The following is an 86142-nucleotide window of genomic DNA, read 5'->3' as shown; positions in this document are numbered from 1 at the left end:
TGTTCACCGCGCCGCGCGAACGCCGCACGCAGGATTACATCACCGGCCGCTTCGGCTGAAACAGGGAGTGGAAACCGTGCCACGCGAACACGCACACACCGTCAGCAGCTACGAGCAGGAGCTGGACCAGATCCGGGCGATGATGGCGCGGATGGGTGGCATCGTGGAAAGCCAGATGACGCTGGCCATGGCGGCGATCGTCGATCGTGACGAGGATGCGGCGACCGGGGCCTCGGAATGCGATCCGCAGGTGGACGCGCTGGAGCGCGATGTCGAGGCGCTGGCGATCCGCCTGCTGGCGCTGCGCGCCCCCCTGGCGGGCGACCTGCGCGAGGTCGTGTCGGCGCTGAAGATCACCGGCGACCTGGAACGGATCGGCGATTGCGCGGCCAGCATCGCGCGGCGGTCGCTGCGGCTGGACCCGGCGGACGGCCGGATCTCGCTGGGCGGCCTGCGCAACATGGGTCGCCTGGTGCAGGAAAACCTGCGCCGCGCCATCGATGCGATGGGTCAGCATGACAGCGAGCGCGCGGTGGAGGTCTGGCAGTCCGATACCGTGGTGGACGAGCTGTATACCGCGATGTTCCGCGAGCTGGTGACCTACATGATGGAGGATCCCCGCACGATCCGCTCCTGCACGCATCTGCTGTTCATCGCCAAGAACCTGGAGCGGATCGGCGACCACGCGACCAATATCGCCGAACGGGTCTATTACGCCGCCACCGGCGACCTGCTGCCCGTCGTGCGGCCGCGCGGCGGCGCGGTGGTGTGACGGCGCGGGGCACGGACCGGGGAATGTCAGGCACGATGACGGATGCGGACGGTACGGCGCGCAAGCCCTACATCCTGGTGGTCGAGGATGACGAGGCGCTGCTGATGATGCTGCGCTACAATCTGGAAAAACTGGGATATGAGGTCGGCGTGGCCGAGGACGGGCCCTCGGCGCTGGCGCAGGTCGCCCTCCGCCGCCCGGACCTGGTGTTGCTGGACTGGATGCTGCCCAGCCTGTCGGGGCTGGATGTCTGCCGCCGCCTGCGCGAGCAGGAGGCGATGCGAACGCTGCCGATCATCATGCTGACCGCCCGCGCGGGAGAGGCCGACAATATCCGCGGCCTGGATATCGGCGCCGACGATTACGTCGTCAAGCCGTGCAGTATCGAGGCGCTCCAGGCGCGAATCCGCGCCCTGCTGCGGCGGGTGCCGCCGGCGGACCATACGCTGCGTTTCGCCGACGTGACGCTGGATACCGTGGCCCACCGGGCGGAACGCAACGGACGTACGCTGACGCTGGGACCGACGGAATACCGGATCCTGGAGTTCTTCCTGCGCCATCCCCGGCAGGTCTTCTCGCGCGAGGATCTGTTGCAGCGGGTATGGGAACGCGGCGTGCATGTCGAACTGCGGACCGTGGACGTGCATATCCGCCGCCTGCGGCTGACCCTGAACGGGCCGGGCGAAGCCGACATCGTGCGTACCGTCCGGGCGGCGGGCTACGCCCTCGACGACCCCCGCCCCTGAGAGGCTGGCCAGGGGCAAGGTCCCTCATGTCCGGGACCAGGTAAGGATCGGGCGACAGGCAAGGTATGAGCATGGCCGGATTCGGGTCCGAGAATATCCTGGCGGGGGCGGCGCTGGTGGCGGCGGTGGCGATGGCCTGGCGGGTCACGGCGTCCCGCGTCGGCCGGCGCGCCGATTTCGTGCCGAAGGCCGATATCGACCCCGTTCGCGCCGCCCCGCCGTCGGCGGATGCGCTGGCGCGGCTGATCGAGACGCTGGACCTGGTGCCGGCCGCGATCCTGGTCCTGGATGCCGGCGGGCGCATCCTGCATGCGGGGCCCGGGGCATGGGAACTGTTCGGCGACAGCCTGGGCGCGATCATCCGTCATCCGGCAGCGCAATCGGTCCTGCTGCGCCTGCGCGACGGCGACAGCGGCGAGGTCGACATGCTGCTGGACGTGCCGGTGCGCCGCGCGGTGCGCGGGCAATTCCGGCGCGTGCGCCTGTCGCACGGTGAATCCGTGGTGCTGGCGACCCTGCTGGACTGGAGCGAACAGGACGCGGTGGAACGCATGCGTACTGATTTCGTCGCCTATGCCAGCCATGAATTGCGCACCCCGCTGGCGGCGCTGATGGGGTTTATCGAGACGCTGCGCGGCCCCGCCGCCGATGATCCGCAGGCCCAGCAACGCTTCCTGGGCGTCATGGCGGCGCAGGCGGCACGGATGCAGCGCCTGCTGGACCGCCTGCTGATGCTGTCGCGCGTGCAGATGAGCGAGCATCGCAAGCCGCGCGGGCAGGTGGATCCCGCGGAGACGATCGCGCGCGTCCGCGACGAGACCGCGCCCCTGCTGGCGGGCGGTCCGGCCACGCTGCATGTCGAGGCGCCGGGCGGTCTGCCGGCTTTTCCGGGCGACGCGGACCAGGTCGTGCAGGTACTGCTGAACCTGATCGAGAACGCGATCAAGTACGGGTCGGGCGCGGGGGACCGCGCGGTGCGGATCGCGCTGCGCGTGCGCCTGACCGCCCCGGGCGAAGGCGGATCCGCCCGGCCGGGAATCGCCTTCACCGTTACCGATAACGGACCGGGGATCGAGGCCCGGCACCTGCCGCGCCTGACCGAACGGTTCTATCGGGTCGAGGGCACCGCCGCGCGCCGGACCGGTACCGGGCTGGGGCTGGCGATCGTCAAGCACATCATCGACCGCCATCTGGGGCGGCTGGCGATCGACAGCGTCGTCGGGTGGGGAACGTCCTTCACCGTCTGGTTTCCGCTGGGCGATGGCCTGTCATCGAACCGTCACGAAACTGTCACAGACACATCACGCCCTCAATTGGCCGATCCGGGCTAGGACGAAACCGGGTCCGGGGGATGCCGCGCGTGTTCGCCTGGGCCGGAATTTCATATTCGTCCAGGGGATCGGAAACCCGATGCGTCATCCTGTTACAGTGTTTGCCGTCGTCCTGCTCGCGGCCAGCCCCGCCGCCCTCTCCGCCGCACATGCGGCCGACATCACGGGCGCTGGTTCCAGCTTCGCCGCCCCGATCTATGAGGCATGGGGCGCCGCCGGCCGCAGCGCCAGCGGCATTGCCGTGAATTACCAGAGCGTCGGTTCCAGCGCGGGCCAGAACCAGATCCTGGCCGGCACGGTCGATTTCGGCGCGTCCGACGCCCCGATGGATCCCGCCAAGCTGGAAAAGGGCGCGCTGTTCCAGTTCCCGACGGTCATGGGCGGCATCGTCCCGGTCGTGAACATCCCCGGCGTCGCCGCCGGCAAGCTGCGCCTGACGGGCGAGGTCCTGGCCGGGATCTATGCCGGTGACATCGCGTCGTGGAACGATCCGAAGATCACGGCCCTGAACCCGGGCGTCACCCTGCCGGACCTGCCGATCGCCACCGTGCATCGCGCCGACGGATCGGGCACGACGTTCGTGTTCACCTCCTACCTCGCCGGGGCCTCGCAGGCGTGGCATGACGGCGCGGGCGCCGGCAGCTCGATCTCCTGGCCCGGCGGCGTGGGCGCGCGTGGCAATGACGGCGTTGCCGCGTCGGTGCGCAACACCGAGGGCGGGATCGGCTATGTCGAATACGCCTATGCCAGCCGCAACCACATGACGACGGTGCAGCTGAAGGACAAGGCCGGCGACTTCGTGACCGCCAACCTCGACAGCTTCTCGCGCGCCGCCGCCGCCGCCGACTGGAAGGGGGCTTCCAATTTCGCGGTCAACCTGCTGGACACGGCGGGCAAGGGCGCGTGGCCGATCGTCTCGGCCACTTATGTGCTGGTACCCAAGCAGCCGAAGGACGCCGCCCAGGGCGCGGCCGTTCGCAAATTCTTCGGCTGGGCCTTCGATCATGGCGATGGCATCGCCCGTGGCCTGGACTATGTCGTCCTGCCGGCCTCGGTGAAGACGTCGATCCGCGCGGCCTGGTAAATCGGCGCGGATCGCCGGCATCGGCGGATCGTGTGGTCGTCCCGGACGTTGTCGTCCGGGACGAACGCGCGTCCTACTGCCCCGACTGGGGCTGGGTATAGGCCATGGTGTCGGCCAAATGGCGGCGGACGGCACGCACCTCGCCCTCGGACACCGCCGGTGCGTTATTGCCCCAGCCCGTGCGGATGAAAGTGACAAGTTTGGCGATGTCGGCATCGCCGTAGCGCCAGCCGAAAGGCGGCATCGCCAGCCCGGTCGGCGCGCCCGCCGTGGACGGCATGCGCGCGCCGCCCAGAACGACGGTAATCAGGGAATCCGGATTGCGTTCGAGGACCAGCGGATTGCCGGCAAGGCGGGGAAACGTATTTTCCTCGCCCAGCCCCGACAGGCGATGGCAGGCGGCGCAACTGTCCATGTAAAGTCGCGCGCCGCGCCCGGCCGGGCGGGCGGCCATGAAGGCCGCCATCGTTTCGCCGGAGGGCGCGAAGCGGAGCGGGCGGCCGGCGGATGCCGGGGACAGGCTCTTGAGGTAGACGGCCACGGCGTCCAGATCCGCCATGGACATGTACCGGGTGCTATGCTCCACGACCTCGCCCATCGGGCCGCTGACGGCGGAGGCGCGATTCCTCCCGGTCTTCAGTTCCGTCGCAATGTCGGCCGCCGGCCAGCCGGCCACCGCGCCATCGCCCCGCAGGTCGACCGGCGAGGCACCGGCGAAGGCGCTGCCCGACAGGAAACGCTGCGCATGTTCGTCCAGGCCGGCCTCCTGGAAGGCGAGCCCGCGCGGGGTATGGCAGGTTCCGCAATGGGCCGGCCCCGTGACAAGATAGGCCCCGCGATTCCACTGCGCATCACGCGTCGGATCCGGCCGGAAAGGGGCCGGGTGGTGGAAGGCCAGGTTCCACAGCGCCAGCGGCCAGCGCATGTCGAATGGCCAGCGCATGGTCGACGGCCGGGTAGCCTGTTCGACGGGGACGACGTCCTGGCGGAGATAGGCGTACAGGTCGCGCAGGTCCCCATCCGACATGCGGGCATAGGCCGTGTAGGGCATTGCCGGATAGAGCCGCGTACCGTCGGGGCGTACGCCGTACCGCATGACCCGGACGAAGTCGACGAACGTATAGCGACCGATTCCCGTCCGCGACGCCGGCGTGATGTTGGAGGAATAGAGCACGCCCATCGGGGTTTCCAATGGCACCCCGCCGGTCAGGGGTGTGCCCCCCGGGGCCGTATGGCATGCGGCGCAGTCGCCGAGGACGGCGACATAGGCGCCATGCCGGGCGTCGCCGGTCCCGGTCATCGCCATCGCGAGGCGTGGCTCCGGCCGGTGGAGCACGATTGCCGCGACGGCGGCGATCCCCAGGGCGGAGAGAAGGGCCCCTGCCGCCGCCAGTCGCCCTTTTGTCCGCGCGGGGTCCGTCATGTCGACACCATCGGCCCGGGGTTCTTCAGGTAGATCGAACGAATGCCGGCCGCCGCCCAATAGGTCAGGGCGCCGACAAGGCCGGTCGGGTTGTATCCCACCCCATGGGGAAAGACATTGGCGCCCAGGACGAACAGGTTCGGTACGTCCCAGCTTTGCAGGTAGCGGTTGACCACGCTGGTGCGCGGATCGGCGCCCATGGCGGTGCCGCCGTTGATGTGGGTACTTTGGTACGGGCGGGTATCCCAGTTGTCGCCCCGCTTCAGGATGCGTCCGGACATCGCCTGCGCGCCCATGGCCCGGCCGATCTGCGACAGTTTCTGCCCGAAGAATTCGGACATGCGCAGTTCATTGTCCTGCCAGTTCAGCGTCATCCGCAGCAGGGGGGTGCCGTAGGCATCGCGGTAGACCGGGTCGAGGTCGAGATAGCAGCCGCGATAGGCCATGTTGCTCATTTGCGCCTCGATCCGGCCGCTATGCAGGTAATGGTCCCGCACGCCCTGCTTCCAGCCGCTGCCCCAGTGTGGCGTGCCGGGCGGAAGCGGGATGCCTCGGACCGGGCCGTTGCCCGTCTGGCGCCCCCACATCACGCCGCCGCCGATGAAGCCGGCCTGGGCGTGATCGAAATTGTCGCCATAGAAATCGTCGATGGCGCGCCCGACGCCGCCGGCCCCCATGAACTGGTTGATATAGATCGACTTGTCGAAGAACAGATTCACGCTGTTGATCAACTGGTAGCAGAAATTCCGTCCGACCGTGCCTTGGCCGGTCACAGGGTCGTAGGGCGTGCCGATGGCGGAGGACAGCATCAGGCGTACATTATGCAGATGGAAAGCGGCCAGCACGACCAGGGCGGCCGGCTGTTCCACCTCGCGCCCCTGGGCATCGACATAGACGACGCCGGTGGCGCGCCGGCCCGTATCGTCGACATTCACCTTCAGGACATGGGCATCCGTGCGCAGGGTGAAGTTTGGCATGCGGAACAGGGCGGGCAGGATGGTCGTCTGGGGCGAGGCCTTCGAATAGTTGATGCATCCGTAATCGCTGCAGAACCCGCAGAAATTGCATGGACCGAGCTGGCAGCCATAGGGATTGGTGTAAGCGCGCGAGGCATTGGCGGCAGGTAGCGCATAAGGATGATAGCCCAGTTCCCGCGTCGCCTTGGCGAACAGCGAGGCCGTGGGGGGATCGGCCAGCGGGGGCAGGGGAAAGCCCCGCGCACGGGGGGCCTCGAACGGATTGCCGCCGCCGGTGCGTACGCCACCGATATTGCCGGCCTCGCCGGCCGTACCGCAGACATATTCGAAACGGTCGAAATGCGGTTCGAGATCGTCGTACGAGACCGGCCAGTCCTGAAGCTGCATGTCCGCGGGGATGAAGGACGCGCCGTACCGTTCGGTAATGTGGCTGCGGAAGCGCAGTTCCTCCGGCATGACGCGGGAATGTACGCCCGACCAGTGAATTCCCGCGCCGCCCACCCCGGTTCCGGGCTTGAACGATCCGATCTGCCGGTAGGGCGCGGCCCTTTCGTCACGCGAATGCCGGATGGTGACGGTCGAAACGGACAGGTCCTGCAGCAGCCCGTGGCGCACGGACTGGGCGATTTCGTCGACAACCTTGGGATACGCCCAGTTCGGAACCGTGTTGGCAGGGCCGCCGCGCTCCAGCGCCACGACGTTGAGCCCCGCCTGTGCCAATTCCATGGCCATGATGGCCCCCGTCCAGCCGAACCCCACGATCACGGCGTCGACCGGCTTCATCGTGGTCGGCATCAGGCGTCATCCCCATGAATGTCGACCGGGCCGTAGGGGTAGGGGCCGTCACGCCCGACCCAATCCAGATAATCGGCGCGCGCACCGGGGTGGCCGATCATCGCCCAGGCCTCCATGCCGCGATTGCCACCGTACATCGGGTCGCAGAAATACCCTTCGCGCGTATTCGCCAGCAGGAACGAGGTAAAGAACAGGCGCAGCGAAAGGTCGGGCGACGTGATCGCACCGCTTTCGATCCGCCTGAGGATATCGACCTGGTGCTCGGCCGGCATGTCGGCAAAGGGGGAGCCGGCCTCCTGCCGGCAGGCCTGATCGATCGCCCGGATACCCAGGCGATATTGTTGCCGGGGCGTAAGCCGCGACTGGTAGCCGAATTCGGGTTTGGCGTCGAAGAACGGCGCCTGCATGTACCATTCGGCGCCCGCGGCCCACGGCGTGGCCATCTGCCGATCGATATATTGGGGAACGCCGGCCTGGACCGCACCCGGGCCAATATGGTCGGGCGGGATCAGGCAGTCGCAGGCGGCATTGAGGAAATGCCATTCGGCCTGGGTAAAGAAGGCGGGATGGTAGTCGTCACGCGCCGGCTGACTGGCGGCCGGGACACTGCGGCCGCCCAGATTATCGCGATTGACGGGCTGTTCGGACGGATGAGTCGTCTGCCCGTCGGCGTGGCGCGCCAGCGCCGCCGCCGGAAGCGCCGCCAGGACGCCCTGCAATATGTTGCGGCGGCGAGGGTGCGGGGGAGCGGGGATACGGTCTGCTGCTGGATGGGGCGACGGATCCGGTCCGGTCAGGCGGGATGGGGCAGGAAGGGGGGGCTCCGGATCAGTCACTGCAGGCGTCTTTCCGTGGTTGCGCCCCCTTCAACGCACGACACGGAAAATGGATGATTAATATTCATTTTAATAATAAGTCACTTTTTTTTGCATCTGCATGTGGATACGGCAGGATTTTCCTGAAATCCGCGACGATATGCCACGATTTCGGGCGACCGTTCCCCCGTCGGTCGCCCGGCCTGGAAGAGATAGGTGGCATGTTCCGCGTAACGATCGGCCGTCGCACGACTGTCATCAAAGCGTCATGAAATCATGATGAAACCATCACACGCAAAATAATGGGGTCAGGTTACGAAGCCGCCATCTTCCAGCTCCGGAATGGATGAGATGCAGCTTCGATCCACATTGTCCGCCCTGTTTTGCACGACCGCGCTTCTGGGTTCCACGTTTGCCGCTCACTCTGCCTCGGCAGCTGGTGCACGGGACCCGCAGCTTGAAGAGCTGCGCCGTGAAATGCAGGAAATGCGGGGCCAGATCAAAGTCCTGAAGGCCCGTCTGGGCGAGACCGAAACCAATGTCAGCGATGTCCGCCGCGCGCGTGTGGCCGAGGCCGCCCGCCGGGCCCAGATTTCCCCCGGCATGGCGCATGACATCCGCATCGGCGATGCGGTGACCCCCGGCAGCGGCCTGGGCAAGAGCCTGTCCGGTGTCGGCACCCCGCCGCCGGACCGGGGTATCGTATCGTCCTGGCTGGAATTCCAGGCGGCGAACGCCAAGGAAGAAAGCGTGCATGTCGGTGGCGTGCGCATCGGCTTCCCGGGCGGCCGACCGACCTTCTCGACCGACGACGGCGCCTATGCATTCTCGGTCGGCCTGGCCTTCCACGAGGATTTCGGCGGCTTCTTCGGCCAGGGTGCGCCGCGCGGCAACGAGACGGGCAGGGCGCCCGGCTTTACCGAGAACACGCGCCGCATGCGTCTCTTCTTCTCGTGGCGCTACAAGGACTGGGTGGCCAACGTGACGCCGGATTTCGGCGGTTCCAACGAAATGGCCGCCGGCGGCAGCGCCACGGCCCAGTACCTGTATGAAGCCAACCTGAACTATGCCGGCTTCAAGAACACGGTGCTGACGGTCGGTTACTTCCAGCCGCGCGTCACGGAAGAAGATTCCGAAAGCTCGAACGACTTCATGATGATGGAACGTCCGGGCATCACCGACGTGGTCCGCAAGATCGCGGCGGGCGACGCCCGCTTCAGCGTCGGCGGCATGCATTACGACAAGCGTTGGTGGATCGGGGCCTATTTCACCGGCCAGTCCTACGGTGCGCGTGCGGCGAACAGCGCGACCATCGACAGCCAGACCGGCGGCACGTTCCGCTTTGCCGGGCGCCCGATCGTGACGAAGGACGTCGACGTCCATATGGGCGTGTCGGCCATCAGCGCCTTCCACCCCACCCTGGTCGGCACCAGCGGCACCAACAGCGGCGCCTATAATTACGGGACGCTGAGCGAGACGCCGGAACTGAACTTCGGTGCCAACGGCGTCGCCGCCGCGCTGAACAACGTCTCCGACATCTGGGCCGCCGGTCCGGAACTGGGCATCCGCTACAAGGATTTCCTGATCAAGTCGGAATACTACCATATCGGCGTCGACCGTTCGCACACCACTGCCAATGCGTATCTGCCCAGCTATAATTTCCAGGGTTATTATGTGGCCGGCAACTACACCCTGTTCGGGACCGGCCGCCGCTACAATATCAAGGAAGGCGCGTTCAGCGCGCCGGGCGTGGTCAGTGAGTTCAATCCGGCAGCCGGCCAGTGGGGCGCGCTGGAACTCTCCGGCCGCTGGAGCGTGACCGACCTGAACGACAAGGGCGCCGGCACGACCGGTATGGGCGGTCGGGAAACGATCTGGTCGGGTGGCCTGAACTGGTATCCGAACCGCCATTTCCGCGTGATGGTGGATTACAACCGTATCCTCCTCAGCCACAGCCCGACCTCGTGGGCCACGAACGGCCGCGACCTCAACTCGTTCGCCGCACGTATCCAGGCGGCGTTCTGACAGGACGGCACCGGCCCTTCCGTATGGAAGGGCCGGCGCGGAAGGGGCCTCGCCACGTGTGGCGGGGCCTTTTTTCGTTTGACGGGGCCTGCGGCGCGCGGTTTTCCCGCGATCGGTCAGTAGCGGATCATCTGGCTGAGGAAATCGCGCGCGCGTTCGGTCCGGGGCTGGGTAAAAAACACCTCTGGCGGCGCGGATTCCAGGATGCGGCCCTGGTCCATGAAGATGATCCGGTCGGCGATGCGCCGGGCAAAGCCCATTTCGTGAGTTACGCACAGCGTCGTCATGCCGTCGGCGGACAGGCTGGCCATGATGTCGGCGACCCCCGATACGGCCTCGGGATCCAGGGCGGCGGTGGGTTCGTCGAACAGCATCACCGACGGCTGCATGCACAGCGCGCGCGCGATGGCCACGCGCTGCTGCTGGCCGCCGGAAAGCTGGATCGGATATTTGCGGGCCTGGTCGGCGATGTTGACGCGGTGCAGGAAATTCATCGCCAGTTCCTCGGCGTCCTCGCGGCCGGCCCCCTTCACCACCCGTGGCGGCAGCGCGCAGTTCTCCAGCACCGTCAGGTGCGGGAACAGGTTGTAGTTCTGGAACACCATGCCCACCATGCAGCGCAGGCGCGTCAGTTCGGTCTTCTGGTCGATCCGTTCGCCGTCGATCGTGATCTCGCCGGCGTCATGGGGTTCGATCCGGTTGAAGCAGCGGATCAATGTCGATTTGCCTGATCCCGACGGGCCCAGGATCACGATCTTCTCGCCGCGCGCGACGGTAAAGGACACGTTCCGCAGGACCGCGAAATCGCCGTAGGATTTCTGCAGGTTGCGGACTTCGATCATGGGGGATGCCTCCGGGGACGACCCTGGAGACGGCATCGGGGCGGCGTCAGGCTGCGGCATGGCTGGTGGCCTTCAGGCGGTCGGCCCAGGCGAAGCGCCGCTCGATGCGCTTCTGGACCCAGAGGAAGAAGAACACGATCAGCAGGTAGTAGATCAGCGCCGCCGCGTAATATTCGGTGAATTCAAAGGTGCGCGCGACGTTGATCTGCGTCACCGCCAGCAATTCCTGCAACGAGATGACCGAGGCCAGCGACGTCGTCTTGATCAGGCTGATGAATTCGTTGATCGTCGGCGGCAGGGCGATGCGCAGCGCCTGCGGGAAGATGATATGGCGATAGACCTGCATCCGCGTCATGCCCAGCGCATCGCCGGCCAGCGCCTGTCCCGGGTCGATCGCCTGCAGGGCCGCGCGGTTGATCTCCACCTGGTACGCCGCCTCGTTGATCGACAGCGAAATCCAGGCCGCCAGGAACGGCGTGAACCAGGATTCGCGGAAGACCGGCAGAAACTGCGGCAGGGCGTTCCACACGAACAGAAGCTGCAACAGGGTCGGCGCGGCGCGGAACAGCGCGACATAGGCCCGGATCGCGGATTTCAGCATCCCGTCGCGCCCGTTCATCACCATCGCCATCGGAACGGCCAGCCCGATGGCGGTCATGTGCGACAGCACCGCCATCGCCAGGGTGATCGCCGCCCCCCGCGCGAAGGCCGGTGATACCAGCGCCGCGGCGAAGGTGCGCCAGTTGAATCCCGATACCGCCTTCTGGTCTCCCGCCTGCATGTCGCCGCCGCCGGGCATGATCCGCCAGCGTTGCAGGATCGGCGTCATCTGGCCGCCATCGCGCAGGGCCGCGATCGCGCCCTCCAGCGCCGCGCGGTCGCGGGCGTCCTTGCGGATATAGATCGCGAAATTCCGGTATTCCGGGTAGTCGGGCTGGAAGATCACCGACACCTTGCCGTTCAGCTGGGTCTGGCGGAAGGCCAGTTCGACATCCTGGCTGACGAAGGCGAAGGCCCGGCCGATCAGGACCTGCTGCACCACCTGGTCCTCGGTCGGATATTGCTGGATTTCGATCGCCGGCCGGCCGGCGGCGGCCAGGGCCACGTTTTCCTGTGCGATGCGCGCGGCATAGCTGGTGCCGGATTCCACCGCCAGCACCTTGCCCGACAGGTCGGCCATCGACGTCACATGCGCGGTGCCGGCCCGCGCCACCACGACCAGCGATGTCGGCTGGTACGGCACGGCGTCGAATTTCACCTCGCGCGCCGCCTGGCGGACGACGCCGCTGATGACCATGCCGCAGCGCCCGGCCTCCAGGCTGGGGAACAGGCCGACGAAATCCATGGAGACGAAGGTCACCGGAACATGCCAGTACGCGCCCAGCCGGCGGCTGACATCGATATCCACGCCCGCCAGGTCGCTGCCGTCCGTGCCGTTGACGAACGTCATGGGCGGCAGGGTCGGGTTGGTGCAGACCGTCAGGCCGCCGGCGGCGAAGGACGGGGCCTGCTGCGCGCGTGCGACGGGTGCCGCCGCCAGGCCCAGTACCATGCAGGTCCACAGCAGGGCGACCCACGGCAGCCTGCGGGCGCGCAACCGTTTCAGCGACGGATCGGCCGGGCGGGAGCGCCGCGTAGCGGGATGCGCGGCATGTGGGGGCAGGGGGGTGCCGTGCATGGGCATTCCTAGCATGTGGAATCCAGGATCGTGCGGAACGTGTCCGTCATCAGGCCGGTATCGGCGTCCTTCTTCACGACGAAATGCAGCTGGGTGACCAGCGGCGGCAGGTCGTCGCAGGCCAGCCGGCGCAGCTGCCCGCCGTGGACCAGCGGAGTGGCGAAGGCGTCGGGCAGGAAGCCGAGATAGATCCCGGTCATGATCAGCATCGCGCGGGAATCGATGGTCTCGGCGGCGGCCGAGAAGGTCAGTCGCCGACGGATGGCGGGCCAGCCCGGGGCCGTCGCGGCGTCGGACACGTCGATCAGGCGCTGGTCTTCCAGCATGGCCAGCGTCAGCGGCGCCTCCGCGCGATCGAAGAACGGATGGCGCCGCCCGCAATAGAGATGCAGCGTTTCCGAGACCAGGCCCGTCGAGGACAGGGCTGGCTGCGCGCGCGGCATCAGGGTCACCGCGGCGGTGGCCCGGCCGTCCAGCAGCGCATGTTCGATCTCGGTGACCGGGGCGGAGGTCATGTCGATGAAGATCCCCGAGTGGCGCCGCGCGAACAGTTCCAGCGCGCGGACGATGGCGGTGTCCCCATAGGCCAGGAGATTGTCGATGACATACAGCGTGAAGCGCCCGGACAGGATGCCGCTGGCGACGTTCACCCGGTCGCGGAAGCGGTCGATGTCGCGCAGCAGGTCTTCGGTCGCGTCCAGCACCTGCTGCCCCTCGGGCGTCAGGGCGAAGCCGCCGCGGCCCCGGCGGCACAGCCGGATCTTCAGGCGGCTTTCCAGGGACGAGATGTCGATGCTGATGGACGATTTGCTCTTGCCCAGCGCCATTTCGGCCGCCGTGAAGCCGCCGCGCGTCGCCACCGTGCGAAAGACGCGCAGCAATCGCAGATCGACTTCGGCCAGCTGGCCGTGGAATCCGGGTGCGGCGCGTGTCGGATGGGTGCCGTGCCGGGTGGCGGGCAAACGGGTGTCCTTGCATCTGGGGTGACCCCGGCCGGGGCGGCATGGACCTGCTTACCACGACCCCGCGCCGGTGATCCATGGCGGACGCAGGCAGCATCCGGCGGGTGGAAATGGCGGAACAGTGCGGATTTTCCGGTCGTTTCTCCGATATGTAAACTTCACTTTGCGTGATTCATATTTGATCCGCAACGATGGAGTGGTCGAAGGTATGACCTTGTCAGGTCGTATCGCTTTCGGTTTGATGCCGGAGGACTGCGCCATGTCAGGAGGGGGCCGGCACAGGTGCGTTCGCGGTTTCGATTCAGCCTTGCGCCGACCGGGCCGGACGCGGAATGATGCGGCTGGACCTGTTCCGCACGCTGTGGGGATATGACCGCCCGTGGGCCGAGGCGATCGTCGAACTGCGCGCCGCCGGTTTCGACGGGATCGAGGCCCGGGTGCCCGCGACGGCCGCCGATGCCCGTGCGCGGGGGCGCCTGCTGCGGGACGAGGGCGTACCCTATATCGCCACGATCCTGACCGGTCCCGGCATTCTGCCCGACCAGGGGGCCGGGATCGACGCGCATCTGGACGATCTGCGGCGCAAGCTGGACCTGGCCGCGCCTCTGGCGCCGCGCTTCGTCAACATCCTGGGCGGCAACGACCGCTGGGGCGTGGCGCAGCAGGTCGATTTCATCGGCCGGGCACAGGACCTGTGCCGCGCGGCCGGGCTGGCCGGCTGTTTCGAAACCCATCGCGCCCGCATCCTGGCCGGACCCTGGCTGACGCTGGAGGTCATCCGCCAGCATCCGGACATGCTGCTGACCACCGATATCAGCCATTGGGTCGTCGTCAGCGAACGCCTGCTGGACGACCCGATGGACGATCTGTCGGATTTCGTGGCCCGTGTGCATCACGTGCAGGCCCGCGTCGGCTACGACCAGGGGCCGCAGGTGCCTCATCCCGCCGATCCGGCCCATGCGCGCGACCTGGCGTTCCACCAGGCACACTGGCGGGATGTGTGGCGCAGCCAGGCGGCGCGCGGCTATGGCGTGACCACCATGACGCCGGAATTCGGCCCCGACGGCTATCTGCACCGCCAGCCCTTTACCGGCACGCCCGTCGCCGACCTGTGGGGGCTGAATGTCTGGATGGGCCGGGCGCAGCGCGCGCAGTTCGCGCGCTTCCTGGCCGGCGACCGTTGATGATCCGGGAACGACAAGGACTCTCCAATGGCTGATCCTGATGCCTTGCCCGACCGCGCGGATACCTTTACGTCCCTCCCGGTCATTGATGTGGCGGGCCTGTTCAGCCCTGACCTGGCGGACCGTCAGGCGGTCGCCGACGCCCTGGGCGCCGCAGCGCGCGAGGTAGGGTTTTTCTATATCGCGGGGCACGGGATCGACCCGGCGCTGATCGCCGGTCTGGCCCGGGCGGCGCGCGATTTCTTCGCCCAGCCGTTGGAAAAGAAGATGGAGTACTACATCGGCGATTCGGCCACGCACAAGGGCTTCGTCCCGGAAGGCGAGGAGGTCTACGGAACGGGTCGCCCGGATCACAAGGAAGCCTTCGATATCGGCTTCGAGGTCCCGGCCGACCATCCGCTGGTACTGGCCGGCACGCCGCTGCTGGGGCCGAACGACTGGCCCGACCTGCCGGGCTTCCGTGCGGCCGCGCAGGCCTACTACCAGGCCGTGTTCGCTTTGGGCCGCACCCTGTTCCGCGGCTTCGCCCTGGCGCTGGGCCTGGACGAGCCGTATTTCGACGGCCACGCGCAGTATCCGCCGTCCAAGCTGCGGATGATCCATTACCCGTTCGACGACGACGCGCGGGACGCACCGGGCATCGGCGCGCATACCGATTACGAATGCTTCACCATCCTGCTGGCCGACCGGCCTGGGCTGGAGGTCCTGAACGGGCATGGCGACTGGATCGACGCGCCCCCCGTTCCCGGCACCTTCGTCGTCAATATCGGCGACATGCTGGAGGTCATGACCGCCGGTGCCTTCGTCGCGACCGCGCACCGCGTCCGTGCGGTGCGCGAGGAGCGCTATTCCTTTCCCCTGTTCTATGCCTGCGACTATCACACGCGCATCCGGCCGCTGCCGCAATTCGCCGACGCGGGGCAGGGGCAGTACGACACCATCGGCATCGGCGAGCATATGTGGGCGCAGGCCCTGCAGACCTATCGCTATCTCGGCCGGCGGGTGGCCGAGGGGACGCTGGCCCTGCCGGAGGGCGCGCGCCGCCCCTCCAGCTTCGGCCATCTGAAGGCCCCGGAGTGAAAGCCCCGGCGTACAACGCCCGTCCCGCAGGCGTGGAATTCGGCCCGCCGATGCTGTAGCCTTTCCCGATCCCCCATCCTTCCCGACACCGCCCTTCGGAGTTCCGCCATGGACATCACCCCCACCGGCCTGTCGGCCGGCATCGCCGCCGACGAGCAGGCCCTGCGCGAGGATCTGGCCGCCGCCTACCGCCTGCTGGCCGTCTTCGGCATGACCGACCTGATCTATACACACCTGTCCGTGCGCCTGCCGGGCGACGGACATACTTTCCTGGTCAATCCCTACGGGCTGCTGTTCGAGGAAATCACCGCCAGTTCACTGGTCGTCGTCGATGCCGAGGGCCTGCCGACGCAGCCGATGTCCCATCCGGTCAACCCGGCGGGCTTCGTCATCCATTCGGCCGTCCACCGCAGCCGCGCCGATGCGGCGTGCGTCATGCACACCCATACGCTGGCCGGCATGGCCGTGGCGGCGCAGGAATGCGGCATCCTGCCGCTGAACCAGATCAGTCTGGAATTTCACGAGGACGTGGCCTTCCACCCCTATGAAGGCATCGCCGCCGACGACAACCTGAGCGAGCGCGAGCGCCTGGTCCGTGACCTGGGCACGTGCAATGCGCTGATCCTGCAGAATCACGGCCTGCTGACGGTCGGCCGCACGGTGGCCGAGACGTTCTATCGCACCTATTACCTGGAACAGGCCTGCCGCATCCAGATCGCCGCCCAGTCCACCGGGGCGAAGCTGAATGTCCCGTCGCTGGAGCGTATCCAGCGGACCCGCAAGCAGTTCGACGAGGAAGAGGACAAGGGCGAACTGGTCTGGAAGGCGCTGCGCCGCAAGCTGGACCGCGAGCAGCCCGATTACGTAAGCTGATCACAGGCGGCGACGATACTGACGAACTGCGCGGCGGATTCCATGCCCGGCCCAGACGGGCGGGAAGGCGTCGGACGATGCATCGCGGTGGATGGCGAGGGGGCCGCCAGGGCCGCCATGGTCCCGGCGGGAGCCGCGTCGGCACCGAACAGTGTCAGCGCCGCGCGCACCCGCAGCGCGGCATCGGCGTCCGCGATCCGGTAGAGCACCTGCCGCGCCGCCCGGCGCGTCGCGACCAGGCCGCCACGGCGCAGTTCGGCCAGTTGCTGGCTCAGCGCCGGCTGGCCGATGCCGGTCAGGGCGTCGATCTCGCCCACCGCATGTTCGCCCGCCAGCAGCAGGGCCAGGATCATCAGGCGTTGCGGCTGCGCCAGCGCGCGCAGGCGCTCGGCCGTATCCTCGGCGGCGGCGCGGTCCAGGGGGGGGACGGCCGGGGGCGTAAGGGCGGGGGGTGCGGACGTCATGCGGCCGGATCGGGAGTGATGCGGCAGAACCAGGCCGGACCGGCGGCCGCGACCTCGTCCTCGGTCCGGGCGGCGGGCAGGACGATGTCCGCGCCGGGGGTCCAGCCCTCCGGCGTCAGCGCGTCGCCGCGCGCCGCGCGCTGCAGCGCGGCGACCAGGCGCAGCATCTCGGCCACCGACCGGCCCACCGACATCGGGTAGCAGGTGATGGCGCGGACGATGCCCGCCGGATCGATGAAATAGGTCGCCCGCACCGTGGCGCTGTCGCGCGCGGTCGCGTCCAGCATGCCGTAGGCGCGGCCGACGGCCATCGTCGGATCCTCGATCACCGGAAAAGGGACGGCGGCGCCGAAGCGGGCGTGGATCGCCTCCATCCACGCCAGATGCGCATGCAGGCTGTCGACCGACAGGCCCAGCAGCGCGCAGTCCAGTGCCGCGAACCGGTCCGCGGCACGGGCCAGGGCGACGAATTCGCTGGTGCAGACGGGCGTGAAATCCGCCGGATGGGAAAAGAAGACCAGCCATGTCCCGCGATAATCGCGCAGCCTCACCTCGCCGCGCGTCGTGCGGGCGCAGAAATCGGGGGCGAGGTCGCCGATCCGCAGCGGTCGGCAGGCGTCGGCGGGCGGGGTGTCCGTGGTCGTCATCTCGGTCATCGCGGGCCTTTTGCATCCCATGCGGCTTGACGCAACATGAAGCATGAAATACAGATTTTATGAAAGTGCGAAAGTGATATCGTTTTCGCAGTCCGGGAGAGCGCCCGATGCCGACCGATCCTGCCTGCGACGCCGCCACGTCCCAGATCCGCGCCATCCTGACCGGCGCATCGGCCGGCGCGCCGGTGCCGGTGGTCCGCACCTTCTTTGATCAGGCCACCTTCACCGCGACCCATGTCGTCCACGATCCGGCGACGCGCCAGGCGGCGATCATCGACAGCGTGCTGGACTACGACCCCGCGTCGGGCCGCACGCGCAACGATTCCGCCTCCGCCGTCCTGGCTTATGTTCGCGCCGAAGGGCTGGAGGTCGCCTGGCAGCTGGAAACCCATGCCCACGCCGACCATCTGTCGGCGGCGCCGTGGCTGCAGGGGCAGGTGGGCGGCAGGCTGGCCATCGGGGCGGATATCGTCCAGGTGCAGGACGTGTTCGGCAAGATCTTCAACGCCGGCACGGCCTTCGCCCGCGACGGGTCGCAGTTCGACCGGCTGTTCCATGACGGCGAACGCTTCCGCCTCGGGTCGATCGACGCCATCGCCCTGCATGTGCCGGGGCATACGCCCGCCGACATGGCCTTCGTCATCGGGGATGCGGCCTTCATCGGCGATACGCTGTTCATGCCCGATTACGGCACCGCGCGCGCCGATTTCCCCGGCGGGGATGCGCGCATGCTCTATCGCTCGATCCGTCGCCTGCTGTCGCTGCCGGATGAAACGCGGCTGTTCCTCTGCCATGATTACGGCGCGCCGGGGCGTGACCATTTCGTGTGGGAAACCACGATCTCGGCCGAACGCCAGGGGAATATCCACGTCCATGACGGCGTGACGGAGGATGATTTCGTCGCCATGCGCACGGCGCGCGACGCGACGCTGGATTTGCCCCGGCTGATCATGCCGTCGGTGCAGGTGAACATGCGCGGCGGCCACCTGCCGGAACCGGAAGCCAACGGCACCCGCTATATCAAGATCCCGCTGGACACGTTGTAGGCGCGTGGACGAAGAACCCGAATCGCATGACCGCACGCCTTTCTCGCCTTCCCGACGCGGCTGACATCGCCGTCGCCCGCGGGGTGTCCGGCCGGGGCTGACGGGCGCGATGGATCCCGTTCAGGCCCTTCTCGGCATCCTGTCCGGCGTGCTGGTCGGTTTCACCCTGGGACTGGTCGGCGGGGGCGGATCCATTCTGGCGGTGCCGCTGATGGTCTATCTGGTGGGGGTGCGCAGCCCGCATGTCGCCATCGGCACCAGCGCCGCCGCCGTCGCGGCCAATGCGCTGGCGGGGCTGGCCAGCCACGCGCGGGCGCGCACCGTCAAATGGCGCTGTGCCGGGGTGTTCGCGGCGGCGGGCGTCCTGGGGGCGCTGGCCGGCGCGCATGCGGGCAAGGCGATAGGCGGGCAGAGGCTGTTGCTGTGCTTCGCGGTGCTGATGGTCGTCGTCGGGCTGCTGATGCTGCGCGGTCGGGGCGGGACGGGGGATCCGGGCGCCACCTGTACGCGCGGCAATATCGGGCGCATCGCAGGGGCGGGGCTGACGACCGGCCTGCTGTCCGGATTCTTCGGCATCGGCGGCGGGTTCCTGATCGTTCCCGGCCTGATGGCGTCGACCGGCATGCCGATCCTGAACGCGGTCGGCACGTCACTGGTCGCCGTGGCGGTCTTCGGCCTCAGCACCGCCGTCAGCTATGCCGCATCGGGCCTGGTGGACTGGCCGCTGGCGGGCCTGTTGGTCGCGGGCGGTATCGTCGGCAGCCTGGGCGGCACGCGCGCGGCCCGAGTGCTGGCAGGGTCGCGCGGACTGCTGACACGGGTGTTCGCCGGGATCATCTTCGTCGTCGCGCTCTACATGATCTGGCGCGGGCTGGCGCTCCTGCTGCCGGAGGGGCAGGCGTGACGCAAGTGGCGGAAGAGGTCGGATTCTGCCCGAACCCGGCAAGGGCCTCGGCCCTTGCATCCGATTGATAAAATCCGGAGTTCCAAAGGACTACGTCCTTGCGGAACAACGTCCTGGCCCATGAGCGTCCATTTGTTCGAGTCTTCGCCGGTCCGGCGATCCGGTCTATGCTGGGGACTCCTCTGGCCAGAATGGTGACCCGCCCATGACCACTGCCCCCCTTCGCACATCCGCGCATCCGGTCGACCGCCTCTTTCTCGACCGCTGGTCGCCGCGCGCCTATGACGGCGCGCCGATCGCCGAGGACCTGCTGCTCTCGTTCCTCGAAGCCGGACGCTGGGCGGCATCGGCCTATAATTCGCAGCCCTGGCGTTTTGTCTACGCGCGGCGTGACACGGCGGACTGGGACCGCTTCGTCAGCTACCTGATCCCGTTCAACCAGTCCTGGGCCGGGTCCGCGTCGGCGCTGGTGTTCGTCCTGTCCGGCACGACGATGCTGCCCCCCGGCAAGACGGAACCGGTGCCGGCCCTGACGCACGCCTTCGACGCCGGTGCCGCGGCGGCATATATCATGCTGCAGGCGACGTCCGCCGGATGGGCCGCCCATGCCATGAGCGGCATCGATCACGACGCCATCCGCACGGGTCTGGGCGTGCCGGACGACCATGCGATCCACGCCGCGATCGCCATAGGCCGCCAGGCCCCGCCCGATATCCTGCCCGAAGGCCTGCGCACCCGCGAAACCCCGTCCGGCCGGCTGCCGCTGTCGGACATCGCCTTTCCCGGCCATTTCACCGGGGGGTGAGCCCGGCGGGCGCCGTCAGGATGCGAACGGGTGGGGCGCGACCGAGGCGTGGCTGTCCTGCATGATGTAGGACTGCATTTCCCGCGCCAGAAGCTCGGCTTCCTCCAGCCGCAGCTTCACGATATCGCCGATGCTGACCAGCCCGACCAGCTGGCCGGCGCCGTCCTGGATCGGAACGTGGCGGCTGTGGCGGCGGGTCATCTTGCGCGCGACCGACAGGATGTCTTCGGACCGGGTCGCGGTCGGCACGTCGCGGGTCATGATATCGGCCGCGCGCAATCGGCCGATATCGGCGCCGCGCGTCGCCAGGGCCTCGACGATCGATCGTTCGGAGACCAGCCCCGCGACATGCCCGCCATCGACGATGACCGGCACCGCGCCGATTCCGTTCCTGAACATCAGGTGCGCGATCGCCGTCACCGGTTCGTCCGGCCGGACGGTGACGACGGCCGAGCCTTTGCTGTTCAGGATATGCAGGACGGGAATGGCCATGGGATTCACTCCTCCGTTCGGTCCGCGCTTCGCCGGCGCGGTTCATGTATGCGTATCGGTGGTAACGGAAGAAATGGCTGTACGGCGCGCGCGGGGAACGGCCGCCGCTCTTCATAATCGTGTGACCATCCTGCCCGGCGGGCGGCCGCCGGTCAGTCCACGGTCAGGCGCAGTCCCTGCTCCGCGATGAGGAAGCGCACGCCCCCCAGGCCGCTGCGTGCCGCGTCGCGGACCAGGTCCCGCCGTATGGCCTCCTGCGGTGCAGGCCCGGCGGCCAGGCTGTATTTGACGTGGCCGATCAGCACCGTCAGACCGCGCAGCGATTCCAGTCCGCCCGCCTGGCGCGCCAGGTCCCGCAGCGTGGCCGCCACCCAGGTCGGGGTCATATGGCCGAACAGCATCCGGTCCGGCCGGGTGTCGTCGTACGAGGCCTCTATGACGATGGCCTTCAGCCGGTGTGCCGCAACCTCCGGTGCGATCGCCCGCCAGAGATCGTCCAGGCGGTGCCCGCCCTCGACGGCGTCGGGTCCGGTATCGCCCATGTACAGGACGGATATCCCGTTCGCGGCGATCAGGAAGGCGGTCGATTCGACGCCGCCATGGTCCAGCGGCCAGGCGGTGACGGTCATCGCGGTGTCCGGCACCGGCTCTGCCCGGCCCGGTGTCAGTGCGCGATAATGGTACTTGCCCAGCGCGGGCGGCGGACCGCGATCGCCGAAATTCGGCCAGATGCGCCAGTTGAACAGATGGGCCGACAAATCGTCCAGGGTCGCGGGCAGGGCATAAATGGGCTTGGCGCTGTCGTCGGGCGACGCGACGACCAGGCCCGCGACATGATCCAGATGCGCGTGGCTGATCAGATAGGCGCGAATCGTATGCGTCAGCACATAGCCCGGGCGTGTCAGGCCGCTGCCACGTGGCACGGCAATGTCATCCAGCGCGCCGGTCCGGCCGGCCGCCACCAGGCCGCCCATCGCCGTTCCGGCATCGCACAGGACCGCCCGGTCGTCACCGGCCGGCCGAATCATGTAGGCGCTGAGGTTCCCGTCCAGCATCCCGCCCCGCGCGCCCAGTACCGTAACCACGAATCCCGGCCGCGCCGCGGCTTCCGGTGTTGGGGGAAGGGAAAAGATGGATATGAAAAAACAAAGAAATAAACATGTTTTTTTTAATGTCATCGCCTCACTCTTTCGGCCGCCCGGCGCGGTTCTGTTGCATATATGTCATAGGTACGAAGTCGATTTGTCTAAATGGTCAAGTTTGCATTGAGGAAAATTCACGTTCTGGAATAGTTGGACAAGTTCATACATCCTTGAGGGGGCCCTCCGGCCAATGTTGTCTCGCACCTGTCTGACCATCCTGCTGGCCAGCACTGCCATAAGCGGATTTGCCGCCACGACCGCCGTGGCGCAGGAGGTGGCGCCCGCGTCGTCCTCCACTTCCGCGACGACCTCGCCGGCCTCCACCCGTGCCCCGACCGCGAAAGGCGGATATTCCGACGCGGCGCCCGAGCAGGTCGCCGTGACCGGCCGCAGCGCGCGCACCCGCGCCCCCGGCGGCGGCCTGCTGCGCGTCGAGACCGAGCCGAAGGCGGTTCAGACCATCACCCGCGACTTCATCGCCAAGCAGTCGCCGACGACCAACATCCAGCAGCTTCTGCGCATGCTGCCCAGCGCCAACGTGTCCGACCAGGACCCGTTCGGCCTGACCTCCGGCCAGACCGAGGTCCGCGGCATGGACCAGACGCAGATCGGCTGGCTGCTGGACGGCATGCCGCTGAACGATATCGGCGGCGGCCAGTTCTATTCCAACGAAGTGCTGGAAGCCGAGGATCTGGAATCGGTCTCGTTGCAGCCAGGATCGGTCAATATCGATTCGCCCGTGGTGAACGCGTCGGCCGGCCTGGTGACCGCGACCATGAGCAACCCGACCCACGAGCGCGGCGGCCTGATCGATATCTCGTTCGGGTCGTTCGACACCCACCGGCAGTTCCTGCGCCTGAATTCGGGTGACATCGGCACCACCGGCCTGCGCGCCATGTTCGCCTTCAGCCACACCGACGGCAACAACTGGCGCGGCCCCGGCCAGATCGAGAAGTTCCACTATGACTTCAAGGCCATCAAGGATTTCCAGAACGGCAGCTCCACCGGCATGACCGTGTCGTACAACGACCAGGTCGCGGATTTCATGCTGAATCCCAGCCTGGCGCAGTACCGCGCGACGGGGTACAGCACGAATTACGACGCCAATTACAGCGGCATCAAGGACACCGCCTACTACAAGCTGCACGTCAATCCGTTCCGTAACGTCATCGTCTCGGCGCCGACGCATATCGTCGTCACGCCCAACCTGTCGATCGATGACACGATTTATTTCTGGCACGGCATCGGCAACGGCACCGGCGGGTCCACCCTGACCGAGGGATCGACCTACATGGGCAACCAGCCCGTGGCTGTCGACCTGAACGGGAATGGCCAGGTCACGCCGGGCACGCAGGCCATCGTCTTCGCGCCGTCGAACCAGGAACAGTTCCGCACCGGCAACACGCTGAAGTTCAACTACCGGATCGGCAGCCATCACACGCTGACGGCGGGCTGGTGGTATGAATATTCCAACCTCGACCAGTATTCGCCGATCGGCATGGTGAACCAGACGACCGGCCAGCCGTTGAATATCTGGGGGACCAAGGATGTCTACACAGTGCCGGGTGGCGACCAGTACCGGGCGCGCGACTTCCTGACGCTGACGCAGATCAACATGCTGTTCGTCGGCGACACGATGAAATATTTCAACGATCGCCTGCGCATCGACCTTGGCTTCAAGGAGGCGATGGTCACCCGCCGCACCTACGATTACTCGCCGGGCGCCCTCTACAACCGCAACCTGCACAATGCCGAGCCGCTGCCGCAGGTCGGCCTGAGCTGGAATTTCAACTCGCATCACCAGATCTATGTCGCCGGGTCCACCAATTTCCGCGTGCCCAGCAACACGTCTCTGGTCGATTATTTCAGCACGGCGGGCAAGCAGACCCAGATTGGTGGTTCGTCGGCGCCGGAATATTCGATCTCGGAAGAAATCGGCTATCGCTATAACGGCGATCTACTGGTCGGCAGTGTCTCGTTCTTCAATTACAACTTCACTAACAAGCAGCTCAGCCTCAGCTACTATGACGGTGCGAGCGGCGCGAATTACAGTCGGACCGTGAATGCCGGCGGTCAGACCACCCGTGGGGTGGACGTTCAGCTGGCGACGCGGCCGCTGTGGTTCCATCTGCGCCCCTATGCGACGTTCGAATATCTGGACGCGCGCATCGACAACAATTTGGCGACGACCGGCGTGCTGAACGGGGCGACGGTCAACGACCTGCTGCCGACGCGCGGCAAGACGCAGATCCGCAGCCCGAAGGTGCAGGCCGCTCTGGGCCTGGATTACGATGACGGCCGCCTGTTCATCTCGGGCAACGTGAAATACGTCGCCAAGCAGTACGCCACCCTGATGGATGACTCGTACATCCCGCAGTTCATCACCGACAGCGTGAATATCGGCTATCGCTTCCGGTCGATGGGCTTCCTCAAGGGGCCGCAGATCCAGCTGAACATGCAGAACCTGACGAACGCCAAGTTCCGCAGCGGCATCGCCGGTTTCGCGAACAATCTGAACGCGACCAAGGGCGTCTACGGCAGCACGATTTCCGGCTCCAACGGCGTCGGCTCGCCCTACTACTACCTGCAGGCTCCGTTCACCGCGATCGTGACGGCCTCCACCGCCTTCTGATCACGGCCTCGCCCCTGTCATACCGGGGGCGGGACCGGACCATGCGATCGGGAAAGCCGGGTGGCCCTGCCACCCGGCTTTTTTTGGACTCGGCCTATCGTTCGGGGGAAGCGGGCAGGCTGTAGGCGAATGCGTAGCTGTGGCCGGCGGCCGCGTCGATCGTCATGTCGCCGGCGATCCCGATCAGCCCGCCGGTGCCCGAATCCGGGACGACGGTGACCGTCATCTCGGACCGGCCCCTGTCCATCAGGCCATGATGCTGGAGCACGAAGCTGCCTGACCGCCCCTGCAACGTGCCGGTCACCCGCTCGATCAGAACATATCCGGCGGATCCCGGGGTGCCGGTGCGTATTGCCAGCATCTCGCCGGTGCCGGCTCCTTCAAGATCGCCATGGAATTGTTTTGTGACGACAAACCGGCCGATGCCGTCCCCGAAGGACGCTTCGGGCTTTATCTCGACATCAAATCTGCCGATCGCTTTCCTGGACATGGCATGGTCTCCGACAAGAGTGGCAGGTGCGGGGGACCGTGGATGAACATGCACCCCCGGGGCGGCCAGCAGGGTTGAAACCAGAAATGTGATGCGTCGCATGCGGCGCCCCTAATCTTTTTGCGCGGCGAATAATATCACATGGCCGGCAGGGCAGGTCGGGCGCTGCCCAAACCTGGCAAGGGCCTTGGCCCTTCCATCCCACTCGTCTTATAAAATTATGTGTTTACAATGGGATATGCGATTTGATTGGGCCGGGGCGATATCCTGCCGTCGCGTCAATCGGGGTGGCGTCCGGCAAAATGGCTTGAATGCGTGATTGCGGGCAGCATCCCGTGGCTTCACGTTGGGGGCAACCCTCCCATATAAGGGACGACATAAGAAGAGGCAGCGTGCGGCGGGGCTGGATTTGCGGCCCTTGCTGCTGTATCCGCCCCGCACTGGACTCTGCCGCATGCACGGAAAGGCATTCTGATGGCCGGCTATCGTTCCCGCACCACGACCCATGGTCGCAACATGGCCGGCGCCCGCAGCCTGTGGCGCGCCACAGGCATGCAGGATTCCGATTTCGGCAAGCCGATCATCGCCGTCGCCAATTCCTTCACCCAGTTCGTGCCGGGCCATGTCCATCTGAAGGATTTGGGCCAGCTGGTTGCCGGTGCGGTGGCCGAGGCCGGGGGCGTCGCGCGCGAATTCAACACCATCGCGGTCGATGACGGCATCGCCATGGGCCATGGCGGCATGCTCTACAGCCTGCCGTCGCGCGAACTGATCGCCGACGCGGTGGAATACATGGTCAACGCGCATTGCGCCGATGCCCTGGTGTGCATCAGCAATTGCGACAAGATCACGCCGGGCATGCTGATGGCGGCGATGCGGCTGAACATCCCCGCCATCTTCGTCTCCGGCGGGCCGATGGAGGCCGGGCGCATCACCCAGGACGGGGTGGAACGCCATGTCGACCTGATCACCTCGATGGTCTCGGCCGCCGATCCGCGCGTCAGCGACGCGGAGTCGCAGAGCATCGAGCGGTCGGCCTGCCCGACCTGCGGATCGTGCTCGGGCATGTTCACCGCCAATTCGATGAACTGCCTGACCGAGGCCCTGGGCCTGGCCCTGCCGGGCAACGGCAGCCTGGTTGCCACCCATGCCGACCGGCGCGACCTGTTCCTGGAGGCCGGGCGGCGGATCGTCGACCTGGCCCGTCGCTGGTACGAGCAGGAGGACGCGACCGCCCTGCCGCGCGGCATCGCGACGATGCAGGCGTTCGAGAACGCGATGTCCGTCGACATCGCCATGGGCGGGTCGACCAACACCGTGCTGCACCTGCTGGCCGCGGCGCATGAGGGCGAAGTCCCCTTCACCATGGCCGACATCGACCGCCTGTCGCGCAAGGTGCCGCATCTGTGCAAGGTCGCGCCATCCAAGGCCGACGTGCATATGGAAGACATCCATCGCGCCGGCGGCATCCCCGCCATCATGGGCGAACTGGACCGGCTGGGTCTGCTGCACCGCGAGGTGCCGATGGTCCACGCGCCTTCTCTGGCGCAGGCGCTGGAATGCTGGGACGTGGCCGCGCCGGACGCGCCGTCGGACGCGCTTACCCTGTTCCGCGCCGCCCCGGGCGGGGTGCGCACGACCCAGGCGTTCTCGCAGGCCAGCCGCTACGTGGAACTGGACCTGGACCGCGCGACGGGTGCGATCCATGACGGGGCGCATGCCTTCAGCCAGGATGGCGGTCTGGCGGTCCTGTACGGCAACATCGCCGAGGACGGGGCGATCGTGAAGACGGCGGGGGTGGCGGCCGGCCTGCTGACCTTCTCCGGCCCAGCGCGAATCTTCGAAAGCCAGGACGCGGCGGTGTCGGCGATCCTGGCCGGCCGGATCGTGGCGGGCGACGTGGTCGTCATTCGCTACGAGGGACCGAAGGGCGGCCCGGGGATGCAGGAAATGCTGTATCCGACCAGCTACCTGAAATCGAAGGGTCTGGCGGAGAAATGCGCCCTGATCACCGACGGCCGCTTCTCGGGCGGCAGCGCCGGCCTGTCGATCGGCCATATCTCGCCCGAGGCAGCCGAGGGCGGGGCCATCGGCCTGCTGGAGGATGGCGACATCATCGAGATCGACATCCCCAACCGCATCCTGCGCACCGCGCTGCCCGACGCCGAATTGTCCGCCCGCCGCACGCGGATGGAGGACAAGGGCGACGCGGCCTGGCTGCCCGAACGCGACCGCGTTGTCTCCGTCGCCCTGCAGGCCTATGCCGCCCTGACCACCAGCGCCGCGCGGGGCGCCGTGCGCGACGTCGCGCAGCTGAAACGTCGCGGACGCTGATCCCTCCGCGATCAGGCCGCGTCGCCTGATCGCGGCACTCTCGCGCGACAGGGCGAATTTCAAGGGCGAATTTCAGACCCGCCTCTCCGGGCGCAGCCCTGCACCCCGCCAAAGGCCATCGGCCCTTGGAAACCAATCCGTTGATCCATGATCGGGGTCCAGGGCCCCAGGCCCTGGCGAGTTCGGGCAACGCCCGACCTGCCTGTCCGCGCGACCATGTAACAATTCGTTTCGATTTCGAACATGGCAGGCATGGCGCCCGGCACTGAGGCCGGTGCGTCCGTAAAGTCCTGTAACAGATCGGATGATGAACCGGCCTTCATGAAAGATGTTTTTCCTACATGAACATCTTTTCATACATATTATGAAACACTCCTATGTATAGCCTGTGAGTTGAGACAGCGTGTCCCGGCAGGGGCGCGTCCACCGACACGGGAGGCCAATTATGACAGATCCAGATTCCAGCGACTGACATCGCGACGTCCGTCCGGTCGTCACCTGTCCGCCATCCCGTCATTCCGGGATCGGCGTGCGACGGCGTGTGCCTGGACCGGTGCGGGTGCGGCCCCTGTGGGGCATCACCGTGCCGCCGTCATTTCATGACAGGACCGCAGGTCCGGCCCATCCCCGTCCCCCGGGGGTGAATGCTGGCGCGCGCCCACGGTCCACGCCCCCGCTGAGAAAGTCCTGAACAGGGGAAAAGGTCGCATATGAATGCAATAGTCGTGACGGCCCTGCGACGGCCGTACACATTTGTCGTCTTGTCCATTCTGATCCTCTTGTTCGGCGTCATGTCCGCCTTCAAGACACCGACGGACGTGTTTCCCAACATCAAGATCCCGGCGATCGCCGTGGTGTGGACCTATGCCGGCCTGCTGCCCGACGAAGTCGCCGGCCGCGTCATGTACAATTACGAACAGGGCGTGACCTCGACGGTCGAGGGCATCGAGCACATGGAGTCCGATTCGTATTACGGACGCGGCATCGTGAAGATCTTCTTCCAGCCGGGAACGGATATCGGATCGGCCGAGGCGGACGTTACCGCGATTTCGCAGACGGTTCTGATGCAGCTGCCGGAAAAGATCCCGGCGCCGATGATCATGAAGCTGGAAGCATCGTCGGTTCCCGTCATCACGCTGGAACTGACGTCGCCCACCATGACGCCGTCGGACCTGTTCAAGCTGGCGCAGATCCGCGTCCGCACGCTGCTGGTGACGGTGCCGGGCGCCATCGTGCCCCATCCGTATGGCGGCATGGACGCGTTCGTGATGTTCGCGCTGAACCAGAAGCAGCTTCAGGCCCACCATCTGTCGGCGATGGACGTGCAGAACGTCCTGGACAAGCAGAACATCGTCCGCCCGGCCGGCGACCAGAAAATCGGCGCCACGGACTGGATGGTTGCGACCAACGCCCAGCCGCGCACGATGGATGAACTGGCCAACATCCCGATCAAGCGGGTGGGCAACTCGGTCATCTACATGCATGACCTGGGCGAGGTGTATCGCGGCGGCCATCCGCAGACCAACCTGGTGCTGGTCAAGGGCCGGCAGGCCGTCGTCATGGTGGTGATGAAGAGCGGCGAGGCCTCGACGCTGGACGTCGTCAACGGCGTCAAGGCGCTGATGCCGCGGCTGGAGCAGGTCATCCCGGCATCGGCCCATATCTCGATCCTCAACGATGCCTCGGGCTTCGTGAAGGATTCGATCAAGGACGTGCTGCGTGAAATGGTCACGGCGGCGTTCCTGACCGGCCTGGTGGTGCTGCTGTTCCTGGGCTCGTGGCGTTCGACGATCATCATCGCGACCTCGATCCCGCTGGCGATCCTGTGCGCGGTGATCGGGCTGGGCTGGGCGGGGCAGACGATCAACGTCATGACCCTGGGCGGCCTGGCGCTGGCGGTCGGCATCCTGGTGGACGACGCCACCGTCATGATCGAGAATATCGACACCCATCTGGAAATGGGCAAGGAGCTGGAGGTCGCGATCATCGACGCGGCCAACCAGATCGTGACCGCGACCTTCGTCTCCACCACCTGCATCTGCATCGTCTGGCTGCCGCTGTTCGAGCTGGGCGGTGTCGCGGGCTGGCTGTTCATGCCGATGGCCGAGGCGATCATCTTCGCCATGATCGCGTCCTTCATCCTGTCGCGCACCCTGGTGCCGACCATGGCGAAGTTCCTGCTGGCGGGGCAGACCCATGGCGCCCACGGCCATGATACGCATGGGGATGAACTGAAGGGCGGCAACGTCTTCTCGCGTTTCCAGCGCGGGTTCGAACGCCGCTTCACCAGCTTCCGCGAATCCTATGGGGCGTTCCTGCAGCGCTCCATCGAGAACCGTGTCCGGTTCGTGTCGGTCTTCCTGGGGCTGTCGGTGCTGTCGATGGGCCTGTACATGGTGGCGGGCCGCGACTTCTTCCCCGAAATCAAGTCCGACCAGCTGCAGATGCACATGCGCGCGCCGCTGGGCACCCGTATCGAGGTCGCGGGCCGCATCGCGACGCTGGTCAGCGACCGCATCCACGAACTGCTGCCCGGCAAGGTCGATGACGTGGTCAGCAATTGCGGCCTGGCCGAGGCGCCGCACAACCAGGCCTTCATTCCCACGCCCACCATCGGCACGCAGGATTGCGACCTGACGATCACGCTGACCGAGGCCGAAGCGCCGGTGTGGGATTACCGCGCGGTGCTGCGGAAGGGCCTGTCCGCCAGCTTTCCCGGCACGGCCTTCACCTTCCAGCCGGCCGACCTGACGGCGAAGATCCTCAATTTCGGATCGCCCTCACCGATCGACATCAAGGTGACGGGTCCGGAATTGTCCAAGCTCTATAGCTACGCCATCGAACTGACGAACAAGCTGCGCGTGGTGCCCGGGGCCACCGACGTGTCGCTGCAGCAGACGATGAAGACGCCGACCCTGTTCGTGAAGGGCGACCGCACGTTCAGCCAGGCGACCGGCATCAGCGCCGCCGACCTGGCCGACAACGAACTGATGACCCTGTCGGGCAGTTCGACCGTCGATCCGGTCTATTGGTACGATCCCGCCTGGGGGGTGACCTTCCTGCTGAACACCTATGTCACGCAGAACCAGCTGACGCATTTCAACGACCTGCTGTCGATCCCGGTCGACAAGGGTGACGGCGATCCCTCCGGCCACGACATGCAGCTGCTGGGCGCGGTCAGCACCATCAGCGCCGTCGGCACGCCGGGCCAGGTCTCGCACTACAACTCGATGCCCGCGTTCGACATCTATGTGTCGGCCGAAGGCACCGATCTGGGGACCGTGCTGTCGGGGGTGAACAAGGTGATCGCGCAGACGAACGCCGACGTGCCGCGCGGCGCGGCGGTGGATGTCGAAGGCCAGGCGACCACGATGCGCAGCGCCTATTACCAGCTGATCGGCGGCCTGATGGTGTCGATCGCGCTGATCTACCTGCTGATCGTCGTGAACTTCCAGTCCTGGCTGGACCCGTTCATCATCATCTCGGCCCTGCCGGGGGCGCTGGCCGGCATCGCGTGGAGCCTGTTCCTGACGCACACCCATCTGTCGGTCCCGGCGCTGACCGGCGCCATCATGTGCATGGGCACGGCGACCGCGAACTCGATCCTGGTCGTCTCCTATGCCCGTGAACGGCTGGAGATCCACGGCGACGCGCTGAAGGCGGCGCTGGAGGCCGGGTACGGTCGTATCCGGCCGGTGCTGATGACCGCCGCGGCGATGATCGTGGGCATGGTCCCGATGTCGATCAGCAATTCGCAGAACGCACCGCTGGGCAAGGCGGTGATCGGCGGGCTGATCGTGGCCACGATTTCCACCCTTCTCTTCGTCCCTTGTGTTTACGCAATCATCTACAACCGCCCGTCCCGCCGGAAGGAGACCGTCTGATGGCTTCCCTGTCTCGTACTACCGTTCTGGCGACGGGGGCCTGTGTCCTGGCCCTGCTGGTCGGCTATCAGGTCTTTGACCGGGTGCATGCGGCAAGCGCCCTGCGCGCCGAGACCATCCGCAACGCGCTGCCCGACGTTGCCGTCATTACGGCCAAGCCCGCGCCCAAGAACGTGACGCTGACGCTGCCGGGCAATATCGACGCCTGGTACCAGGCGCCGCTGTTTCCGCAGGCCTCGGGCTATGTGAAGATGTGGTACAAGGATTACGGCGCCGAGGTGAAGACCGGCGACGTACTGGCCGAAATCAACGCCCCCAGCCTGGACGCCCAATATGCCCAGGCCAAGGCCGATCTGGCGGAGGCGCAGGCCAAGTACAACCTGACCGTGGTCAGCGCCAACCGCTGGCGCGCCATGGCGAAGTCGCAGGCAGTGTCGGGCCAGTCGGTCTCGGTCGCCGATGCGAACGAGAAGGCGGGCCTGGCGAGCATGCAGGCGGCCGAGCACAAGGTCGACCAGTTCGAGGCGCTGGAGCGCTTCAAGACCGTCGTCGCGCCATTCGACGGCGTGGTGACGTCGCGCGACATCAATGTCGGCGACTATGTCAGCGGTGGCGCCGGCGAGCATGGTTCGAACGGCGAAGCCAGCCAGCTCTTCACCGTATCGGACATGCACAAGATGCGCCTGTTCGTATCGGTGCCCGAAGTGTTCTCGTACATCCTCAAGCCCGGCATGACGGCCGAGGTCAGCGTGCCGCAGTTCCCCGACCGCACGTTCAAGGCGGACTTCCTGACCATCGCGCGGGGCTATGACCCGAACACCCGCACGGCGGTGACGGAATTCACCATCGATAACGACAAGCATGAGCTGTGGCCGGGCACGTTCGCCTCGGTCAAGCTGACCGCAGCCTCGACGCCCGGCGTGTTCGAGATCCCGACCGCCGCCCTGGTGTTCGAGGAAAAGGGCATGCAGGTCGCGGTGCTGGATGCCAACGATGTCGTGCATTACCACAATATCGAGGTCGGGCGCATGGCCGATGGCGAGACCGATGTGACGGGCGGGGTGTCGCCCACCGACCGGATCATCAACAACCCGCCGGCCGACCTGCTGGAAGGACAGAAGGTGCACGTCGTGCAGCCGGCCAAGGGTTATGACGAATCCAGCGAGGAAATCGAGGGATGATCGTGCGGTCACTGCGCCGGACCATGGTGTCCGGCGGGGCGATGCTGTCGCTGACGGCGTTGTCCGCCTGCGACCTGGCGCCCACCTACCATCCCCCGACCTATGTCGTGCCGGCCACCTGGCATGGGCAGGCGCCGTTCGCCACCGCCACGCCGGCGGATACCCAGCTGCCGTCGAACTGGTGGACGGTGCTGCATGATCCGCAGCTGGATGCGCTGGAAGACAAGGCCATGGCCGCCAACGCGGACCTGCAGGCTGCGGCCGAACGGTTCGTCCAGGCGCGCGCCATGGTCATGCAGGCCCGTGCCGACCTGCTGCCGCATTTCGGCCTGGCTTTCGGCGCGTCGGACAACAAGCAGTCGGCGGACCGGCTGTTTCGCTACAAGGGCGCGCTGACCCAGACCGACGAATTCTATGGCGGCCTGGCGTCGTGGGAGCCGGATTTCTGGTCGGAAATCCGCAACCAGGTGCGCATGGCGAAATATTCCGCCCAGCAGAAGGCGGCGGATTTCGCGGCGGCGCGGCTGAGCCTGCAGGCGGAACTGGCGGACGATTACGTGGCCCTGCGCGGCTATGACGCGCAGGACGCGATCTATCGCAAATCCATCGCCTATTACCAGCAGGCGGTGTCGGTCACCCAGTCGCAGCTGGCCAACCAGGCGGCACCCCGTCTGGACCTGGCCCGTGCGCAGAACCGGCTGTACGTCACCCAGGCGGCGGAACTGGATATCCTGGCCGAGCGCGAGGTGACGGAACATGCGATCGCCATCCTGACCAACAGCGCGCCGTCCGGTTTCCATATCGCGCCGGTCGAAACGCTGCATTTCACGCGGGCGACCATTCCGGTGGGCGTGCCGTCCGACCTGCTGCAGCGTCGTCCGGACGTCGCGTCGGCGGAACGGCAGATGGCGCAGGCGAACCGTGCGATTGGCGTGTCGCGCGCGGCGTTCTATCCGCATATCGCGCTCAGCGCGAACGGCGGATTCGATGCCAACGGGTTCGACCTGGCCAATCTGGCGAACAGCATGTGGTCCTATGGCGCCTCGGCCTCGATGCCGATCTTCGAGGGCGGCCTGCGCCGCGCGGCCCTGCAGGCCTCCTGGGCCAGCTATCGCGAGATGCGTGACCGCTATCGCTCCTCGGTCCTCTCGGCGTTTCGCGAGGTCGAGGACGGGCTGTCGCGCACCGATCGCCTGTGGGCGGAAAACGACCGCCTGAGGGCGGCCGTGTCGGCGGCGCTGGACATGCAGAATATGACCATGACCCTGTACAAGGGGGGCGTGTCCCCCTATCTGGACGCGATCATAGCGCAGGAAGCGGCACTGGACGCACAGATCTCGCAGGTGCAGGTCGCGACCCGCTATTTCCAGGCGGAAGTGGGTCTGGTCCGCGCGCTGGGCGGTGGCTGGAACGACAAGCTGCTGCCGACGCCCGACCAGACGATGACGTTCTCGGTCCTGCAATATGACGGGCTGCACCATCCCACCCCCGCCGGTGGGATCGACACCCCTGTCGACGAAACCCCGTATGACGATCTGACGGGCACGCCGACGTTGCGCACGGGCACGGTCCCGATGGGAAAGTGACCGGACGGCTTTGAATGCCGCCTGATACCCGGGGCCATCTGGCCCCGGGTTTTTTTGTGCCTGTCGGATGAGATTGCAAACAGGCTGGGTCGCCTGATTCCCATGAAGCGGATTATGTGATTCAGAAAGAGGACTGGTCGACAGGCCAGGCTTCAGGGTGGCGATCGCGGGCGGATTGCCCGTGCTGTCGTCAGGCAGGGTGTAATGATGCGACGGATGCTTTTTCCACTTCTTCTCGCGATGCCTGCCCTGGCGCTGGCCGCGCCCCCGCCGGCGGCGGTGACCATCGACCCGCCCGTCGATCGCCTGCATCCATCGGCGATGGCCGCCTTCGTCATCCCTTCGGAAGATGGTGCGCTGAACGCCGTGATGTACAGTGCGGCCGGGGCCCGGCCGCATCCGACCTTGCTGCTGCTCCACGGTTTTCCCGGCAACGAACAGAATCTGGATCTGGCCCAGGCCGCGCGGCGTGCGGGGTGGAATGTCCTCACATTCCATTATCGTGGGTCCTGGGGCAGCCCCGGTCGCTTTTCCTTCGCCCACTGCGTGCAGGATGCCGCCAATGCGCTGGCCTACCTGCGCCAGTCCCAGGTGATTGCGCGGTTCGACATCGACTCATCCCGCATTGCCGTCGCCGGGCATAGTCTCGGCGGCATCGTGGCCGCGCGGATCGCAGCCGATGACCCGCGCGTCGTCGGTGCGTTCCTGATCGATCCGGCCGACTTCGCCGCGATCGGCCGCAGCTTTGCCGACCCTGAAAAGCGTGAAGCGTTCCTGGTCGATGAGGTGCGCGGTGACATGCCGCCGCTGGCCGGCACCAGCGAGGCGCGACTCATGGACGAGGTGGCGCATGCCGGTTCCGCGCTGGACCTGGTCGCCACGATGCCTGCTCTGTCCGGGCGCCCTCTGGGACTGATTGGTACAACGCGTGGTATCGGCTTCATGGCCGAGGCTGCCGCCCGGGCCGCGCGCAAGGCAGGCGCCAAACATCTCGATGCCGAGACCTTGGAAACTGATCACAGCTTTTCCGATGCCAGAATCGCTCTGGCCAGTCGACTGGTGACCTGGTTGGGACAATTCCAGCACTGACCCCGTGTGGCGGGGGTTCTTCGTTCTTCTTTGTAAAAAAGAACCAAAAAATTTTGGACGTTCAGGGGACCATGTGCGGGATCATGCGAGGGCTGATAACGAATGAAAGTCTTTTTGCTTCTTTTTCTTCAGAAAAAGAAGGCATCGGCCAGCCGCTCCGGAAGGGATGGCGGGGCCTGATGTTGGCGGCACTGCTGGGGGCGTGCGTGCCGGGCCTGTCGCAGGCCGCGTCGCCGCAGGCCTGGCCGGACAACGCCACCGACCTGGTGGCGGCGATGCACGCCGGGCGGTTGGCGCCCGACAGCCTGGTGCGGCGCTATCGCGCGCGCATCGCGCGGACTGACGCGGGGCCGGACGGGCTGCACGCTATCCTGGCGCTGAATCCCGACGCGGTAGCGCAGGCCGCCGCCCTGGCGCGGATGCGGCGGGTGCGCGGCCCGCTGTATGGCCTGCCGATTGTGGTGAAGGACAATATCGAAACGCGGGACCCGTTGCCGACGACCGCCGGGTCGCTGGCGCTGGTGGGGAACCTGACGCATCGCGACGCGCCGGTGATCGCGCGGCTGCGCGCGGCCGGGGCGATCGTGCTGGGCAAGGGCAACCTGTCGGAATGGGCCAATTTCCGCTCGGCCCACGCCAGCAGCGGATGGAGCGCCGTGGGCGGCCTGACGCGCAATCCGTACGATCGCGCGCGGACGGCCTGCGGCTCCAGCGCCGGCAGTGCCGTCGCCGTGGCAGCGGGCCTGGCTATGGCGGCCATCGGGACCGAAACCAATGGCTCGATCACCTGTCCGGCGGCGGTCAACGGCATCGTCGGGCTGAAGCCGACGGTGGGTCTGGTGTCGCGTACATTCGTCGTGCCGATCTCGACCAGCCAGGACACGCCCGGCCCGATGACGCGCACCGTACGGGACGCCGCGCTGCTGCTGGGTGTCATGGCGGGATCCGACCCCGTCGATCCCGCGACGGCGGACGCCGATCGCCATCGCGCCGATTATCTGGCGGGCCTGGCACCCGATGCCCTGCGCGGGCGGCGGATCGGCGTGATGCGCTTCGCCCAGGGCAAAAATCCCGACCTGCGCGCGGTATTCGACACCGCCCTTGCGCGGCTGCGCGCATTGGGCGCGACCCTGGTCGAGATCGGGACATTCGACGCCAAGACCATGGGCGAAGCCGAATTGACGGTCCTGCTGTCCGAATTCCGCGCCGGGGTGAATGCCTATCTGGCCCAGACCCCGGCGGCGGTGAAGACCCGCGACCTGACGGCGTTGATCGCGTTCGATACCGAACACGCCGATCGCGAAATGACATGGTTTGGACAGGATATGTTCGAAAAGGCGGTTCAGGCCCCAACTTTGTCGGATCCCGCCTACCTGACGGCGCGGACCGACGCGCGACGCCTCGCCGGGGCGGCGGGCATCGACGCCATGCTGGCGCACGATCGGCTGGACGCCCTGGTGGCTCCCACGATCGGTCCGGCCTGGATGACCGATCCCGTCCTGGGCGACCGGCCGGGCGACGGAACTGGCGCGGGGACATTGGCGGCCGTGGCCGGCTATCCGCATCTCAGCGTGCCGATGGGCCGGGTGCGGGGGCTGCCGGTCGGGCTGTCCTTTATCGGCGCGGCCTGGTCGGAACCGGCGCTGCTGGCGATGGGATATGCCTATGAACAGGCGGGCCCGGTCGCGCCTGCAGCGCGGTGACCTGTTCGGAATCATATCGATCCGCAGCATGAATGGCCCCTGGCGCCACGCCTCGTGGCGCCGCTTCTGGTCACGGCCTGTCGGTGCCGTTGCGTGCGGATCAGTCCCACGCACGCCGTGAGCCGGACTCCAACTACCTGACAAATATTATCTTTACGGACTTTGTGAAGGTTTTAAGAAACCTGATCATACGGTCAGGTTTGGCCTGCCAACATGAATGAATGGGTGTTAGACGTGACGCAAATATAATCCAGAGGATATGAAACTTGACGCGTTCCCTGACCTGTCTTCCGTTGCTGCTTGCAAGCACCGCGATCGTGACGATCGCCGCGATGCCCGCGCGCGCCCAGACGGCAAATCAGTCGCAGCACCCTTCGGCCGTGCCCCCCACGATGCTCGGCTCCACCGCGCCCACCGATGTCGCGGCCGAACATGTCGAAGTGACGGGCCACAGCGCAGGCGATGGCGTCACCCGCCGCGCGCTCGGCGGCGGCCTGATGGTGAACGAGGATGCGCCGAAATCGAAATCGACCGTCACCCGTGATTTCATCGAAAAGCAGACGCCCGGTCTCAATCCGTTCCAGCTGATGACGCTTATGCCGGGTGTGAACACGTCGGACACCGATCCGATGGGCCTGACCGGCGGCACCATGACGGTGCGCGGCATGACGCAGTCCCAGATGGGCTTCACGCTCGAAGGCTTCCCGCTCAGCGACATCGGTTCCGGCGCGATCTACCCGCAGGAAATCCTGGATTCGGAGAACCTGCAGAAGATCCAGCTGGCGCAGGGCTCCGCGGATCTCGACAGCCCGGTCATCAACGCGTCCGGCGGCATCGTCAACATGTACATGATCGACCCGCTGATGAAGATGGGCGGCCGGGTCAATTTCAGCTACGGCTCGTTCAATTCGGTGCGCGGCTTCGTGCGGTATGATACCGGCCTGATCGCCCATACGAACGCGCGTGCCTATTTCTCCTTCTCCGACACGCACGCCAACATGTGGCGCGGCCCGGGCATGGACAAGAAGATCCATGGCGAGATGAAATTCGTCAATGACTGGGGGCAGGGCAATCGCATTTCGTTGGCGATCGTCGGCAATCAGCTCAATAACGCCGCGTTTCCCAGCACCAACCTGACCAATTACCAGAAATTCGGCGATGGCGTGATGGGCGCGCCGGTTACGGGCAATACGGTCTACAGCTCGGTGTACACCGGCGATACCTCGGCCAACTCGACCTATTACAAGCTGCACCAGAATCCGTTCACCAACATCTATGCTAGCGCGCCCTCGACCTTCACCCTGACCGACCGCATCGTCCTGACGGAAACCCCGTACTTCTGGTACGGCAACGGAAATGGCGGCGGCGCCTATTACGAGAATCTCGAGAAGCAACAATGGGGATCCCAGACGATGGGAAGCTCGATCAACGGGGTCTCCAAGGGATCGACGTTGCTCTACAACCCGTCGAACACCCAGACCTATCGCCCTGGCGCAGTCACGAAGGTCACGCTGACCACCGGGCCGAACCGGCTGCTGATCGGCTATTGGTTCGAATATTCGAAGCAGTTCCAGACCGGGCCATATTCGGGGGTCAACGCGGACGGCACGCCGGCCGATGTGTGGGGGGGCGGTTCGCAGCTTGTCCTCGCCAATGGCGAGACGCAGCAATATCGCGATGCGATGACCCAGACGACGATTCACGCGCCCTTCATCGGCGACAGCCTTTCGCTCCTGCACGATCGGTTGACGCTCGATGCGGGATTCAAATACGCGATCGTGACCCGGCGCGGGCAGAACAACCTGCCCGACACCTCGACGGGAAAATATATCAGCCAGACCCTGGGGGAGCCTCTGCCCACGGCGGCGGTCCGGTTCAAGATCAACGACGAAAATCAGCTCTTCGTTTCCGGTGCGACAAATTTCCGGATGCCGGCCAACACGTCGCTGTATGACGCCGGCACCTATTACAGCGGATCGGGATATACTACCCACGGCACGACCGCGCAGAAGCCGGAAATCTCGATTTCCGAGGAAGCGGGCTGGCGCTACCAGGGCAAGCTGTTCTCGTCCTCGATTACCTATTTCCACTATAATTTCACAAACCGCCTCTATACGCAGACGGTCGTGGACCCGACCAATCCGGCCAATTACTGGACCAGCAGCATCAATGGCGGCAACGCGCACAGCGACGGCGTGGATTTCGAGATCGGAACGCGTCCGATTTATAATTTCCGCCCCTATGTGTCGGCCGAATATCTGCATGCCGTTACCGACAGCAACATCGCCGTCTCCGCCAAGCTCAACGGCAGCTCCATCACCGATTACGTCCGCAGCGCCGGCAAGATCGCTCCGCAGGCCCCCAAATACACGCTGGGTTTCGGCCTCGATTATGACGACGGCAGCGTGTTCGGTACGTTCAACCTGAAATATACCGCACGGCAATATTCGACCTTCATGGATGACCAGTCCATTCCGGGGTTCGTGCGCATGAATGTCTCGGCGGGCTACCGGTTCCCCAACTGGGGACCATTCAAGAGCCCGCATGTGCAGATCAATCTCCAGAACATCGCCAATACCCGTTATCTGGGGGCGGTCAGTGGCGTTCAGGCGACGGCCAACGCAATGAAAGGCGTTTACGGCGGCGCGATCAGCGGCAGCGCACCGACCTATTCGATCGCCTCCCCGTTCTCGGCCATCGGGTCCATCAGTTCGGATTTCTGATCCGCGACCAGGCGTGGGAAGGGCCCATTTCCGGAAGGGGATGGGCCTTTTCCTTGGCCAGCGCCCCCTGTGGCGCACCAGCAGGCGTCTTGAGACAAGATGACGCAGTATAGGCAAGGCCGTTGTTTCATTTCAAAATGGCTTGCGTATCGGGCGTTTCACACCCGCCATCCTGCATGCGCGCAGCGTCCAGGGACAGGAAGAGGAGTTCGGATGTTCCATTCTAACCGGCGCGATTTTCTGCAGATGGGTGCCCTGTCCGCGGGCCTGCTCCCCGAGGCGATCCATCGCGCGATGGCTCTGCCTGCCCGCCGCCGTGCCGGCACGATCGAAGATGTGAAGCACGTCGTCGTCTTCATGCAGGAAAATCGATCCTTCGATCATTATTTCGGCCACATGTCCGGCGTGCGCGGTGTGAATGACCGCTTCCCCGTGCTGCGTGCCGATGGCGTGCCGCTCTGGCGTCAGCCCCGGGCGCACGACGGCGGGGGAGAGATCATGCCCTTCCGCCTGAACACGAAAAGCAGCGGCGCGGAATGCGTGATGGATTTGAATCACAGCTGGGAACCCACGCATGCCGCGATCAATGCCGGTCGAAACGACCAATGGCCGAAGCATAAGACCGACATGACGATGGGATATTACACGCGTGAGGATCTGCCCTTCCACTACGCCCTCGCCGACGCGTTCACGGTATGCGACCATTATTTCTGTTCCACCCCGTGCCAGACCCATCCCAACCGGTTCTACCTGATGACGGGAATGGTCGATCCCACCGGTGCGGGCGGGGGGCCGATCCTGGACAATATCGACTGGGCGGATCGCCAGTTCTACAAGACGGTGCCGCCTCCGTTCACCTGGACCACCTTTCCCGAGCGGCTGGAAAAGGCCGGCGTCTCCTGGCAGATCTATCAGGAGGGATTGGAGGTGACAGACCTGCTCAACGGCAATTTCGGCACCAATGTCCTGATGAATTTCAGGAATTTCGTGACCGCCCCGGAAGGGTCGTCCCTCCATCGTCGCGCGATGGTCAAGCGGACGCTGGACGACCTGAAAGCCGACGTGATGCAGGACAGGCTGCCCAGCGTATCGTGGCTGCTGCCGCCGGCGGCGTTTTCGGAACATCCGCGCTGGAGCCCCGGCTACGGCGCGGTCTATATCTCGCGCGTGCTGGATGCCCTGACGTCGAATCCCGATGTATGGGCGCAGACCGTATTCCTGGTCATGTATGACGAAAACGATGGCTATTTCGATCATGTGCCGCCGCCGCAGCCGCCCACGCCGGCCCTTCCCGGCAAGAGCACCGTTAGTACGGCGGGGGAAATTCACGACCGCCTGCCGGACTTGAACATCAAGCGCTACACGGTGGACAATTTGCCGTACGGGCTGGGGCCGCGCGTGCCGATGGTGGCGATTTCACCCTGGAGCACGGGCGGATATGTCTGTTCGGAGGTATTCGATCATACATCGGTGATCCGGTTCATCGAACGGCGTTTCGGCGTGCATGAACCGAACATCACGCCCTGGCGGCGTGCGATCTGCGGCGACCTGACCTCGGCATTCGATTTCTCGTTGCCGGTGCATGGGCGCGTGGGCCTGCCCGACACGTCGGGCTATCGCGCGGCGGTGGATGCGTCGTGCCGCCTGCGCGACCCGGCCGTTCCCGCGACCAGCCAGTCCGCCGATATCGGTCGGCAGGAAGAGGGCACGCGCCCGGCGCGTCCGTTACCCTACGATCTGGCGGTCGAGGAGACGACGGACGCCGACGGCGCGCTGACGCTGCGCTTCGTCAATACAGGCCGGGCGGCGGCATGCCTGTATGTCTATCGCGAACTGTCGGACGAGACGCCGCGCCGTTACACCGTCGAGGCCGGAAAGAGCCTGGCGGACGTCTGGCTGCCGGCCGGCGATGCGCCCTTGATGCTGACCGTCATGGGACCGAACGGTTTCATCCGTCGCTATCATCGGACGGGCGCGCCCGATGTCGGCGTGCCAGGCGTGGTCGCCTCGGTCCGGCATGATGGCGCGCATGATGCGCTGGTTCTGACGTTGAAACCCGCCGCAGGCGCCGCGCATGTCGTGGTGCGGGACAACGCCTATGGGCGGGCGGAGATGGCGATCGACGTGCCGGCGGACCAGGCCGTGGAACGTCGGATCGTGCTGTCGGCCAGCGGGAACTGGTACGATTTCACGCTCCTGGCCGATGGCGGCCGCAATACGGTGCGTTTTGCCGGCCACGTCGAAAATGGACGCGCCGGCACGACGGATCCGGCCATGGGGGCGCCGATGCTGGAGCCGCCGTTGCGGGGGGTATAGCCCGCCCTGGGGGGATCCTTGAGCATAAGTGGCTGACGCCGCCGTCGTTTTCCCGCGCCTCCGCTCCGGATCCATGTTCGCCCGATTCAGGCGATCGTCGTAACCGGGACATGGTGGACCGGAAAATTCACCGAGCGCGCGATGAAGCAGGCGTCGTGCGCCGTGCGATGCAGCGCCTCGGCCGCCGCGATGTCCGAACCGGCGGCCAGCGTGACGCGCGGGCGCAGGGTGACGGTGGTGAATTGCCCGGCGCCGTCCGCCTGCTCGACCATCGTGCCTTCGGCTGAATCCTCATAGGCCGTGACGACGATCCCGGCCTGCGCGCACAGGCCGAGGTACCAAAGCTGATGACACGCCGCCAGCGCGGCCAGCAGCAGTTCCTCGGGGTTCCAGCGGGCCGGATCGCCGCGAAAGGCCGGATCGGACGATCCGTCGATCGGCGGCTTGCCCGGGGCGTCGATGCGGTGGGATCGGTCGTATGACCGATAGGACGATGTACCGTCGCCTCGATTGCCCGTCCAGGTCAGGGTGACGGCGTAGCGGTGGGTCCTGTCCATCAGGCCGGTTCCGGGACCGGGGGCAGGGAAGACGGCGGTCCGGGGACGCGGCAGACGACATGCAGCTTGTTCCCGTCGGGATCGCGCATGTAGGCGCCGAAATAATGCGGGCCGTACTGCGGGCGCGGGCCGGGGGCGCCCTCGTCCGTGCCCCCATGGGACATGGCGGCGTCATGGGCAGCCTGTACGGCGGCATGGCTGGGCGCGGCGAAGGCGCACATCCAGCCATTGCCGGGCGCGGGCGGCTGGCCGTCGAAGGGGCTGCCGATGAAGAACGTGCCGTCTTCCTCCTGCCCGTCCGGCTTGCGCCACCCGACGAAGCGTCCGTCCTCGGCCGTCCAGGACCGGACGATGCCCAGCGGGGCCAGGACGGCGTCGTAGAACGTCGCCGCGCGGCCGACGTCGCGGACGCCGACGGTAACATGGCTGAACATCAATGACGTTTCCTTCCTGCCGGTTGTCGCGTTCCGCGTTTCAGGGCCTGGACGGCCTACCGGACCGATACCTGGAAATCGGTCGTCCAGGACCTGCCCCGGGCCGCGATGATCAAAAGCGTGAAATGATCCGCCCCCACATAATCCGTCGCGGGCAGATAGGTCGCCGTGATGCCACCCTGGGGTTGCATGTTGCAGGCATGACGGTCCTCTCCGACCGGATAGTTCGGATAGAAGGCGCCCCGCCGGATCGTGACCGTCCCATGATCGGGCGGGGTCAGCAGGCGCACGGTGACATAATCGGCGACCGAGCAATCGGGATTCAGGACGAACCAGTTGTTGATCACCGTGGCCCGGTTCGCGGCGACGATGAAAGGCCGCACATAATGGGCGTCGTTTGCAGGCGCATGGCTGCTGGCGATCACGGTGCGCGGGTAGGGCGCGCAGCCGCCCGGCAGAAGGGCGGCGGTGGCAAGGGCGGCCAGGATGGGCTTCATACCGGATCTCCGCTGCGGTCGCCGCCAGTCTGTCACATTGTTGCGGATTCGTCGGGGGTGACATGAGTGGACCTATCGGCCGTGTCGGCTGCTCCACCGAAGGGGCGGCGCTCTGCTACCGGACCGTCTGTATCAAGGGCGCCGCGCGGATGGACCCGCACGGGCATCCCGAACTGTCCATGCATACCCATTCCCTGGCCGATTATGTCGCCTGTCCCGACTACGGGGGCCTGGCCGGTGTGGTGCGCTGATGCTGTCGTCGGCGCGCAAGCTTGCGGCGGGTGTCCTGATCTGCCCCGGCGCCACGATCCATCAGGCGATGGACCGCGTCCTGCCGCATTCCCCGCCGCCTGCGGTCGTCGGGGGACTGGAAATCGCGCGGCCGGATGCGGTCGAACGGGACGATATCGACCGCATCATCATGTCGGAACTGGTGCGTGGCGTCATCCGCGTCGATGCCGCCACCCGGGGTCAGGCTACGCCCGCGCGGGCCAGTTCGTACAGGGCGACGGCGGCGGCATTGGAAACGTTCAGGCTTTCCATGTCGCCCGGCATGGCCAATCCCGAGATTTCATCGCAATGTTCGCGCGTCAGGCGGCGCAGCCCGTCGCCCTCGGCTCCCAGGACCAGCGCCACGCGACGCTTGCCGAACGTCGTGCCGTCCAGCACACCGCCGCCGGCATCCAGCCCGACAACCCAGAACCCCCGGTCCTTCAGCGCATCCAGTGTCCGCGCCAGATTCACCACCCGCAGCAAGGGCACGATTTCCAGCGCGCCGGATGCGGCCTTGGCCAGCGCCCCGGTTTCGTCCGGTGCGTTGCGTTCCATCACCACCACGGCGGCGGCACGGAAGGCGGCGGCCGATCGCAGGATGGCACCGACATTGCGCGGATCGGTCACCTGATCCAGCAGCAGCACCGGCCCCGGCCGGTCGACGACATCATCGACCGACAGGGACGGCAGCGCGTCGGTCAGGATGGCGATGCCCTGATGCACGGCATCGCGCCCGCACAGGGATTCCAGCCGGCTGCGGTCGGTACGATGCGGCTGCATCGGCAGCGGTGCCCCCAGACGCTGGCGCAGGGCGGCCTCGCCCTCCTCGGTCGTCAGGATCTGCCGGATGCGCCGCTCGGGATTGGCCAGCGCCGCCAGCGCCGGGTGCAGCCCATACAGCCAGTAGGTCCCGCGCGGCGGCGTGCCACGGGGCGCCGCTCCTCCCCGCTGCCGCGAGGGGCGGGCAGTGTCGGAAGGGGCTTGCGCATCCGTCCGTCCGGACGGGCGCTGGGCGGCTTGGGCGTCCGGACGACGCGGCGGGCGATTGCGCATGGCCTCGATATAGGCCGAACCGCGCCGTCCGTCACGCCATCGTGCGCAGAGGCGGACAAGGGCATTGACACGTCGTCCGGATGGTCCTAACCACCCTGTCACACGGAGGGATGCCCGAGTGGCTAAAGGGGGCGGACTGTAAATCCGCTGGCGTACGCCTACGTTGGTTCGAATCCAACTCCCTCCACCAAAATCCATATAAATCAGCATCATAGCGTCTCAAAAGGTTTGGTTTTTTACCCCTTTTGCGCCATTCTCCAGTATATTTGTTCTCGTTTTGTGCAATTCAGCGTCGCCGTCTCGATCAAGCCTGCGGGATGTACTCCTCGCGGTCGGGCAATATACGGTGTTCGATCCAACCTCCCGGATTGTATTGACGTTCCTTCCCGCGACAGCAAGGCACGCGGGTCGTCGAAGCGGCATACGGGGCCCGGTGGTGAAGGAACGACGTGTCCTCTATCCGCTGACGGGGATCGTCACGATCGTGCTGGGGCCCTTGCTGGTCTTCGACAGTTCCAGAAGAATCTGCAGCATCGTAAAGGCCAGCTTGCTGTCGAAATCGTTGTCGGCGATCCAGTAATATTTGTGATTGTAGGTGGTCCAGGAAAAGACGGACAGCGGTCGCTCCCTGGTGACATGGATGACGACGATGGGTTTCGTTTCCCGGCCGATCAGCTTGATCCTGGGGCGTGTGCGGCCAGAGGTGATGTCTTCCTGCGGCACGTCGATCTGGTAGGCGATCTGCCCCAGAACGCCCAGTATCGTGCGGGTCAGCAGCCTGATCTGGCCCCGGCGCGGCCGCCCGCCGCCATAGACGACCTCCACGCGTTCGTCGTTCTGGGCCATGCCCAGAATATGGCGCACTTCATGGACCACCTGCGCCAGGGATGGATCGTCCGTCGAGGCGATCGACAGGAAGACGCGATCGGCCGTCGGATCCTTGCCTGTCGCGTCCGGGCCGCGCTCCAGCTGGATACCCAGCAGGCCGGCCACTTGCAGAAGCCGCAGGTCATGGATCAGGTCGAAAAAGACCGGAGAGCCCCGCCCGACATCGCTGCCGAGCGCACCCGCATTGTTGATCAGGTTGATGGATTGCACGGCAAGCCGGAACAGAACGTCAATCGGCAGGCCGCCCATGGCCAGGGGCAGCAGATTGCCCGGCGGCAGGGGACGCAAGAAGCTCTGGGCGTACGCATCGCCGGTAACCGGCTGAAAGGTGAAGGTGGGGCTTTCCTGAAGCTGGACGCCCGCGCCGCCATAGGGCCGGCTGGCCAGGGAGTAGGTTCCGATCCCGACCGACAGGTTGCGCTGAAGCTGATAGCCCGAGATCAATTGTGTGGTGTCGAGGAACCCCGGCGTGTCCGCATAGCGCAGGCGGACGACGTTCAACAGCGTCTGCTGCTTGCCCGAACTGGTCAATGCCCGCGAATAGTCGCTCTGATCCTGGTCAAGCCGTGTGGGCCCGATTGGATTGCACCCTCCCAGAACAAATAACAACGGCAACAGAAAAAGGTGGTGAAAATATCTGTTCATGATCGCGTGGGGCTGTTTTCGACGAAGCTACGCAATAGAGCCCCCACAGGGGAACACCAAGCTTATTTTAGGCTCCCTGGATGAAGGAAACGCGGGGACGAAGGAATAATTCAACGTAGGGAGCCCTTTTGAAAATGCGCGCTGCCGGCGATCCGACGGGTGTTTTCTGCGCTCGGTGGCGAGCGGCCCATAGGCCACGCCTCGCTTCGGTGCTCGGCAACACACACACCCGAGGCTTCCCTGCGTTCCGCTTTCCCGCAAGGGACCACATTTTCAAAAGAGTTCTGACATTTTCATTTTGTAATTATATCGTAATAAAGAGCGAGGCCTTGCATCGGGTCCTGGCGCGATGGTCCGGAACGGGGCCGCTGCGCGGTGGCATCGGCGTTCCTTCGCCGTGACACTTTATTACTTAATGTGTCAGAAAAAAAGTCTACATGGAGGGCTCGTCGCCGCTGCTCCAGTGTTCGGAAAAGAGAGTGCCGTGAAAAAATGTCTTTCTGCCGTTGTCCTGCTTCTGGTTGGCTCGCTTCTGGGCTTTGGGCTGGGGGTGCTGGCGGGCGATCCGGTTCCGGACGACGCGGCAGGTCCGAAAAATGCCTATGACCGGGCGTGATTGGTTGCCGGCGCAGGCGGTTGTCCGTACCGTTCTGCTGCGATACGTGCGGGGATAGCGGAACCGGTCCGTGAAAGCTGGGAACGACCATGGTTGTCCCGGCACGCACGTCAAAAAAACGCCCGCACTGATGCGCGGGCGCTGAAAGCAGCATGTAGCGAAGAAATTTTCGATTATTGCCCCGCAGGGTTATCCCGGCGATGCTTACAGCGCGCCGATCGCATGGCTGGCGCGGGGACGTGGCATGGTCCCCAGCGGCAGGATGGCATGGCCGAACTGGAATTCCAGGATTTCGGCCATCGCAACATAGATGGCCGAAAAACCGCAGAATATGCCTTCATATCCCGCAATCACCGTCAGGGCCGGATTGCCGGACCGCTCGGCCGCCGCCAGCAGCATGAACAGGATGACCAGCGAGCCGAACACGACCTGCAATGCGCGGGAAGCCGACAACGTGCCTATAAAGAGGATCAACGTGAAGATCCCCCACATGAACAGGTACGCCGCCATCAGCGGCGGGGTCGAGGCCGGCATGAGCCCCACCTGCGGCAGGCAGACCAGAACGACCAGCGACAGCCAGAATGCGCCGTAAGAGGTAAAGGCCGTCAGGCCGAACGTATTGCCCTTGGGATACTCCAGCAGGCCGGCCAGGATCTGCGCCAGTCCGCCAAACACCAGTCCCATGGCCAGAATGGCCGATCCCATCGGAATCCATCCGGCATTATGCAGGTTCAGCAGGACCGTGGTGAGGCCGAAACCCATCAGGCCCAGCGGCCCGGGGTTTGCAAATTGGGAGGAAGTTCCTCGTGTCATTTCCACCATACCATGTCTCATTTGTGTCATATTATTTCCATGGTGCGTAAGAACGCCGATAGTAAAATCGGGCTTATGGACAGTTTTTTAATGGCGGCCTGCCTTCCATGTTCCGGGACGATGTAATGGATTGATGGCGGCGGACCGATCGGCGGTTACGGTCGCGACCGCATTCCCGGCACTGGTGCGGTATCGGCGATGGGTCCTAAACGAAAAATCGTCTGGCGGTTTCCGGCCCTGTCGTGCTCGTGATCGGTGTCGCACATGCAAGGATTCATGGAATGGGACTCTGCGGGTGAAACGGTGCAGGGTGTGCCGGATGTGCCGCTGATTGCGGCGGGTCTGGTCGTCGTGATCTCTTCGCGCTTCCGCGCGACGGATAGGAAATATTATTTTCGTGTCTGGAAAAATGGTGTGCCCACAGTCCGCCTCGTCGTTACGATTTTTCGTGATGGGCCATCAGGTCGATGTCGACCCCGACTTCCGGTGCGACCCATTGACCGGTCGGCCAGCGACCTGCCCGGCGCCGAAATCGGTCCGGATCGGCTGGACACGGCCCGCCATGTGGGCGGCGTTGCCGTCGATGGCCAGGGTAAAGGGCCGCGTCACGGGCTTGCCGATCCCGCGCAGCGTCAGCGTCCCGTCGACCGCGAACATGTCGCGGCCGGTGGCATGGATGGACGTGGTCTGGACACCGCGTCGGGAAATTGCGCAATATCGCACCGGTCCTTTCCGGGCCGGACGATGTCGCTCCGGGTGTTGCCGGTCGAGGCGCTGTCCATCGTGACGATGTGCCCCGTTTCCAGGTGATCCGGATCCAGCGCGATCTGGCCGACGAATTGCGAGAAATGGCCCGTGAACGGCGTGCCGGTCTGCATCGTCAGCGTGGCGAACGCCAAGGCCGACGGCGGGCAGGTGATCCGCCACGGCAGGCGCACGATGCCGGCCGGCAGGACGGTGATGCCGATCGATTTATGCAGTTGATACCGCTGGAAAACGCTTGCGGGCCAAAAGGGGCATGCGTCATGACCGGCCCGACGGCGAGGGCAGGGTGCCCAGCGCCATGATCCAGTGCAGGACCATGGCGACGGCGGCATGGCGGCCGGACGCGCCGGTCGGGCGACCGCGTCCGGCATCGGCTTAGTCCTGCTTTTCGAACGCGCCGGCGATGGTCAGGGTGACCTCGTCGCCGACCATCGGGACATAGGTCTTCACCCCGAAATCGCTGCGCCTGATGGTGACGGTGCCCTGGAAGCCGACCGTATAGGCCTTGTCCAGCGGGTTGACGCCCGCGCCGACGAAATGCGCGTGCAGCACGATCGGCTTCGTGACGCCATGCAGCGTGAGGGTACCCGCGATCGCGGCATCGCCGGCGCCGGCCGGCGTCACCTTCGTCGAGGTAAAGGTCGCGGTCGGGTATGTCGCGGCATCGAACCAGTCCGCGCCCTTCAGCTCGCCCGTCAGCTTGTCGCTGGTGGTGGCGATGCTGTTTACCGGTACGGTGACATCCAGCTTTGCGGCCGCGGGGTGTGCCGGATCAAGCTGCAACGTGCCCGTGATGCCGGAAAACATGCCCGAATAGCTGGTGAAACCGAAATGCAGCAGAGAGAAAATGATCTGTGTATGGGTGGTCTCGACCCTGTAGCTGCCGGCCTGCACGCTGCGTGATGCGGTGACGGCCTGGGCCCCGGGCAGCATCGCGACCAAGCCGACGGCGGCGACGGTGCCGCCCAGAAGGGTCTTTTTCATGTGAATGGTCTTTCCTATGGTAATGAAGACGGTCCGCCCGGGCGGGCCGGAAGGATGGTGTCAGCCGAAGCGGAAGCCCGACAACGCCTTGCCCATGACGATGTCGCTGTAGTCGCGTCGTCCGCGATCGGCGCCGGCCGCACCGGCGGCGAACATCAGCGGCAGAAGATGTTCCTCGCGCGGATGGCAGATCCGGGCGCCCGGCGCGCGCTCCCAATGCAGCAGGGCCTCGTCCCGTTCGGCTTCGGGTGCTTCGACCGCATCGGCCAGCCACCCGTCGAACATCCGCGAGATGGCATCGGATTCAGGGTTTCGGCCCATGAAGTGGCTCAGGTTATGGTACGTCATCCCGGTTGCCACGATCAGCACGTTCTGATCCCGCAGGGGGTGCAGCGCCGCCCCGATGCGCAGTTCGTCCGCGACGTTCATGTCGCTTTTCAATGACAATTCCACGATTGGGACGTCGGCCTTGTCGAAGGCCAGCATGAACGGGATGAACACGCCATGGTCGAATCCCCGTGTCGGATCGCCGGCGTTGGCGATCCCCGCCCTGTCGAGCAGGGACCGCACCTGCGCCGCCAGCGCCGGTGATCCGGGCGCCGGATAGCGCAGTTGATAGGTATGCGGCGGAAACCCGTGATAGTCGTAGATCAGCGCCGGTTGCGCGCCGGAGGTCACGGTCGGCACGACGGTTTCCCAATGGCCCGACATCACGAGGATCGCATCGGGTCGGCGGGGCAGCGTCGCCGCGATTCCGCGCAGATAGGCCGCCATGCGATCCCACGTGTCCGGCCAGTCCATGAAGAAGCACGGGCCGCCGCCATGCGGCAGGAACAGTACCGGTTGCCGGGCCATGTTGTCGGGGATGATGGATCGTATCGCCATGGCGCGTCTGCCTCCCTGCGGTTGGTGCCGTTGTCCCGGGGCGATATTGCTGCCTCACCCACGCTGCGATAATCCATCGATCTGGAAAGTCAGATGGCACCGTGAGTGTGAGATATGCTCGATCGCATTACCAGCATGCAGGTGTTCGTCCGGGTGGTGGCACAGGGCAGTTTTGCCGGGGCGGCCCGTACCTTGTCGCTGTCGCAGACGATGGTCACCAAACATGTCGCGGCGCTGGAGGCGCGGCTGGGCGTCCCGCTGCTCCATCGCAGCACCCGGCGGCTGTCCCTGACCGACGCCGGCCGTCTCTTTCTCGATGGCTGCCAGAGACTGCTGTCGGAACTGGAGGAAATGGAGCATGGCGTCGCGGCCGAGCGGCACGAGCCGCGCGGGCGGCTGCGCCTGAATGCGCCGGTATCCTTCGCCATTCGCCATGTCGCACCGCTGCTGCCCGAATTCAGTCGGCGCTACCCGCTGGTTTCCGTGGAACTGGGCCTGAACGACCGGACGGTCGATCTGATCGAGGAAGGCTGGGACCTGACCCTGCGCATCCGCAAGATGACGCCCAGCAGCCTGCGAATCCGCCGGCTGGCGCCGATCCGCTTCGTCGTGTGCGCCGCCCCGTCCTATCTCGCCCGTCACGGCACACCCCGGACGATCGCGGAGCTGGAGCATCATGCCTGCCTCGGCTACACGCTGAGCGAGACCGTAGGCGCCACCCGATGGAGCTTCGGGACGAAGGGCGACAGGACAATTCCGATCCGCGGGCCCCTGTCTGCCAATAATGGCGACGTGCTGCGTGAGGCGGCGGTTGCGGGGCAGGGGATCATCTACCAGCCGACCTTCATCGTGGCCGACGAATTGCGGTCGGGAAAGCTGCTGGCATTGAGCCTGGACGCACCGATGATGGAGGGGCCGGAACTGCATGCGGTCTACGCGCCGGCGGCGACCGTTCCGCTCAAGGTCAGGGCGATGATCGACCATCTGGTCGAATGCTACGGGCCGATACCGCCCTGGGACAGGATTCCGTGACGAGTTTAGAAATATTATGATAAAACATTCAAAGATCGGTTCCGGGGCTTTGCCGGCCGCCTGACGTGGGACGTCGTTTTTCAGGTGACGGATTCGCGCGCTTGATGAAGCCGGCGGGAAACCATTGCAGCGATCGGCCGTTCCGTAGTCGGTTACCGATCATCTGCTGCGTACCCGCTCAATGAACGCGGCGGCGTTGCCGGACACGCAGACGGATACGGAGCCCGAAGAGGCGTCAACTCGGTTGTCACCGAAACCCCTCTATTTTCCAATTTTTATTTATAAAGATATATTGTTATTTTAACATATAATACATACATTCCATATACGAGATGTTTTCCAATACAATTTTCGTTCTGTATTTGAGTGCCTTAATTTCGCCGATAAATTTTAATTAAAATAAATTTGACATAGATAAAATTATCGTGATCCTCTACGCCACGCCTCGAGGGGCATGAGGGAAGAGAATCCTTTGTAAATCATCGGATTATCGATGATGACCGGTTGCGGCCTGGCCGCGGCCCTGCAAGCTTTTGCTCAGGAGGTTTCAATGGCGAATGTACGCCGGAAAGGGTCAATGCTGAAAATGGCATTGGCGGGGTCCATGGTCCTGTGTGCGGGCGCGCAGGGCGCGCTTGCCCAGTCCGTATCAGTGCAAACGCGGGAGGCCGCGCGCGTCGCCCCCCGTCCGGGCATGATGCCCCAAGGCGCCACCCTCTTTCCCGGGCGTTCGCTATCGGGCGTGCCGGGTTTTCCGTTGCCCAGCACCCATACGCAGCAGGCCTATGATCCGGCTTCGGATTTCACGTCGCGCTGGACGCGCGCCGATGCGCTTCAGATCAAGGCCCATTCGGATACCACCGTCGCAGCCGGGCAGAATTCCATTCCGGCGCAGCTGACGATGCCGAGTATTCCGGCCGATTTTCCGCAGATCAATCCGGACGTCTGGGTATGGGATACGTGGACGCTGATCGACAAGCACGCCACCCAGTTCAGCTATAACGGCTGGGAGGTCATCTTCTGCCTGACGGCCGACCCCAATGCCGGCTATACCTTCGACGATCGTCATGTTCATGCCCGTATCGGCTATTTCTATCGCCGCGCGGGTATCCCGGCCAGCCAGCGGCCGGTCAATGGCGGCTGGACCTACGGCGGTCACCTCTTCGCCGACGGGGCCAGCGCGAAGGTTTTCGCCGGCACCACCTACACGCAACAGGCGGAATGGTCGGGTTCGACGCGCCTGCTCCATACCAACGGCAACAGGGTGTCGGTATTCTATACGGACCTGGCGTTCAATCGCGATGCCAACGCGAACAACATCACGCCGCCGGTAGCCGTCATCACCCAGACGATCGGCCTGATCCATGCCGATTTCAATCATGTCTGGTTCACCGGGTTCACGCGGCACACCCCGCTTCTGCAGCCGGACGGCGTGTATTACCAGACGGGGCAGCAGAACGAGTTCTACAGCTTCCGCGATCCGTTCACCTTCGAGGATCCGCAGCACCCCGGCGTGAACTACATGGTGTTCGAAGGCAATACCGGTGGTCCGCGCGGCGTCGCGAACTGCACCGAAGCGGACTTGGGTTATCAACCCAATGATCCGCATGCCGAAACGCTGCAGCAGGTGCTCGATTCCGGCGCCTACTACCAGAAGGCCAATATCGGTCTGGCGATCGCCGAGAACAGCTCCCTGTCGAAGTGGAAGTTCCTGCCGCCGCTGATTTCCGGAAACTGCGTCAATGACCAGACCGAACGGCCGCAGATGTATGTCCATAACGGGAAATATTACATCTTCACGATCAGCCACCGCACGACATTCGCGGCCGGCGTGGACGGCCCGGACGGGGTGTATGGGTTCGTCGGCAAGGGGATCCGCAGCGATTTCCAGCCCATGAACTATGGCAGCGGCCTGGTGATGGGAAATCCGACCGACCTGAACACGGCGGCCGGCACGGACTACGACCCCGATCCGCAGCAGAACCCGCGGGCGTTCCAGTCCTATTCGCATTACATCATGCCGGGTGGCCTGGTTGAGTCGTTTATCGACACGGTCGAGGGACGTCGGGGCGGAACGCTCTCCCCCACCGTCAAGCTGCATATTTCCGCGGCGGCGTCGGCCGTTGACCTGACATATGGCAATGGCGGTCTCGGCGGCTACGGTGACATCTCCGCCAATCGTCGGGTTGTGGATTTCCTTGCATTCCTTCAGGACCTGACCGGTCAGACCGGTCAGACCGGGCAGTCCGGCCTGCTGGCGCAGTCCGCGAGTGCGGACACCGCCAGCCCGCAGACGACGGCGCAGATCAACCAGTTCATCCGTCAGTAACGATGGGGTTCGACCAGCCTGCCCGCCGGCAGGCTGGTCCGCCGCTTTCGATTGCCGATTTCCTGTGATGTGGAACAAGGTAAGGATGGTGGGACGAGCGGTCGGACGACGTGCCGCCATGTGTCTTCGGGCCGGCCTGCTTGCGGCGGCCGTTCTGATGTACGCTCCGCTTGCGTCTTATGCGCAGGACGCGGCGACGCCACAATGGCGGCCCGCACTGCATTTCTCGCCCGCCCGGCACTGGGCGAACGATCCGAACGGCCCGTTCCTGCTTGACGGGATCTATCATTTGTTCTTCCAGTACAATCCCGACGGCATGGTATGGGGACATACGTCCTGGGGACATGCCACCAGCACCGACCTGGTCCATTGGACGGAACAGGCGGTCGCGATACCGGCCCGCCCGGGCGAGGACATCTTTTCAGGCACCGTCGTCCTCGACCGGGAAAACCGATCGGGCCTGGGCGCGGCCGGCGTTCCGCCCCTGCTCGCCTTCCATACCTCGGTCTTCTTCAACTCTCCGGCGCATCCCGACGGCACGCAGGCGCAGTCGATTTCCTACAGCGTCGATGGCGGGCGCACATGGCGTGCCTACGATCGCAATCCCGTCCTGACATTGCAGCCGGAATCGCGGCAGTTCCGCGATCCTTCGGTCTTCTGGTACCAGGACGGCCAGTGCTGGGTGATGGCGACGGTGGTCGGCGACGCCCAGGTCGTGAAGCTCTATCGCTCCACGGACCTGCTGCACTGGTCGTTCCTCAGCGATTTTCAGCCATCCGGCTATCGGAAGCCGGGCATGCTGTGGGAAATGCCGTTGCTGTTTCCCCTGCCGCTGGACGGGAATCCCCATGACATGAAATGGGTGATGATCGTCAGCGTGAACCCCTGGAGCATCGCCGGCGGCTCCGGCGTGGAATATTTCGTGGGACGGTTCGACGGCGTGACCTTCACGCCGGACGACCTGCCGCCGCCGGGGTCGGATCCGTCACGCTATCTCTGGCTGGATCACGGCGCGGACCAGTACGCGATGGCGCGTTTCGCCAATACCGGCGACGGTGCTCCTCTACTGATCGGATGGATGAGCAATTGGGATTATGCAGGCGATGTTCCGACATCGCCCTGGCGGGGGCAGATGACCCTGCCGGTGAACATCGCCCTGAAGACAGAGGAGGGACGGCCCGTCCTGGTTCAGGCGCCGCCCCGTTCGTATGACGACCTGCTCCGGAAAAGCGGTGTGCGCTCCTATGCGGATCACATTCTGAGGACCGATGGGCACCTGGTGGAACCCTTCGGCGGCGACGTGCTCGACATTCACCTGACGATCCGCAAGGGTAGCGCCAGGCGTGCCGGCATCGTGGTGCGCGGTTCGACGGATGGCAGGATCGGGACGTCCATCGGGTATGATTTCGTCGATCAGACCCTGACCCTGGATCGGGGGCATTCCGGAAATGTCGGCTTTTCGCCGCGGTTCAGCCTGGCGCATATCGCCCATCTGGCCACACCGGACGGCACACTGTCCCTCCATCTGGTCATCGATCGCGATTCTGTGGAGGTTTTCGCCAATGATGGCGTCCTGCGCATGACCGACCTCATCTTTCCGCCGGCCGGATGCGATCGGGTCTCGCTGTTTTCAGAAGGAGGAAGCGCGACGTTCGAGGCGGTGCGCGTTGCGGTCCCGGCGAAGTGACGGCCCTTTTGGAAAGCGCGCGCCGTCATCCCCGCGGGGGCGGGCTGAACAGCCGACGTGCCGAGGACAGGACCAGCATCTGGTAGGCTTCGTTCAGCGCGGCGGTATGGGAATGATAATATCCGATCGCCCGCATCGGATCGCCATGCGTTTCGTTCAGGTAGGTGCGCAGGACGGCCCCTGCGGCACTGATATTATAGCAGGGATTTTCCAGGAGGTTGCGATAGACGACCAGCGGGGGAACATTGGTGAATCTTGCAATCGGGAAGATCCAGCGCGTATTCACCTGCATGACGCCCAGATCGTCCGTGCCGTTCGTGTTATGGTGCACAAGGCCGTTTCGCCCGCTCTCCACCGCCTGGATCGACGGCAGGATGCGGGGCGGCAGGTGATAGATCGATGCGGCGAGAGCCATGCAGCCAAGATATGCGATTCCCATGGCGGGGCTCTGGCCTTTCCGTGATCGGCGTCTTCATGACGCGGTTGTGTGGCGCGATTTTTTTGGACATTATCACGGGGAATCGGGTTGAACATGCCGAAATCCAGACAGCTTTTGGTATCTGGCGCTTTTTCGGGCCGCCAGGGGCGGCGGCCCGGCGAGGCCGGCTTCACATTGCTCGAACTTCTGGTCGTGATCGCGATTCTCGGCCTGCTGATCGGCCTCGTCGCCCCGGCCGCGCTGCGGCAACTGGGGGGCGCCAGGAACTCGGTGGCGCGTCAGTCGATACAGCGGCTGGGCCAGGTTCTGGACCTCTACCGGCTCGATGCGGGAAATTATCCCAGCACGGAGGAGGGGCTGAAGGCGCTCGTCGAACGTCCCGCGGACGCGGAGAACTGGAACGGTCCGTATGTGAAGGAGGGCGGCGAGCCGCTGGATCCGTGGCATCACCCCTATCTGTATCGCAACCCGTCGGAACGTGCGGGGCATGAGTACGACCTGTGCTCGGCGGGGGCCAATGGCGGCAATGCCGCCAATGCCGCGACGCAGATCTGCAATCCCTGATGATCGCGTGACGGACGTGGCGATGCTCGATTCGCCCTGGCTGCCGCTGGTGCTGGCGCCCTTCATCGGATCGTTCCTGGGCGTGCTGGCGTCGCGCCTGCCCCGGGGGGAACCGGTGGTGTTCGCTCGGTCGGCCTGCATGCAGTGCAGGACCGTGCTCGGCCCGCGGGACATGGTGCCGGTCGTCAGCTATCTGGTCCGGAAGGGACGATGCCGGAGCTGTGGCGGCGTCATTCACCTGTCGCATCTTCTGATGGAAGTACTGGCGGTCCTGGTGGCCGCGGTCGTCCTGTCCGTCGTCGGCAGCGCGGGCGTCCCGGGGAACGGCGCGTTTCCGTCGCCGTTCCTGCTGTGGGGCGGCTGCCTGTTCGGATGGTGGCTGCTGACGCTGGGCATGATCGACCTGGCCTACTTTCGCCTGCCGGACATACTGACGCTGCCGCTGGTCGTGGCAGGCCTGGCGATGTCCGCCCCCGCGGGCGTTGCTGCCATCCTGTGGCACGGCGGCGCGGCCATGATGGGGTATGGATCCTTCCGGGTGATTGCCCTTCTGTATCGCCGGGTCCGGGGCCATGATGGGCTGGGCGGGGGAGATGCGAAGCTTCTGGCCGCAGGGGGTGCGTGGCTTGGCCCCCAGGCCTTGCCGCACATCGTCCTGGTGGCGGCGCTGCTGACGCTGTGCGGGGCCGCGATTGCCGGGCGCGGCCGCCTGGACCGGGGCCTGGCGGTTCCTTTCGGGCCGGGACTGGCTCTGGCGATGTGGGGAATATGGTTATGGCAGGCCTGGCTTCTCCGCCCGGACGGGCTGGCCCTGTGATCGAAAGGGATGGCGCTGCATCTCATGGAAGGTGAATCGGACATCCAGGCCCTCGTCGCCGGTGGTCCCATTGCGGACCTGGCGCGCCTGCTGGTCGACACGGGCAGATGCGACGCCCGGTCCATCGAGCGCGCGCGTCGCGCGGCGGATCAGGGCGGGGGGCGGCTGGACCAGGTCCTGCTGCAACTGGGCCTGGTTTCGGAGCGGGACATGGCGCTGAGCTATGCGGAATTGCTGTGCATCCCGCTTGCGACGCCGGATCTCTATCCCCAGGAGCCCGTCCTGGCGGACAGGCTCGGCGCGCGTTTCCTGCGCGATGTCCATGCCCTGCCCATGGCCCTGGCCGGGAACGGCGTCACGCTGGCCTTGCGTGATCCGCTGGATCCCTTCGCCCCGGCGTCGATCGCAGCGGCCACCGGACTGCATGTGTCCTGCCTCGTGGCCCTGCCGATCGAACTGGAGGCTGCGTTCGACCGTCTCTACCCGCGTGAGGACGACGGCGCCTTCCTGAGCGAAGACGACGCCGCGTCGCTGGAGGACGATGCCGAACGCCTGAAGGACCTGGCGTCCGAGGCCCCGGTGATCCGCCTGGTCAACCAGATCATCGGCCGCGCCGTGGAGACGCAGGCGTCGGACATCCATATCGAGCCCTTCGAGGACCGGCTTCGCGTCCGGTACCGGTATGACGGGGTGCTGCATGAAATGGACAGCCCCCCGGCGCACCTGATCCCGGCGATCGTGTCGCGAATCAAGATCATGGCGCGCCTCGATATCGCCGAACGGCGGCTGCCGCAGGACGGGCGGATCAAACTGGCCGTGCGCGGGCACGAAATCGATTTCCGGATTTCCACGATCCCCTCTCTGCATGGCGAAACGGTCGTCCTGCGCGTGCTCGACCGGTCCAGCGTGACGTTCGATTACGCAACCCTGGGCCTGCCGCCCGAAATCGTCCGGCGGCTGCGGGATCTGCTGGCGCTGCCGAACGGGATCGTCCTGGTGACCGGCCCGACCGGCTCGGGCAAGACCACCACGCTTTATACCGGCCTGTCGGATCTCAATGCCGTGACCCGCAAGGTGGTGACGATCGAGGATCCCATCGAGTACCAGCTCGGCGGCATCAACCAGGTGCAGGTCCGCCCCCAGATCGGCCTGACCTTCGCAACCCTGCTGCGCTCGATCCTGCGCCAGGATCCCGACGTCATCATGGTCGGTGAAATCCGCGATATCGAGACGGCCCAGATCGCGGTGCAGGCCGCGCTGACCGGGCATCTCGTGCTGTCGACGCTGCATACCAATTCCGCCGCCGCCGCCATCATCCGGCTGCGCGACATGGGGGTAGAGGACTATCTGCTGACGGCCGTCCTGCGCGGCGTGGTCGCGCAGCGCCTGGTCCGGCGCCTGTGCGATCGGTGCAAGGCGTCCTACAGCCCACCCGGGGAACTGGTGGAACGCCTCGGCCTCCGGGCGCTGTCGCCCGATGCGCCGGTCACGCTGTTCCGGCCGGTGGGGTGCGCCCACTGCCGCAACACCGGGTACAGCGGGCGGCAGGCGATCGCGGAATTGCTGGAACCGGACGAGGCCATCGAACATCTCATTTTTTCACGTAGCGATCATATGGCGATCGAACGCGCGGCCGTGGCGGCCGGGATGATCCCGATGTTCACCTCCGGCCTGATGGCGGCGCTGCGCGGGGAGACGACCATCGAGGAGGTGACCCGCAGTGTCCGGGGCTGACGTGATGTTCGTTCCGGGCGGCACGCATGGCTGATTTCAGCTTCACCGCCGTCGACGCGCAGGGCAACCTCGTCCGGGGCACGCTGGACGTCGAGACCGAGGCCGCCGCCGTGGCGGCACTGCGCCGGCAGGGGCATATTCCCATGCATGTCGGCGCCCCGGCGCGGTTCACGCTGACGCTGCCGTCGGGCATGGGCGGACTGCGCCGGAAGGATCTGCGGCGATCCGAACTGGCGGCGATCACGCGCGAACTGGCCGTCATGCTGGGGGCGGGACAGGATATCGACCGGGCCCTGCGCTTTCTGGCGGAAACCGCGCCCGGCGCGCGGGTGCGCGCCGTATGCGACGGGGTCCGCGCACTGGTGCGCGACGGCCAGGCGCTGCATGTCGCCCTGGGACGCTATCCCGGCAGCTTCCCGCCTTTGTATGTCGGCATGGTCCGCGCGGCCGAAGCCGGCGGCGACCTGGCGCCGACGATGGACAGGCTGGCGGCCTTGCAGGAACGCGAGCGCGCACTGGCCGCGACCGTGACATCCGCCATGATCTATCCCGCCATCCTGACGCTGGCGGCGTGCGGATCGATCTACCTGCTGCTGACGGACGTCCTGCCGCAATTCACCCCCCTGTTCGCGCAGAACGGGGCGACGCTGCCGGTCTCGACGCAGGTGATGATCCAGGCCGGCGGCCTGCTGGGCCGCTATGGCGTCCTGATCCCGGCGATCCTGCTGCTGCTGGTGGCGGGCGGGCGGGCGATCATGCGGCGTCCCGCTGCGAAGCTGCGCATTGACCGCTGGCTGTTGGCGTTGCCGGTCGTGGGCGCCCTGATGCGCGAAATCCTCGCCGCCCGTTTTGCCCGTATCCTCGGCACGCTGCTGGAAAACGGGGTGCCCATCCTGGGGGCGCTGTCGATCGTGCGTGGCGCCATCGGCAATCTCGCGGTCGTGCAGGCCATCGACGCGGCGACGCAGAGCGCCAAGGGCGGGCGTGGCCTGTCCATCGCGCTGGAAGCCGCGGCCGTCTTCCCCCAACGCACCGTCCATCTGCTGCGACTGGGCGAGGAAACCGCCCGGCTCGGCCCGATGGCGCTGCGGGCCGCCGACATTCACGAAGACCAGGTGCGTATCGCCACCCAGCGCCTGGTCTCCCTTCTGGTGCCCGCGATCACGATCGTCATGGGCCTGCTGGTGGCGGGGATCGTGTCGTCGCTGCTGCTGGCCATGCTGAGCTTGAACGACCTTGCGAAATAACGGGCCGGACGGGGGATTCACCCTGATCGAGATGATCGTGGTCGTCCTGGTCCTGGCCCTGATCGCGACGATCCTGGTCGCGCGCGGGCCGCTCCATTCGGCGACGCTGGATCTGCGCGGCGCGGCGCAATCGCTCGCCGTCGCCATGCGCCAGGGGCGGATGCAGGCGATTGTCTCCGGCACCGCCATCACGGTCACGATCGACCCCGTGCATATGCAGTACGGGGCGGGGCACGACGCCCGCCAGGCCCTGCCGCGCGGCCTGGCGCTGGCCGCAGGAAGTGCTACGAGCATCACCTTCTACCCCGACGGCAGCGCCTCCGGCGCCCGGATCGGGCTGGTCGAGCAGGGACGGCAGGTCACCCTGCGCACCAACTGGCTGACGGGTGCCGTCACCGTGGACGGGCCGTGAGCAGCGTCATGCGCGACACCGAAGCCGGATTCACCCTGATCGAGGTCCTGATCGCCTTCGTCATCGCGATGCTGGCGCTGGGCGTCGTCTACGAAGGGATGGTCGGCGGCATCGCCGCCACGCAGATCGCCAACCGTACCGAGGAAGCGATATCCCGCGCACAGTCGCACCTGGCCGCGGTGGGTCACGGCATGCGCGTTGTGCCGCTGGTGCAGGGCGGGGATGACGGCAGCGGGTTCACCTGGCAGATCCGCATCGTCCCGGAACAGTCGGGCGTGCTGGATCATGGTCCCGCCATGGTGCTGTACCAGGTGGAGGTCAGCGAATCCTGGCCCGACCTGTCGGCGTCGGGGGGACGCAGGACCGTGGTGCTGCGCACCCGACGGCTGGGGACGAAAGGGCGCGCGCCATGACGGGCGGGGGGTACGGCCACCTCGGTCAGGCCGGTCGCGACAGCGGGCAGCGGGGCTTCACGCTGGTCGAAATCCTGATTTCGCTGGTCGTCTTCTCGCTTGTGCTGCTGGCGCTTGAACGTGGCTTCCAGGCGGCGACGATGATATTCGAACGCCAGCGCGGCATGCTGGCGTCGCAGGCCGAACTGGGGGCGGTCGACCGGTTCGTGCGCCATCTGGTCGAATATGCGAACGGCGGCAGCACGCGGGACGGGCGGATTTTCGTCGGCCGCGCCCATGGCTTCGCATTGCGGGGTCCGTTACCGCTGGCGCTGGGGTCGGAGACCCCCATGGCCGATATCCGCCTGTCGGTGGATGATCGTCACCGCCTGGTCGTCGTCTGGATGCCCTACCGGCATGTGATCGAACCCGCGCGCCCCACGCGGCAGGACGTCCTGCTGGACGGCGTGCAGGGAATCGAATGCGATTATTTTTCAGACGGAAAGTGGGCGAATGGATGGTATGGAAATGGCTTGCCGGAACTTGTGCGTATCCGGATCCTTTTTTCCGATGACGATCGCCGCCACTGGCCGGATATCGTCGCGGCCCCGATGACGGAGCCCATGCCCGGTTGATGCCTTCGCCTGTCTGTTCGGTCCTGTCCTGGTCCTTTTGCTAGCCGGTCGGAAATTTGTCCTTGCCTCGAAATTTCATACTGCACGCCTCATGATCGCCGGTGACCTGTTCATCTGGTGGCGGCGACAGATCGGCGACATGATCCCCGCGCGGTGGCGTCTGTCGCGGTTTTCGGCCAAGCCCGTGGTCGTTGCGGTGATCGAGGGCCCGCGACTTGTCGTTTCGCTGATCCGGCAGGGCGTGCGGACGCCTGTCGGCGTCTGCGGGTTGTCGTCGGACGAGGGGGCTGGCGATGGCGACGTCGCGGCCTGCCGGCGGGCCCTGTCCGGAATGATGGGAACCGGCGCGCCGGCATCGATCGTCCTGCGCCTGCCCCCCGGCATGCTGATGCAGCGCGACGTCGTCCTGCCGTCGGCGGCGGAGGGCAACCTGGATGCCGTCCTGAACTACGAGATGGACCGGCTGACGCCGTTTCCCGCCGACGCGATATGGTATGCCTACGACATCCTGCACCGGGACCCGGAACGCCGGCAATTGCATATGCGGCTGTCGATCGTGCCCAAGGCGTCGATCGCCTCCGCGCTCGCCGCCCTCGCGCGGGTCGGCCTGCGACCGGATATGCTGGAAGACGCCGGAAGCCAGACCTGTATTCCGATGTCGGAGGTCCGAAATGGGCACGGGCGGCGGACCCGCATGGCCATCGCCGCCGCGGCCGTGCTGCTGCCCGTCATCGGGGTGACGACGGCGTTCTGGCGGCAGTCCGTCGAACAGGACCATCTGACGGCGCGGATTGCGATGTTGCGCCCCTCGGCCGACGAGGCTCGCACGCTGCGCCGGCAGGCCGAGGACCGGTCCGCCGGGGCGGGAATGATCGCGCAGGAACGCCGGCGGCTGGGCGACCCGATGGAGGTACTGGCCACGGTCACCCGGATTTTGCCCGACGACAGTTTTCTGACCGACCTGATCCTGCGGCAGGGGCAATTGATCATCAGCGGACAATCCTCCGCTGCGACGGGGCTGATCCAGGCCCTCAGCACGAATCCCCTGTTCAGGTCCCCCGCCTTCGTCGCCCCGGTGACGCGCGTGGAGGGACAGAATGCGAGCCTTTTTTCGATTCATGCCGGCGTTGGACACTGATTTTGCAGATCTCGAATCACAGGATCCCGTCGCGTCATGCGGTGATCCGCGCCTTGCCGGAAGGGCGGGCGGGTCGTCTGGCCGCCCTCGGCCTGTCGGCGGTCATCGTGATGCTGGCTTGGCTGCTGGTCCTGGCGCCGCTGTCGGACTGGTACGGACAGCGCGCGGAGACCCTCGACATCCAGCGCGACACCGTTGCCCGGATGCAGGCCTTGTCGGACGCGCTGCCTGGCCTGCGCCGTTCCGCCAGTGTGTCCGCGCCCGGACCCGCGCTCCTGATCGGCGGCGCGACCGAAGCCATCGCCAGCGCCAATCTCGAGGAGATGCTGCAGCAGACGGCGTCCTCGATGGGGGCGAGTGTCTCCAGCGCCGAGAACGTACCCGCTGCCATGATCGGCCATTACCAGAGGATCGGGCTGCATATCGTCGTCAATGCCGCCTTTCCGACCCTGGTCCGGTTGATCGCGACCCTGGAACGTTCATCGCCGGCCGTCGTTATCGACGGGCTGCATATTCACAAATCCGAAGACGAGGATACGCCGGCCACGATGATGGAATGCGACATGTCGGTGTACGCGTTCCGCCGGAACGACAGCAGCACGCCCGCGCCGGTCACGACCGCGCCATGACCAGGATGATATTCCCCTCGTCGCGCAGGCGCATTGCCGCGGCCTGTGGCGCCGGTTTCGTCTGCGCCGGATTTTCCATCGCTTTCCTCTCCTTTTCCATACGCGAGACCGCGCTTGCCGCGCCGCTCCCTGCCGCGCCGGTCGAACAGGACATGGCGAACACGGCGCAGATCGGGGACTGGCAGGGGGTCATCCTGACGCGTCCGCTGTTCAGCCGCACCCGTCGCCCCGACGCCGCGCCGGACGTGTCCACCTCCCGCCCGCGGCTGGCGGGTATCGTCGCCAGCCTCGGCCGGCGCCGTGCCATCTTCATGACGCAGGGGGCGGGACGGGGGCAGGTCGTCGATGTCGGCGCGACCGTCGGCCCGTGGCGAATCGTCGCGATCGGGGTCGATTCCGTGCGCGTGACCGGCGAGGACGGCGAGCAGACCCTGCGGCCGGACCGCGATCGCAGCGCCGACGGCAAGACGGACGGCGCCCCGGCCCCTGGGGACGAACCCGGCATTTCTTCACCCGACGACCAGAAACCCGAAGACCAGACACCAGGCGGCACACGATGATTTCCTGCGATTACCCTTCTGCCCGGCCGGCATCCCGCCGCCGGCATCACGGCTGGACGGGGGGCGTGCTGTGCCTGGCTGTCGCGGGATGCGCCCCCGGACCGGCGCCGCATCTTCAACCGCTTCCCGGTCCGCTGCCGCTGAGCCGTTCCGCGCCCGACATGAATGGCAGAATCGGGGCGGCGAACCCGGTCGGTCCGGTCCAGTACAGCTATGGGCGCGATGCCGTGCCGTATATTCCCATGTCGGGCCAGGCGGGCGGTGTCGGCACGATTGCACTGAATTTCGCCGATACGGACATACGCGACGCGGTCGCGCAGATCCTGACTGACATCCTGCATGTGAATTATTCGATCGACCCGGCGGTCAGGGGGCAGGTGACGCTGCATACCGCCTCGCCGCTGACATCGGCGCAGGTCATGCCGGCCTTGCAGGTCATCCTGTCCCAGGTGCATGCCACCATCATCCGCAGCAACGGCTTGTACCGCATCGTGCCGGCGCAGGGCGACGCGGGCAACCCGCAGGGTGGGGCTGCGTCCGGCCTGGCCGAGGGGACGGCCCTGGGCGGCAGCGTCATGGTACCGCTGCGCTATGCCGAGGCCGGAAACCTGGCCAAGGCGCTCCAGCCGTTCCTGCAGGCCGGGGCGCATGTCACGCCTGTCGACAGTGCGAACGCCCTGATGGTCAGCGGTGAGCCGTCGGCGCGCAATACGCTGGTCGAAGTCATCCACGCCTTCGACGTGGATTGGCTGGCCAGCCAGTCCTATGCCTTGCTTCCGGTGGAGTCCGGAAATGCCAGGGACATGGCGACGGCCCTGCAGGCCGCCCTGCACGGCAGCGGCGGCGCGCTCGCGCAGGTCGTCCAGGTCCTGCCGCTGGCGCGGGTCAATGCGGTTCTGGTCGTTGCGCGCGCCGCGCGCTATGTCGAGGACGCCCGGCGTCTGTTCGCCCTGATCGAGCGCCACCGCCGCGCGACCATGCGGTCGTGGCATGTATTCTACGTGCAGAATTCCAGCGTGAATGACGTGGCCTATACGTTGCAGCAGGCGTTCACGCCTGGCGACGTGACGGCGCTGCCGCCCGAAGCGGCCTCGGCCCAGGCCGGCCAGCAGGGGGGCACGGGCGGTTTCGGGGCAAACGCCATGGGCGGGGGGCTGGCAGGCGGCGGCATGACCGGGGGTCTGGCTGGCGGTGGCCTGGCGGGTGGCGGACTGGGCGGCAATATGTCCACGACGGGCGGATTGGGAGGCACGAATTCCCTGTTCGGCGGCGGGCAGCCGGGCGGGACGACGACGACCGTCGGACAGCAGGCGGGCGGGGGCCAGTCGGCGGCGTCCAACAATCCCCTTCTCGGCGGCCTGGACAGTACGGCCGGCAATGAGGGCCGAAGCCAGGGGATGCGGATCATTTCCAACGCCCAGCACAACGCCATCCTGATCTACGCGACAGAGGAGGAAAGCGACACGGTCGAGCAGATGATGCGAAAAATCGATGTCATGCCCTTGCAGGTTCGCATCGATGCCGTCATCGCCGAAGTCCAGCTCAACGACGCCCTGCAGTACGGGACGCAGTTCTTCTTCAAGTCCGGCGGCATCAACGGGGTGCTGAGCAACAACAGCCAGACGATCACCGCCGGAACCCTGGCGACCGCGGCCTTCAGCCATACGCTGCCGGGTTTCATCATCGGGGGCGCCAGCGGCGGCGGCGCGCCGTTCGCCATCGACGCGCTGCAGAACGTGACCAAGGTGCATGTCCTGTCGTCGCCGCAGCTGATGGTCCAGGACAACAAGGCCGCCCGGCTGCAGGTCGGGCAATTGGTTCCGATCCAGATCGGATCGCAATCCAGCACGATCGGCACGTCGATCTATAACCAGTTCACCTACCAGCCGACGGGCGTCATCATGCAGGTGACGCCGCACGTCAGCGATTCGGGGCTGGTCACGCTGGACATCGTCCAGGAAGTCAGCTCCGTGACCTCGGCAACCTCCACCACCAGCAGCGCGACCACCAACCCCACCTTCAACGACCGCTCGGTATCCTCGCGCGTGGTGGTCCAGGACGGGCAGACGGTGGGGCTGGCCGGCCTGATCACCGATACGTCCACCCGTACCAACAGCGGCATCCCATGGCTCAAGAACATTCCGGTTCTGGGCGTTCTTGCGGGAAACCAGAATAACAATCGCCAGCGGACGGAATTGCTGATTCTCATTACGCCGCATGTCATGCATGACCAGCACGACGCAGTGGAACTGATGGAGGACCTGCGCGACAGCCACCCCAATGCGGCAGTCGTTCCGGATGAGCTGAACACGATGGGGGCGTCCGGCAGCGCCGATCCCCAGCAACGCCTGCGGCAGAAAGTCGGTCTCGGGCCGTGACGCGTCGGCGCGACTGGAAACGGGACGCGCGGCGGGACGGGGGCTTTGCCCTGTTGATCGTGCTGTGGACGCTGGTCCTGCTGTCGTTCCTGGCGTCCATCGTCGTGACGTCGGCGGATCGACAGATTCGTACCGTCTCTGCCATGCGCCGCGCGGCGCAGATGCGCGCGGCGGCGGATGGCGGGCTCTGGGAAGGGATCTTTCACTTCCTCGACCGTTCCCCGGGGCACTGGAATGCCGACGGTCGCGAGCATGTGCAGCGTGCGGGATCCGTGACGTCGCGCATACGGCTTGCGTCCGAGGCCGGGCTCGTCAATCCGAACATGGCGTCGCGGCCGCTTCTGGCCGCGCTGCTGCAGGTCTGCGGGGCGCAGAAGGCGCAGGCGGACGCGATCGCCGCCAACATGGCGGAATGGCGCAGCACCGCCCAGCAGGGGAACGCCGTCAGGACGAAGGCCCTCTATCTCGCCGCCGGACGATCCTATGCTCCGCCGGGCGACATGTTCCGCAGCGTGGATGAAATCGGCCTCGTGCTCGGCATGACGCCAGGGCTCCTGCGCGCGATGCGGCCGCATCTGTCCGTCACGCAGCAAAACGATCCCGATATCGCGGTGGCCGATCCGGTCGTCCGCCAGGCCCTGCACATGGCGGGCGGGCCCAGCGTGCATATGTCGCCCGGCGGCGGAAAACCCGCGACCATCGTCGTTACCGTCTCGATGGATGATGACCAGGGGGGGCACGCGTCACGCCAGGCCACGGTCCTGGTGTCGGCCACAAGGGCGGGCGAGGATCTGAACGGGATGGTCCATATCCTGGATATCCGGTCCTGAGAGCCCTTGGGGAAAATGCACCTTCGTGGCGGCCGTCGGTCCGGACGGGGAAGCGTCTGGTCGCCTGACGGGCCCCGCGAGAACAAACCGGGAAATGCGATGTCCGGCTTGGCTCATCCAGACCCTGCCAAAACTATCTACAGACTTACCCACAGGGGTACCCCCGGAATCTGTGGATAAGGATGTCGCGGCATCTGTTTCCGGGAAGCATGAAATCGGCGGTTTCCCGCCAATAATCGATCAATGTGCACCCGACGTAGAATCGACCTTGATTCTGTTACGCTTTTATGAAGGGCCCATCACGGAAACTATTCACAACAGGCAAGCGATTCCAGCTTGACTCATTACGGAAGGTCTTCGGCTGCTTCAGCAGCCGCTATCGCCGCGCCTGAAGGACAGGTGGAAGATCGCATGGAGGGCGGTAGAGCCCGGAACCAATTCATCCGATCGGTGTTGCCCTCCCACACAGGAGGAATGCCATGAGCGACCAACGGCCGAAGCCTGAGGATGGTGCCTTCCCCGATCCGGACGCGCCCCGGCCGGAACCTGCGGAAGAGCCGATCCCCGAGAAGACGGGCAATCGCGAATCGTGGATGGATCCGCGACCGGCGTTTTTCGACGGGACATCGGCCCCGCTTCCGCCTCGTCATCCCCGCCCGGAAGACGATGACGAAGAAGAAGGCGAGGGCGAAGACGAGAGCAACGGACATGATGACGAGAGTGACTGGGATCGTCGTCCGCTGTCAGGCGTCCCGAAACCTTCGGACCCCCCATCCGATGAACCGGACCGGGATCCGGAGGAGCCGGCGCCGGATCCGGATGAGCGACCGGTTCCGACGCGGCTTGATTAGGAGAAAGACCGCGCTGATCCGTCGCAACATCCTCATGACGGACCGGAGGGGATGAGCGGAGGCCAGGTCCGCAAAGGGCATGTTTAGCCATTGCCGAAACTCCGCTTCGGCTGTGGCCGGACTGGCTGGGAAGGCTCCTGTCCCTTCCATCCGGCCACCTTGTCACAAGATGACAAAATGGCCCCCACGTGCCACCCTTCCCGCGTCCAGCGCGGCGAAGCCCTCTTGTCCCTGCACCATCTGCCCGGTCCCCGGAAGGCGCCGGTATCGCATTCATCGCCGAGAACGGCGGTGGGGCTGGGATCAGGTTGAGGAAGCCGGACGAGTGATTTCGCCACGGTGCTTCTGGCTCACGACGAAGGATCCCCACCATGTTTGGAAAGAACGTCTTCGCCTCGCTCACGCATTATGCTCTGGCCTATCAGATTGCTGAATGGGGTTGGAAGATCGGGGAACATACTTACGGATCCCCGACGGTCATCGAAGCCGAATACGCGTCCCTCGAAATCGGGCGCTTCTGTTCCATCGGGCCGGGCGTGCTAATGATTCTGGGGAACCACCGACCGGACACGGTGACCACCTATCCCTTCAAGACACTCTCGCATTTCTGGCCGGAAGCCGCCGATGGCACGGACGATCACAGTTCACGAGGCGATATCGTCATCGGCCATGATGTCTGGATCGGGGCGCGCGCTGTCATCATGTCGGGGGTGACGATTGGCTCTGGCGCCATCATTGCCGCCGGCGCGATCGTGACGAAGGACGTGCCGACCTATGCGATCGTGGGTGGCAATCCGGCTCGGATCATCCGCAGCCGCTTTGCCGAGCCCATCGTCGCGCGTCTTCTCCAGATCGCCTGGTGGAACTGGCCGGAGGAACTGCTGCGCCAGCGTCTGCCGAAGCTGATGAATGACGATATTGAAGGATTTCTGGAAGCCTGCGCGCAAGGCGACTGAAATAATCGCCCGCACTGACGGAAAGGCGCGCCGTTGGTCCGACCATGGGCGCGCCGCAACCATGGGCCGCTTGACTGCATCCGACTCACGCCAGAGCACGCGCGGCAGCGTCCGCACCACAGGACCGTTGCGCGGCCTTGTTCCCAATTCCGCCAGGTCACCACCGGAACGCCGACCAGATCGGAAATCGCGGCCTGCGTCAGGCCTGGATGCCGCCGATGGTCATGACATTGACCATGATCTGGGCCGGAAATCCGCCACGTAGTCGCAGGCTGACGAGGTTCGGAAACTGGCGGTCGAGAGGGCAGTCCCACCGAGATCACCAAGCGGCTGGGGATCGGACGGACGTCTATCGGTGCCTGGGGAAGGTCGTAGCCTGACGATTGTTAGCAGGCATCCGTACTGGTCTCTGTCCAACCCATGTTCCATATCGACGCGACCAGTCTAACCGACTGATTTAATATATAAATTTTGGAAAATCTGGCGGACTCGAAAGGATTCGAACCTGAGTCCGCCACTGTTCGCTACTGTCCAAATAACACGATGATTCAATGACGTATTTTGTTCATCACGTCCGCGTGTGTCCGTAGCTGTTCTCCGCGGTGCAGTTTTCTTTCATGGGTCTGTTCATTGGTTTCGCATCGTGGGTCTGGTGGAATGGAGGCACGGGCGTGGTAGCATGAGCCATGCCCAAGATCGTCGCGAATCGCCTGACCGTCCGTACCGTCGCGTCTCTGACGGATGGGGTCTATTGCGATGGTGGCAATCTGTGGCTGACGGTGAAGGGCAATACCCGCGCCTGGTCCTTCCGCTACACCAGCCCGACCACCGGGAAAGCCCGAGAGATGGGAATCGGCTCTGCTCGTGAGGTCGGTCTGGCCGACGCGAGGATCCGGGCCGCAGCAGCGCGCAAGCTGGCGAGCGACGGAACCGACCCCATCGACGCGCGGCGAGAAAAGAAGGCCGAGCGTCGGAAAGAGGTGGGCCTGACCTTCGAGCAGGTCGCTACCCGCTATATCAAGTAGCAGGCGCCAGGATGGCGTGATCCGCGCGTGGTGTCCATCTGGACGAACTCCCTGTCTCAGCACGCATATCCCACTCTGAGGAAAAAGCCGGTCGCTGCGGTTTCAACCGAAGACGTGCTCACTGTCCTGCGGCCGATCTGGTCGACGAAGACGGAAACCGCAACGCGGATTCGTGGGCGAATAGAAAGCATCCTCGATTATGCTCGTACCCATGGATGGCGGTCTGGGGAGAGCCCGGCCCGATGGAAGGGACATCTGGCCAATATCTTGCCATGCCCGTCCAAGGTCGCACAGATCGAGCATCATGCGGCTGTCGATCGGAAGGATATCGGTGGGGTGATGCAGCGCCTGGCGGCTTCCCGGGGTGTGTCTGCCAAAGCTGTTCGGTTCGTCTGCCTGACGGCCTGCCGTTCAATGGAGGCCCGCGGGGCGGTCTGGTCCGAGATCGACATCAAGGGCAAGGTCTGGATCGTGCCGGCCGAGCGGATGAAAATGGCCCGGGAGCATCGTGTGCCGTTGTCCGAGAGTGCGCTGGCGATCTTGCGCGAGGTCAAGCCGCTACGTGACACGAGAGCCGGTGACCTGGTGTTCGCTGGCCAGAAGCGCGGGAAGCCCTTGTCAGACGTGGCGCTCTCGAAAGCTCTGCACGCTGCAGCCGATGCAAATGACGTGACGGTCCATGGCTTGCGTTCCACCTTCCGCGACTGGGCGGCCGAGGAAACCGACTATCCCCGTGAGGTGGCTGAGATGGCCCTGACGCACGCGATCGGGGACAAGGTCGAGGCTGCCTATCGCCGCGGGGATCTGTTCGAGAAGCGCCGGCAGATGATGGATGACTGGGCGCGCTGGGTGCTGGCACCGGCCCAGAAGGGGGATGACCAGACATCCTGAGCGCCGGACGTCGATCGCGCGACGGTACGCCCTCATCTCGCCCGCCATGAAACCCGAAGAAAACTACCGTTTATCGGTGGCGGGCTGGGGAATTTCGTCCGGGCTCAGTGCCACCCGTATGCTCGGATCCTGGGTGAATGGCTACCCCAAAACATCGGGCCGGGATCGCCGGTCTTCTGAACCGCGGCAAACGATCAGGGCCGTGCGACCGAGAAGAAACAGGCCGACGGTCAGGTTCGCCAGAAACACGATCTGCGCCACCCCATGGAATATGGGAAAGAACATCGCCCCTGCGCCACAGATGCCGAACACGCTCAACGTCATCAAGCCGGCGGACGCCTGGCTGTGTTCCCGGATGCCGACGGCGAATTCCCGAAACGACCTGCCAAGGCTGATCAGGGACGGAACACCGAAAAGCAGTTCAACCACCACCACGAACATCATCGTTGTTCCATGCAGGATCGCCCCCACAGGAAACGGAGAAACCAGGAAGAAGAGAGCGGAGAAGACTGCGGGCAGCACCATCACCGCACCCGTCGTGACGCTCGCAAAACCCAGCAGCAATACGGACCATGGCCGATGAGACCGGATGTGGCGGACATCATCGGTCGGCATCGTTGTTCTCCTACGTCGTCGCGCATCGCCTGTCATGTCGGAATCGTATCATTTGCATCCGTTCTGTGTCCAACGTGCTGTTCAAGTCGCGCGGGATCGCACACCCGATTGGCCGGGTGAAGGCGTAGACGCTTGGTCCGTCGGGTGCGCTTTTGATTGGGATCAGTTCTCCCGCAGGGTCGAGAGTCGTGTATGAATTACCCTCTGGAGCAGGTGTCCGAGGTTAGGGCCCGGACTCATAACCAGTAGCTGACGGCCGCGACTGGTCTGCCTTGAGAAAACTGGTCCAATTCTAAGGAGAGCCCTATGGGGCATAAGGATTGGAGGATTATATGGGACGTCAACGTTTTACGCCTGAGCAGATCATCGCGAAGCTGCGTGAGGTGGATGTGCACGTTGGCCGAGGTGCGACGGCGGTGGAAGCGTGTCGACAGGTCGGCATCGCTGAACAGACGCTGTATCGGTGGCGCAAGGAATATGGCGGCCTGAAGGTGGATCAGGCGCGTCGCATGAAGGATCTGGAGCGGGAAAATGCTCGATTGAAGAAGCTGGTGGCGGATCTCGCACTGGACAAGGCGATCCTGCAAGAGGCGTCGAAACTGACTTTTTGAGCCCCTCCCGTCGCCGTGAGGCGATCGCACAGGTCCGTCGTGCATTGGCCGGTATCGGAACGGCGGACCTGCCGGGTGCTTGGCCAGCACCGCTCGACACAGCGTCATCTGCCAAAGGATGATACCGACGAGCATCGACTGACGGCCGATATCATCGCGCTGGCCAAGGATTACGGCCGCTATGGCTATCGCCGCATCCATGCTCTTCTGGGGCGTGCTGGCTGGCAGGTCAGCCTGTCGGTGGTCGAGCGGATCTGGCGGCGGGAGGGTCTCAAAGTTCCGAAGAGGCAACCGAAACGGCGTCGGCTATGGCTGGGCGATGGATCGTGTATCCGGCTGCGCCCACAGCATCGTGGGCACGTGTGGTCCTATGACTTCGTCGAAGATCGGACGCACAACGGCCGCAGATATCGGATGCTCAACATCATCGACGAGTTCAGCCGGGAATGTCTGGCAATGGTGCCGCTGCGGCGGTTTCGATCGAACGACGTGATCGACGTGCTGGCCGATCTGTTCATCGAGCATGGGCCGCCTGGGCATATTCGATCTGATAACGGCCCCGAATTCGTCGCCAACGCGGTGCGCGAATGGTTGGGCCGGCTGGGTGTCATCACTCTCTACATCGAACCCGGCAGCCCTTGGGAAAACGGCTACATCGAGAGCTTCAATGCCCGTCTGCGGGACGAGCTGCTCAATGGCGAGATCTTCTACAGCCTTGAGGAGGTAGGAATCGTCACCGGCTGGTGGCGTGAGCATTACAATCGGATGCGCCCACACAGCAGCCTGCAATACCGCCCGCCAGCGCCAGAAACAATCAAAGTGCCAGCCTGGCCGCTCGGTTCCGCTGCGCTTCACCTCCCGGCCAGGCTGGCATCAGAAGCGCATATCAACTAACTATAAAACCGGACCAATCATCGCAGTCAGTCCAGGTTTTGGACGTAACCTATAAAACCGCTTGGTTTATGACTCACCGAATTCGGGAAGCCATGAGAACCGAAACCTTTTCCCCTATGGGTGGTTCAGGGAAGGTGGTTGAAGCTGATGAAACCTATATCGGTAGGAAGGCTGGAATTCCCGTTCGTCGGGGATATGCTCATAAACGGGCTGTTGTGAGCCTCGTTGAACGTGGTGGAAAAGTTCGGTCTTTTCACATCGATAAGGCCACCGCCGCAACCGTGGCACCTATTACGCAGGCGAATATCGATAAAGAGACTCGTTTGATGACGGATGAATCCTCCATTTATACCAAATTGGGAAAGGATTATCAGGAGCATCAATCCGTTAATCACAGCGCAAATGAATATGTTCGCGGGGATGCCCATACAAATACGATTGAAGGGTTTTTCTCGATTTTCAAACGAGGCTTCAAAGGCATCTATCAGCACTGTGGAGAAAACCATCTTCACCGCTATTTGGCTGAATTTGATTTCCGCTATAATAACCGGATTAAGCTGGGTGTGGATGATACGATGCGTATGAATGCAGCGATCAAGCAGGCCGAAGGCAAGCGGTTGACCTATCGACGGATTAAAAGGACTGATTAATGGAGAAAAAACCTAAACCTGATTTATCCGACTACGAGGAAGAGAAACGTCCTCTGGAGGACGTTTTGCGTCAATTGCTGAAGGCAAAAAGGGTTATGAAACAGCCAAAGGACGAAAAAGAGGACGATTCTTCCAATTAAATTAAAATATCATTCGCCAGAATGATTTACTTTCTTTCTTTGTTCTCTCAATTTGTTCGCACGGGTGACAAATTCGCTTATTAGTCTCCCTCCTTCTGGAGTATCAAGGTCAATTTTCTTTCCATTCGAGACAATAAAAAATCTTTTTTTCGGCAATATAATTGCCTTCATGATGCGATAATTGCACCATCCCAAAAACAGAATAATGAAAATTCCGATAATAAGCGGGATCATTAGTTTTCACCATTGAGATAACACGTCAATATTTGTGTGTGACGGACAGATAGGCCGCCACACAGCGATCAGAAAATCACCGAGGACCAGAGAGCATTTTTGGCCCCTTATTTTCCTTTATTTTCTTGTCTTCTTCAAAAAGGCTTTCGCTTATTTTGTCGATAGCAAATTGAAGGGCTGACATATAGCGTTCAATTATCGATTTTACCAAATTTTCGTCGGGAATTTTGTTTGGTGCAGCGATAAACGATTCAATAGATACGATTAAATATTTATTTTTTGTAGATTTGTATTCTGAGCACCTTACTTTTATAGCTTTTTTCGTCTTGTTTGCATCATTTGCAATTTTAAGGAAGTCATACTCAGACAACTCGCAGTCCTCTGGGTTTCCAATCCCATATAAAATCCTAAAATACTCTGGGTCATCCTCAAGAATAGAGATTTCAAAATTACCGTACCTCAAAATACGAAATTCAATGTCCCCGTATTCGTCAATTTTTGCAACGGCTCCCAAGCTCTCTTCAACAGCACGTTTATATAAATCTTGAAGAGTTTCTTTAACGCTCGCCATTCCCTACTCCCGCACAATCATTCCATCGTGTAATTTATAATAAATGAGACGGGCATATTTATGCCCGTCTATTGTCAGGCTAGGCGAGGAAGATAAAGATATTGCGGGTTGCCATACTGCATGTCTATGAGAGACTTGGCGTTCAGAGAATTGTCAGCCTGTACGCGGACTTCTTGAACATTGCCATTTTTCAAAACAATCTTTGCCGAATAAGTCTTCACAGTAGTTGAACCCCGTATTGTGCCCTACGACGAGCATAGTTTCCCATCGACGCCTCCTGGCGTCGGGCGGGTCGTAGCGTGTTCACACGAGGTATAGGCACGCCCTGCTTATTTCCCTTGGACGAAGAATGAGTGCCCCCATTCACCGCCTTGGCTCGAAAGCCGGGTGTTGCATTAGGCAGGCCACCCGACATAGGGGCGACCTCGTGTGAAAAGGCGCTACGACACGCCACCTACAGAATATGGGAAAACGGGATTTTCGGCAAGTCTCGATAATCTTTCTTTTAAAATGGATGATTCTATGTTTAAAAATAAAAAGAGGAGGATCAAATGACTAAGTCTTACCAAGCTCGCTCCGGCCGCAAATATGTATTTGATAAAATTCCAAGCATTTTGCTCGACGCTCCAGCGATAGTTTGGTTGTCGTCCACCCCAGAGGATGATGCTATTGCTCAAGGGAATATAGGAGACGTTTTCTTGTTTTCTGATTCGCTGGGAAATGATCAGAGTAAAATATTAGTTCAAAAAAGTAGATATGATTTCATATCGGAAGTCGAAGTTTATGTACTTTTTTTGGAAGATGGAACCAAAATAGATGACGTTTCTGAGGATTTTTTGGGAATAGAGGAGATATAATTATTTATTTTCTTCAAGTTTCTTAATTCTCTCATGCAGCCACATAATTTGATCACGCAAAGAACGGTTTGATTGCGACGCATAAACCGTTATTATATGTTTAAAAGGCCTGATCAATATCAATTTTATACGATGTCGAACGTAATACATTTTGCATTTAAATCGTTTCCACGGATGCGTTGGAAAACCTTGTTCATCATATTCATCTTTGAACATCTTCTCGATCCTCCTCTGATTTCTTTGAATTCTCGAAGCCCGGCACGTCCGTCGTCATCCGGGGGGCATTCCCCTCAACAGCCTCGGTACACTCCATACCCGACTAGGCATTTGAAGTCCCCCAATTGTCTGTTTTCGAAAGAAGAGACGTTTCTTCCCTTCTGCATTTAATTGGGTTATTCTCCTATGATTGCTGTTGGAGAAGATAATTTGGCTGCAAACTGTAATCAACTGTCTTTGCCATCCGACGTATATTCGGTTTTCGACCATATGGTAACGATCAAGCCATCTGACGTCGGGACTTTGATTGTCACAATCGCAATTGGGTCTATCACGATCTGGATTGCCAACTGGCAGCGCCGAATATCCAAAGAGAAGGTTATTTCTGACCTTTTTGATCGCAGATATGCAATTTATGATGTTCACGCGCGGGCTATCATATGGGTGTGTATGCGCGACTGTGATGAAAAAACTAATACTGAAATTGTGGAAAATGCCATGTATTTGGGAGAGCAGGCAAGATTTATCTTAAATAAATCTTCTCATGAATATTTATCAACTGTCAGACAAAGGCTGTTTCAGATAATAACAAACAAAAGCGATTTGGAAGAGTCTGGTCGCCGCGCAAATATAAATGATGAGATGAGGAAATATCATTGGGAACTATTTGAAAAAACGAGAGAATTGGAATTTGGACTTATTGATGAAATGGGGAAAGACCTGCCCGACGTGTTTATGCCTTTTCTGAAAATTAAAGACTTTAGGTCTGACGGCAGGATTGAGGTTGAAAGAAAGATAATCTTAAATTTCAAACATTTCCTCAATACCGTTTTTAAAATCAAGAAGTAGCACCTTCATATCCCGTATGGATAGGGTAATCCTGACTGGATTTTCCTTATATTTGGTGTTCCAAAGCGTGATTGACTCAATTTGTTTGATCTTATTTGCGTTGTAATGCAGGTCGCCGTGAGCCAATGCGTGCCTCACGAAATAGATAAATTCCAAATAATTGAGATTTCCAATAGTCTTCGTCTCAAATGGGACAGGCGGTGGCCTTTCTCTGAAATATCTGATGAATTCCTTCCCTTTGGCTGATTTCTCGAAGGGATGGATAAAAGCGCCCAAGAAGGTATTAACCAACTGGGCGACCTCGTAGAGGCCATGGTTCTGGTAGTTGGCCTCGATGAAATCGAGGTTGATCAGGGACCGCCTCATGATGTCCAAGAGCGGGTCGCTTGGAATTCCCATGCCTTAAATGCCCCTGAGAAGATGATGGGGCCAGTGTCTCGTGGGAGGGCTAGAGAAGGCAAGAGAGGGGGCTTGACTGCTAATAGCGCCTCAAAGCATAATTACACATACTACACAGAAGCCAGTGTGGATATAACGTGATTATGAAGAGTAGAAAATGCCTTACATAGTATGTTGTGGCAGTAACAGTACTCATAATAAAAAAATAATTTATGATATTGGTGATTATATCCTAAATAAATCACACAGAATTTTTTATCGTGGTAATTTTCATATAGTAGAACCAAACGTTACTCATTTTGTATTTGAGAAAGAATTGCAAGAATTATGCAAAAAAGGAGAAGATATATTTTGTTTTATTTCGAAAGTTAATGACGAACAAATAAAAATAATAAAATCAGAAACGACGTGGATTTTTGACTGGGACAACTTGCCATAATTTTGTTGGTTCAACGTCAATCCTAAATATGTATTTGCATAAACGGTAAACAAATATCCATTTATAATGCCTGAACAACCCTGCAAATCCAGCTTCTTTAAATGGTGGCATTTTTATTCTCCATTTAGTGTTGCGTTTTGGTAAGAATAGGCTCTTAGAGCCTGAGATGGCCTCGCCAGTTGGCGAGGCCATCTGTTAGCGGTGTGCCAAGGGAGGGGGAGACCTCTGCTTAGATGATAATCCCTCTCATCTAAGGTTTGTGGTGCCAAGTATATAATCCCCCTTTCTTTGGGGGTCTGATAATACAAGGGCACCGGAGATGCCGACGTTACGTTTATTCCCCGATTACCTGGCGACGATAGTGAGTGTGCGTCTGAAATTGTAGGCGGTGGCCGTGAGGTGGATCTGGACGGCGGCCTTGGCGAGTCCGCGCCATCGCATGCGGCGCAGGCCATAGCTTCGTTTCCACGTGCCAAAAATCTTCTCGATCCGTCCGCGGACACGATGGACCCCATGGTTCCATGCCTTCAGGCGCGCAATCGTCTCCTTTTCGTCACGTCCCCACATTCCCGTCGCCGCCACCCGGATGCTGCCCCCCCTGGCGCGCACGGCTTCACGGAAATACGCTCCCCGATAGGCGCTATCGGCAAATACCTCGCCCGGATTGTCCGGCAAGGCGTCGGGACCGGCCCGGCCATCATTGATGTTGGCCGGCGTGATGGAGATCTTCTCCACCAGGGCGGTTGCTGCGTTGGCGCCCACATGGGCCTTGAAACCATGAACGGCCTTTCTGCCCTTGTGTTTGACCCAGCGCGCCTCGCTGTCCTGTTCCGTGTGCGACGCGATGACTGTCGCATCGACGATCGTACCGGTCTTGATCCGGATCGCCCGAGCCTTCAACTGGGTCGTGATGGCTTCGAACAAGGTTTTGTCGAGGGACCGGGACACCAATAAGCGTCGGAACCGCACGAAGGCCGTGCGCTCCGGTGTCGGTTCGTGAAGAGAAAAACCGCAGAACCGGCGAAAGGACGCCCGGTCATCCAGCGCCTCGGCCAGCTTGACGTCGGACAGGTCATACCAGATCGCCAGGAGCATCGCCTGAAACATCGAGAGGGGCGGCCATGCGGGTTCGCCCTTCGTCGCAGGATACAGCGGCGACAGCATCTCGCCGATCGGCTTCCAGTCGATCAACGCCACGATCGCGTCCAGCGATGACGTGGGCCGGTCCGGTCGCAAGAACCCAAGACAATCCTGACCGATCGACCGATGCGCCATGACAGTCTCCAACACCCAAAAACGAACGCCAGCGAATCATCAATCTCACGCGTCGTCCATTACCCGCGCACAGGTCTCACGAGAGTAGACCATGGCTGAAGGACGCAAGACCGGCGGGCGGCCGAAGGGAGTCCCGAACAAGGTAACGGCCGATGTGCGGGCCATGGCGGGAAAATATGGGCCCGAGGTGCTTGAGCGCCTGGCATGGTTGGCTCTGAACGGGGAGTCGCATGCTGTGCAGGTGGCGGCGGGTAAGGAGATCCTCGACCGCGCCTATGGCAAGGCAAAGCAGGTGACTGAGATCGAGGGTGGCCCGGCGCCGGTCTACCAGGTGGTGATTAGCTGAGAGCGGAGGGCGGCCGGCGCAAATCATGCACCGCCGCTGTCCAGTCCATCCAGTACAGAATCAGGCAGCGGCTTCGGCGATCGCGTCCTGCACGAACTGGTTCAGGCTTACGCCTTTCGCTGCAGCAGCTTCGGCCGCGCGTGCATGCAGTTCCTCATTCACGCGGACCTGGAACTTGCCCGAATAGTGCCGCACCGGGTCGATCCCCTTTTCGGCGCACATATCGAGGAAGACCCGCAGGGAGATTTCGCCCTCGCGCTGCAGGCCCGCCACGCTATCCGCATAGAAGTCCGCCCCTCCGCTGAGGCCGACGAACTCTCCGCGGAACATGCCGATCTCGGGATCGAACTGGATCACGGCCCGCTGGCCGCCGATGGTCATGACATTGTTCATGGCGCTACCCCATTTGCCTTGAGCCATTCCCGCACGCTGGCGACCGCTCCCTTATCCGTGTGCGGTGACGGATGGGGACGATGAAAGACGCGGATTTCACCGAACAGGACGACGCCTACGCGCGACCCTTCGCGTTCCGACACCTCGGCACCCAGTGAGACGAACAGAGCTTCGATATCTGCCCAGGCCACATTCGCGGACACGGGCCGTTTGAAGATCAGTTCGAGTGTGCGTCGGTGCTTCGTCTTCATGAGGATTGATACCGCAATATGGTATCATGCGCAATATCCGCAACAGTCCGTCTTCGTTCGTATGCGTCCGCCTCTGTTCCAATAGGGATTGCCCCAGCGGAACATTCGAGGCGGAATAGATTTGTGTTCCAATAAAATACAGAATGTTTTGGATCGCCAAGGCCAAGGCCAAGGCCAAGGCCAAGGCCAAGGCCAAGGCCAAGGCCAAGGCCAAGGCCAAGGCCAAGGCCAAGGCCAAGGCCAAGGCCAAGGCCAAGGCCAAGGCGGAAGGGCGCTATCTGGGGCGGAAACCCACCGCGCGGGCACAGGCCGAAGAAGTCCAGAAGCTGGCCGCCGAGGGGGTCAGCCCCACCGAGATTGCCAAGCGGCTGGGGATCGGGCGCACGTCCGTCTATCGGTGTCTAGGGAAGGTCGCAGCCTGATGATTGTCCGCAGGCGTTCGCGGCGGTCCGCGTCTAACCCATGTTTTATCGTGGGTTTTAGAATGGGTAAAAATCGGCGCGATCAATCTAGTGGATTGATTTAATTCACAAATTTTTACAGAAATGGCGGACTCGAAAGGATTCGAACCTTCGACCTTCGCCTTCGGAGGGCGACGCTCTATCCAGCTGAGCTACGAGTCCAGTGACGCCTCCATACCCCGAACCTTTTTGGCGCGCCAGTCCCGATCACGCATTTATTTGACAGTCAGGCCGTCCAGGGCAGCGGGCAACGGCGGCGGGGCGTCGCTGCCGTCATGCGGCAGCGCGGACCATGCGGCGGCGGCGGCGTCCCCGCCCGATGGCAGGAAGCGGTCGGGGGCGGCGATCCATTGCGTCACGTCGTCGATCACCGCCTGCCGCGTGCGTCCACGCATCAGCAGGTGGTAGCCCCCGGGGATGTAGTCCCGGCGGGTGGAGTCGGGCAGGCGTCGCCACAGATCGGCCATGGCCGAAGGCGGGACCAGCTGGTCGTGACCGCCGTAGATCACCAGTACCGGCCCGCGCATATGTCGTGCCTCGTCCGCCGCCCGGTGCATCAGCGCCGCCAGCCCGGACAGGGCCTGCATGCGCGTCGCGCGCAGGGTCAGCGGATCGTAGTACAGGCGCCGCATCGCCGCCAGGTCGTCGCCGGCCACCACATGCACCGGCAATTCATGGCCCGTCAGGCGCCAGCCCGGCGCGCCCGCCGCCATCAGGCGCAGCAGCACCTCGGCCCCCGGGCCGAGTTTCCAGACCGCCGGGGCCAGCAGGATGGTGCCGGCGGCCGGCGGCGCGTCCGGCCCCGCCATCAGGCAGGTCAGCACCGCACCGCCCATGCTCTCGCCCATCAGGTACAGCGGCACGCCGGGATGGCGGCGGGCAATGATCCGGGCTTCGTCCGCCGCGTCATGGACCAGCCGCTCGGCCCCTGCCCAGCCGCCACGGTCGGGCATGCCGCCGAAGCCGCGCAGATCGGGCGCGTACAGCGTGATCCCGCGCGCCGCCAGGACGGGGGAGGGAAATTCCCACGCATCGCGGCTGTCGTCGAAGCCGTGCAGGGCCAGGATCACCGCATGTTCCACCCCGCGGGCGGGCCAGACGCGATAGGGAATCCGCGTGCCGTCGGACAGGACCATGGTCCCGTCGGGCGGCACCAGCGCCCCGTCGGCCGCATGGGCCGGCGGCGGATGGGGAACCGGCAGGTCGCGCAGGGCGCATCCCCCGGCCAGCGGCGCCAGCAGGGCAAGATAAAGCAGGCGTGACAGGCGAAGGTTTGAAAGCACGGCAATCCTGCGTATCATCCCCCGTCACTCCTGACCACAGACCCCATGACAACAGACCGAGGCGGAACGAACATCATGCAGGCCCAGACGCTCTACCCGACGCCGCGACCCCGCCTGGGGCATGTCGAGACGATCATCGTCCAGTCCCGCACCCTGTCCTGCGACGGCGGGATGGGCGCGCTGGGCCATCCGCGCGTGTGGCTGCGCATTGCCGACCACCAGACGTTCTGCCCCTATTGCTCGCGCCTGTTCGTGCTGAATCCCGACGCGGGGGACGAGACGGCGCACTGATCGCTTTCCGATGTCCAGCGACGCCCCGATCCACCTGATCCTGGTCGACGGATCGGGGTTCATCTTCCGTGCCTTCCATGCCCTGCCGCCGATGTCCGCCCCGGACGGAACGCCGGTCAATGCGGTCTTCGGCTTCACCAACATGCTGGCGCGCCTGCTGCGCGACCATGCGGGCACCCACCTGGCCGTGATCTTCGACGCCGGGCGACTGACCTTCCGCAACGAGATCTACGACCAGTACAAGGCCCACCGGCCCGAACCGCCCGAGGAATTGCGGCCGCAGTTCGCCCTGGTCCGCGACGCCACGGCGGCCTTCGGCGTGCCGGGAATCGAGCACGCGGGATGGGAAGCCGACGATCTGATCGCGGCCTATGCCCGCCGCGTGACCGATGCCGGGGGCACGTGCACCATCATATCGTCCGACAAGGACCTGATGCAGCTGATCCGGCCCGGCGTCGACATGATGGACCCGATTCGCCAGAAGCCCATCGGCCCGAAGGAGGTCGAGGCCAAGTTCGGCGTGACCCCCGACAAGGTGATCGACGTGCAGGCGCTGATCGGCGATTCGGTGGACAACGTGCCCGGCGTGCCGGGGATCGGGCCCAAGACCGCCTCGGCGCTGATCGCCGAGTACGGATCGCTGGACGCCATCCTGGCGGCCGCGCCGGCGATGAAGGCGTCCAAGCGGCGCGACAATCTGATCGAGTACGCCGACAAGGCCCGGCTGTCGCGCACGCTGGTGACGTTGTGCGAGGACGCGCCGTGCCCCATGCCGCTGGACGAGCTGATCTGCCGCGAGCCCGACGAGGAAAGGCTGGGCGAATGGCTGGCCGTGATGGGCTTCCGGTCGTTGCTGCACCGGATGGGCCTCAAGGGATCGGCCGCCGCCATCGGCGTTGCTCCGTCCGTCACGGCACCTGACCCGGGCGCATCGCCTGCGGCGCGGGATGTCGCCCCGGTGGCGCCCGACCAGGTGCCCTACGGCCCCTATGCGACGGTGACGACCACCGAGGCGCTGGAGGCCTGGGTGGCCGAGGCGCGCCGCGCCGGGGTCTGCGCCGTGGATACCGAAACCGACGGGCTGGATCCGCTGCATGCCGGTCTGGTCGGCCTGTCGCTGGCCGTCGGGCCGGGCCGGGCGTGCTACATCCCCCTGCGGCACGAGGCGGAGCCCGTGGCCGAACCCCAGCTTCTGCCCATGGACGGCGCGGCGGAGACCGGCCCGGAGGCCGATCCGGTCGGCCCGCAGCTGGAGGTCGATCTGGTGCTGGCGGTCATGGGGCCGCTGCTGGCCGACCCGGCGGTGCTGAAGATCTTCCAGAACGCGAAGTTCGACCTGCTGGTGCTGACGCGCGCCGGCGCGCCGCAGCCGGCGCCCATTGACGACACGATGCTGATTTCCTACGCGCAGTTCGCCGGCCGCCACGGCCAGGGGATGGACGAGCTGTCGCGCCTGTACCTGGGTCATACGCCGATTTCCTATGACGAGGTGACGGGCACAGGCCGCAACCGCATCCCCTTCGCGCGGGTGGATGTCAAACGCGCCACGGAATACGCCGCCGAGGACGCGGACGTGACCCTGCGGCTGTGGCTGACGCTGCGCCCGCTGCTGCGCATCCATCGCTCGCTGGCGGTGTATGAGGAACTGGAACGGCCACTGGTGCCGGTGCTGGCGGACATGGAACGCGCGGGGATCGCCGTCGACGTCGCCGAACTGCGCCGGATGTCGGCCGATTTCGCCGAGCGCATGGCAGGCATGGAGGCCGAGATCCATGTGCTGGCGGGCCGGTCGTTCAATGTCGGCTCGCCAAAGCAGCTGGGCGAGATCCTGTTCGACGAGATGGGCCTGCCGGGCGGCAAGCGGATGAAATCCGGGGCATGGGGCACCGATTCCTCGGTCCTGCAGGACCTGTCGGACAAGGGGCACGACCTGCCGGGCCGCATCCTGGCCTGGCGGCAGCTGGCCAAGCTGAAATCGACCTATGCCGACGCGCTGGTCAGCCAGGCCGATCCGCGCAGCGGGCGGGTACATACCTCGTTCCAGATGGCCATCACCACGACCGGCCGCCTGTCCTCCAACGAGCCGAACCTGCAGAACATTCCCATCCGCACCGAGGAAGGCGGCCGCATCCGCCGGGCTTTCGTCGCGGCGCCGGGGCGCGTCCTGCTGTCGGCCGATTACTCGCAGATCGAACTGCGCCTGCTGGCCCATGTCGCGGAAATCGAACCGCTGCGCGAAGCCTTCGCGCTGGGCCAGGACATCCATGCGCGCACGGCATCCGAAGTCTTCGGCATTCCCATCGCGGGCATGGACCCGCTGACCCGCCGCCGGGCGAAAGCGATCAATTTCGGCATCATCTACGGCATCAGCGCCTTCGGCCTGGGGCGGCAGCTGGGCATTTCGCCGGGCGAAGCGCGGTTCTACATCGACGCCTATTTCGCCCGCTATCCCGGGATCCGCGATTACATGGACCGCATGCGCGCCGAGGCGAAGGAGCAGGGCTACGTCACCACCCCGTTCGGCCGGCGCTGCTGGGTGCCGGGGATCGGCGACCGCAACGCCGCCCGCCGCGCCTATGCCGAACGGCAGGCGATCAACGCACCGTTGCAGGGCGGGGCGGCGGACATCATCAAGCGCGCGATGGTGCGCCTGCCGGCGGCGCTGAGCGATGCCGGGCTTGACGGAACCCTGCTGCTTCAGGTCCATGACGAACTTCTGTTCGAGGTGCGGGCGGGCGACGAGGGCGCGCTGTCGGCCCTCGTGAAACAGGTCATGGAATCCGCAGCGTCCCTTTCCGTGCCGCTGGTCGTGGAAACCGGGACCGGATTGAATTGGGCGGACGCACATTGATGCAGCAACGGGACAAACGCAGGCTGACGATCGCCGCGATCATCGTGGTGGTGGCCAGCATCGTGGGGTACGGCACCTACCGGGTGGCGGACCGGATGGGACCCGTCCTGTCCAGCAACGGCAACGAGGTCGGCGGGTCGTTCCGCCTGGTCAGCGCCGCTGACGGGGCGGTGTCGGACACCGATTTCCAGGGACGGTGGATGCTGGTCTATTTCGGCTACACACGCTGCCCGGACACGCAATGCGCGGCCACTCTGACGGCGATGGCCGGCGCGATGGACCGGCTGGGTCCGCGCGCGCGGATGGTGGCGCCGCTGTTCATCACGCTGGATCCGATGCGCGACACGGCCGAGATCCTGCGGGCCTACACCCTGCGCTTCGGCCCGCGCATCTTCGCCCTGACCGGCGCGCCCAACATGATCCAGGCGGTGGCGCGCGAATATCACGCGCCCTACGTTCGACATGAGGGCACGGACGGCGACTACAGCATGGAGCCGTCGCCCCGGATCGTCATCATGTCCCCTGAAGGCCGCTACGCCGGCACGATCGAATCCACGGCGTCGGCCGACGACATCGCGGCCCGCCTGAACGGCCTGATGGCGGCGCCCTGAATGACGGCCTGGTCGGCGCGTGTCCTGGCCGCCGGACTGCTGCTGTCGGCGGCGGGCGCGGACATGGGCCAGGCCAGGGCGCAGGATGCCAAGACGCAGGACGCCCGGGCGCAGGATGGCGGTGCGCCTGCGGCTGTCGGGGACGGCCAGACCCGGGGCAGCCCGCACCGGGGCGGCACCCTGCGGCTGACGGCGGCGTCGTCGGGCGGGACGCTCGACCCGCAACTGAACTACACGTCGCAATACGCGCAGCTGTTCTCGATCCTGTATGACGGGCTGGTGACGTTTCGCAAGGCGCAGGGGATGGGTGGCAGCGAGGTCGTCGCCGACCTGGCCGAATCGGTGCCGCAGCCGGTGGATGGCGGCCTGACCTGGCGTTTCGTCCTGCGGCGCGGCGTGCGCTTTTCCGATGGGCGAGAGGTCACGGTGGCGGACGTGGCGGCGTCGATGCGGCGCATCTTCCGCGTCGGCAGCCCCACGGCGGGATCGTTCTACGGCAATATCGTCGGCGCGGACGCGTGCCTGCGCGATGCGGCGCATTGCACCTTGCAGGGCGGCCTGGACATCGATGCCGCGACGCGTGCCGTCACGTTCCATCTGCGCGATCCGGATGCCGAATTCCTGCAGAAGCTGGCTTTCCCGCACGCGTCGATCGTCCCGGCCGACCTGCCGGACCATGATCTGGGCAACGTGCCCGCGCCCACGACCGGGCCGTACATGTTCGCGTCCTACGACCCCGACCAGGGCGCGCGGCTGGACCGCAACCCGTATTTCCATGTCTGGAGCGCCGAGGCCCAGCCCGACGGTTATGTCGACCACATCACATATGATTTCGGCCTGCCGGACGAAGCCGAGGTGACGGCGATCGAAAACGGCCAATACGACTGGATGTTCGACAACAAGCCGCTGGACCGG

The 86142-nt window shown here is 64.3% G+C and carries 76 protein-coding genes, 2 tRNA genes and 2 pseudogenes (1 of these 80 cut by a window edge); 51 read left to right on the top strand and 29 right to left on the bottom strand.

Translation table 11 applies throughout. From position 1 onward, the window contains the following. Window positions 1-76 precede the first annotated feature (76 nt). From phoU to pstS, 4 genes are all read left to right on the top strand, one after another. Complete coding sequence (phoU, locus tag HLH28_RS13775; RefSeq protein WP_182960145.1) at window positions 77-772, top strand: phosphate signaling complex protein PhoU; 696 nt, start codon at window positions 77-79, stop codon at window positions 770-772. A gap of 23 nt (window positions 773-795) precedes the next feature. Next, on the top strand, window positions 796-1518 hold the full coding sequence (phoB, locus tag HLH28_RS13770) for a phosphate regulon transcriptional regulator PhoB (protein ID WP_246396184.1): 723 nt from the start codon (window positions 796-798) through the stop codon (window positions 1516-1518). 71 nt (window positions 1519-1589) lie between these two features. Beyond that, entirely contained in the window at window positions 1590-2849 is a 1260-nt protein-coding gene (locus tag HLH28_RS13765; RefSeq protein WP_182960143.1) for an ATP-binding protein, read from the top strand. Window positions 2850-2928: 79 nt separating this feature from the next. Then, complete coding sequence (gene pstS / locus HLH28_RS13760; RefSeq protein ID WP_182960141.1) at window positions 2929-3933, top strand: phosphate ABC transporter substrate-binding protein PstS; 1005 nt, start codon at window positions 2929-2931, stop codon at window positions 3931-3933. A 73-nt stretch (window positions 3934-4006) separates the two neighbouring features. Here the strand turns inward: pstS and HLH28_RS13755 are convergent, their stop codons facing one another. The 3 genes from HLH28_RS13755 to HLH28_RS13745 are packed head-to-tail and all read right to left on the bottom strand — an operon-like array spanning window position 4007 to window position 7847. Beyond that, complete coding sequence (locus HLH28_RS13755) at window positions 4007-5356, bottom strand: cytochrome c (RefSeq protein ID WP_182960139.1); 1350 nt, start codon at window positions 5354-5356, stop codon at window positions 4007-4009. Next, window positions 5353-7128, bottom strand: coding sequence for a GMC family oxidoreductase (locus HLH28_RS13750; RefSeq protein ID WP_182960138.1), 1776 nt, complete (start codon window positions 7126-7128; stop codon window positions 5353-5355). The genes HLH28_RS13755 and HLH28_RS13750 overlap by 4 nt, the downstream gene beginning before the upstream one ends. Continuing rightward, on the bottom strand, window positions 7128-7847 hold the full coding sequence (locus HLH28_RS13745) for a gluconate 2-dehydrogenase subunit 3 family protein (protein ID WP_220790093.1): 720 nt from the start codon (window positions 7845-7847) through the stop codon (window positions 7128-7130). Before HLH28_RS13745 ends, HLH28_RS13750 begins: the two co-directional genes overlap by 1 nt. A gap of 438 nt (window positions 7848-8285) precedes the next feature. Here HLH28_RS13745 and HLH28_RS13740 point away from each other — a divergent pair, with 438 nt between their 5' ends. Then, window positions 8286-9968 (top strand): OprO/OprP family phosphate-selective porin, encoded by a 1683-nt coding sequence (locus tag HLH28_RS13740; RefSeq protein ID WP_408869851.1) that lies wholly within the window; start codon window positions 8286-8288, stop codon window positions 9966-9968. 116 nt (window positions 9969-10084) lie between these two features. On the opposite strand, the gene HLH28_RS13735 is transcribed toward HLH28_RS13740, so the two are convergent. The 3 genes from HLH28_RS13735 to HLH28_RS13725 all read right to left on the bottom strand — a co-directional run bounded on the left by HLH28_RS13735 (window position 10085) and on the right by HLH28_RS13725 (window position 13450). Beyond that, a complete protein-coding gene (locus tag HLH28_RS13735) occupies window positions 10085-10810 on the bottom strand; it encodes an amino acid ABC transporter ATP-binding protein (protein WP_182960136.1) in 726 nt (241 codons plus the stop codon). A gap of 46 nt (window positions 10811-10856) precedes the next feature. After that, window positions 10857-12362 carry an ABC transporter substrate-binding protein/permease gene (locus HLH28_RS13730; protein WP_182960182.1) on the bottom strand — a complete coding sequence of 502 codons (1506 nt, stop codon included), beginning with the start codon at window positions 12360-12362 and terminating at the stop codon, window positions 10857-10859. Between the two features lie 134 nt (window positions 12363-12496). After that, entirely contained in the window at window positions 12497-13450 is a 954-nt protein-coding gene (locus tag HLH28_RS13725; RefSeq protein ID WP_182960135.1) for a LysR family transcriptional regulator, read from the bottom strand. A gap of 332 nt (window positions 13451-13782) precedes the next feature. On the opposite strand from HLH28_RS13725, the gene HLH28_RS13720 reads away from it, so the two are divergent. From HLH28_RS13720 to HLH28_RS13710, 3 genes are all read left to right on the top strand, one after another. Beyond that, the gene (locus tag HLH28_RS13720) at window positions 13783-14634 is read left to right on the top strand and encodes a sugar phosphate isomerase/epimerase family protein (protein WP_246396181.1); all 852 of its coding nucleotides are present in this window, start codon (window positions 13783-13785) and stop codon (window positions 14632-14634) included. A gap of 27 nt (window positions 14635-14661) precedes the next feature. Next, window positions 14662-15714, top strand: a complete 1053-nt coding sequence (locus HLH28_RS13715) for an isopenicillin N synthase family dioxygenase (protein WP_182960134.1) — start codon at window positions 14662-14664, stop codon at window positions 15712-15714. A 108-nt stretch (window positions 15715-15822) separates the two neighbouring features. Further along, window positions 15823-16587 (top strand): class II aldolase/adducin family protein, encoded by a 765-nt coding sequence (locus tag HLH28_RS13710; protein WP_182960133.1) that lies wholly within the window; start codon window positions 15823-15825, stop codon window positions 16585-16587. Here HLH28_RS13710 and HLH28_RS13705 read toward each other — a convergent pair. Together HLH28_RS13705 and HLH28_RS13700 are read right to left on the bottom strand one after the other, a co-directional pair. After that, window positions 16575-17051 (bottom strand): ArsR/SmtB family transcription factor, encoded by a 477-nt coding sequence (locus HLH28_RS13705; RefSeq protein WP_182960130.1) that lies wholly within the window; start codon window positions 17049-17051, stop codon window positions 16575-16577. The genes HLH28_RS13710 and HLH28_RS13705 overlap by 13 nt on opposite strands. Next, window positions 17048-17707 (bottom strand): peroxiredoxin, encoded by a 660-nt coding sequence (locus tag HLH28_RS13700; RefSeq protein ID WP_182960128.1) that lies wholly within the window; start codon window positions 17705-17707, stop codon window positions 17048-17050. The genes HLH28_RS13705 and HLH28_RS13700 overlap by 4 nt, the downstream gene beginning before the upstream one ends. Before the next feature lie 107 nt (window positions 17708-17814). On the opposite strand from HLH28_RS13700, the gene HLH28_RS13695 reads away from it, so the two are divergent. The 3 genes from HLH28_RS13695 to HLH28_RS13685 all read left to right on the top strand — a co-directional run bounded on the left by HLH28_RS13695 (window position 17815) and on the right by HLH28_RS13685 (window position 20462). Beyond that, entirely contained in the window at window positions 17815-18753 is a 939-nt protein-coding gene (locus tag HLH28_RS13695) for an MBL fold metallo-hydrolase (RefSeq protein ID WP_182960126.1), read from the top strand. Window positions 18754-18862: 109 nt separating this feature from the next. Further along, a complete protein-coding gene (locus HLH28_RS13690; protein WP_182960124.1) occupies window positions 18863-19657 on the top strand; it encodes a sulfite exporter TauE/SafE family protein in 795 nt (264 codons plus the stop codon). Between the two features lie 205 nt (window positions 19658-19862). Continuing rightward, window positions 19863-20462, top strand: coding sequence for a nitroreductase family protein (locus HLH28_RS13685; RefSeq protein ID WP_182960122.1), 600 nt, complete (start codon window positions 19863-19865; stop codon window positions 20460-20462). 15 nt (window positions 20463-20477) lie between these two features. Here the strand turns inward: HLH28_RS13685 and HLH28_RS13680 are convergent, their stop codons facing one another. Beyond that, window positions 20478-20954, bottom strand: a complete 477-nt coding sequence (locus tag HLH28_RS13680) for a CBS domain-containing protein (protein ID WP_182960120.1) — start codon at window positions 20952-20954, stop codon at window positions 20478-20480. 152 nt (window positions 20955-21106) lie between these two features. Then, a complete protein-coding gene (locus HLH28_RS13675) occupies window positions 21107-22039 on the bottom strand; it encodes a 3',5'-cyclic-nucleotide phosphodiesterase (protein ID WP_338029742.1) in 933 nt (310 codons plus the stop codon). Window positions 22040-22286: 247 nt separating this feature from the next. Between HLH28_RS13675 and HLH28_RS13670 the strand changes: the two genes are divergently transcribed. Beyond that, window positions 22287-24728: a TonB-dependent receptor gene (locus tag HLH28_RS13670; protein ID WP_182960116.1), complete on the top strand. Its 2442-nt coding sequence runs from the start codon at window positions 22287-22289 to the stop codon at window positions 24726-24728. 94 nt (window positions 24729-24822) lie between these two features. Here the strand turns inward: HLH28_RS13670 and HLH28_RS13665 are convergent, their stop codons facing one another. After that, window positions 24823-25218 carry a DUF3224 domain-containing protein gene (locus HLH28_RS13665; RefSeq protein WP_182960114.1) on the bottom strand — a complete coding sequence of 132 codons (396 nt, stop codon included), beginning with the start codon at window positions 25216-25218 and terminating at the stop codon, window positions 24823-24825. A gap of 474 nt (window positions 25219-25692) precedes the next feature. On the opposite strand from HLH28_RS13665, the gene ilvD reads away from it, so the two are divergent. From ilvD to HLH28_RS13625, 8 genes are all read left to right on the top strand, one after another. Next, a complete protein-coding gene (gene ilvD, locus HLH28_RS13660) occupies window positions 25693-27552 on the top strand; it encodes a dihydroxy-acid dehydratase (protein ID WP_182960111.1) in 1860 nt (619 codons plus the stop codon). 710 nt (window positions 27553-28262) lie between these two features. Further along, complete coding sequence (locus HLH28_RS13655; protein ID WP_182960109.1) at window positions 28263-31436, top strand: efflux RND transporter permease subunit; 3174 nt, start codon at window positions 28263-28265, stop codon at window positions 31434-31436. After that, window positions 31436-32617 carry an efflux RND transporter periplasmic adaptor subunit gene (locus HLH28_RS13650; RefSeq protein WP_182960107.1) on the top strand — a complete coding sequence of 394 codons (1182 nt, stop codon included), beginning with the start codon at window positions 31436-31438 and terminating at the stop codon, window positions 32615-32617. The genes HLH28_RS13655 and HLH28_RS13650 overlap by 1 nt, the downstream gene beginning before the upstream one ends. Further along, on the top strand, window positions 32614-34203 hold the full coding sequence (locus tag HLH28_RS13645; protein WP_182960105.1) for an efflux transporter outer membrane subunit: 1590 nt from the start codon (window positions 32614-32616) through the stop codon (window positions 34201-34203). Before HLH28_RS13650 ends, HLH28_RS13645 begins: the two co-directional genes overlap by 4 nt. A gap of 240 nt (window positions 34204-34443) precedes the next feature. Then, on the top strand, window positions 34444-35292 hold the full coding sequence (locus HLH28_RS13640; protein ID WP_246396179.1) for an alpha/beta hydrolase: 849 nt from the start codon (window positions 34444-34446) through the stop codon (window positions 35290-35292). Between the two features lie 179 nt (window positions 35293-35471). After that, window positions 35472-36995 carry an amidase gene (locus HLH28_RS13635; protein WP_182960103.1) on the top strand — a complete coding sequence of 508 codons (1524 nt, stop codon included), beginning with the start codon at window positions 35472-35474 and terminating at the stop codon, window positions 36993-36995. Window positions 36996-37327: 332 nt separating this feature from the next. Continuing rightward, window positions 37328-39718 (top strand): TonB-dependent receptor, encoded by a 2391-nt coding sequence (locus HLH28_RS13630; RefSeq protein WP_408869852.1) that lies wholly within the window; start codon window positions 37328-37330, stop codon window positions 39716-39718. A gap of 213 nt (window positions 39719-39931) precedes the next feature. Then, complete coding sequence (locus tag HLH28_RS13625) at window positions 39932-42034, top strand: phosphocholine-specific phospholipase C (RefSeq protein ID WP_182960101.1); 2103 nt, start codon at window positions 39932-39934, stop codon at window positions 42032-42034. Window positions 42035-42120: 86 nt separating this feature from the next. Here HLH28_RS13625 and HLH28_RS13620 read toward each other — a convergent pair whose 3' ends face one another. Genes HLH28_RS13620 through HLH28_RS13610 form a run of 3 tightly spaced genes read right to left on the bottom strand, consistent with a single transcriptional unit; the run spans window position 42121 to window position 43522 of the window. Beyond that, window positions 42121-42591, bottom strand: a complete 471-nt coding sequence (locus HLH28_RS13620) for an OsmC family protein (protein WP_220790092.1) — start codon at window positions 42589-42591, stop codon at window positions 42121-42123. Next, entirely contained in the window at window positions 42591-43025 is a 435-nt protein-coding gene (locus HLH28_RS13615; protein ID WP_182960098.1) for a VOC family protein, read from the bottom strand. The genes HLH28_RS13620 and HLH28_RS13615 overlap by 1 nt, the downstream gene beginning before the upstream one ends. 56 nt (window positions 43026-43081) lie before the next feature. After that, window positions 43082-43522, bottom strand: a complete 441-nt coding sequence (locus HLH28_RS13610) for an Ig-like domain-containing protein (protein WP_182960096.1) — start codon at window positions 43520-43522, stop codon at window positions 43082-43084. Window positions 43523-43584: 62 nt separating this feature from the next. Between HLH28_RS13610 and HLH28_RS13605 the strand changes: the two genes are divergently transcribed. After that, on the top strand, window positions 43585-43773 hold the full coding sequence (locus tag HLH28_RS13605; RefSeq protein WP_182960094.1) for a hypothetical protein: 189 nt from the start codon (window positions 43585-43587) through the stop codon (window positions 43771-43773). 220 nt (window positions 43774-43993) lie between these two features. Here the strand turns inward: HLH28_RS13605 and HLH28_RS13600 are convergent, their stop codons facing one another. Then, on the bottom strand, window positions 43994-44848 hold the full coding sequence (locus HLH28_RS13600) for a TrmH family RNA methyltransferase (protein ID WP_182960091.1): 855 nt from the start codon (window positions 44846-44848) through the stop codon (window positions 43994-43996). A gap of 104 nt (window positions 44849-44952) precedes the next feature. Between HLH28_RS13600 and HLH28_RS13595 the strand changes: the two genes are divergently transcribed. Continuing rightward, a tRNA-Tyr gene (locus HLH28_RS13595) sits at window positions 44953-45038 on the top strand. A gap of 266 nt (window positions 45039-45304) precedes the next feature. On the opposite strand, the gene HLH28_RS13590 is transcribed toward HLH28_RS13595, so the two are convergent. Next, window positions 45305-46267 (bottom strand): hypothetical protein, encoded by a 963-nt coding sequence (locus HLH28_RS13590; RefSeq protein ID WP_246396175.1) that lies wholly within the window; start codon window positions 46265-46267, stop codon window positions 45305-45307. 511 nt (window positions 46268-46778) lie between these two features. Here HLH28_RS13590 and HLH28_RS13585 point away from each other — a divergent pair. Further along, complete coding sequence (locus HLH28_RS13585; RefSeq protein ID WP_182960087.1) at window positions 46779-46997, top strand: hypothetical protein; 219 nt, start codon at window positions 46779-46781, stop codon at window positions 46995-46997. A gap of 204 nt (window positions 46998-47201) precedes the next feature. On the opposite strand, the gene HLH28_RS13580 is transcribed toward HLH28_RS13585, so the two are convergent. Beyond that, on the bottom strand, window positions 47202-47819 hold the full coding sequence (locus tag HLH28_RS13580; RefSeq protein WP_182960170.1) for an acetate uptake transporter: 618 nt from the start codon (window positions 47817-47819) through the stop codon (window positions 47202-47204). 450 nt (window positions 47820-48269) lie between these two features. Next, window positions 48270-48533 (bottom strand): YceI family protein, encoded by a 264-nt coding sequence (locus tag HLH28_RS13575; RefSeq protein WP_182960085.1) that lies wholly within the window; start codon window positions 48531-48533, stop codon window positions 48270-48272. Between the two features lie 132 nt (window positions 48534-48665). On the opposite strand from HLH28_RS13575, the gene HLH28_RS18285 reads away from it, so the two are divergent. Next, window positions 48666-48794: a hypothetical protein gene (locus HLH28_RS18285; protein ID WP_275943734.1), complete on the top strand. Its 129-nt coding sequence runs from the start codon at window positions 48666-48668 to the stop codon at window positions 48792-48794. Window positions 48795-48950: 156 nt separating this feature from the next. On the opposite strand, the gene HLH28_RS13570 is transcribed toward HLH28_RS18285, so the two are convergent. Both HLH28_RS13570 and HLH28_RS13565 read right to left on the bottom strand, forming a co-directional pair. Further along, window positions 48951-49559, bottom strand: coding sequence for a YceI family protein (locus HLH28_RS13570; RefSeq protein WP_182960083.1), 609 nt, complete (start codon window positions 49557-49559; stop codon window positions 48951-48953). Between the two features lie 60 nt (window positions 49560-49619). After that, complete coding sequence (locus HLH28_RS13565) at window positions 49620-50444, bottom strand: DODA-type extradiol aromatic ring-opening family dioxygenase (protein WP_182960081.1); 825 nt, start codon at window positions 50442-50444, stop codon at window positions 49620-49622. Window positions 50445-50558: 114 nt separating this feature from the next. Between HLH28_RS13565 and HLH28_RS13560 the strand changes: the two genes are divergently transcribed. From HLH28_RS13560 to HLH28_RS13550, 3 genes are all read left to right on the top strand, one after another. Continuing rightward, window positions 50559-51476, top strand: a complete 918-nt coding sequence (locus tag HLH28_RS13560) for a LysR family transcriptional regulator (protein ID WP_182960079.1) — start codon at window positions 50559-50561, stop codon at window positions 51474-51476. Window positions 51477-52026: 550 nt separating this feature from the next. After that, the gene (locus HLH28_RS13555; protein WP_182960077.1) at window positions 52027-53805 is read left to right on the top strand and encodes a glycoside hydrolase family 68 protein; all 1779 of its coding nucleotides are present in this window, start codon (window positions 52027-52029) and stop codon (window positions 53803-53805) included. A 118-nt stretch (window positions 53806-53923) separates the two neighbouring features. After that, complete coding sequence (locus HLH28_RS13550) at window positions 53924-55492, top strand: glycoside hydrolase family 32 protein (RefSeq protein ID WP_246396171.1); 1569 nt, start codon at window positions 53924-53926, stop codon at window positions 55490-55492. A 25-nt stretch (window positions 55493-55517) separates the two neighbouring features. Here HLH28_RS13550 and HLH28_RS13545 read toward each other — a convergent pair whose 3' ends face one another. Beyond that, window positions 55518-55907: a lytic transglycosylase domain-containing protein gene (locus tag HLH28_RS13545; RefSeq protein WP_338029741.1), complete on the bottom strand. Its 390-nt coding sequence runs from the start codon at window positions 55905-55907 to the stop codon at window positions 55518-55520. Window positions 55908-56024: 117 nt separating this feature from the next. On the opposite strand from HLH28_RS13545, the gene gspG reads away from it, so the two are divergent. The 14 genes and pseudogenes from gspG to HLH28_RS13475 all read left to right on the top strand — a co-directional run bounded on the left by gspG (window position 56025) and on the right by HLH28_RS13475 (window position 70990). Next, window positions 56025-56495 carry a type II secretion system major pseudopilin GspG gene (gene gspG, locus HLH28_RS13540; protein ID WP_182960071.1) on the top strand — a complete coding sequence of 157 codons (471 nt, stop codon included), beginning with the start codon at window positions 56025-56027 and terminating at the stop codon, window positions 56493-56495. Window positions 56496-56517: 22 nt separating this feature from the next. Continuing rightward, the gene (locus HLH28_RS13535) at window positions 56518-57312 is read left to right on the top strand and encodes a prepilin peptidase (RefSeq protein WP_182960069.1); all 795 of its coding nucleotides are present in this window, start codon (window positions 56518-56520) and stop codon (window positions 57310-57312) included. A gap of 24 nt (window positions 57313-57336) precedes the next feature. After that, window positions 57337-59046, top strand: a complete 1710-nt coding sequence (locus tag HLH28_RS13530; protein WP_182960066.1) for a GspE/PulE family protein — start codon at window positions 57337-57339, stop codon at window positions 59044-59046. 26 nt (window positions 59047-59072) lie between these two features. Beyond that, the gene (locus HLH28_RS13525; RefSeq protein WP_182960064.1) at window positions 59073-60293 is read left to right on the top strand and encodes a type II secretion system F family protein; all 1221 of its coding nucleotides are present in this window, start codon (window positions 59073-59075) and stop codon (window positions 60291-60293) included. Continuing rightward, on the top strand, window positions 60283-60705 hold the full coding sequence (locus tag HLH28_RS13520; protein WP_182960062.1) for a GspH/FimT family pseudopilin: 423 nt from the start codon (window positions 60283-60285) through the stop codon (window positions 60703-60705). Before HLH28_RS13525 ends, HLH28_RS13520 begins: the two co-directional genes overlap by 11 nt. After that, on the top strand, window positions 60702-61118 hold the full coding sequence (locus tag HLH28_RS13515) for a pilus assembly FimT family protein (protein ID WP_338029740.1): 417 nt from the start codon (window positions 60702-60704) through the stop codon (window positions 61116-61118). Before HLH28_RS13520 ends, HLH28_RS13515 begins: the two co-directional genes overlap by 4 nt. Continuing rightward, entirely contained in the window at window positions 61115-61732 is a 618-nt protein-coding gene (locus HLH28_RS13510) for a prepilin-type N-terminal cleavage/methylation domain-containing protein (protein WP_182960060.1), read from the top strand. The genes HLH28_RS13515 and HLH28_RS13510 overlap by 4 nt, the downstream gene beginning before the upstream one ends. Window positions 61733-61823: 91 nt before the next feature. Continuing rightward, window positions 61824-62870 (top strand): PilN domain-containing protein, encoded by a 1047-nt coding sequence (locus tag HLH28_RS13505; protein ID WP_182960058.1) that lies wholly within the window; start codon window positions 61824-61826, stop codon window positions 62868-62870. A gap of 2 nt (window positions 62871-62872) precedes the next feature. Then, complete coding sequence (gene gspM, locus HLH28_RS13500) at window positions 62873-63499, top strand: type II secretion system protein GspM (protein WP_246396169.1); 627 nt, start codon at window positions 62873-62875, stop codon at window positions 63497-63499. Then, window positions 63496-64059 carry a general secretion pathway protein GspN gene (locus HLH28_RS13495; protein ID WP_182960056.1) on the top strand — a complete coding sequence of 188 codons (564 nt, stop codon included), beginning with the start codon at window positions 63496-63498 and terminating at the stop codon, window positions 64057-64059. Before gspM ends, HLH28_RS13495 begins: the two co-directional genes overlap by 4 nt. Continuing rightward, on the top strand, window positions 64056-66437 hold the full coding sequence (gspD, locus tag HLH28_RS13490) for a type II secretion system secretin GspD (RefSeq protein ID WP_182960054.1): 2382 nt from the start codon (window positions 64056-64058) through the stop codon (window positions 66435-66437). Before HLH28_RS13495 ends, gspD begins: the two co-directional genes overlap by 4 nt. Then, window positions 66434-67267: a type II secretion system protein GspK gene (locus HLH28_RS13485; protein ID WP_182960052.1), complete on the top strand. Its 834-nt coding sequence runs from the start codon at window positions 66434-66436 to the stop codon at window positions 67265-67267. Before gspD ends, HLH28_RS13485 begins: the two co-directional genes overlap by 4 nt. Window positions 67268-68489: 1222 nt before the next feature. Further along, entirely contained in the window at window positions 68490-69074 is a 585-nt protein-coding gene (locus tag HLH28_RS13480) for a CatB-related O-acetyltransferase (protein WP_182960050.1), read from the top strand. 686 nt (window positions 69075-69760) lie between these two features. Then, window positions 69761-70990, top strand: a pseudogene (locus HLH28_RS13475) (tyrosine-type recombinase/integrase). A gap of 141 nt (window positions 70991-71131) precedes the next feature. Here the strand turns inward: HLH28_RS13475 and HLH28_RS13470 are convergent. Beyond that, window positions 71132-71605, bottom strand: coding sequence for a hypothetical protein (locus tag HLH28_RS13470; protein ID WP_182960048.1), 474 nt, complete (start codon window positions 71603-71605; stop codon window positions 71132-71134). Window positions 71606-71937: 332 nt separating this feature from the next. On the opposite strand from HLH28_RS13470, the pseudogene HLH28_RS13465 reads away from it, so the two are divergent. Both HLH28_RS13465 and HLH28_RS13460 read left to right on the top strand, forming a co-directional pair. Further along, window positions 71938-73110, top strand: a pseudogene (locus tag HLH28_RS13465) (IS3 family transposase). Beyond that, on the top strand, window positions 73089-73760 hold the full coding sequence (locus HLH28_RS13460; protein ID WP_338029744.1) for an IS1595 family transposase: 672 nt from the start codon (window positions 73089-73091) through the stop codon (window positions 73758-73760). Before HLH28_RS13465 ends, HLH28_RS13460 begins: the two are co-directional and overlap by 22 nt. Window positions 73761-74210: 450 nt before the next feature. On the opposite strand, the gene HLH28_RS13455 is transcribed toward HLH28_RS13460, so the two are convergent. Then, window positions 74211-74705, bottom strand: coding sequence for a hypothetical protein (locus tag HLH28_RS13455; RefSeq protein WP_182960044.1), 495 nt, complete (start codon window positions 74703-74705; stop codon window positions 74211-74213). A 551-nt stretch (window positions 74706-75256) separates the two neighbouring features. Between HLH28_RS13455 and HLH28_RS13450 the strand changes: the two genes are divergently transcribed. Both HLH28_RS13450 and HLH28_RS13445 read left to right on the top strand, forming a co-directional pair. After that, window positions 75257-75562 carry a hypothetical protein gene (locus tag HLH28_RS13450; protein ID WP_182960042.1) on the top strand — a complete coding sequence of 102 codons (306 nt, stop codon included), beginning with the start codon at window positions 75257-75259 and terminating at the stop codon, window positions 75560-75562. Between the two features lie 402 nt (window positions 75563-75964). Further along, entirely contained in the window at window positions 75965-76627 is a 663-nt protein-coding gene (locus HLH28_RS13445) for a hypothetical protein (protein WP_182960040.1), read from the top strand. Here the strand turns inward: HLH28_RS13445 and HLH28_RS13440 are convergent. Continuing rightward, window positions 76580-77026 carry a hypothetical protein gene (locus HLH28_RS13440; RefSeq protein ID WP_182960038.1) on the bottom strand — a complete coding sequence of 149 codons (447 nt, stop codon included), beginning with the start codon at window positions 77024-77026 and terminating at the stop codon, window positions 76580-76582. The genes HLH28_RS13445 and HLH28_RS13440 overlap by 48 nt on opposite strands. Window positions 77027-77810: 784 nt before the next feature. Beyond that, a complete protein-coding gene (locus tag HLH28_RS13435) occupies window positions 77811-78740 on the bottom strand; it encodes an IS5 family transposase (protein WP_182960036.1) in 930 nt (309 codons plus the stop codon). Between the two features lie 91 nt (window positions 78741-78831). On the opposite strand from HLH28_RS13435, the gene HLH28_RS13430 reads away from it, so the two are divergent. Continuing rightward, window positions 78832-79086, top strand: coding sequence for a hypothetical protein (locus tag HLH28_RS13430; protein WP_182960034.1), 255 nt, complete (start codon window positions 78832-78834; stop codon window positions 79084-79086). Window positions 79087-79146: 60 nt separating this feature from the next. Here HLH28_RS13430 and HLH28_RS13425 read toward each other — a convergent pair whose 3' ends face one another. Further along, window positions 79147-79479 carry a type II toxin-antitoxin system HicB family antitoxin gene (locus HLH28_RS13425; RefSeq protein ID WP_182960032.1) on the bottom strand — a complete coding sequence of 111 codons (333 nt, stop codon included), beginning with the start codon at window positions 79477-79479 and terminating at the stop codon, window positions 79147-79149. Then, a complete protein-coding gene (locus HLH28_RS13420) occupies window positions 79476-79730 on the bottom strand; it encodes a type II toxin-antitoxin system HicA family toxin (RefSeq protein WP_182960030.1) in 255 nt (84 codons plus the stop codon). The genes HLH28_RS13425 and HLH28_RS13420 overlap by 4 nt, the downstream gene beginning before the upstream one ends. A 143-nt stretch (window positions 79731-79873) precedes the next feature. Between HLH28_RS13420 and HLH28_RS18480 the strand changes: the two genes are divergently transcribed. Next, a complete protein-coding gene (locus tag HLH28_RS18480; RefSeq protein ID WP_408869850.1) occupies window positions 79874-80152 on the top strand; it encodes a helix-turn-helix domain-containing protein in 279 nt (92 codons plus the stop codon). A gap of 124 nt (window positions 80153-80276) precedes the next feature. On the opposite strand, the gene HLH28_RS13410 is transcribed toward HLH28_RS18480, so the two are convergent. Next, a tRNA-Arg gene (locus tag HLH28_RS13410) sits at window positions 80277-80353 on the bottom strand. Window positions 80354-80406: 53 nt separating this feature from the next. Next, entirely contained in the window at window positions 80407-81492 is a 1086-nt protein-coding gene (locus HLH28_RS13405; protein WP_182960028.1) for an alpha/beta fold hydrolase, read from the bottom strand. 57 nt (window positions 81493-81549) lie between these two features. On the opposite strand from HLH28_RS13405, the gene HLH28_RS13400 reads away from it, so the two are divergent. From HLH28_RS13400 to HLH28_RS13385, 4 genes are all read left to right on the top strand, one after another. Next, the gene (locus tag HLH28_RS13400) at window positions 81550-81765 is read left to right on the top strand and encodes a zinc-finger domain-containing protein (RefSeq protein WP_182960026.1); all 216 of its coding nucleotides are present in this window, start codon (window positions 81550-81552) and stop codon (window positions 81763-81765) included. 10 nt (window positions 81766-81775) lie between these two features. After that, window positions 81776-84616: a DNA polymerase I gene (gene polA / locus HLH28_RS13395; RefSeq protein ID WP_182960024.1), complete on the top strand. Its 2841-nt coding sequence runs from the start codon at window positions 81776-81778 to the stop codon at window positions 84614-84616. After that, entirely contained in the window at window positions 84616-85227 is a 612-nt protein-coding gene (locus HLH28_RS13390; protein ID WP_182960021.1) for an SCO family protein, read from the top strand. Before polA ends, HLH28_RS13390 begins: the two co-directional genes overlap by 1 nt. A 63-nt stretch (window positions 85228-85290) precedes the next feature. Then, on the top strand, window positions 85291-86142 hold the 5' portion of the coding sequence (locus HLH28_RS13385; protein WP_182960163.1) for an ABC transporter substrate-binding protein. Its footprint extends 834 nt past the window's final position; only the first 852 of its 1686 coding nucleotides appear in the window; it begins with the start codon at window positions 85291-85293; the stop codon falls past the right edge of the window.

The sequence above is a fragment of the Gluconacetobacter tumulisoli genome, from assembly GCF_014174155.1.
Taxonomy (GTDB): Bacteria; Pseudomonadota; Alphaproteobacteria; order Acetobacterales; family Acetobacteraceae; genus Gluconacetobacter; species Gluconacetobacter tumulisoli.
Note: the sequence above shows the minus strand (reverse complement) of the source record. Positions and strands in the feature narration are given on the sequence as shown.

Bases quoted from the DNA above. Each gene is read 5' to 3' on its own strand.
- phoB (WP_246396184.1), top strand. From the start codon at position 796: ATGTCAGGCACGATGACGGATGCGGACGGTACGGCGCGCAAGCCCTAC.
- HLH28_RS13765 (WP_182960143.1), top strand. From the start codon at position 1,590: ATGGCCGGATTCGGGTCCGAGAATATCCTGGCGGGGGCGGCGCTGGTG.
- pstS (WP_182960141.1), top strand. From the start codon at position 2,929: ATGCGTCATCCTGTTACAGTGTTTGCCGTCGTCCTGCTCGCGGCCAGC.
- HLH28_RS13755 (WP_182960139.1), bottom strand. From the start codon at position 5,356: ATGACGGACCCCGCGCGGACAAAAGGGCGACTGGCGGCGGCAGGGGCC.
- HLH28_RS13750 (WP_182960138.1), bottom strand. From the start codon at position 7,128: ATGCCGACCACGATGAAGCCGGTCGACGCCGTGATCGTGGGGTTCGGC.
- HLH28_RS13740 (WP_408869851.1), top strand. From the start codon at position 8,286: ATGGATGAGATGCAGCTTCGATCCACATTGTCCGCCCTGTTTTGCACG.
- HLH28_RS13735 (WP_182960136.1), bottom strand. From the start codon at position 10,810: ATGATCGAAGTCCGCAACCTGCAGAAATCCTACGGCGATTTCGCGGTC.
- HLH28_RS13730 (WP_182960182.1), bottom strand. From the start codon at position 12,362: ATGGTACTGGGCCTGGCGGCGGCACCCGTCGCACGCGCGCAGCAGGCC.
- HLH28_RS13720 (WP_246396181.1), top strand. From the start codon at position 13,783: ATGATGCGGCTGGACCTGTTCCGCACGCTGTGGGGATATGACCGCCCG.
- HLH28_RS13715 (WP_182960134.1), top strand. From the start codon at position 14,662: ATGGCTGATCCTGATGCCTTGCCCGACCGCGCGGATACCTTTACGTCC.
- HLH28_RS13710 (WP_182960133.1), top strand. From the start codon at position 15,823: ATGGACATCACCCCCACCGGCCTGTCGGCCGGCATCGCCGCCGACGAG.
- HLH28_RS13705 (WP_182960130.1), bottom strand. From the start codon at position 17,051: ATGACGTCCGCACCCCCCGCCCTTACGCCCCCGGCCGTCCCCCCCCTG.
- HLH28_RS13700 (WP_182960128.1), bottom strand. From the start codon at position 17,707: ATGACCGAGATGACGACCACGGACACCCCGCCCGCCGACGCCTGCCGA.
- HLH28_RS13695 (WP_182960126.1), top strand. From the start codon at position 17,815: ATGCCGACCGATCCTGCCTGCGACGCCGCCACGTCCCAGATCCGCGCC.
- HLH28_RS13690 (WP_182960124.1), top strand. From the start codon at position 18,863: ATGGATCCCGTTCAGGCCCTTCTCGGCATCCTGTCCGGCGTGCTGGTC.
- HLH28_RS13685 (WP_182960122.1), top strand. From the start codon at position 19,863: ATGACCACTGCCCCCCTTCGCACATCCGCGCATCCGGTCGACCGCCTC.
- HLH28_RS13680 (WP_182960120.1), bottom strand. From the start codon at position 20,954: ATGGCCATTCCCGTCCTGCATATCCTGAACAGCAAAGGCTCGGCCGTC.
- HLH28_RS13670 (WP_182960116.1), top strand. From the start codon at position 22,287: ATGTTGTCTCGCACCTGTCTGACCATCCTGCTGGCCAGCACTGCCATA.
- HLH28_RS13665 (WP_182960114.1), bottom strand. From the start codon at position 25,218: ATGTCCAGGAAAGCGATCGGCAGATTTGATGTCGAGATAAAGCCCGAA.
- ilvD (WP_182960111.1), top strand. From the start codon at position 25,693: ATGGCCGGCTATCGTTCCCGCACCACGACCCATGGTCGCAACATGGCC.
- HLH28_RS13655 (WP_182960109.1), top strand. From the start codon at position 28,263: ATGAATGCAATAGTCGTGACGGCCCTGCGACGGCCGTACACATTTGTC.
- HLH28_RS13650 (WP_182960107.1), top strand. From the start codon at position 31,436: ATGGCTTCCCTGTCTCGTACTACCGTTCTGGCGACGGGGGCCTGTGTC.
- HLH28_RS13645 (WP_182960105.1), top strand. From the start codon at position 32,614: ATGATCGTGCGGTCACTGCGCCGGACCATGGTGTCCGGCGGGGCGATG.
- HLH28_RS13640 (WP_246396179.1), top strand. From the start codon at position 34,444: ATGCCTGCCCTGGCGCTGGCCGCGCCCCCGCCGGCGGCGGTGACCATC.
- HLH28_RS13635 (WP_182960103.1), top strand. From the start codon at position 35,472: ATGTTGGCGGCACTGCTGGGGGCGTGCGTGCCGGGCCTGTCGCAGGCC.
- HLH28_RS13630 (WP_408869852.1), top strand. From the start codon at position 37,328: ATGCCCGCGCGCGCCCAGACGGCAAATCAGTCGCAGCACCCTTCGGCC.
- HLH28_RS13625 (WP_182960101.1), top strand. From the start codon at position 39,932: ATGTTCCATTCTAACCGGCGCGATTTTCTGCAGATGGGTGCCCTGTCC.
- HLH28_RS13620 (WP_220790092.1), bottom strand. From the start codon at position 42,591: ATGGACAGGACCCACCGCTACGCCGTCACCCTGACCTGGACGGGCAAT.
- HLH28_RS13615 (WP_182960098.1), bottom strand. From the start codon at position 43,025: ATGTTCAGCCATGTTACCGTCGGCGTCCGCGACGTCGGCCGCGCGGCG.
- HLH28_RS13610 (WP_182960096.1), bottom strand. From the start codon at position 43,522: ATGAAGCCCATCCTGGCCGCCCTTGCCACCGCCGCCCTTCTGCCGGGC.
- HLH28_RS13605 (WP_182960094.1), top strand. From the start codon at position 43,585: ATGAGTGGACCTATCGGCCGTGTCGGCTGCTCCACCGAAGGGGCGGCG.
- HLH28_RS13600 (WP_182960091.1), bottom strand. From the start codon at position 44,848: ATGCGCAATCGCCCGCCGCGTCGTCCGGACGCCCAAGCCGCCCAGCGC.
- HLH28_RS13580 (WP_182960170.1), bottom strand. From the start codon at position 47,819: ATGGTGGAAATGACACGAGGAACTTCCTCCCAATTTGCAAACCCCGGG.
- HLH28_RS13570 (WP_182960083.1), bottom strand. From the start codon at position 49,559: ATGAAAAAGACCCTTCTGGGCGGCACCGTCGCCGCCGTCGGCTTGGTC.
- HLH28_RS13565 (WP_182960081.1), bottom strand. From the start codon at position 50,444: ATGGCGATACGATCCATCATCCCCGACAACATGGCCCGGCAACCGGTA.
- HLH28_RS13560 (WP_182960079.1), top strand. From the start codon at position 50,559: ATGCTCGATCGCATTACCAGCATGCAGGTGTTCGTCCGGGTGGTGGCA.
- HLH28_RS13555 (WP_182960077.1), top strand. From the start codon at position 52,027: ATGGCGAATGTACGCCGGAAAGGGTCAATGCTGAAAATGGCATTGGCG.
- HLH28_RS13550 (WP_246396171.1), top strand. From the start codon at position 53,924: ATGTGTCTTCGGGCCGGCCTGCTTGCGGCGGCCGTTCTGATGTACGCT.
- HLH28_RS13545 (WP_338029741.1), bottom strand. From the start codon at position 55,907: ATGGCTCTCGCCGCATCGATCTATCACCTGCCGCCCCGCATCCTGCCG.
- gspG (WP_182960071.1), top strand. From the start codon at position 56,025: ATGCCGAAATCCAGACAGCTTTTGGTATCTGGCGCTTTTTCGGGCCGC.
- HLH28_RS13535 (WP_182960069.1), top strand. From the start codon at position 56,518: ATGCTCGATTCGCCCTGGCTGCCGCTGGTGCTGGCGCCCTTCATCGGA.
- HLH28_RS13530 (WP_182960066.1), top strand. From the start codon at position 57,337: ATGGAAGGTGAATCGGACATCCAGGCCCTCGTCGCCGGTGGTCCCATT.
- HLH28_RS13525 (WP_182960064.1), top strand. From the start codon at position 59,073: ATGGCTGATTTCAGCTTCACCGCCGTCGACGCGCAGGGCAACCTCGTC.
- HLH28_RS13510 (WP_182960060.1), top strand. From the start codon at position 61,115: ATGACGGGCGGGGGGTACGGCCACCTCGGTCAGGCCGGTCGCGACAGC.
- HLH28_RS13505 (WP_182960058.1), top strand. From the start codon at position 61,824: ATGATCGCCGGTGACCTGTTCATCTGGTGGCGGCGACAGATCGGCGAC.
- HLH28_RS13495 (WP_182960056.1), top strand. From the start codon at position 63,496: ATGACCAGGATGATATTCCCCTCGTCGCGCAGGCGCATTGCCGCGGCC.
- gspD (WP_182960054.1), top strand. From the start codon at position 64,056: ATGATTTCCTGCGATTACCCTTCTGCCCGGCCGGCATCCCGCCGCCGG.
- HLH28_RS13480 (WP_182960050.1), top strand. From the start codon at position 68,490: ATGTTTGGAAAGAACGTCTTCGCCTCGCTCACGCATTATGCTCTGGCC.
- HLH28_RS13470 (WP_182960048.1), bottom strand. From the start codon at position 71,605: ATGCCGACCGATGATGTCCGCCACATCCGGTCTCATCGGCCATGGTCC.
- HLH28_RS13455 (WP_182960044.1), bottom strand. From the start codon at position 74,705: ATGGCGAGCGTTAAAGAAACTCTTCAAGATTTATATAAACGTGCTGTT.
- HLH28_RS13450 (WP_182960042.1), top strand. From the start codon at position 75,257: ATGACTAAGTCTTACCAAGCTCGCTCCGGCCGCAAATATGTATTTGAT.
- HLH28_RS13445 (WP_182960040.1), top strand. From the start codon at position 75,965: ATGATTGCTGTTGGAGAAGATAATTTGGCTGCAAACTGTAATCAACTG.
- HLH28_RS13440 (WP_182960038.1), bottom strand. From the start codon at position 77,026: ATGGGAATTCCAAGCGACCCGCTCTTGGACATCATGAGGCGGTCCCTG.
- HLH28_RS13435 (WP_182960036.1), bottom strand. From the start codon at position 78,740: ATGGCGCATCGGTCGATCGGTCAGGATTGTCTTGGGTTCTTGCGACCG.
- HLH28_RS13430 (WP_182960034.1), top strand. From the start codon at position 78,832: ATGGCTGAAGGACGCAAGACCGGCGGGCGGCCGAAGGGAGTCCCGAAC.
- HLH28_RS13425 (WP_182960032.1), bottom strand. From the start codon at position 79,479: ATGAACAATGTCATGACCATCGGCGGCCAGCGGGCCGTGATCCAGTTC.
- HLH28_RS13420 (WP_182960030.1), bottom strand. From the start codon at position 79,730: ATGAAGACGAAGCACCGACGCACACTCGAACTGATCTTCAAACGGCCC.
- HLH28_RS18480 (WP_408869850.1), top strand. From the start codon at position 79,874: ATGTTTTGGATCGCCAAGGCCAAGGCCAAGGCCAAGGCCAAGGCCAAG.
- HLH28_RS13405 (WP_182960028.1), bottom strand. From the start codon at position 81,492: ATGATACGCAGGATTGCCGTGCTTTCAAACCTTCGCCTGTCACGCCTG.
- HLH28_RS13400 (WP_182960026.1), top strand. From the start codon at position 81,550: ATGCAGGCCCAGACGCTCTACCCGACGCCGCGACCCCGCCTGGGGCAT.
- polA (WP_182960024.1), top strand. From the start codon at position 81,776: ATGTCCAGCGACGCCCCGATCCACCTGATCCTGGTCGACGGATCGGGG.
- HLH28_RS13390 (WP_182960021.1), top strand. From the start codon at position 84,616: ATGCAGCAACGGGACAAACGCAGGCTGACGATCGCCGCGATCATCGTG.